This window comes from Variovorax sp. EL159, from assembly GCF_900100965.1.
GTDB lineage: Bacteria > Pseudomonadota > Gammaproteobacteria > Burkholderiales > Burkholderiaceae_C > Variovorax.
This window is the reverse complement of sequence record NZ_FMUJ01000010.1, coordinates 1-113329: the sequence shown is the minus strand read 5'-3', so window position 1 is coordinate 113329 and position 113329 is coordinate 1. Positions and strand designations below refer to the sequence as shown.

101 protein-coding genes (1 of these 101 cut by a window edge) are annotated in these 113329 nt (G+C 68.4%); 47 read left to right on the top strand and 54 right to left on the bottom strand.

Annotated features, from left to right (window positions below):
* The 3 genes in view from tssM to BLQ28_RS30520 are tightly spaced (at most 43 nt apart) and all read left to right on the top strand, a layout consistent with a single transcriptional unit that may run on beyond the window.
* Window positions 1–3251 carry the 3' portion of a type VI secretion system membrane subunit TssM gene (gene tssM, locus BLQ28_RS30530; RefSeq protein WP_093247089.1) on the top strand. The gene continues 409 nt to the left of window position 1, outside the view, so only the last 3251 of its 3660 coding nucleotides appear in the window; its start codon lies beyond the left edge, outside the window; the stop codon is at window positions 3249–3251.
* Window positions 3252–3256: 5 nt separating this feature from the next.
* Window positions 3257–3970, top strand: coding sequence for a type VI secretion system-associated protein TagF (tagF, locus tag BLQ28_RS30525; RefSeq protein ID WP_093247088.1), 714 nt, complete (start codon window positions 3257–3259; stop codon window positions 3968–3970).
* A 43-nt stretch (window positions 3971–4013) separates the two neighbouring features.
* Complete coding sequence (locus BLQ28_RS30520) at window positions 4014–6065, top strand: serine/threonine protein kinase (RefSeq protein WP_093247087.1); 2052 nt, start codon at window positions 4014–4016, stop codon at window positions 6063–6065.
* A 21-nt stretch (window positions 6066–6086) separates the two neighbouring features.
* On the opposite strand, the gene BLQ28_RS30515 is transcribed toward BLQ28_RS30520, so the two are convergent.
* Window positions 6087–7631, bottom strand: a complete 1545-nt coding sequence (locus BLQ28_RS30515) for a YifB family Mg chelatase-like AAA ATPase (RefSeq protein WP_093247086.1) — start codon at window positions 7629–7631, stop codon at window positions 6087–6089.
* Window positions 7632–7848: 217 nt separating this feature from the next.
* Between BLQ28_RS30515 and BLQ28_RS30510 the strand changes: the two genes are divergently transcribed.
* The 9 genes from BLQ28_RS30510 (at window position 7849) to BLQ28_RS30470 (ending at window position 17586) form a co-directional block, all read left to right on the top strand.
* Window positions 7849–8727, top strand: a complete 879-nt coding sequence (locus tag BLQ28_RS30510; protein WP_093247085.1) for a TorF family putative porin — start codon at window positions 7849–7851, stop codon at window positions 8725–8727.
* Window positions 8728–8794: 67 nt separating this feature from the next.
* Window positions 8795–9133, top strand: coding sequence for a P-II family nitrogen regulator (gene glnK, locus BLQ28_RS30505; RefSeq protein ID WP_007833403.1), 339 nt, complete (start codon window positions 8795–8797; stop codon window positions 9131–9133).
* Window positions 9134–9162: 29 nt separating this feature from the next.
* Window positions 9163–10599 carry an ammonium transporter gene (locus tag BLQ28_RS30500; protein WP_093247084.1) on the top strand — a complete coding sequence of 479 codons (1437 nt, stop codon included), beginning with the start codon at window positions 9163–9165 and terminating at the stop codon, window positions 10597–10599.
* 203 nt (window positions 10600–10802) lie between these two features.
* On the top strand, window positions 10803–11735 hold the full coding sequence (locus tag BLQ28_RS30495; RefSeq protein WP_093247162.1) for an SMP-30/gluconolactonase/LRE family protein: 933 nt from the start codon (window positions 10803–10805) through the stop codon (window positions 11733–11735).
* Window positions 11736–12108: 373 nt separating this feature from the next.
* Window positions 12109–12993 carry a LysR substrate-binding domain-containing protein gene (locus BLQ28_RS30490; RefSeq protein WP_093247083.1) on the top strand — a complete coding sequence of 295 codons (885 nt, stop codon included), beginning with the start codon at window positions 12109–12111 and terminating at the stop codon, window positions 12991–12993.
* Window positions 12994–13152: 159 nt separating this feature from the next.
* Entirely contained in the window at window positions 13153–14655 is a 1503-nt protein-coding gene (locus BLQ28_RS30485) for an FAD-linked oxidase C-terminal domain-containing protein (RefSeq protein ID WP_093247082.1), read from the top strand.
* A gap of 13 nt (window positions 14656–14668) precedes the next feature.
* On the top strand, window positions 14669–15784 hold the full coding sequence (gene glcE / locus BLQ28_RS30480; protein ID WP_093247081.1) for a glycolate oxidase subunit GlcE: 1116 nt from the start codon (window positions 14669–14671) through the stop codon (window positions 15782–15784).
* Between the two features lie 28 nt (window positions 15785–15812).
* On the top strand, window positions 15813–17054 hold the full coding sequence (glcF, locus tag BLQ28_RS30475) for a glycolate oxidase subunit GlcF (protein WP_093247080.1): 1242 nt from the start codon (window positions 15813–15815) through the stop codon (window positions 17052–17054).
* An 88-nt stretch (window positions 17055–17142) separates the two neighbouring features.
* Entirely contained in the window at window positions 17143–17586 is a 444-nt protein-coding gene (locus BLQ28_RS30470; RefSeq protein ID WP_093247079.1) for a carboxypeptidase-like regulatory domain-containing protein, read from the top strand.
* A gap of 22 nt (window positions 17587–17608) precedes the next feature.
* On the opposite strand, the gene BLQ28_RS30465 is transcribed toward BLQ28_RS30470, so the two are convergent.
* From BLQ28_RS30465 to BLQ28_RS30455, 3 genes are read right to left on the bottom strand one after another with little or no spacing between them, the layout of a single operon-like run.
* A complete protein-coding gene (locus BLQ28_RS30465) occupies window positions 17609–20014 on the bottom strand; it encodes a CHASE2 domain-containing protein (protein WP_093247078.1) in 2406 nt (801 codons plus the stop codon).
* Window positions 20015–20023: 9 nt separating this feature from the next.
* Window positions 20024–21475: a FecR family protein gene (locus BLQ28_RS30460; protein ID WP_093247077.1), complete on the bottom strand. Its 1452-nt coding sequence runs from the start codon at window positions 21473–21475 to the stop codon at window positions 20024–20026.
* Entirely contained in the window at window positions 21475–22212 is a 738-nt protein-coding gene (locus BLQ28_RS30455; RefSeq protein WP_093247076.1) for a response regulator transcription factor, read from the bottom strand. The genes BLQ28_RS30460 and BLQ28_RS30455 overlap by 1 nt, the downstream gene beginning before the upstream one ends.
* A gap of 316 nt (window positions 22213–22528) precedes the next feature.
* Here BLQ28_RS30455 and BLQ28_RS30450 point away from each other — a divergent pair, with 316 nt between their 5' ends.
* Genes BLQ28_RS30450 through BLQ28_RS30440 form a run of 3 tightly spaced genes read left to right on the top strand, consistent with a single transcriptional unit; the run spans window position 22529 to window position 31377 of the window.
* Window positions 22529–30019 (top strand): ESPR-type extended signal peptide-containing protein, encoded by a 7491-nt coding sequence (locus tag BLQ28_RS30450; RefSeq protein ID WP_176801277.1) that lies wholly within the window; start codon window positions 22529–22531, stop codon window positions 30017–30019.
* 20 nt (window positions 30020–30039) lie between these two features.
* Window positions 30040–30900 carry an OmpA family protein gene (locus tag BLQ28_RS30445; protein ID WP_093247074.1) on the top strand — a complete coding sequence of 287 codons (861 nt, stop codon included), beginning with the start codon at window positions 30040–30042 and terminating at the stop codon, window positions 30898–30900.
* A 42-nt stretch (window positions 30901–30942) separates the two neighbouring features.
* On the top strand, window positions 30943–31377 hold the full coding sequence (locus tag BLQ28_RS30440) for a hypothetical protein (protein ID WP_143012607.1): 435 nt from the start codon (window positions 30943–30945) through the stop codon (window positions 31375–31377).
* Here the strand turns inward: BLQ28_RS30440 and BLQ28_RS30435 are convergent.
* The 3 genes from BLQ28_RS30435 to lplT form a co-directional block, all read right to left on the bottom strand.
* Window positions 31340–31828: a glutathione peroxidase gene (locus BLQ28_RS30435; RefSeq protein WP_093247072.1), complete on the bottom strand. Its 489-nt coding sequence runs from the start codon at window positions 31826–31828 to the stop codon at window positions 31340–31342. The genes BLQ28_RS30440 and BLQ28_RS30435 overlap by 38 nt on opposite strands.
* Window positions 31829–31838: 10 nt before the next feature.
* Window positions 31839–32729, bottom strand: a complete 891-nt coding sequence (locus BLQ28_RS30430) for a DMT family transporter (RefSeq protein ID WP_093247071.1) — start codon at window positions 32727–32729, stop codon at window positions 31839–31841.
* Between the two features lie 61 nt (window positions 32730–32790).
* Complete coding sequence (gene lplT, locus BLQ28_RS30425) at window positions 32791–34095, bottom strand: lysophospholipid transporter LplT (RefSeq protein ID WP_093247070.1); 1305 nt, start codon at window positions 34093–34095, stop codon at window positions 32791–32793.
* 185 nt (window positions 34096–34280) lie between these two features.
* Between lplT and alr the strand changes: the two genes are divergently transcribed.
* Entirely contained in the window at window positions 34281–35390 is a 1110-nt protein-coding gene (gene alr / locus BLQ28_RS30420) for an alanine racemase (RefSeq protein WP_093247069.1), read from the top strand.
* Window positions 35387–36136, top strand: coding sequence for a hypothetical protein (locus tag BLQ28_RS30415; RefSeq protein ID WP_093247068.1), 750 nt, complete (start codon window positions 35387–35389; stop codon window positions 36134–36136). Before alr ends, BLQ28_RS30415 begins: the two co-directional genes overlap by 4 nt.
* Here the strand turns inward: BLQ28_RS30415 and BLQ28_RS30410 are convergent.
* Window positions 36090–37064: a LysR family transcriptional regulator gene (locus BLQ28_RS30410; protein ID WP_093247067.1), complete on the bottom strand. Its 975-nt coding sequence runs from the start codon at window positions 37062–37064 to the stop codon at window positions 36090–36092. The two genes, BLQ28_RS30415 and BLQ28_RS30410, sit on opposite strands and share 47 nt — an antisense overlap.
* Window positions 37065–37158: 94 nt before the next feature.
* Here BLQ28_RS30410 and BLQ28_RS30405 point away from each other — a divergent pair, with 94 nt between their 5' ends.
* Both BLQ28_RS30405 and BLQ28_RS30400 read left to right on the top strand, forming a co-directional pair.
* A complete protein-coding gene (locus BLQ28_RS30405; RefSeq protein ID WP_093247066.1) occupies window positions 37159–38109 on the top strand; it encodes a DMT family transporter in 951 nt (316 codons plus the stop codon).
* Window positions 38110–38182: 73 nt separating this feature from the next.
* Window positions 38183–39001, top strand: coding sequence for a hypothetical protein (locus BLQ28_RS30400; RefSeq protein ID WP_093247065.1), 819 nt, complete (start codon window positions 38183–38185; stop codon window positions 38999–39001).
* A gap of 51 nt (window positions 39002–39052) precedes the next feature.
* Here BLQ28_RS30400 and BLQ28_RS30395 read toward each other — a convergent pair whose 3' ends face one another.
* Genes BLQ28_RS30395 through hpaR form a run of 15 tightly spaced genes read right to left on the bottom strand, consistent with a single transcriptional unit; the run spans window position 39053 to window position 51728 of the window.
* Entirely contained in the window at window positions 39053–40030 is a 978-nt protein-coding gene (locus BLQ28_RS30395) for a 2-dehydropantoate 2-reductase (protein WP_093247064.1), read from the bottom strand.
* Window positions 40031–40043: 13 nt separating this feature from the next.
* Window positions 40044–40841 (bottom strand): class II aldolase/adducin family protein, encoded by a 798-nt coding sequence (locus BLQ28_RS30390; protein ID WP_093247063.1) that lies wholly within the window; start codon window positions 40839–40841, stop codon window positions 40044–40046.
* Between the two features lie 21 nt (window positions 40842–40862).
* On the bottom strand, window positions 40863–41864 hold the full coding sequence (locus BLQ28_RS30385; RefSeq protein ID WP_093247062.1) for a Bug family tripartite tricarboxylate transporter substrate binding protein: 1002 nt from the start codon (window positions 41862–41864) through the stop codon (window positions 40863–40865).
* Between the two features lie 38 nt (window positions 41865–41902).
* A complete protein-coding gene (gene ilvD, locus BLQ28_RS30380) occupies window positions 41903–43639 on the bottom strand; it encodes a dihydroxy-acid dehydratase (RefSeq protein WP_093247061.1) in 1737 nt (578 codons plus the stop codon).
* Window positions 43640–43676: 37 nt separating this feature from the next.
* Entirely contained in the window at window positions 43677–44147 is a 471-nt protein-coding gene (locus tag BLQ28_RS30375; RefSeq protein ID WP_093247060.1) for a nuclear transport factor 2 family protein, read from the bottom strand.
* 25 nt (window positions 44148–44172) lie between these two features.
* The gene (gene hpaI, locus BLQ28_RS30370; RefSeq protein WP_093247059.1) at window positions 44173–44994 is read right to left on the bottom strand and encodes a 4-hydroxy-2-oxoheptanedioate aldolase; all 822 of its coding nucleotides are present in this window, start codon (window positions 44992–44994) and stop codon (window positions 44173–44175) included.
* 11 nt (window positions 44995–45005) lie between these two features.
* A complete protein-coding gene (gene hpaH, locus BLQ28_RS30365; protein WP_093247058.1) occupies window positions 45006–45809 on the bottom strand; it encodes a 2-oxo-hept-4-ene-1,7-dioate hydratase in 804 nt (267 codons plus the stop codon).
* A gap of 13 nt (window positions 45810–45822) precedes the next feature.
* Window positions 45823–46230: a 5-carboxymethyl-2-hydroxymuconate Delta-isomerase gene (locus BLQ28_RS30360; protein ID WP_093247057.1), complete on the bottom strand. Its 408-nt coding sequence runs from the start codon at window positions 46228–46230 to the stop codon at window positions 45823–45825.
* A gap of 22 nt (window positions 46231–46252) precedes the next feature.
* Window positions 46253–47080, bottom strand: coding sequence for a DODA-type extradiol aromatic ring-opening family dioxygenase (locus BLQ28_RS30355; protein WP_093247056.1), 828 nt, complete (start codon window positions 47078–47080; stop codon window positions 46253–46255).
* Window positions 47077–47412: an aromatic ring-opening dioxygenase subunit LigA gene (locus BLQ28_RS30350; protein WP_093247055.1), complete on the bottom strand. Its 336-nt coding sequence runs from the start codon at window positions 47410–47412 to the stop codon at window positions 47077–47079. Before BLQ28_RS30350 ends, BLQ28_RS30355 begins: the two co-directional genes overlap by 4 nt.
* A 3-nt stretch (window positions 47413–47415) precedes the next feature.
* On the bottom strand, window positions 47416–48384 hold the full coding sequence (locus BLQ28_RS30345) for a tripartite tricarboxylate transporter substrate binding protein (RefSeq protein ID WP_093247161.1): 969 nt from the start codon (window positions 48382–48384) through the stop codon (window positions 47416–47418).
* A 38-nt stretch (window positions 48385–48422) separates the two neighbouring features.
* Window positions 48423–49886, bottom strand: a complete 1464-nt coding sequence (gene hpaE, locus BLQ28_RS30340; RefSeq protein ID WP_093247054.1) for a 5-carboxymethyl-2-hydroxymuconate semialdehyde dehydrogenase — start codon at window positions 49884–49886, stop codon at window positions 48423–48425.
* A complete protein-coding gene (locus tag BLQ28_RS30335) occupies window positions 49883–50665 on the bottom strand; it encodes a fumarylacetoacetate hydrolase family protein (protein WP_093247053.1) in 783 nt (260 codons plus the stop codon). The genes hpaE and BLQ28_RS30335 overlap by 4 nt, the downstream gene beginning before the upstream one ends.
* Entirely contained in the window at window positions 50662–51297 is a 636-nt protein-coding gene (locus BLQ28_RS30330; protein WP_093247052.1) for a fumarylacetoacetate hydrolase family protein, read from the bottom strand. The genes BLQ28_RS30335 and BLQ28_RS30330 overlap by 4 nt, the downstream gene beginning before the upstream one ends.
* Window positions 51294–51728, bottom strand: a complete 435-nt coding sequence (hpaR, locus tag BLQ28_RS30325) for a homoprotocatechuate degradation operon regulator HpaR (RefSeq protein ID WP_093247051.1) — start codon at window positions 51726–51728, stop codon at window positions 51294–51296. The genes BLQ28_RS30330 and hpaR overlap by 4 nt, the downstream gene beginning before the upstream one ends.
* Before the next feature lie 99 nt (window positions 51729–51827).
* Here hpaR and radA point away from each other — a divergent pair, with 99 nt between their 5' ends.
* Window positions 51828–53219, top strand: coding sequence for a DNA repair protein RadA (gene radA / locus BLQ28_RS30320; protein WP_093247050.1), 1392 nt, complete (start codon window positions 51828–51830; stop codon window positions 53217–53219).
* Window positions 53220–53306: 87 nt separating this feature from the next.
* Window positions 53307–54824, top strand: a complete 1518-nt coding sequence (locus tag BLQ28_RS30315) for a BCCT family transporter (RefSeq protein ID WP_093247049.1) — start codon at window positions 53307–53309, stop codon at window positions 54822–54824.
* 51 nt (window positions 54825–54875) lie between these two features.
* Here the strand turns inward: BLQ28_RS30315 and BLQ28_RS30310 are convergent, their stop codons facing one another.
* On the bottom strand, window positions 54876–55331 hold the full coding sequence (locus tag BLQ28_RS30310) for a hypothetical protein (protein ID WP_093247048.1): 456 nt from the start codon (window positions 55329–55331) through the stop codon (window positions 54876–54878).
* A gap of 175 nt (window positions 55332–55506) precedes the next feature.
* Here BLQ28_RS30310 and BLQ28_RS30305 point away from each other — a divergent pair, with 175 nt between their 5' ends.
* A complete protein-coding gene (locus tag BLQ28_RS30305) occupies window positions 55507–55896 on the top strand; it encodes a VOC family protein (RefSeq protein WP_218121971.1) in 390 nt (129 codons plus the stop codon).
* The gene (locus BLQ28_RS30300) at window positions 55884–56324 is read left to right on the top strand and encodes a glycerate kinase (protein WP_093247046.1); all 441 of its coding nucleotides are present in this window, start codon (window positions 55884–55886) and stop codon (window positions 56322–56324) included. Before BLQ28_RS30305 ends, BLQ28_RS30300 begins: the two co-directional genes overlap by 13 nt.
* Before the next feature lie 4 nt (window positions 56325–56328).
* Here the strand turns inward: BLQ28_RS30300 and BLQ28_RS30295 are convergent, their stop codons facing one another.
* Complete coding sequence (locus tag BLQ28_RS30295) at window positions 56329–57288, bottom strand: LysR family transcriptional regulator (RefSeq protein WP_093247045.1); 960 nt, start codon at window positions 57286–57288, stop codon at window positions 56329–56331.
* Window positions 57289–57491: 203 nt separating this feature from the next.
* Between BLQ28_RS30295 and BLQ28_RS30290 the strand changes: the two genes are divergently transcribed.
* The gene (locus BLQ28_RS30290; protein ID WP_093247044.1) at window positions 57492–58823 is read left to right on the top strand and encodes an MFS transporter; all 1332 of its coding nucleotides are present in this window, start codon (window positions 57492–57494) and stop codon (window positions 58821–58823) included.
* 46 nt (window positions 58824–58869) lie between these two features.
* Complete coding sequence (locus tag BLQ28_RS30285; RefSeq protein WP_093247043.1) at window positions 58870–60075, top strand: M20 aminoacylase family protein; 1206 nt, start codon at window positions 58870–58872, stop codon at window positions 60073–60075.
* A gap of 24 nt (window positions 60076–60099) precedes the next feature.
* Here BLQ28_RS30285 and BLQ28_RS30280 read toward each other — a convergent pair whose 3' ends face one another.
* Window positions 60100–61104, bottom strand: a complete 1005-nt coding sequence (locus BLQ28_RS30280) for a recombination-associated protein RdgC (RefSeq protein ID WP_093247042.1) — start codon at window positions 61102–61104, stop codon at window positions 60100–60102.
* A 130-nt stretch (window positions 61105–61234) separates the two neighbouring features.
* Here BLQ28_RS30280 and BLQ28_RS30275 point away from each other — a divergent pair, with 130 nt between their 5' ends.
* Complete coding sequence (locus BLQ28_RS30275) at window positions 61235–62188, top strand: branched-chain amino acid transaminase (protein ID WP_093247041.1); 954 nt, start codon at window positions 61235–61237, stop codon at window positions 62186–62188.
* 5 nt (window positions 62189–62193) lie between these two features.
* A complete protein-coding gene (locus BLQ28_RS30270; RefSeq protein ID WP_093247040.1) occupies window positions 62194–62403 on the top strand; it encodes a zinc-finger domain-containing protein in 210 nt (69 codons plus the stop codon).
* 90 nt (window positions 62404–62493) lie between these two features.
* Here BLQ28_RS30270 and BLQ28_RS30265 read toward each other — a convergent pair whose 3' ends face one another.
* From BLQ28_RS30265 to BLQ28_RS30240, 6 genes are all read right to left on the bottom strand, one after another.
* Entirely contained in the window at window positions 62494–63750 is a 1257-nt protein-coding gene (locus tag BLQ28_RS30265; RefSeq protein WP_093247039.1) for an O-antigen ligase family protein, read from the bottom strand.
* 91 nt (window positions 63751–63841) lie between these two features.
* On the bottom strand, window positions 63842–65038 hold the full coding sequence (locus BLQ28_RS30260) for an ATP-binding protein (protein WP_093247038.1): 1197 nt from the start codon (window positions 65036–65038) through the stop codon (window positions 63842–63844).
* Between the two features lie 10 nt (window positions 65039–65048).
* A complete protein-coding gene (locus tag BLQ28_RS30255; protein ID WP_093247037.1) occupies window positions 65049–65771 on the bottom strand; it encodes a response regulator transcription factor in 723 nt (240 codons plus the stop codon).
* Window positions 65772–65957: 186 nt separating this feature from the next.
* On the bottom strand, window positions 65958–66800 hold the full coding sequence (locus tag BLQ28_RS30250; protein ID WP_093247036.1) for a beta-ketoacyl synthase chain length factor: 843 nt from the start codon (window positions 66798–66800) through the stop codon (window positions 65958–65960).
* Window positions 66797–68005, bottom strand: a complete 1209-nt coding sequence (locus BLQ28_RS30245; protein WP_176801276.1) for a beta-ketoacyl-[acyl-carrier-protein] synthase family protein — start codon at window positions 68003–68005, stop codon at window positions 66797–66799. The genes BLQ28_RS30250 and BLQ28_RS30245 overlap by 4 nt, the downstream gene beginning before the upstream one ends.
* 120 nt (window positions 68006–68125) lie before the next feature.
* A complete protein-coding gene (locus BLQ28_RS30240) occupies window positions 68126–69511 on the bottom strand; it encodes an AmpG family muropeptide MFS transporter (RefSeq protein WP_093247035.1) in 1386 nt (461 codons plus the stop codon).
* Window positions 69512–69568: 57 nt separating this feature from the next.
* Between BLQ28_RS30240 and BLQ28_RS30235 the strand changes: the two genes are divergently transcribed.
* The 10 genes from BLQ28_RS30235 to BLQ28_RS30185 all read left to right on the top strand — a co-directional run bounded on the left by BLQ28_RS30235 (window position 69569) and on the right by BLQ28_RS30185 (window position 80105).
* Window positions 69569–70432 carry a M48 family metallopeptidase gene (locus tag BLQ28_RS30235; protein ID WP_093247034.1) on the top strand — a complete coding sequence of 288 codons (864 nt, stop codon included), beginning with the start codon at window positions 69569–69571 and terminating at the stop codon, window positions 70430–70432.
* A 220-nt stretch (window positions 70433–70652) separates the two neighbouring features.
* Window positions 70653–72377 carry an allophanate hydrolase gene (atzF, locus tag BLQ28_RS30230; protein ID WP_093247033.1) on the top strand — a complete coding sequence of 575 codons (1725 nt, stop codon included), beginning with the start codon at window positions 70653–70655 and terminating at the stop codon, window positions 72375–72377.
* Complete coding sequence (gene hpxZ, locus BLQ28_RS30225) at window positions 72374–72754, top strand: oxalurate catabolism protein HpxZ (protein ID WP_093247032.1); 381 nt, start codon at window positions 72374–72376, stop codon at window positions 72752–72754. Before atzF ends, hpxZ begins: the two co-directional genes overlap by 4 nt.
* A 55-nt stretch (window positions 72755–72809) precedes the next feature.
* A complete protein-coding gene (locus tag BLQ28_RS30220) occupies window positions 72810–73928 on the top strand; it encodes a BMP family ABC transporter substrate-binding protein (RefSeq protein WP_093247031.1) in 1119 nt (372 codons plus the stop codon).
* A gap of 16 nt (window positions 73929–73944) precedes the next feature.
* On the top strand, window positions 73945–75006 hold the full coding sequence (locus BLQ28_RS30215) for an ABC transporter permease (protein ID WP_093247030.1): 1062 nt from the start codon (window positions 73945–73947) through the stop codon (window positions 75004–75006).
* 73 nt (window positions 75007–75079) lie between these two features.
* Window positions 75080–76003, top strand: coding sequence for an ABC transporter permease (locus BLQ28_RS30210; protein ID WP_093247029.1), 924 nt, complete (start codon window positions 75080–75082; stop codon window positions 76001–76003).
* A gap of 26 nt (window positions 76004–76029) precedes the next feature.
* Entirely contained in the window at window positions 76030–76758 is a 729-nt protein-coding gene (locus BLQ28_RS30205) for a biuret amidohydrolase (protein ID WP_093247028.1), read from the top strand.
* Between the two features lie 8 nt (window positions 76759–76766).
* The gene (locus tag BLQ28_RS30200; RefSeq protein ID WP_093247027.1) at window positions 76767–78368 is read left to right on the top strand and encodes an ABC transporter ATP-binding protein; all 1602 of its coding nucleotides are present in this window, start codon (window positions 76767–76769) and stop codon (window positions 78366–78368) included.
* Window positions 78369–78639: 271 nt separating this feature from the next.
* Window positions 78640–79320, top strand: coding sequence for a cysteine hydrolase family protein (locus BLQ28_RS30190; protein ID WP_176801275.1), 681 nt, complete (start codon window positions 78640–78642; stop codon window positions 79318–79320).
* A gap of 29 nt (window positions 79321–79349) precedes the next feature.
* Complete coding sequence (locus tag BLQ28_RS30185) at window positions 79350–80105, top strand: GntR family transcriptional regulator (protein WP_176801274.1); 756 nt, start codon at window positions 79350–79352, stop codon at window positions 80103–80105.
* Between the two features lie 139 nt (window positions 80106–80244).
* Here BLQ28_RS30185 and BLQ28_RS30180 read toward each other — a convergent pair whose 3' ends face one another.
* Window positions 80245–81207: a Bug family tripartite tricarboxylate transporter substrate binding protein gene (locus BLQ28_RS30180; RefSeq protein WP_093247024.1), complete on the bottom strand. Its 963-nt coding sequence runs from the start codon at window positions 81205–81207 to the stop codon at window positions 80245–80247.
* Between the two features lie 45 nt (window positions 81208–81252).
* The gene (locus BLQ28_RS30175; RefSeq protein ID WP_093247023.1) at window positions 81253–82488 is read right to left on the bottom strand and encodes a flavin-dependent oxidoreductase; all 1236 of its coding nucleotides are present in this window, start codon (window positions 82486–82488) and stop codon (window positions 81253–81255) included.
* 99 nt (window positions 82489–82587) lie between these two features.
* Here BLQ28_RS30175 and BLQ28_RS30170 point away from each other — a divergent pair, with 99 nt between their 5' ends.
* Window positions 82588–83496 (top strand): LysR family transcriptional regulator, encoded by a 909-nt coding sequence (locus tag BLQ28_RS30170; protein WP_093247022.1) that lies wholly within the window; start codon window positions 82588–82590, stop codon window positions 83494–83496.
* 21 nt (window positions 83497–83517) lie between these two features.
* Here BLQ28_RS30170 and BLQ28_RS30165 read toward each other — a convergent pair whose 3' ends face one another.
* Genes BLQ28_RS30165 through BLQ28_RS30150 form a run of 4 tightly spaced genes read right to left on the bottom strand, consistent with a single transcriptional unit; the run spans window position 83518 to window position 88566 of the window.
* Complete coding sequence (locus BLQ28_RS30165) at window positions 83518–85518, bottom strand: DUF4034 domain-containing protein (RefSeq protein WP_093247021.1); 2001 nt, start codon at window positions 85516–85518, stop codon at window positions 83518–83520.
* Between the two features lie 37 nt (window positions 85519–85555).
* Complete coding sequence (locus BLQ28_RS30160) at window positions 85556–86368, bottom strand: DUF1266 domain-containing protein (RefSeq protein WP_256327516.1); 813 nt, start codon at window positions 86366–86368, stop codon at window positions 85556–85558.
* Between the two features lie 4 nt (window positions 86369–86372).
* On the bottom strand, window positions 86373–87743 hold the full coding sequence (locus BLQ28_RS30155; protein ID WP_093247020.1) for a PcfJ domain-containing protein: 1371 nt from the start codon (window positions 87741–87743) through the stop codon (window positions 86373–86375).
* A gap of 19 nt (window positions 87744–87762) precedes the next feature.
* Complete coding sequence (locus BLQ28_RS30150) at window positions 87763–88566, bottom strand: exodeoxyribonuclease III (RefSeq protein WP_093247019.1); 804 nt, start codon at window positions 88564–88566, stop codon at window positions 87763–87765.
* Between the two features lie 13 nt (window positions 88567–88579).
* On the opposite strand from BLQ28_RS30150, the gene pyrE reads away from it, so the two are divergent.
* Together pyrE and BLQ28_RS30140 are read left to right on the top strand one after the other, a co-directional pair.
* Entirely contained in the window at window positions 88580–89263 is a 684-nt protein-coding gene (pyrE, locus tag BLQ28_RS30145; RefSeq protein ID WP_093247018.1) for an orotate phosphoribosyltransferase, read from the top strand.
* A 12-nt stretch (window positions 89264–89275) separates the two neighbouring features.
* Window positions 89276–89962, top strand: a complete 687-nt coding sequence (locus BLQ28_RS30140; RefSeq protein WP_093247017.1) for a DUF4124 domain-containing protein — start codon at window positions 89276–89278, stop codon at window positions 89960–89962.
* A 42-nt stretch (window positions 89963–90004) separates the two neighbouring features.
* Here BLQ28_RS30140 and gatB read toward each other — a convergent pair whose 3' ends face one another.
* Genes gatB through gatC form a run of 3 tightly spaced genes read right to left on the bottom strand, consistent with a single transcriptional unit; the run spans window position 90005 to window position 93286 of the window.
* On the bottom strand, window positions 90005–91495 hold the full coding sequence (gene gatB, locus BLQ28_RS30135; protein WP_093247016.1) for an Asp-tRNA(Asn)/Glu-tRNA(Gln) amidotransferase subunit GatB: 1491 nt from the start codon (window positions 91493–91495) through the stop codon (window positions 90005–90007).
* 1 nt (window position 91496) lies between these two features.
* The gene (gene gatA, locus BLQ28_RS30130; RefSeq protein ID WP_093247015.1) at window positions 91497–92987 is read right to left on the bottom strand and encodes an Asp-tRNA(Asn)/Glu-tRNA(Gln) amidotransferase subunit GatA; all 1491 of its coding nucleotides are present in this window, start codon (window positions 92985–92987) and stop codon (window positions 91497–91499) included.
* Window positions 92987–93286, bottom strand: a complete 300-nt coding sequence (gatC, locus tag BLQ28_RS30125; protein WP_093247014.1) for an Asp-tRNA(Asn)/Glu-tRNA(Gln) amidotransferase subunit GatC — start codon at window positions 93284–93286, stop codon at window positions 92987–92989. Before gatC ends, gatA begins: the two co-directional genes overlap by 1 nt.
* Before the next feature lie 215 nt (window positions 93287–93501).
* On the opposite strand from gatC, the gene BLQ28_RS30120 reads away from it, so the two are divergent.
* The 4 genes from BLQ28_RS30120 to mrdA all read left to right on the top strand — a co-directional run bounded on the left by BLQ28_RS30120 (window position 93502) and on the right by mrdA (window position 98137).
* The gene (locus tag BLQ28_RS30120) at window positions 93502–94545 is read left to right on the top strand and encodes a rod shape-determining protein (protein ID WP_013538761.1); all 1044 of its coding nucleotides are present in this window, start codon (window positions 93502–93504) and stop codon (window positions 94543–94545) included.
* Window positions 94546–94631: 86 nt separating this feature from the next.
* Window positions 94632–95591 carry a rod shape-determining protein MreC gene (gene mreC / locus BLQ28_RS30115; protein ID WP_093247013.1) on the top strand — a complete coding sequence of 320 codons (960 nt, stop codon included), beginning with the start codon at window positions 94632–94634 and terminating at the stop codon, window positions 95589–95591.
* A complete protein-coding gene (mreD, locus tag BLQ28_RS30110; protein ID WP_093247012.1) occupies window positions 95588–96109 on the top strand; it encodes a rod shape-determining protein MreD in 522 nt (173 codons plus the stop codon). The genes mreC and mreD overlap by 4 nt, the downstream gene beginning before the upstream one ends.
* Before the next feature lie 57 nt (window positions 96110–96166).
* Window positions 96167–98137: a penicillin-binding protein 2 gene (gene mrdA, locus BLQ28_RS30105; RefSeq protein ID WP_093247011.1), complete on the top strand. Its 1971-nt coding sequence runs from the start codon at window positions 96167–96169 to the stop codon at window positions 98135–98137.
* A gap of 145 nt (window positions 98138–98282) precedes the next feature.
* On the opposite strand, the gene fahA is transcribed toward mrdA, so the two are convergent.
* The 6 genes from fahA to BLQ28_RS30075 form a co-directional block, all read right to left on the bottom strand.
* Window positions 98283–99548, bottom strand: coding sequence for a fumarylacetoacetase (fahA, locus tag BLQ28_RS30100; RefSeq protein ID WP_093247010.1), 1266 nt, complete (start codon window positions 99546–99548; stop codon window positions 98283–98285).
* 22 nt (window positions 99549–99570) lie between these two features.
* A complete protein-coding gene (locus BLQ28_RS30095; protein ID WP_093247009.1) occupies window positions 99571–100551 on the bottom strand; it encodes a Bug family tripartite tricarboxylate transporter substrate binding protein in 981 nt (326 codons plus the stop codon).
* A complete protein-coding gene (gene hmgA / locus BLQ28_RS30090; protein WP_093247008.1) occupies window positions 100548–101858 on the bottom strand; it encodes a homogentisate 1,2-dioxygenase in 1311 nt (436 codons plus the stop codon). Before hmgA ends, BLQ28_RS30095 begins: the two co-directional genes overlap by 4 nt.
* A 53-nt stretch (window positions 101859–101911) precedes the next feature.
* Complete coding sequence (locus BLQ28_RS30085) at window positions 101912–102112, bottom strand: DUF2783 domain-containing protein (protein WP_093247007.1); 201 nt, start codon at window positions 102110–102112, stop codon at window positions 101912–101914.
* 5 nt (window positions 102113–102117) lie between these two features.
* Window positions 102118–103755, bottom strand: coding sequence for an FAD-dependent oxidoreductase (locus BLQ28_RS30080; RefSeq protein ID WP_093247006.1), 1638 nt, complete (start codon window positions 103753–103755; stop codon window positions 102118–102120).
* Between the two features lie 226 nt (window positions 103756–103981).
* Window positions 103982–104941, bottom strand: a complete 960-nt coding sequence (locus tag BLQ28_RS30075) for an MBL fold metallo-hydrolase (protein ID WP_093247005.1) — start codon at window positions 104939–104941, stop codon at window positions 103982–103984.
* Window positions 104942–105112: 171 nt separating this feature from the next.
* Between BLQ28_RS30075 and BLQ28_RS30070 the strand changes: the two genes are divergently transcribed.
* The 3 genes from BLQ28_RS30070 (at window position 105113) to BLQ28_RS30060 (ending at window position 107839) form a co-directional block, all read left to right on the top strand.
* Window positions 105113–105976, top strand: a complete 864-nt coding sequence (locus tag BLQ28_RS30070) for an IclR family transcriptional regulator (RefSeq protein WP_093247004.1) — start codon at window positions 105113–105115, stop codon at window positions 105974–105976.
* Window positions 105973–106719 (top strand): SIR2 family NAD-dependent protein deacylase, encoded by a 747-nt coding sequence (locus BLQ28_RS30065; protein ID WP_093247003.1) that lies wholly within the window; start codon window positions 105973–105975, stop codon window positions 106717–106719. Before BLQ28_RS30070 ends, BLQ28_RS30065 begins: the two co-directional genes overlap by 4 nt.
* Before the next feature lie 103 nt (window positions 106720–106822).
* Window positions 106823–107839, top strand: coding sequence for a hypothetical protein (locus BLQ28_RS30060; RefSeq protein ID WP_143012606.1), 1017 nt, complete (start codon window positions 106823–106825; stop codon window positions 107837–107839).
* A 10-nt stretch (window positions 107840–107849) separates the two neighbouring features.
* Here the strand turns inward: BLQ28_RS30060 and BLQ28_RS30055 are convergent, their stop codons facing one another.
* The 7 genes from BLQ28_RS30055 to BLQ28_RS30025 all read right to left on the bottom strand — a co-directional run.
* Window positions 107850–108071 (bottom strand): hypothetical protein, encoded by a 222-nt coding sequence (locus BLQ28_RS30055; protein WP_093247001.1) that lies wholly within the window; start codon window positions 108069–108071, stop codon window positions 107850–107852.
* 24 nt (window positions 108072–108095) lie between these two features.
* Entirely contained in the window at window positions 108096–108818 is a 723-nt protein-coding gene (locus BLQ28_RS30050; RefSeq protein WP_093247000.1) for an ABC-type transport auxiliary lipoprotein family protein, read from the bottom strand.
* Between the two features lie 18 nt (window positions 108819–108836).
* Window positions 108837–109796 carry an MlaD family protein gene (locus BLQ28_RS30045; protein ID WP_093246999.1) on the bottom strand — a complete coding sequence of 320 codons (960 nt, stop codon included), beginning with the start codon at window positions 109794–109796 and terminating at the stop codon, window positions 108837–108839.
* Window positions 109797–109810: 14 nt separating this feature from the next.
* The gene (locus tag BLQ28_RS30040) at window positions 109811–110653 is read right to left on the bottom strand and encodes an ABC transporter ATP-binding protein (protein ID WP_093246998.1); all 843 of its coding nucleotides are present in this window, start codon (window positions 110651–110653) and stop codon (window positions 109811–109813) included.
* A 13-nt stretch (window positions 110654–110666) separates the two neighbouring features.
* Entirely contained in the window at window positions 110667–111833 is a 1167-nt protein-coding gene (locus BLQ28_RS30035; protein WP_093246997.1) for an MlaE family ABC transporter permease, read from the bottom strand.
* A gap of 254 nt (window positions 111834–112087) precedes the next feature.
* Window positions 112088–112939 carry a MurR/RpiR family transcriptional regulator gene (locus BLQ28_RS30030; RefSeq protein WP_093246996.1) on the bottom strand — a complete coding sequence of 284 codons (852 nt, stop codon included), beginning with the start codon at window positions 112937–112939 and terminating at the stop codon, window positions 112088–112090.
* Window positions 112940–113061: 122 nt separating this feature from the next.
* The coding region (locus tag BLQ28_RS30025) for a carbohydrate porin (RefSeq protein WP_143012605.1) at window positions 113062–113329 on the bottom strand (268 nt) is incomplete at its 5' end.

Sequence of the window (113329 nt, the reverse complement as noted above, 5' to 3'; positions counted from 1 at the left end):
ACCTGTACCAGTTGCCCTGGTACATCTTCATCGGCGCGCCGGGCTCGGGCAAGACCACGGCGCTGGTCAACTCCGACCTCGACTTTCCGCTGGCCGACCAGCTCGGCAAGGCTGCGGTGCGCGGCATCGGCGGCACGCGCAACTGCGACTGGTGGTTCACCAACGAGGCGGTGCTGATCGACACCGCCGGGCGCTACACCACGCACGAGAGCAACCGCGAGACCGACGAGGGCGAGTGGAAGGGCTTCATCGAGCTGCTCAAGAAGTTCAGGCCGCGCCAGCCGATCAACGGCGCCATTCTCACCATCAGCATCGCCGACCTGCCGCTGGCCGATGACGCGCAGCGCGCACGCCACGCCATGGCGCTGCGCAAGCGGCTGCTGGAGCTGCGCAACGACCTGGGCATCGACTTCCCGGTCTATGTGCTGGTCACCAAGACCGACCTGCTGGCCGGCTTCAACGAGTACTTCGGCTCGCTGGGCCGCGCCGAGCGGCAGCAGGTGTGGGGCTTCACTTTCCCGATCGAAGGCAACCCGGCCAACAAGTCCCGGGGCAAGGCGGCCGCCCCCGCGAGCACCGACCTGCGCGAGCGCTTCCACCAGGAATACAAGCTGCTGCACCAGCGCCTGGACGAACGCCTGCCCGAGCTGCTGGCGGCCGAGCCCGACCCGATGCGCCGCGCGCAGGCCTACCTGCTGCCGCAGCAGTTCGCAAGCTTCGAGGACATCCTCGGTACCTTCCTGGCCGATGTGTTCAACCCCTCGAAGTTCGAGGCCGCATCGATGCTGCGCGGCGTGTACTTCACGAGCGGCACGCAAGAGGGCACGGCCTTCGACCGCGTGATGGGCGCGATCAAGCGCTACCTGCAGGTCAACGCGCCGCCGGCGCCGCCGCCCGGCCCCGGCAAGAGCTACTTCCTCAAGGAGCTGCTGCAGCAGGTGATCTTCCGCGACGCGGGCGTGGCTGGCACCAACCTGCGCTGGTACCGGCGCAAGCGCGCCATCGACATCGCGGGCTATAGCCTGATCGGCGTGCTGCTGGTGCTGTTCCTCGGTGCCTGCGTCAACAGCTGGCGCAACAACAAGGACTACGTGGCCGAGGTCGATGGCAACGCGAAGGCCTTCAACAAGGCGTCCGCGCGCGGCGAGCTGCCCACGGTGGTCGACTCCAGCGGCGACATCGCCAGCTCGCTGCTGGTGCTGGACAAGCTGCGCGACCTGCCCAAGTCGAGCCACTTCGACATCGGCGATCCGCCCGTGTCGTACCGCTTCGGCCTCTACCAGGGCGAGAAGCTGCAGGCCGCGACCGATGGCGTCTACCAGCGCGCGCTCGAAACGGTGCTGCTGCCGCAGGCGGCGCAGCGCATCGAGCAGTCGCTGCGCGAAGCCTCGAAGGCCGATGCGGAATACAGCTACGAGGCGCTCAAGGCCTACCTCATGCTGTACGACGCCGAGCGCTACGACGCCGACTTCCTGCAGGCGTGGCTGCTGACCGACGTCGACCGCAAGATCGGCGCCTCGCTCACGCGCGAGCAGCGCGCCAACCTCGAGATGCACCTGAAGACGCTGTTCGCGGGCCGCGTGCTGACGTCGCCCTTCGCGAAGGACGACCGCCTCATCACGCAGACGCGCGAGCGCCTGGCAGGCGTGCCGTTGGCGCAGCGCGCCTATGCGCGGCTGCGGCGCATCCTGCTGCAGACCAGCCCGCCCAATGCCTTCAGCATTGCCGAGGCGGGCGGTGCCGAATCGGCGCTGGTGATCCGGCGCGCCAGCGGCAAGCCGCTGACCGATGGCATCCCCACGCTGTTCACCTACCGCGGCTACTGGGACACCTTCGACAAGCGCATGGCCGAGACCACGCTGTCGCTCGAACAGGAAGACCGCTGGGTGCTGCAGATCCGCGCGCCCGGCATCGCCGACATCACCTCGCGCGAGCTGCTGTTGCGCGAAGTGCGGCGGCTCTACCTCACCGACTACATCAAGGTGTGGGACGACTACCTGGTCGACATCCGGCTGGCCGACAGCCGCTCGCTGCTGCAGAGCATCCAGATGACGCGCGTGCTCTCGACCAGCGAGTCGCCGATGTCGCGGCTCATTCGCGGCGCGGCGCGCGAGACCGACCTGCTGCGCAACCACGACGAGGCCGCGCGCAGCCTGCTCGACCAGGCGCAGAACCGCGTGGCCAGCACGCGCGAGCGCATCGAGCAACTGATCGGCCAGCCCGACGGCAGCCAGCGCCGCAACACGCAGGTCGACCGGCCCGAGTCGCTGGTCGACAACCACTTCGAGCCGCTGCGCCGCATGGTGACCGCGCCCAAGGCCGGCGGGCAGGCGCCCATCGACGCGACGGCCGCGCTCATCAACGAGCTGTACAACTTTCTCACCGCCACCGACACCGCATTGCGCAGCGGCAACATCCCGCCGTCGAGCGATGCGGTCACCAAGGTGCAGGCCGAGGCGGGGCGCTTGCCGGTGCCTTTCCAGGGCATGCTGAACGACCTGTCGGCCACCGCGTCGTCGAAGGCTGCGGCGGTGACGCGGCAGAACATCGGGCAAAGCGCGGCGGCCAGCATCGGCTCGTTCTGCAACCAGGCGATCGCGGGGCGCTATCCGTTCTCGCGCGGCTCCAACCGCGACGTGGCCTCGGGCGACTTCGCGCAGCTCTTCGCGCCGGGCGGGATGATGGACGACTTCTTCCAGAAGAACCTCGTCACGCAGGTCGACACCTCGGTCAACCCGTGGGCCTTCAAGCGCGGCGTGGACGGCAGCGCCTCGGGCCGCTCGGGGTATCTCGACTCGTTCCAGAAGGCACAGGCGATCCGCGACGTGTTCTTCTCGGGCATGGCGGGCGGGCGCACGCCCTCGTTCACGCTCGACATCCGGCCCGAGGACATGGACGCCGCGCTCACGCAGTTCACGCTCGACGTCGATGGCCAGACGGTGCGCTATGCGCACGGCCCGCAGGCGCCGAGCACCATCAAGTGGCCTGGCCCGCGCAACAGCAACCAGGTGCGCCTGCAGGTGACCACCGCCAACGGCACGCCGGCCGGCGGCATCGTGACCGAAGGGCCGTGGGCGTTGCATCGCCTGTTCGACAAGGCCTCGATCTCCGCGGGCAGTTCGCCCGAATCGTTCAACGCGACCTTCGACCTGCAGGGCAAGAAGGTGGTGCTGGCCGTGACGGCGAACAGCGTCTACAACCCGCTGCGGCTGCCGCAGATGAACAGCTTCTCGTGCCCCGGGAAGTCCTGACCGACATGAACAGCAGCATTCCCCCTCAAGCCTGGGTGCCGGTCGACGAACAGGTTGGCTGGTACGGCAAGCTGCCCGCCGCCGGCGACTTTCTCTATCGCCGCATGCCGCGCGAACTGCAGGCCTGGTGGGACCGCTGGATGCAGAACGGCCTGGGCAGCTTCAAGCGTTGGCCCGATGCGATGACGCGGCACTACGCGGTGGCGCCGGTCTGGAACTTCGCCATTCCGGCGACGCAGGGCGTCAACGCCGTGCAGCTCGGCTGCATCGCGCCGAGCTGCGACCGCGTGGGCCGCTACTACCCCGTGTGCGTGACGCTGCAGGTGGCCGCGTCGAGCTACCGGCCGTCGGTGCTGGAAGGCTCGGCCGAGTGGTACTGGCAATGCGGCACCGCCTTGCTGCAGGCCATACGCCATGGCGTGGCACCCGACCAGTTCGACAGCCAGGTGCTGGCCGCGGGCCGCGCCGGCTTCCAGACCGCCAGCGGCGGCTCGGACGACATTCTTTCGATCCTCGGGCCTACAGCCGGTGGCGCGGGTGCCCAGCAGCGCCTGGGCTGGCCAGAGCTTCCACTGTGCTTCGACGCCTTCGGCAGCACCAGCTACTGGTGGACCAACCAGGCCGACGGGTCGCCGTTGCGGACCGCTGCCCACGGCGGCGGCCTCAACACACCGCTGTTTTCAAAACTGTTTTCGCAGGGGCATGTGCCATGGGCATGAAGCGTCAAAAGAGCCACGGTCCGGCCGCGGGAGGAGAAGAAGCATGACAACGACGACGCATGGCATCGGCAGCCTGCCGGCCGATCCGCAAGAGCAGCCTCATCCGCTGGGCGTGGGCCATCGGCTGGACGAGTTCGAGCTGCTGGAGGTGATCGGCGAAGGCGGCTTCGGCATCGTCTACCGCGCGTACGACCACTCGCTGCAGCGCGAGGTGGCCATCAAGGAATACATGCCCTCGATGCTCGCGCGCCGCGTGGGCGACAACAGCGTGCACGTGCGCTCCGAGCGGCTCACGGCCACCTTCGAGGCGGGCCTGCGCAGCTTCATCAACGAGGCGCGCACGCTCGCGCAGTTCAGCCATCCGGCGCTGGTGCGCGTGCATCGCTTCTGGGAGGCCAACTCGACCGCCTACATGGCGATCCAGCTCTACAAGGGGCGCACGCTGCGGCGGCTGGCCGAGGAAGAGCCGGGCAAGGTCACCGAGACCTGGCTGGTCGGCATGCTCGGCCCGCTGCTCGGCGCGCTCGAGACGCTGCACCGCAGCCAGTGCTTTCACCGCGACATCGCGCCCGACAACATCTTCATCCAGCAGGACGACCTGCCGGTGCTGCTCGACTTCGGCGCGGCGCGCAAGTCGATTGCCGACCTGGTCGACGAAGTGGCGGTGATGGTGAAGTCGGGCTACTCGCCGATCGAGCAGTACGCCGACGACAACACGTTGCTGCAGGGCGCATGGACCGACCTGTATGCGCTGGGCGCCGTGCTGTACCGCGCGGTCACCGGGAACCCGCCGCCCTCGGCCGTGGTGCGCAGCGTGCAGGACGCCTACGTGCCGCTGTCGTCGCTGGGGCGCAGCGACCTGAGCCCGGCCTTCTGCGCCGCCGTCGACCACACGCTGGCCGTGCACAGCAAGGACCGCACGCAGACCGTCGCGGCTTTCGCGGCCGAGTTGGGGCTCGTGAAGCTCGGCGAAATCTACGTGAGCGGCATGGCCGCGCCGACGGTGATCATTCCCGCCGCGCCCGTGCCGGCGACACCGCCGCCGCCGCAACGCGTGCCGCAGCAGTTTCCGCCCGCGTCGGCACCGGTGCCGCTGGAGGGCGGCGATACGCGCGGCTTCGCAACGCCACCGGTCGCGGCGTCCGAGCCCGTCATGAAAACCAGCGCCAAGGCCAAGCCGAAGCCGGCCGCTGCGCCGCAGCCTGCTGCCCGGAAGAAGGCGTCATCGGGAAAGCCGTGGCTGCTGGTCGGTGGGCTGGTGGTTGCGCTGGTCGCGGTGGGCAGCTGGATCGGCCTGCGCATGACCTCGACCAAGCCGGAGACCTCGACCGCGATGGTGCCCGTGCCGCCACCTGCCTCGTCGATGTCGAACACCGCATCGCCGCCGGCGGTGATGCCGCCGGACACGGGTGCACCGGCCTCGACCCCGGTCGCCGGATCGGGTGCACCGGGCGCACCCGATGGCGTGGTGCCGCCGGCCGTAGCCGGTGGCAGCACCGTGGTCGCCGCCGCATCTCCGCCCGCGGCAGCGGCAAGCGCACCCGCTGCCGGCGGCTCGCTGACACCGTTGGCGAGCGTGCCCGTCAACCAGCCGCCGACCACCGTCGTGCCGCCCGAGACCCCGGCTGTGACGGCCGAGGTCGAAGACTGGAACCTGGCGCAAGCCGAGAACACGCGCGAAGGCTACGAGGCCTACCTGCGCCGCTATCGCCGCGGCCTGCACGCGCGCGATGCACGCAACGCGATTGCCGAGCTGAACCGGCTTTCGCCGCAGACCGTTGCGGTCGCGCCCGGCACGCTGCCACCCGGTGCCGCCACCACGACGGTGGCGGGCGTGACCACGGGCACGGCAGGCGGCACCGCCGCACCCGCAGGCCCGCCGGGTACGGGGCGCGTGGTGCTCAACATCCGCCCATGGGGCCAGGTGTTCGTCGATGGTGCGGACCGTGGCGTGAGCCCGCCGCTCAAGTCGCTGTCGCTGCGCCCCGGCATCTACAACATCGAAGTGCGCAACGGCGACCTCGAGGTGTACCGGCAGCGCGTGACGGTGCAGGACAGCAAGTCGGCACCCGTGGTGAGCCACGAGTTCAAGTAACGGCCAAGAGCGTCAGACGCGTCAGGCGACGCCGCGCAGTGCCCGCCGGTACTGCACCGCTTCCGCCACGTGCACGATCTGCACGACATCAGACGCGGCCAGGTCGGCGATGGTCCGCGCCACCTTCAGCGCGCGGTGCGTGCCGCGCGCCGACCATCCGAGCTTGTTCGCGGCGTTGAACATGAACTGGCGCGCCGAGGCCTCCAGCCCTGCGTGTCTGTCGATGGCACTGCCTTGCAGCGATTGATTGGGCGTGCCCTGGCGCTGCATCGCGCGTTCGCGCGCAGCGACCACGCGGGCGCGGATGCTGTCGGTCGATTCGCCAGGCGGCGCATCGAGCAGCAACTGCGGTGACACCGCTGGTACCTCGATGTGCAGGTCGATGCGGTCCAGCAGCGGGCCGCTGAGCTTGCCCTGGTAGCGCGAGATCTGGTCGGGCGTGCAGCGGCAGGCCTTCGAGGCCGCGCCGAGATAACCGCAAGGGCAGGGGTTCATCGCAGCGATCAACTGAAAGCGCGCCGGAAATTCCGCATGCCGCGCAGCCCGCGCAATGGTGATCGTGCCGGTCTCCAGTGGCTCGCGCAGTGCCTCCAGCGCGGCGCGCGCGAACTCGGGAAATTCGTCGAGGAACAGCACGCCGTGGTGTGCCCGCGAGATTTCACCGGGGCGCGGTGGCGACCCTCCGCCGACCAACGCCACCGCGCTGGCCGTGTGATGGGGTGCCGCCGTCGGCCTGCACATCCACTTCTCGGTGGCAAAGCGCCCGCCCAGGCTCGCGACCGCGGCGCTCTCCAGCGCCTCGTCGATGCTCATCGGCGGCAGCAGGCCGGCAAAGCGCTGCGCAAGCATCGACTTGCCCGAGCCCGGCTCGCCCACCATCAACAGGCTGTGGCCACCCGCCGCCGCGATCTCAAGTGCGCGCTTGGCACCCGTGTGGCCCTTGACGTCGGCAAGGTCGGCATACAGCGGCGCGGCCACGCCGGATGCGGCCTGCACCCGTGCCCAGCCGTCGCCCGGCGCATCGGGCAACTGCGCGGCCGCATCGGCGTCGGCAATGAACTGCCGCACCACGTCCAGCAGATGCCGTGCGCCGTAGACCTCGCCGCCGGGCACGAGCGCGGCCTCTTGCGCGCTGTCCATGGGCAGCACGAGCCGCGTGGCCACGCCGCGCACATGCAGGGCCAGTGCCATCGCCAGCGTGCCGCGCACCGGCCGCAAATCGCCCGAGAGAGACAGTTCCCCGGCGAACTCGTGGCCGGCAAGGCGGGCGTTGTCGATCTGCCCGCTGGCGGCCAGGATGCCCAGGGCAATCGGCAGATCGAAGCGGCCCGAGTCCTTGGGCAGGTCGGCGGGCGCGAGGTTAACCACGATCTTTTTATTGTTCGGAAACTCCAGCCCCGCGTTCTGGATGGCCGAGCGCACGCGTTCGCGCGCCTCTTTCACCTCGGTCTCTGCCAGGCCCACTAGCGTGAAGCTGGGCAGGCCGTTCGCCAGATGCACCTCGACAGTGACGCTGGCCGCTTCCAGCCCAAGCAAAGCGCGGCTCTGCACCAAAGACAGACTCATTCTTTTCCCTCTCCCCAAGATGGTGCGCCCATCTTTCTCGCGTTCGGTGGGGTGCGGTGTACCCGCATCTGCAACCACTCGAAACATCCGTTGTAACGAATTGGCTCTCAACCCGCGCCGCATTCACCGCCTTGAACGGTCGCATTCGTGCACTTTGGCACGCTCCCTGCTTTGGGGGTCATCAGGTTCCACAACATAACTTGCGAGGAGTTTCCCGATGACGCACCGTTCCGCCGTTCCGGCGCTGATCGTTCTGGCCACTGCATTGACCACGTCGGGCGTTGCCCTGGCGCAGACAGCAGCAACGACGGACGCCGCGGCGCCGGCGGCAGCTCCCGCCCCGAATCTCACGGGCAACGTATCGCTGACCACGAACTACAAGTTCCGTGGCCAGGACCAGGACATGATCGGCCGCAACGACTACGCCAAGACCAAGGGCTTCAAGCCCGCCATCCAGGGCGGCCTGGATTACGCCTTCGGCGACAGCGGCTTCTACGTGGGCAACTGGAACTCCAGCGTCAACTGGCAGAAGGGCAACAGCATCGAGATGGACGTGTACGGCGGCTACAAGTTCAAGGCCGGCCCGATGGACATGGACGTGGGCGCGCTCACCTACATCTACCCGGGCAACTCGGCGGGCAACACCACCGAGCTGTATGTCGGCGCCACCTATTCCAACGACACCATCGGTTCGTTCACCGCCAAGTACTCGCACACGGTGTCGAAGGACTACTTCAACTTCGCGGGCAACAAGGGCGGCTCGGGCCTGAAGGGCACCAACACCGGCTACCTGAACCTGGCCTACAGCAAGGAGATCTTTCCCAAGGTCACGCTGAAGGCGGCGGTGGGCTACACGGCCCTTTCGAGCGACATCCGCAGGAACACGCCGTACAAGAGCTACGTCGACTACAACATCGGCGCCGCCTACGACTTCGGCAATGGCCTGTCGCTGACCGGCTCCGTGCAGGGCGCCAACAAGAAGACGGCCTACAACACCGCGGCCGGCCCGGTGTACGACTTCGGCTTCTACACCGTGCAGCAGGTCTATTCGCCGAACAAGGCGCGCTTCATCCTCACCTTGACGAAGACGCTGTAAACAACCAAAACGAGGCGCGGCCCAAGCTGCTGCGCCATTTCATTTCCATCCAAAGGAGCAACTCATCATGAAGCTGGTCACAGCCATCATCAAACCGTTCAAGCTCGACGAGGTGCGCGAAGCACTGTCGGCCATCGGCGTGCAGGGGATCACCGTCACCGAGGTCAAGGGCTTCGGTCGCCAGAAGGGCCACACCGAGCTGTACCGCGGCGCGGAGTACGTGGTCGACTTCCTGCCCAAGGTCAAGATCGAGGCGGCCGTCTCCGACGACCTCGTCGATCGCGTGATCGAAGCCGTCGAGGGCGCAGCCCGCACCGGCAAGATCGGCGACGGCAAGATCTTTGTCTACAACCTCGAGCAGGTCGTTCGCATCCGCACCGGCGAAACAGGCCGCGAAGCTCTCTGATCCCGTCCAGGCCCGAAAGAACAACGACTATGAAAAAACTGCTTGTCTCTCTTGCGCTCGGCTTGAGCGTATTGGCCGCCGGCACCACCGGCTTCGCACAGACGCCCGCAGCGGCCACGGCCGAAGCGCCAGCCGCTTCGGCACCGGCCGCTGCCGCACCTGCAGCGCCGGCCGCGCCAGCAGCAGCCGACGCGGCACCTGCCGCTGCGGCAGCCGCGGCGCCCGCCGCCGCACCGGCACCGAAGATCGACTCCGGCGACACCGCCTGGATGCTGACCTCGACCCTGCTCGTGATCCTGATGACCATCCCCGGCCTGGCGCTGTTCTACGGCGGCCTGGGCCGCTCGAAGAACATGCTGTCGGTGCTGATGCAGGTCTTCGTGATCTTCTCGCTCATCAGCATCCTGTGGGCCGTCTACGGCTACAGCCTGGCCTTCTCGGGTGACGGAAACTTCTTCGGCACCTTCGACAAGATCTTCATGAAGGGCATCACGCAGGAAACCTTCGGTGCGCTGACCACCATTCCTGAGTACGTGTTCGTCGCCTTCCAGGGCACCTTCGCGGCCATCACCGTGGCGCTGATCGTCGGCGCCTTCGCAGAGCGCGCCAAGTTCTCGGCCGTGCTGCTGTTCTCGGTGCTGTGGTTCACCTTCAGCTACGTGCCGATCGCCCACATCGTGTGGGGCGGCGGCCTGCTGGGCAAGGACGGCGCACTCGACTTCGCGGGCGGCACCGTGGTGCACATCAACGCCGGTGTGGCCGGCCTCGTCGGTGCCTACATGGTCGGCAAGCGCGTCGGCTACGGCAAGGAAGCCTTCACGCCGCACTCGCTCACGCTCACCATGGTCGGCGCCTCGCTGCTGTGGGTCGGCTGGTTCGGCTTCAACGCCGGTTCGGCCGGTGCCGCCAACGCCGTCGCTGGCCTGGCCTTCATCAACACGGTGCTCGCCACCGCTGCCGCCGCGCTGTCGTGGATCCTGGGTGAGAGCCTGCACAAGGGCAAGGCCTCGATGCTGGGCGCTGCGTCCGGTGCCGTTGCCGGCCTCGTGGCTGTCACGCCCGCCGCCGGCTTCGTCGGCCCGATGGGTTCGATCGTGCTCGGCCTGCTGGCTGGCCTGGTCTGCCTGTGGGGTGTCGGTGGCTTGAAGCGCATGCTCGGCGCCGACGACGCGTTCGACGTGTTCGGCGTGCACGGCGTGGGCGGCATCCTGGGTGCCATCCTGACCGGCGTGTTCGCGGCCAAGGGCCTCGGCGGCACCGGCGGCGCAACGCCCGACACCTTCGCGATGGGCGCACAGGTCTGGATCCAGATCAAGAGCGTGGCGCTCACGATCGTGTGGTCCGGCGTGGTGGCCTTCATTGCCTACAAGATCGCCGACCTCACCATCGGCCTGCGTGTGTCGGAAGAAGAAGAGCGCGAAGGCCTCGACATTTCTTCCCACGGCGAAACCGCCTACAACCGCTGATCCGCCACCGCGGGGCTGCCTTCGGGTGGCCTCGCAGCTGGATGGATGACCGGATGACCACCATCCTTTTTTACAAGAACAAATCTTCGTAACGAGTTTTCAAGCGAGAGTCTCCTTTGGATGTTCAGCCCGCGAGCGCTTCGGCGCCAGCGGGCTTTTTTTTGCCCGCTGGCGCGATGGTCGGGGGCACAATCGACGGCACCATGTGGACCTCCATCGAAGACAGCCTTTGCGAACTGGGTGAATCGCCGTTCTGGCACCCGCAGGAACGTGCGCTCTACTGGCTCGACATTCCTGGCCGCGCCGCGCTGCGCACACGCGGCGACATCGGCACACCGTCCGCCACCGTCGAGCGATGGCCCTTGCCGGCCGAGCCCGGCTGCATGGCGCCCGCGCGCAGCGGCGGCCTGGTGATCGCGCTGCGCGACGGCATCTACCGCGCCCGCGAATGGGGCGGCGAACTGGTCGCGATGGCGCGCGTGGAGCACGACGTGCGCACCATGCGCTTCAACGACGGCAAGTGCGATGCGCTGGGCCGCTTCTGGGGCGGCTCGCTCAACGAGGCCAAAGACCGCCCCAACGCCGCGCTCTACTGCCTCGACGCGCGCAGCGACACGGGCATCTCGCCCACCATCACGCAGATGCTCAACGAGTCCACCACCGCCAACGGACTCGCGTTCTCGCCCGATGCCCGCACGCTCTACTGGGCCGACACCGCCGCGCACGTGGTGTGCGCGTGGGACTGGGACGCCGAGGCCAATTCGCTGTCGCACGCACGCGTGTTCCAGCAGTTCGACGCCAAGCCCGAAGGCTGGACGCCCGATTCGCCGGTGCGCTACGAAGGCCGCCCCGACGGCGCCACCATCGACGCGCAGGGCCACTACTGGGTGGCGATGTTCGAGGGCGCGCAGTTGCTGCGCTTCGCACCGTCGGGCGAGCGTGTGGCGTCCATCGCCACGCCGGTGCAATGCCCGACCATGCCTTGCTTCGGTGGCGACGATCTGAAGACCTTGTTCGTCACGAGCGCCCGCAAGGGCCGACCTGCCGCGGAGATCGAGCAGCGTCCCGCCTCGGGCACGGTGATCTCGATGCGGGTCGATACGCCGGGGGTGCCTGTCTCCTTCTTCGAGGACTAGTTTTTTTGCGTTGTGCGTGGGGTGCGTTGTTCAGGGCGCGCTCACGCCGACGGGGTACCTTGCTCCGCGAATGTCCCCCGGCCTGCGTCCTCCTCCTTTATTTCGCTGCGCAAGGCACCCCGCCAGCGTGGGCGTTGTTCAGTGTGGTTGTTGATCGGCGAGCACAACGGCAGCGCCTTTTGTGCGCAGGGCACCGGGTGCTCCCCGCAGCGAAATAAAGGAGGAGCGAAGCGGGGGACATTCGCGGAGGGGAGTACCCGGTGTCCTGTGCACTCGCCCTGAACAAGAGCACCCCAAACAGGAGCAACCAGAACACATGCACCGCGCGACGAATCCAAGCACCGCAAATCCAGCGACAAGAGGCTAGAACCCCATGGCCCTGCAACACATCCCTCCCATCCAGTGCCTGCTGACCTTCGAGGCCGTGGCCCGGCTGCGCCATGCGGGCCGCGCGGCCGACGAGCTGTGCGTGACGCCCAGTGCGGTAAGCCACCGCATCCGCCAGCTCGAATCGCATATCGGCTTCAAGCTCTTCGGCCGCAGCGACTTCAGCCTCACGGCCGATGGCGCGGCCTACCTTGCGAACGTGCGCACCGGCCTCGCGGCACTGCAGGCCACGCCGCTCGGCAGCAGCGCCGTGCAGCGCGCCACGCGCCTGCGCATCGCCGTCACGCCTACCTTCAGCCGGCAGTTCCTCATGCCCCGGCTGGAGCTGTTTCGCAACATCTACCCCGACATCGAACTCGTGCTGCAGGTGTCGATTCCGTTGCTCGACGTCACGGCCGAACAGGCCGACCTCGAAGTGCGCTACGGCCCTGGCGCGTATGCCGACTGCGAGCACCGCCTCCTGCTCGAAGAGCAGGTCGTGCCCGCTTGCAGCCCCAGCTACCTCAACGAGTTCGGCCCGTTCACCGGCTTTCGCACGGCCGCTGAAATTGCCAGCGCACGGCTGATCCGCAGCCCGCTCGAACCCTGGGGCACCTGGTTCGCAAGCTGCGGACTCGACCAGCCCGAGCCGAACATCGGCTCGCAGTTCAACGACCTCGGGCTCGTGTACGACGCCGCCGCCAGCGGCTTCGGCGTGGCGCTGGTGCGGCAGAAGCTGGGCGCCGAGTGGTTCGAGTCGGGCCGGCTGGTGGCGCTGTCGGAGCAGGCCGTGCCCTCGCCGCACCGGCACTACATCTGCTGGCAGCCCGGCACGCTCGAACGTTGGGAATGCGCGGCCTTTGCCGACTGGCTGGCGCAGAGCCTGCACTGAGCCCTGAGCCGCGCGGGCCACGCGTGGGGAGCGCGGCAAAGTTCTCTCAAGCGCCGCACAAAAAACCTTCAACCCGAAGGCGCCGCATTTCCGTAGAGTGCGGGCATCCACGAGACATTTCGCCAGAAGAAAACAAGACAGAAGGAAGAGGTCCGCCGCATGAACGCGCCGCTCACCCCCACGACCCACGAATCGCTACAGAAAGCAGAGCGCCAGTCCCAGGTCGTTCGCGCGCTGCAGGCGCACCTGCCGGCCCACGCGCTGATCTGGCACGCCGAAGACACCACGCCCTATGAATGCGACGGCCTTACCGCCTACCGCGCGCGCCCGCTGGTGGTGGCGCTGCCCGAAACCGAGGCGCAGGTGGCCGCCGTGCTCAAGACCTGCCACCAGCTCGGCGTGCCCGTGGTGGCGCGCGGCGCCGGCACCGGCCTGTCGGGCGGTGCCATGCCGCACACGCTGGGCGTGACGATGTCGCTCGCCAAGTTCAACCGCATCCTGAAGATCGATCCGGTGAGCCGCACGGCCGTCGTGCAGTGCGGCGTGCGCAACCTGGCCATCAGCGAGGCGGCATCGCCCTTCAACCTCTACTACGCGCCCGACCCGTCGAGCCAGATCGCCTGCACCATCGGCGGCAACGTGGCCGAGAACTCGGGCGGCGTGCATTGCCTCAAGTACGGCCTCACGCTGCACAACGTGCTGCGCGTGCGCGGCTTCACCGCCGAGGGCGAGCCCATCGAATTCGGCGGCGAGGCGCTCGACGCACCGGGGCTCGACCTGCTCGCACTGGTGATCGGCAGCGAAGGCATGCTGGCCGTGACCACCGAGGTCACCGTCAAGCTGGTGCCCAAGCCGCAGTTGGCGCGCTGCATCATGGCCAGCTTCGACGACGTGCGCAAAGCGGGTGATGCGGTCGCGGCGGTGATCGCGGCCGGCATCATTCCGGCGGGGCTCGAGATGATGGACAAGCCCATGACCGCCGCCGTCGAAGACTTCGTGCACGCGGGCTACGACCTCGATGCCGCCGCCATTCTTCTGTGCGAATCCGACGGCACGCCCGAAGAGGTCGAGGAAGAAATCGGCCGCATGACCGCCGTGCTGCGCGGCTGCGGCGCCACCGCCATCGCGTGCAGCACCAGCGAAGACGAGCGCATGAAATTCTGGAGCGGCCGCAAGAACGCCTTTCCGGCATCGGGCCGCATCAGCCCCGACTACATGTGCCTGGACTCCACCATTCCGCGCAAGCGGCTGGCCGACATCCTCCTGGCCATCCAGGAGATGGAGAAGAAGTACAACCTGCGCTGCTGCAACGTGTTCCACGCGGGCGACGGCAACCTGCATCCGCTGGTGCTGTTCGATGCGAACGACCCCGACGAGCTGCACCGCTGCGAGCTGTTCGGCGCCGACATCCTCGAGACCAGCGTGGCCATGGGCGGCACCGTGTCGGGCGAGCACGGCGTGGGCGTCGAGAAGCTCAACAGCATGTGCGTGCAGTTCACCGCCACCGAAAACGAGCAGATGTTCGGCGTCAAGCGCGCCTTCGATCCTGCGGGGCTGCTGAACCCCGGCAAGGTGATCCCGACGCTGCAGCGTTGCGCCGAATACGGCAAGCAGGTGGTGCGCGGCGGCAAGCTGCCGCATGCCGACCTGCCGCGTTTCTGAAGGGGCACCGGTCATGGATCAAGCCCTGCACCAGATCGTCGAGCGCATCCGCGCCGCGGCCTCCGACGGCACGCCGCTGTGCATTCGCGGCGGCGGCACCAAGGACTTTCATGGCGAAGCACTTCAAGGTGAAGTGCTGAGCACCACTGTGCTCACCGGCATCACGAGCTACGAGCCGAGTGAGCTGGTCGTGACCGTGCGCGCCGGCACGCCGCTCGCCGAACTCGAAGCGGTGCTCGCTGAAAAAGGGCAGTGCCTGCCTTTCGAGCCGCCGCGCTTCGGCGCCAGCGGCGCCACCACCGTGGGCGGCATGGTCGCCGCCGGCCTCAGCGGCCCCGCGCGCGCCAGCGTGGGCGCGGTGCGCGACTACGTGCTCGGCGCCACGCTCGTCAACGGACGCGGCGAGTTGCTGAGCTTCGGCGGCCAGGTGATGAAGAACGTGGCGGGCTACGACGTCTCGCGCGTGCTCGCCGGCTCGCTTGGCACGCTGGGCGTGATCGCCGAGGTCAGCCTCAAGGTGCTGCCCGTGGCGCCGGCCGAAGCCACGCTTGAATTCGCCTGCGGCCAGTCCGATGCGTTGCGGCTGCTCAACGAATGGGGCGGCCGGCCGCTGCCATTGAATGCGAGCTGCTGGTTCGAGTACGCCGGTGCCGGCGCGCTCTACCTGCGGCTGCGCGGTGCGGTGGCCGCAGTGGAAGCGGCTTGTACTCATCTCGGCGGCGAGCGCAAGGACAACGCGCGTGCCGCCGCCGATTGGCAATCGCTGCGCGACCAGCAGTTGCCGTGGTTCGCCACCACCGAGGGGCCGGATGCGCTCTGGCGCCTGTCGGTGCCGCAGACCGCACCGGTGCTCACGCTCGATGACAGCGCCGCGCCATTGATCGAATGGCATGGCGGCCAGCGCTGGTACAAGGCGCCGCTCGGGCAGGCCGCGCGCATCCGCGAGATCGCACGCGCGGCGGGCGGCCATGCCACGCTGTTCAGGCTGCCTGCAGGTGCCGATGCCCACCCCGGTGTGCCGCGCTTCGACGCATTGAGCGCGCCGGTAGCGCGCATTCATCGCGCGCTGATGCACGAGTTCGATCCGCACCGCCTCTTCAACCGCGGCCGGCTGCTCGCAGCCGAATGAACAAACAAAAGAACAGACGACACCCGCGATGCAAACCGAACTCGCCCCCGAATTCCGCGACACCGACGAAGGCCGCGAAGCCGAAGCCATCCTGCGCAAGTGCGTGCACTGCGGCTTCTGCACCGCCACCTGCCCCACGTACCAACTGCTCGGCGACGAGCTGGACGGCCCGCGCGGCCGCATCTACCTCATCAAGCAGGTGCTCGAAGGCAAGACGCCCACGCGCAGCACGCAGCTGCACCTCGACCGGTGCCTCACCTGCCGCAACTGCGAAAGCACCTGCCCGAGCGGCGTGCAGTACGGCAACCTCGTCGACATCGGCCGCAAGATCGTCGACGAGAAAGTGCCGCGCCCCGCGATGGAATCGGCGCAGCGCTGGCTGCTCAAAGAAGGTCTGCCATCGCCGCTCTTCGGCCCCGCGATGAAGCTGGGCCAGTCGGTGCGCGGCCTGCTGCCCGAGGCGCTCAAGGCCAAGGTGCCCGCGAAGCAGGAAGCCGGCGCGTGGCCCACCGCCACCCATGCGCGCAAGGTGCTGATGCTCGCGGGCTGCGTGCAGCCGTCGATGATGCCGAACATCAACAGCGCCACCGCGCGTGTGCTCGACGCAGCCGGCATCCAGACCGTGATCGCGAAGGAGGCCGGCTGCTGCGGCGCCGTGAAGTTTCACCTCAACGACCAGGAAGGCGGCAAGGCGCAGATGCGCGCCAACATCGATGCGTGGTGGCCGCAGGTCGAGCGCAACGAAGTCGAGGCCATCGTCATGAACGCCTCGGGCTGCGGCGTCACGGTGCGCGAGTACGGCCACATCCTGCAGCACGACCCGGCCTATGCCGCGAAGGCCGCGCGCATCAGTGAACTGACGCGCGACCTGAGCGAGCTGCTGCCCGACCTCGTTCCCGCATTGAAGGCCCGCGTGCGCGCGCCCGAAGGCGTGGTGGCCTACCACCCGCCCTGCACGCTGCAGCACGGCCAGAAGCTGCGCGGTGGCGTCGAGACGCACCTGCGCGCGCTGGGCTTCGATGTGCGCGTGGCCATGAACGAATCGCACCTGTGCTGCGGCTCGGCCGGCACCTACTCGGTGTTGCAGCCCGAGCTGGCCTACCCGCTGCGCGACCGCAAGCTGGGGCACCTGAAGCAGCTGCAGCCCACCACCATCGCCTCGGCCAACATCGGCTGCATCACGCACCTGCAAAGCGGCAGCGGCGAGACGCCGGTGCGGCATTGGGTCGAGCTGCTCGACGCGGCGCTGGGTGTACCGGGTAGGGCCTGATCGCACAGCAGGGCAGGGTGCGGTCCGACTCGCGCGAAACGCGCGGGCGGCGCATCATGGCGCACCGAACCTGCAAGGAGCCCGTGCCATGTCCCATGCCCACGCATTCTTCATTCCCGTCCGCCTGCGCCACGTGCTGCTGGCGTGCGCCTGCGCGACCGGTGCCCTGGCGGCGCAGGCGCAAGCGCAGTCCGCCATGCCGGCCTGGCAGGGCGCGGGCTCGGTGCGCTATGTGTGCGGCGGCATCGGGTCGGACGAATCGACGGCCATGCGCGCCGCCATGAAAGACCATCCGCTCGCGCTGCTGTTCTCGCGCGCGGACGGCGCCTACATGGCCAACGTCGCGGTCGCTATCAAGGGCGGCGACGCCAACACCGCCGCCGCGCTCGCCTTGCGCGCCAACGGGCCGATCTGCCTGATCGACCTGCCGGCAGGCCGCTACGTCATCGACGTGACCGCGCCCGGCGGCGAGAGCAAGAGCGAGACCGTGACGGTCGGCAGCGGCTCGAAGACAGCCAGCTTCCGCTTCTGAACCTTTGCGGCTGTGGCTGTGGCTACGGCGCTTCGCGCCGCAGCGGCAAGGTCAGCCAGAACGTGGTGCCCACCCCGGGCGCGCTCTCGGCCTCGATGCGCCCGCCGTGCTGCTGCAGCACCGCGCGCACCACCGAGAAGCCGAGGCCCATGCCGCGCGCAGCCGGCACCGCGGTCTGCGCGGCAGTCGCGCCGTTGTCTTTTTTCATGACCAGGCGCTGGCCGCGCGGCGTGCTGAGCAAGGCCTGCAATTGCGCGGCGGTCATGCCCGAACCTTCGTCGCTGACGATGATCCGCACGGCGCCCCCGGGCTGGCCGTCGATGCCGGCGACGACATCCATGCGCAGGCTCACGCAGCCGCCCCGCTGGCTGTGGCGGATGGCGTTGTTCAGCAGGTTCACGATGGCGCGCGTCAGCAGCGAGCCGTCGGCGGGGATCACCGTTTCGTCGCTCTCGTCGAGCCGCGCCTCGACGCGCACGCCGTTGGCCTGGGCATAGGGCCACACCTGGTCGCGCGCATCGAGCAGCACCGCGCCCACGTGCGTTTCGGCGAAGCGGTAGTCGTTCGACTCGGCCTCGGTGTAGTCCATGAAGCCTTCGGCCAGCGTGAGCGTGCGCTCGGCCTCGCGGCGGATGGCCTGCAGCAGGTCGTCGGGCGGCGGCGCGGCGCCGGGGCGTGCGGCTGCATCGTGCATCGACAGCAGGCTGAGGATGGTGATCTGCGGGCTGCGCAAATCGTGCGACAGGAAGCGCCGCCATTCGTCGCGCTGGCGCTGGGCTTCGCGCTCGGCCGTGAGTTCGGGCAGCACGATCACCCAGCCACGGTCTTCGGGCGCGGCGGCACCGAAGGCCGCGGCCTCCAGGCGGAACACGCGCGCCTCGGCCGTGATGTATTCGCCGTGCAGGCGCGCGGTCCAGTGCGTGCCGTCGCTTGCCGCCACAGCGGGGCTGGCCGTGGCGCCGGCCCGTGGCGTGGCCGCCAGCGGCGCGATCAGCGCGGGCAGCGACACGCCCCGCAGCGCGCCCGCGTCGTCATGCCGCAAAGGGAGCGCGCCACCGCCCAGCAGGCGGACGGCCGCGGCGTTGCTCGAACCGATGCGCCCTTCCTCGTCGCAGATCAGCATGGCCACGGGCATGGTGTGCATGGCTTCGTCCATCAGCTTCTGCATGCGTTGCACGCGGGCGATGGCGCGGTCCAGTGCGCGCTTGGGCCGGGCCATGGGATCGGCAAGAGGGGCGCCGCGCGCGGGCAGCACTTCGAAGGCGCCGGCCGGCAGCGCGTCGAGTGCCTGTGCGCGCTCGCGCAGGTAGGCGAACTGCGACTCCAGCCGCCGCCAGCTCCACAGCATGTAAAGGATGATGAGCCCGAGCATCGGCGCCGCCGGCGGCAGCCACCAGTGCCGCGCGAACATGGCGACGACGCTTGTGAGCAGGCAGGCGGCGGCCAGGCCGAACGCGATCGGCAACGCGTGGTGCGCCATGCGGACCAGGAGCCACAGCGCGATCCAGAGCGGCACGATCGCCCATGCCGCGTAGGCCAGTGGTGACAGCACGTACACGTTGCGCCCGTGCAGCAGGTTGTCGATGGCGTTGGCATGCACCTCCACGCCGGGCAGCACGCCGCGGATGCGCGCATTCGGCGTGAGCGTCTGGTCGCCCAGGCCGGGCGCGGTGGCGCCCACGAGCAGCAGCTTGTCGCGCAGCAGCTCGCCGGGCACCTCGCCGCGCAGCACGCTCACGTAGGGCACGGTGCGGTAGCTGCCGCGCGGACCGGCGAAGAGCAGGCGCAATGGGTCCTGGCGCAGCCAGGTGCGGTCCGGCGCGGCCCTTGTGGCGTCCGTGGTGTTGTCGGGGCCGGGCGGATGGTTTGCTATCAGCGCACCTACGTAGGGCTGCAGGTGCCCGGCATAGCCCTCGCGCAGGTACAGCGTGCGCGCCACGCCGTCGATGTCGGGCGTCAGCTCCGCATGGCCGATGCCCTTGGCGCGCTCGGCGAACAGGCCCAGGGGCGGCAGGAAGCCCGGCCAGTTGCCCGAGACTGGCGCCAGCGGGTTCGCATGCAGCAGCGGCAGGTAGACCGGCAGCTTTTCCATCGCTTGCGCCAGCCGCTCGTCGTCGAGCGTGTCGACGCTGGGCTCGGTCAGGAAGAGGTCGAGCAGCACCGCGCGCGGCTTGTCGGCGGCCAGGCGCTCCAGCAGGCGCGCGTGCGTGTCGCGCGACCAGGGCCATCGGCCCAGCTCGCTCAGGCTGCGCTCGTCGATGGCGACGATCAGGATGTCGGGCGCCGGCGTGTGCGATGCAAGAAGCAGCATCCGGTCGTGGATGGCCGCATCGAGCTGCAGGAGGCCGGGGCGCTGCGCGAGCCAGAGGATCGCGATGGGCAGCAGCAGCGCCATCAACAGCCGTTCGACCGCGAGCCGCGTTCGCATGGTGCGGGTTCAGCGCGCGGGAATGTCGAAGCTCCCGCCGAAGCCCTGCAGCGGCTGGCCGGCGGCGTCGGTGGCGCCCGGCTCGTGCACCCGCCAGTGGTAGCGACCGCCGAGCGCGAAGGGGCCGACCGTCATGCCGGTGGCGTAGACGGCGGGCTCGTTGATGAGCAGCAGCGAGAAATCGGCGCTGCGCGAAAGCTCGAAGCTGTAGCGGTGTCCGGCCACACCGGGCCAGCGGATGTCGACGCGGCCGTCGGCCGCCAGCGTGGCCGAGCCCGCCTGGCCGCCCGGCGCGCTGCCGTCGGAGGGCGGCAGGTAGATCGTGCTGTCGCCGGGCAGGCCCTCGAGCTGCCCCGCGTCGAAGGCGGTGAGGCGCAACTGGTAGAAGCCGGCGTCGAGGTTGGGCGGCACGGTGAAGGTGGGGCCGGGGCCGCGCTGTTCGTGCACCGGCAGCAGAAAGCGCTCGTCGCGCGCGAGCTGCAGCCGGTAGGTCTGCGCACCCGCGACAGGCACAAGCTGCAACGTCCGGTCGCCGCCGCGCGGGCCGGTGGCCGGCACGAGTTGCGGCGCCGGCAGCAGGGTGTGCGCCTGGGCGGTGCCGCTGTCCAGCAGCACCGCGCCGTTGCCCGCGCGCAGCACGAGCGGCGCGGGCGGGGGCTCGGCAGGGCGCGGCTGTGCACCTTGCGCGGCTTGCGGATCTTGCGAGATCACGGCGGTGTCGCGGCGCACGACCACTTCGCCCTCGATCACTTCGCCGGTCAGCAGGCCTTCTTCGTCGCGCACGCGGAAATGCGTGCCGCGCACGCCCAGGCCCATCGACCGCGCGCGGATCTCGAACTGCTGGCCGGGCTGCTGTTTCTCGACCTGCGATTCCACGCGGCCCTGCACCAGCCGCAGCCGGATCGTGGTCAGATCGACCGCCAGCACCTCGAGCGTGCTGCGCGAGGGCAGCACCACACGGCTGCCGCCGGGCAGGCCCAGGGTGACGAAGGCTTCGCCGCCGGTCACGAGGGTGTCGCCCGGTTCGATCGGCATGCCGGCCGTGAGCACCTGTTCGGGCGCGGTGCCGCGACGGCGCCAGGCCGGCCCTTCCACTGCGGCGATCACGGCCGAGCCTTCGGGCACGATGCGCCCGTCGACGAAGTACAGCACCTTGCCGGGCTGCAGCAGGCGGGGCTCGCCCACGTTGTTGCGCTGCTGCACCTCGGGCCAGCGCAGCGGCGACTGCAGCGTTTGCCCCGAAATGCCCCACAGGGTCTCGCCGGGCTGCACGACGTGCGGTGGCGGCTGCGAAGGGGCCTGCGATTGCGCCGACGCCGCGAGCGCCACGAGCCACGCGCACATCGCCAGCGGCCGGCACAGCCGCAATGGAAAAGCTCTTCTCGTCCGGGGTTCGCTGTTCGTCATGTCGGGATCGTTCTTGCCGGTGCCAGCATAGCCCCGGCCCATGAAGCGGGGCATCAGGGCTCCGCCTGCTGTGTGGCTTCGAGCCGGTAGCCGCGTCCGTAGACGGTGCGCAGGCTCAGCCCGCGTTCAGCCTCCAGGCCGAGCTTGCTGCGCAGCCGGTAGATGTGGCTGTCCAGCGTGCGCGAGGGCAGCTCTTCGCTGCTGTAGCCGGCGCTTTCCAGCAGATGGGCGCGCGACACCACGCCGCCCAGGTGCTGGAACAGCGTCAGCGCGAGCTTGAACTCGCGGTCGGTCAGCGCATGCCGTTCGGGCGGCGTGCCGTCCGGCGCGGCAGGATGGATCAGCACGCTCTGCGTGAGCCGGTCGAACTCCCAGCGGCCGAAGCGTTCCTGGTCCGACTGCGCCACCGGCGACCTCCGCGTCATCAGCCGCTGCACGCGCGCTCGCAGCTCCAGCGGGCGGAACGGCTTGACGATGTAGTCGTCGGCACCGAAGTTCAGTGCCTGCACCACGTCCTGCTCCGACGCGCGCGAGCTGAGCATGAGCACCGGCACCAGGTCCTGCTGCCAGGTTCGCAGCCACTTCAGCAGCTCGACGCCTTCGAGCCCCGGCACGTTCCAGTCGAGCACCAGCAGGTCGAAGCTTTCACGCCGCAGCACGTTCTGCAGCGCCGTGCCGTCGGCGAAGGTGGTGCAGGTCACCGTCGTGTCGCCCACCGTGAGCAGGTGCTCCAGCGTACGCACGAGGTGCGACTGCTGGTCGGGGTCGTCTTCGAGGATGGCGATGCGCATGGGCTCCGTTCGTCTGGCGGCGGGATTCTGACAGTGAATCGAGGGCGCAAATCTGACGAATTCGGACGCGCGCAGCCTCCGCCGCATTGTTAGCGGGCGTTTGCAAGTAGTAAAGAAATTCACAAACGGGGCTGAAATGCGCCGGCAATTCTGACCAAACCTCGTGGCGTCTTCTTGAGCGAAGACCCCCCTCGACATCATCCGCGCCCTGTGCAGTGCCCGCGGCGCTGCGACCCCATTCGAGTTCGCGACTTCTCCGCTGGTCATGGCGCAGGGAGGTTGCGGGTCCCCACGATTGATCGAGGAATCGAGAGAAATGAACACAACCTATCGCTCCATATGGAACGAGGCACTGGGCACCTGGGTGGCCGTGTCGGAGACGACCCGGGCGCGCGGCAAGCGTGCCGGCGGCAAGGTCGTGGCGGCCCTGGTGCTGGCCGTGTCCATGGCCGGCATCACCGCCCATGCGGGCAACCAGGCCATGGGCGCTGGCGCGGTCGCGAGCGGCCTCAATGATTCGGCCTGCGGAAACGGCAACGTGGCCGTGGGCAACGGCAACGCCGCCAACTACGACAGCAACGGCGGCACGGGCACCGGCACCGTTCCGTGCACCACCGCGGGCCCGGTGGGAACGGTGGCCATCGGCAACCTGAACACCGCCCTCGGCCAGGGGGCGATTGCGGTGGGCAATCAGTCGAAGGCGCTGGTGGCCGGCGCGATGGCATTGGGCGATCAGGCCAATGCTTCGGCAGGCAACGCCATCGCACTCGGCAACACGGCCAACGCCAGCGGCACCGATGCCGTGGCCATCGGCACCGGCGCCGTGTCTTCCGGTGCCAACGGCAGCGCCTCCGGCAGGACGGTCGCCGTCGGCGTGGCGGCGAATGCGAACGGCTACTCGTCCGTCGCCATCGGCGACAGTGCGGTGGCGGCCAACTTCGCCGACGTGGCGCTGGGCAAGAGCGCCGGCTTCACGAGCGGCACCGGGCAATACAACACGGCCGTGGGGGCCGGCGCGGGCCAGAACGCTTCGGGCGATCACGCCACGGCGGTGGGCAATGGCGCACTGTCGAATTCGAGCGGTGTCTTCAATACCGCGCTGGGCGCCGGTGCCGGAAATGCGCTGAAGGGTGACGCCAATGTCGCCATCGGCGCGCTGGCGGGCGCAGGGGTGACGGCCAGCAATACCGTGAGCATCGGTACGCTGGCCAATGCGGCCTACGACAACGCGGTGGCGCTCGGTGCGGGCAGCCAGACGCAAGCCACGCTCGCGAACCTGACGGCGAACGCGGCCTACGTGCCAGCGGGCGCGGCGGCTTCGAGCATCCAGGGCACGTCACCAGTGGGCGAGGTTTCGGTCGGCAGCACGGGCAACGAAAGACGCATCACCAACGTGGCGGCGGGTGCCAGTGGCACGGATGCCGTGAACGTGAGCCAGTTGCAGGCCGTGAGTGCGGCTGCCGCTGCGGGTGCCGTGCACTACTACAGCGTCAATTCCACGGCCACTGGCGCAGGAAGCAACTACGACAACAGCGGCGCAACGGCAAGTGGCGCGCTCGCCGCCGGTGTTGGTGCTTCGGCCACGAAGGCGGGCAATACGGCCGTCGGCAGCAACGCAGCGGCGACTGGCGATCAGTCGGCCCAATCGTCCTTGGCCATTGGCCGTCCTTCAGGGGCTGTCGTCTATCCCACCGCCACGGCAGTGGGCGCGAACAGCGCGGCCAGCGGCAGCGGCTCCACCGCCCTGGGCGGAGAGACGGTGGCCGGCGCCAGCGGGGCCACGGCCGTTGGCGCGGGTGCCTATGTGAGCCAGTTCGGCGGAACGGCAGTCGGTGCCGGCGCCTATGTGGATCAGTTCGGCGCGACCGCCGTGGGTGCGTCCGCCGTCAGCAAGGGCTTGGGCAGTACGGCCATGGGGACCGCCGCCGAGGCGCTGGGCTCCGCGGCGACCGGGGTTGGCGCGGCGTCGCTGGCCGGTGGCGACTATGCGACGGCTGTCGGGTCTGGCAGCGGGGCCGCCGGAACGGGGTCTGCCGCGATAGGAGGCCTGGCAGCGGCGACGGGCGCGAGCAGCGTCGCCGTGGGCTCCGGGATGGGGGGCACCGCGACCCGTCCGACAGTCACCAACGCGGACGGTTCGAAGACCATCGGCGGGTTCCAGATCAGCGCGGACGGCAACACGATCACGGCACCCGATGGCACGCAGTACGTCGTGGGCAATGACCTGTCGGTTCCCGCCACCCAGAAGGCCCTGGCCATCCGGAACGCGCTTCAGGGGAACAGCGCGCTCGCGACGGGCGACAACGCCATCGCGCAAGGGGCGGCATCCACCGCGACAGGCGCGTCGAGCATCGCCGTGGGGGCCAGCGCGCAAGCCATGGCGGCAAGCGCTATTGCCGTGGGCCAAAGCGCGCAGGCCACGGGCACCCAGTCGCTCGCGATGGGCGATCAGGCCCAGGCCGCGGGGCTCAACGCCGCTGCCATCGGCACCAGCGCCAAGGCAACGGGGCAGAACGCCACGGCCCTGGGCAACAACACCAATGCCGGCGGCGCTTCCAGCCTGGCGGCGGGCGACAGTTCCGCCGCAGCCGGCTTGCAAGCCACGGCACTGGGCGTGCAAGCCAGTGCGAGCCAGAGCAACGCCACCGCCCTGGGCTATGCGGCCACGGCCAGTGGCAAGCAGGCGACGGCGCTGGGCGTTGGCGCAATCGCGTCGCAGCTCAATTCAACAGCCGTGGGCGTTGGTGCCCATGCCGACGGGACCAGCAGCCTGGCGATGGGCTCGTCCGCCACGGTTAGCAGCATCAGTACCGATGGCGTGGCGATCGGCTCCAATGCGTCGACCACAACGGCCGGCGGCGTTGCCCTGGGCGGCGGCTCGGCGGCGGGCACCGGGGGTGGCATTGCCGGCTATGTGCCAACCGGTGCTTCGGCGGCGCAGACGGCCGCCATCAACGCCACCACCGGAACCACCGGTGCCGTGGCGGTGGGCGATGCGGCCCATGGGGTGTACCGCCAGATCACCGGCGTGGCCGCGGGCACGGCCAACAGCGACGCGGTGAACGTGGCGCAGTTGCAGGCGGCGCAGACGCACTACTACAGCGTCAATGACGGGGGTACGCAGGGCGGCAACTACGACAACAAGGGTGCCACCGGCACGAACGCGCTGGCTGCGGGTGTGAGCGCCACGGCGGGGCAATCGAGCGACGTGGCCGTTGGTGCCAACGCCACGGCCAACAGCGCGGCCACGCCCAACTTCGGCTTCACCGGCCAGGCCACCGCCGTTGGCAGCGGCGCGTCCGCCCTGGCGTGGCATGCCACCGCCCTCGGCGCCAACGCCAATGCCGGCGGTGTCGCCTCCCTCGGGCTGGGCAACAGCGCCAACGCCAGCGGCGATTCCGCGATCGCCATCGGCGACACCGCCGTATCCACCGGCAATCACAGCATCGCGATGGGCTCCGGCGCCGAGGCCGACAACTACGCCTCGACCGCGATCGGCGCCTTCAGCAAGGCCACCACGGCGGGCTCCACCGCCCTGGGCGATTCCGCGCAGGCCACCGGCGGTACCAGCGCCGCCATCGGCTATGGCGCACACGCAAGCGGCACCAACGCCGTGGCACTGGGCACCAGCGCCACGGCGCAGGGCACGGGCAACATCAGCATCGGAGCCGGCAGCACCTCCAACGGCGACGGGTCCATCGCGATGGGTTCGGGCGCCACGACCCGTTCGCCGGTCTGGGGCAACGGAATGAACGGCATCGCCATCGGCACCAATGCGGCGGCCGGCGCGCAGGGCATCGCCATCGGCCTGGGGGCCACCAACCAGATCGCCACGTCGGCGACCGGATCGATCAACGGGCTGGACTCGATCGCCATCGGCACCAATTCGCAAACGATCACCGACGGCGACATGGCCATCGGCGCCAACGCGGTGGCCAAGGGCACGGGCGGCAATGCGTTTGCGGCCGGCTATGGTGCCAACGCGACCGGTGACAGCGTGGCACTGGGCACCAATGCTCAGTCCCAGGGGGCCGGCTCCGGCAATGGCACCACGGCCATCGGTGCGCAGACGAGCGCCACCAGCCCGCGCGCCACCGCGCTCGGCTACAAGGCCACGGCCACTGTCGATGACGGCGTGGCGCTGGGTGCGGGCTCGGTGGCCAGCACGGCCGCCGGGGTGGCGGGTTTCGATCCGGCGACCGGCGCCGCCAGCACCAGCACCTCGCCGACCTGGAAGAGCACCTGGGGCGCGGTGAGCGTGGGTGACGGCACCAACACGCGCCAGATCACCGGCGTGGCGGCAGGCGCCAATGCGACCGATGCGGTGAACGTGGCGCAACTGCAGGCCGTGAGCAGTGCGGCTGCGGCAGGGGCGGTGCATTACTACAGCGTCAATTCCACGGCCACCGGCGCGGGCAGCAACTACGACAACAGCGGGGCGCAAGGGGCCAACGCCTTGGCCGCGGGTGTCAACGCTTCGGCCGGCGCCGCCGAGAGCATTGCCATCGGCAGCGGCGCCAGGACGTCGGCATCGGCGGCGTCATACGCCAGCGTCGTCATCGGACAGAACGCCTTCGACGGTGGCATCCAGTCGACCGTGGTCGGGGCCGGCGCCGGAAGCGGCGCCAGCGCCCAGCCCGGCGCCGGTGCAACCGGCGCGACCCTGATCGGCACGGCTGCCGGCCAGAACGCGTTGCTGGGATACCGGGACGTCTTCGTCGGCTACAGGGCTGGCGAGAACGTGACGCCGGGCGCCACCCAGGGCGGGATCGCGGGCAATAACGTCGGCATCGGCTCCAACGCCCTGTCGGGGGCCACGGGCAACTGGAACGTCGCGCTGGGCGGCTATGCGCCGGGCAGCGGATCGCTGGTGGGCTCCAACAACGTGGCCGTGGGCGGCTTTCGCAGCGGAAACGCCGTCAAGGGCAACGCCAACGTCGCGCTGGGTTCCGAGGCCGGCCAGACCGTGACTGGAGACAGCAACATCGCGATCGGCTCCGCCACCGGTGGTGGCTATCCGGTCACAGGGACGGGCGCGGGCCAAAGCGTGACAGGTTCGAACAACATCGCGCTGGGTGCCAGCGCAGGGCAGAACATCACGGCCGACAACACGGTGTCCATCGGCGAGGGTGCACGCGGCAGTGCGAACCAGGCCATTGCCATCGGTGCGGGTGCGATTGCTTCGGGCACGCAGTCGATCAGCGTCGGCACCGGCAACGTGGTCAGCGGCAACAACTCGGGTGCGTTCGGCGATCCGAACAACATCTCGGGCAACGGTTCTTACGCGACGGGGAACAACAACACCATCGCGTCCAACAACACCTTTGTTGTGGGCAACAACGTCACGGCGGCGGCCGGTACCGATGGCGCCGTGGCACTGGGCAACAACAGCAGCGTATCGGCCGCGAACAGCGTGGCGCTGGGCAGCAACTCGGTGGCCAGCGCGACGGCCAACGGCGTCGGTTATGTGCCCGCCGGCGCGAACGCGGCGCAGGCGGCAGCGATCGCCGGCACGACGGTGGGCAATCTGGCGCCGGTCTCGGTCGGCAGCACGACTGCCACCCGTCAGATCGAGAACGTCGCGGCCGGCACGCTGGCCAGCGATGCGGTCAACGTGGCCCAGTTGCAGGCGGTGTCCAGCGCGGCTGCGGCAGGCGCGGTGCATTACTACAGCGTCAACGACGGCGGCACGGCGGGCGCGAACTACGACAACACGGGGGCGACGGCGCCCTTCACGATCGCCGCGGGGGTTGGCGCCTCGGCATCGGCGGGCAACAGCATCGCCATCGGCCTGCGCGCGCAGGTTCCCGCAATCGAATCGATCGCGATCGGGCGCGACGCGCAAACCTACGGCCAGGGCAGCGTGTCCATCGGTACGGCGGCGGGCCAGGGCACCACCGGGAACGGCGGAAACTTTGCGAACGTCTACATCGGCTACGTTGCCGGCGCCAACAGCGGCGCCAACGGTGCCGCCGGGATCACCGCCATCGGCTACCAGGCCGGCAACAATGTCTCGGGCCGGGACAGCGCCTTCATCGGCAGCAACGCGGGCAACAACTCGAGCGGCAACAGCAACTACGCGTTCGGCTCCAACGCGGGCCAGGACACCAGCGGCAGCGGGAATCTGGCGCTGGGCACCAATGCCGGTCCTGGCGGCGGCGCGACGACCAACGACAGCATCAGCATCGGCACGTTCTCGACGCCCTATGCGGGCACCAACCGCGCGGTCGCCATCGGCTATGGCTCGGGCGCGCAGGCCACCGATTCGATGGCACTGGGTTCGAACACGGTGGCTGTCAACGCGGGCAACGTGGCACTGGGTTCCGGCTCGGTGGCATCCACGCCGGCCGGCGTCCTTGGCTATGTTCCCACGGGAGCATCCGCCGGGCAGCAGGCCACGATCCTCGGCACCGCGGCACTGACGCTCGGCGCCGTCTCCATCGGCGATGTGGCCAATGGCCAGTACCGCCAGATCAATGGCGTGGCTGCAGGCACGGCGCTCACGGATGCCGTCAATGTCGCGCAGTTGCAGGCCGTGTCGAGCCAGGTCGTGATCGCCGGCAGCAAGTGGGTCACGGGTTCGCAGACCACCACGTATGTCGCGCCGGTGGCCACGGGCACGGAAAGCACGGCCGTCGGGTCGGGTGCGGTCGTCAACGCCAACAACAGCGTGGCCGTCGGCACCGGTGCTACCGCGACCACCAACAACAGCGTGGCCCTGGGCAACGGCTCGACCACCACTGCTGCCACGCCAACGGCCAGCACCACGATCCAGGGCCAGACCTACAACTTCGCCGGTGCCAATCCCACCGGCGTGGTGAGCGTCGGCGCACCGGGCGCCGAGCGGCAGATCCAGAACGTCGCGGCCGGCCAGCTCAGCGCCAGCAGCACCGACGCGGTCAACGGCAGCCAGCTGTACGCGACCAACCAGGCGATCAACAACATCCAGGTGGGCGGCGCGGGCATCAAGTACTTCCACGCCAACTCGCAGGCGGCGGACTCGCAGGCCAGCGGCGCGAACAGCGTGGCGATCGGGCCGCAGTCGATCGCGCTGGGCACCAACAGCTTCGCGGGTGGCAATGGCGCGCAGGCCAACGGTGCGGGCAGCATCGCGCTGGGCACCAACGCCATCGCCACGAGCAGCAATGGCGTGGCGCTGGGCAATGGCGCCTCGGCCGACCGTGCGGGCATGAACGGGCAGCAGGAGATGTTCTCCAGCGTCTCGGTGCTGTCCACGCAGGGTGCGGTGTCGGTGGGTTCCGCAGGCAACGAGCGGCAGATCACCAACGTCGCCGGCGGCACGCAGGCCACCGATGCGGTGAACGTGCGCCAGTTGCAGGCGGTGCAGCAGAGCACGGTGCGCTACGACACCAACCCCGATGGCAGCGTCAACTACAACAGCGTGACGATGGGCAATGGCGGCTCGAGCGGGCCGGTGGCGGTGCACAACGTGGCGCCGGGCGTTGCGCCCACCGACGCGGTGAACGTGCAGCAGCTGAACCAGCAAGGCGCGGCCAGCACCGCCTACACCGATGCGCGCGTCAACGCGCTCGGCAACGATCTCAACAACGTCGCACGCAACGCCTACTCCGGCGTGGCCGCTGCCATGGCGGTGCAGATGCCGGCGTCGTATGTGCCGGGCAAGACGGTGATGCGCATCGGCTATGGCGTCTTCAAAGGCGAGAGCGCGGTCGGCGTGAGCTTCCGTCGCACCGCCGAGAACAACGGCTGGAGCCTGACGGGCGGTGTCGGCGTCAGCCGCGCAGGGGCGGCGGCCACGGTCGGCGCCGAGTGGGTCTTCAATTGAGTGCAGGGAGAAAACAAACCATGAATCGAGCGATCTGCGGGGCCGCGCTGGTGGCGGTGATGCTGGCAGTCCAGGGGTGCGCCTCGCCCGGCGCGGCCATCGACAAGGACGCGCAGGCGCGCGCCGCGTCGGAACAACCGGCGGCGCCGAAGCCCGAGGACTTTCCGTCGCCCGATGGCGCGAAGTGGAAGCAGGGCGCCTTCCCCGGTACCGATGCGTTCGCCCGCATCCGCACGGGCATGGGCAAGGACCAGGTGCGCGAGCTGCTGGGCTGGCCGCACTTCAGCGAAGGGCTCTGGGGCGTGCGCGAGTGGAACTACCTCTTTCACTTCCGCACCGGCAAGAGCGCCGACTACGTGACCTGCCAGTACATGGTGCGCTTCAACGGCGACGGGGTGTCGACCGGCGGATGGTGGAAGAACCCCGACTGCGCGCTGCTCGCCCAGCCGCCGGCCGCCACGCCGATTCCGGCCACCACGAAGCTCGCGCCGCCGCAGAAGGTGACGCTGAATGCCGACGGCCTGTTCCGCTTCGACGGGGCATCGCTTGCCGACCTGCTGCCCGACGGACGTGTGCGCCTCGAACGCCTGGCGGCCGAGTTGCGCAACAACTTCCGCGCGCTGCACTACGTGCTCGTGACGGGGCACACCGACCGGCTGGGCGGCGACGCCTACAACGAGGCGCTGTCGCTCGAACGTGCCAACACCGTGCGCGAACTGCTGGTGCAGCAGGGCATCGACCGCAAGCTGATCCGCACCGCGGGCATGGGCAAGCGCCAGCCGGTGGTCAGCGATTGCGAGGGCACGCGCAGTTCACCCGCGCTGCTGCATTGCCTGCAGCCGAACCGGCGCGTCGAGATCGACGTGGCAGGGGAGCAATAGGCCATGCGCGCGGAGGCCCATCGGGGGTTTCGGATCGCTCTGGTGGATTCGGATGCGCTGCAGCGCATCTGCACCAACAACTCGCTGTGGGCGCTAGGTGCGGACAGCACGCCTTTCGGGCGGGTGTCGGAACTCGTGGCGGCGATCCGCGCGGGGCAGCGTTTCGACGCCGTCATCGTGGGCCTTCATGCCGACGCCACGAGAACGGCCGCCAGGTGGCCCGAGGTGGAAGAGGCCGCGGGCCGGCCGCTGCCCGTGGCGTACATGGCGCATTACACCGAACTGGACAGCGTGCAGTGCCTGCCTTCGAGGATGCTGGACGCCGCGTCGTTCAGGCTGCTGGCTTCGCCGGTGGACGAGGACGCGTTGCGCACGTGGCTGAATACGCTCGACCCGTGGGATGCGGGTGCCGGGTTCTTGCCGCCGGCACCTCCTGGACTCAGGCGGCCGCCAGCGCGGCCTCGACGTCGCGTGTGAGCGATGCCGGCGTGTCCAGCGGCGCGTAGCGCTTGAGCACCGTGCCGTCGCGCCCGATCAGGAACTTGGTGAAATTCCACTTGATGGCCGTCAGGCCCAGCAGGCCCGGCTTTTCCTTGGTCAGCCACTGGTACAGCGGCGCGGCGTTGCTGCCGTTGACGTCGATCTTTTCCATCATCGGAAAACTCACGCCGTAGTTCTTTGTGCAGAAGGCGCCGATTTCCTCGTTCGTGCCCGGATCTTGCGCGCCGAACTGGTTCGACGGAAAACCCAGCACCGTGAGGCCCTGGCCGGCGTACTTCTCGTGCAGCTCTTCGAGCCCGGCGAACTGCGGCGTGAAGCCGCATTTGCTGGCGGTGTTGACGATCAGCAGCACCTTGCCCTTGTAGGCCGAGAGCTTCACCGGCGTGCCGTCGATCTGGTTGGCCTCGAAGTCGTAGACGCTGGTCATGGGATGTTCCTCAGGTGGACACGGAGGCGCGATCATCGCGCGGCGGCGGCGTTCGTGCAAACGCCGACCACAGGGCGCCCAGCACGATCAGCGCACCGCCGACGAGGATGCGCGGGTCCATCGTGGCCGCGCCCAGCGCCACCGACGAGACGCTGGCGAACAGCACTTCCGACAGCATGATCACCGAGGTCGCGCTGGCCGCGAGCTTTGGCGCGGCGTACTGCAGGCATACGTTGGCGATCACGAAGCCCGTGCCCAGCAGCACGGCCCAGCCGAACCAGCCGGGCGAGGCCTGCATCGGCGAATCGATGCCGCCGAAGGCCGTGCCGATGACTGCCGCGGTGCCCGCCACGACGGTGCAGCCGCAGAACATCGCCAGCGCGCGCGATTCGCCCGGGGCTTGCCGCAGATGGCGCAGCACGATGTTGGTCACCGCGAAGCCGAAGCCCGCCGCCACGGCCAGCCAGTCGGGCAGGCTCGACGGCACGGGCCAGTCGGTGCCAGGCGTCTTGAGCACCACCACCACGCCGGTCAGCGCCAGCGCCACCCGCGCCAGCGCGCCACCCGTGGGCCGCTCGCCCAGCACCAGCCAGGCCAGCAGCACGCTCCACAGCGGCATCAGATAGAACAGCAGCACCACGCGCACCACGTCGCCCTGCGTCACGGCCCAGTTGAAACCCACGTTGGTGAAGCCGGCCGCAAGGCTCAGCAACCCCAGCATCGGGAACGTCGCAAAGCCTTTCCAGGCATGGCGGCGCACGAGGCCCATCACGGTGGCGATGGCGAGGTAGACCAGCCCGGTGGTCCACAGCGGGTGCAGCCCGAGGCCCGCGAGATGGCGGAAGGGGAGCCAGGAGATGCCCCACACGAAGGCATTGAAGGTGAGGGCGAGCGCGGGCATGGTGGCGTTGGAAGGGGGCGCTCGGCGCGCCGGCCATCTGCACCAACGCGGTCGCGCAAGATCAGTGGTGCTTGTCGCTGCGGGCGATGGCCAGGAGGTGTTCGACTTCTTCGGGGTACTTCTTCAGGTTGCTTTCGTGCCAGCGCTTGATGAGCCACATGAAGCCCGCCACCACGAGGCCGAAGGCGCTGATGGCGCCATAGGCCGACAGGCCCAGGCCCGTGCACACGCTGTAGAACACGCCCAGCAGCAGGATGCAGGCCTGTTCGTTGAAGTTCTGTACCGCGATGGAGCGGCCCGCGCCCATCAGGTTGTGGCCGCGATGCTGCAGCAGCGCATTCATCGGAACCACCAGGAAGCCGCCCAGGCCGCCCAGGAAGATCAGGAAGGGAATCGCCAGCCAGATGTTGCCGATGAAGTTCATGGCGATCACCATCAGCCCCATCGCGATGCCCATCGGGATCACGCGGGTTGCCATGTCCAGCCGCATGTACACCGAGGCCACGACCGCGCCCACGGCCGTGCCGATGGTCACCACGCCGGTGAGCGCCGAAGCCTGCGTGGTGTTGTAGCCCAGGGCCAGCGAAGCCCAGGCCAGCACGATGTACTTGAGGTTGCCGCCGGCGCCCCAGAACAGCGTGGTGGTGGCCAGCGAGATCTGACCGAGACGGTCGCGCCACAGGCGGGAATTGCAATGCCAGAAGTCGGGCAGCAACGCGGCGATGTTGCGCGCCATGCTGTGCTGCGGGTTGGCGCGCAACGGGCGCATCTCGACGCCGGTGTGCGGAATGCGCGTGTTGAACCACGCGGCCAGCACATAGACGACGATCAGCACCGCGATGGCGGCCTCGGCCGGCGAATTGATGCCGGTGTCGATGAAGGGGAAGTCAAAGGCCAGCAACTTGCTGGAAACCGTATGCCCGACCAGCGCGCCGCCAAGCACGATGCCCAGCAGGATCGAGGCGATCGTGAGGCCCTCGATCCAGCCGTTGGCCTTTACCAATTGGGAGGCCGGCAGCAGCTCGGTCAGGATGCCGTACTTGGCCGGCGAGTAGGCCGCCGCGCCCAGGCCCACGATCGAATACGACAGCAGCGGGTGCGAGCCGAACAGCATCATCAGGCAGCCGAGCACCTTGATCGCGTTGCTGATGAACATCACCCGGCCCTTGGGTAGCGCGTCGGCGAATGCGCCGACCAGCGGCGCCAGCACCACGTAGAAGACCGCGAAGATCGGCACCAGGGCCGCGCGTTGCCATTCGGGCGCGCCCGAACTTCGCATGAGGTCGACGGCAACAACGAAAAGCGCTTGGTCGGCCAGCGACGAAAAGAACTGGGCCGACATGATCGTGTAGAAACCGCGCTTCATCGATGGGCTGGCTGGCCAGAGGGTGGGTCTGCTGGCGGTAGTGAAAAAGTGTCGCGTTGGGAGCGAATGGGCGGTTATAGCATGGGGGTACGACGCCGAATTAGGCATCCCCACGGTATTCGCCCCCATTCCCGAAGGTGCTAAAACGTGGGCTGCATTTTCCTCGAACCTCGCCAGAGCCCGCCATGCCGCGCCCCATTCTCGCCACTGTCCACACGGAAGCCCTTCGCCACAACCTCGGCCAGGTCCGCCGCCAGGCCCTCGACGCCCGCGTCTGGGCCGTCGTCAAGGCCAACGCCTACGGCCATGGCATCGAGCGGGTTTACGAGGGGCTGCGCGGCGCCGACGGCTTTGCGCTGATCGATCTTGCCGAGGCCGAGCGCGTGCGCGCCCTGGGCTGGCGCGGCCCGGTGCTGCTGCTCGAAGGCGTGTTCGACGCGCGCGACCTGGAGCTGTGCTCGCGCCTGGACCTGTGGCACACCGTGCACTGCGACGAGCAGATCGACATGCTCGCGGCCCACAAGACCCTCAAGCCGCAGCGCGTGTTCCTGAAGATGAACTCCGGCATGAACCGCCTGGGCTTCACGCCCGAGCGCTTCGGCTCCGCCTGGACGCGCCTGAACGCCCTGACCCAGGTCGACGAGATCTCGCTCATGACCCACTTCAGCGACGCCGACGGCGCCCGCGGCATCGCCCACCAGCTCGAAGTGTTCGAGCGCGCCACGCGCGACATTCCGGGCGAGCGATCCATCGCCAACAGCGCCGCCACGCTGCGCCACGCCGACGCCACGCGCGGCGACTGGGTGCGCCCCGGCATCGTGCTGTACGGCAGCGCCCCCGACTTTCCGGTGCACGACGCGGCGCACTGGCAATTGCAGCCCACGATGACGCTGTCGACGCAGCTCATCGGCGTGCAGACGCTCAAGGCCGGCGACACCATCGGCTACGGCTCCAACTTCACGGCCGAAGGGCCGCTCACCATCGGCGTGGCCGCGGTCGGCTATGCCGACGGCTATCCGCGCCACTGCACCACCGGCACGCCCGTGCTGGTGAACGGCGTGCGCACCCGCATGGTCGGCCGCGTGAGCATGGACATGATCACCGTCGACCTCACGAACATTCCCGATGCGAAGTTCGGCACCGAGGTCACGCTGTGGGGCCGCTCCCCCAAGACGGGCGTGCTGCTGTCCATCGACGAGGTCGCGCAGGCGGCCGGCACCGTCGGCTACGAACTCATGTGCGCCGTCGCGCCACGCGTGCCCTTCGCGGCCCAGGGCCCTGCCGACGATCGATGAAGGTTCTTTCCGATTGGCGCTCCGTGCGCCTCTGGGAAACGCAGGTCGAACGCGACCTGCACCGCAACCACAGCCTGCGCACGCACGGCATCCTGATCGGCAGCTTCACGCTGCTGCTCATGTGGGGCGTGTCGGCGCTGCAGATGCACCTGTTCCATGTGGACTCGCTGGCGGTGCGCTACCTGCTCACGCTGGGCGTGGGGTACCTGGGTTATCTGCTCGTGCTGCGCTGGTGGGCCCGCTACCTGGTGAACACAACGACCGGGCTCGATGCCGATGCGGGCGACGCCATCGATGCCGTCGATTTCGCGATCGATGCGGGCCGCGGCCTCGCCCGCGGCGGTGAGGGCATCGGCGGTGACGGCAGCGTGCTCTCCGACGTGGCGGGTGGTGCGCTCGACATCGCGGGCGGCGCGGACGAAGGCGCCATCGTCGTCGTGCCGGTGGTCGCCGTCTTCCTGATCTGCGTGGCACTGCTGTTCGGCGTCGGCTCGCTCGTGCTGCTGTACTTCAGCTGGGACGCCCTGCTGGCCGTGGCCATCGAAGTCGCCTTCTCGTACGTGTCGGCGCGTGCCGCGGTGCGCGTCGCGCGCGAAGGCTGGCTCATGGCGGCGGTGCGGCTGACGTGGAAGCCGCTGCTGGGCGCGGTCGTCAGCGCGGTGATTCTTGGCGCGCTGCTCGATCACTTCATGCCGCAGGTCAACTCCTTGCCCGAGGCCGTGCGGGTCTTGCTGAAGAAGCACTGAGCTGCGCGCCACGCCCGTCGGCCAGTGCGCCGAGCAGGTGATCGATCAACACCCTGCACTTGGGCGCCGTGAAGCGGTTCGGCGGATAAAGAATCCATGCGTGCCCGTGGTAGTTGCCCTGGAACTCCCAGTCGGCCAGCACCCGCACCACGCGGCCTTCGTCCAGCGCCTCGCGCGCCATGAAGGCCGGCACGCAGGCCACGCCCAGGCCCGCCAGCGCGCCTTCGAGCCGGATCTCGCTGTGGTTGGAGATGTAGCGCCCGCGCACCACGGCCGTCGCGTCTTCTTCGCCTTCTTTTCTGAACCGCCAGTGGTTGTCGCGCTCGTGCTCGCCGAGCGACAGGCAACTGTGCGTCAGCAGGTCGCGCGGATGCGCGATGGCCTCGTGCTGCGCCAGGTAGCGCGGCGTCGCGCACAGAATGTGCTCGACCGCCATCAGCTGCCGCGCCACCAGCCCTTCGGGCGGCGCCGTCGTCAGCCGCACCACCAGGTCCACGCCTTCGCGGATCGGATCGATGTCGCGGTCTTCCACGATCAGCTGCACGTCGACCTCGGGGTAGCGCTGCAGAAAGTCGAGCAGGTGCGGATGCAGCACGCGCCGCGCAAAGGCCTTGGGCGCGCTCAGGCGCACCAGCCCACCCGGCTTGCGCGAGAACCGCTGCGCGACGTCCATCGTGCCCTGCGCCGCCAGCACCAGTTCGCGGCATCGCGCGAAGGCTTCGGCGCCGGGCTCCGTCAGGCGCAGCTGGCGCGTGGTCCGCTGCAGCAGCTGCACGCCGATCTCCTTTTCGAGCCGCTTGACCTGCCGGCTCGCGGCCGATGGCGTCATGCCCAGCAGGTCGGCCGCGGCCGAGAAGCTGCCGAGTTCGGCGACCCGCAGAAAGGTCACCATCTCCGGCAGTACTTTGAGAAATGAATTCGTTCCCACGGCGCAAGGGTCCTGTTCCGGCCGGTGGCTACCCGGCCCTGGTGAAGCCAGGAACAATTTCTTCTTTCTTGTTCATGGACGGCGGGCCGACAGTATGGATTCAAAGCAGTTGCGCGGCGCCGCGCCGGCCGGCCGGGGTGCGAGGTGGGCAGGCATCGGTTCCGCCGAAATCATGCTGCTGCTGGTGGCCGCCGTGTGGGGCGGCAGCTATGCCGTGGCCAAGCAGGCCACGCAGCAACTGCCCGTGCTGGAGTTCATCGCGCTGCGCTTCGGCCTGACCTTCGTCGTGCTGCTGCCGGCGCTCGGGCCGCTGTTCAATGCGCAATGGCGGCAGGGGCTCGCCGTGGGCGGCCTGCTCGGCGCCAACCTGCTGGCGATCTTCGTGTGCGAGACCTTCGGCGTGTCGCTCACCACCGCGAGCAACGCCGCCTTTCTCATCAGCTTGTGCGTGGCGATCACGCCTTTTGTCGAATGGTGGTTGCTGGGGCAGCGGCCGGCGCGGCGCGTGTTCTGGGCGGCGGGCCTGTCGGCGTTGGGCGCGGCGATGCTGTCGGCCACGTCGCCCGCCGACATCTCCGTGGGCTGGGGCGACGGCCTCATGGTGGTCGCCGCCTTCCTGCGCGCCGTGATGGTCTGCATGACGCGGCGACTGGCCGGCCGGCATGCGATGCCCGCGCTCACGCTGACGGCCGTGCAGGCGGGCGTGATGGCGCTCGGCGCCGTGGCGATATCGCTCGTTGCGTCGCCGCCGAACGGCGCCTGGCACATGCCGCCCGCCACGGCGTCTTTCTGGTGGGGCATGGCGTACCTCGTGCTGCTGTGCACCGTCTTCGCGTTCTTCGCGCAGAACCATGCCGCCTCGCGTTCGAGCCCGAGCCGGGTGTCGCTGCTGATGGGCAGCGAGCCGGTGTTCGGCGCGCTGATCGCGGCGTATGGCTTCGGCGAGCGCATCGGGCCTTGGGGTTGGGCCGGGGGCTTGCTGATCGTGGCGGCGGCGTGGTGGGTGACGATGCCGCAGCCCGTTGCGCCACGCCCGCATTCGTGAATTTTTAGGCGCGCACCTGTCGGGCAGCGCCCTCCGGCCAAGGACAATCCCGGCCGGAGGAAGAACTGCTCGCATGATTCTGAAAAAACGACCACACGCCGCTCTCCCATGCGGCATCGCACTGGCCATCCTTGGCTTCTCGGTGCACGCTGCCGAGCCCGAGGTGCCGGCCCTGGCAACCGAACCCGCGGCTGTTGCCGCAGGCACGCCGGCTTCGCCTGTCGAGGCAACGGCAGCAGCGCCAGCGCCACAACAGCCCACGACGCGCGTGCGTTTCGGCCGGGGCTTCTACAAGCCCGGCATCGAACGGCTTCGCGTGGTCCGGCGCGAAGACACGGGCAACTACATCGCGGGGCAGATTGCCCTCAACGTGGCCACGACCTTGATCGCGGGCAGGCTGTCCGTCGGCGCACAGGGCTTTTCGAAAGACGACCTGGGCGGCACGACGCCGGAAGAGCTCAAGGACGACCCGCTGGCCGTCAACCCGGCCATGAGCGAGCTGAACGATGCCTTGAGCAAGGTTGCGACCGACATCTATCGCAAGCGCGCCGAAGCCGCGTATGCGACGGCCCTGACGGACGGTTCCACGCCCGAGGAAATCGAAGAGGCGCGGCAGGTCCAGAAAGAGGCCGACACGCCGCTGCTCCCAGGGCCGTGGCATCTGGTCTACGAAAACCTCACGGGAACCGATGAGCTGTTCCGCCTGAAATTCGGCGCCGAACTCGGCCGCGCGGGTTTCATGCGCCCGCCGTTCGCGTGCCTCTATCAATCGGAGCCCATCGCCTGGACGCAATGGAAGGCCGACAACTGGCAGCTGCTGCGCGAGGAACGCGCAAAGGCCGTGGCCAGCTGCACCGAGACGCTCGCGGCGACGCCTGAAAAACGCTGGTGACCGATGAGCGCGGGCGCCGCCTGGCGCGCGCCCTCGCATGTCGTGTCTCGCTCAATAAAGCCCGAGCTGCCTTGTCCTCAACCGCGCCAGCCCCAACAGCGCATCCGTGAACGGCGTGGCCACGCCCGTCAGCTCGCCGAGTTCGCGCACCACCGTCACCAGCGCATCGAGTTCCACCGAGCGCCCGGCTTCCACGTCCTGCAGCATCGAGGTCTTGAACGCACCGAGCTTCTTCGTGATCGCATGCCGGTCTTCGGGGCTCTGCGTGATCTCGATGCCGATGCGCCGGCCGATTTCCTTGGCTTCGAGCATCACGGCCGAGATGAAGCCGCGCACATAGTCGTCGCCCATGATCAGGTCGGTGGTGCAGCCCGTGAGCGCACTGATCGGGTTCACCGTCATGTTGCCCCACAGCTTGAACCACACGTCCTTCTGGATCTGCGGCGACAGCGTGGTGTCGATGCCGGTGCTCTTGAGCAGGTCGACCAGCTTCTGCACGCGCGGCGTGGCCTCGCCCGAAGGCTCGCCCACGATCAGCCCGTTGCCGAAGTGATGGCGCACCACGCCGGGCCCGTCGAGCGAGCAGCTCGCGTGCACCACGCAGCCGATGACGTTGCGGGCCGGAATGGCCTTGGCAATGGCGCCTTCGGGGTCGACGGCCGCGAGCCGGTGGCCTGTGATCTCGCCGCCGAAGCCGCCTTCGAGAAACCACCACGGCACGCCGTTCATCGCGACCAGCACCAGGGTGTCGGGCCCGATCAGCGGCCCGATGCGTTCGGCCACGCCGGCCAGCGCGGGCGCCTTCACGGCGATCACCACCAGGTCTTGCACGCCGAGCGCTTCGGGGTCGGCCACCGCGTTGACCGGCACGCGCGTGCGCACGTCGCCGCGCATCAGCGAGAGGCCGTCGCGCTGCAGCGCGTCGAGCGTGGCGCCGCGCGCCACCACGTTGAGCCGCTGGCCTGCTTGCGCCAGGCCCACGCCGATCCAGCCGCCGATGGCGCCAGCGCCGTAAATACAAATCTTCATTGGAAAAGTCGCCTCAGTTTCTGTAGCTCGGGTCGATGCGGTCCACCTGCCGCACCAGCGCATTGAACACGTCCTGTCCGGCGCCGTGCTCGGGGCTGAACTGCAGCGCATCGCGCGTGCAGCGGCGTGCGATGTCCTCGCTCACCGGCAGCACGGCCGCGCCCATCGAGAAGGTCGCCATCTGGATCTCGCAGGCGCGCTGCAGCGTCCAGAGAATCGCGAAGGTCTGCGGCAGCGTCTGGCCCCAGGCCAGCAGGCCGTGGTTGCGCAGGATCACCGCGTTGCGGTTGCCGATGCTCTTGAGCAGGCGCGGACCTTCGTCGGCATGGATCGTGATGCCCTCGAAGTCGTGGTACGCCACCATGTCGTGCAGCTGCGCGGTATAGAAGTTGGTCTGCTGCAGGCCTTCTTTCAGGCAGGCCACGGCCACGCCGGCCGTGGTGTGCGTGTGCATCACGCAGTGCGCGCCGGCCAGGCCGTCATGGATGGCCGCATGCACCACGAAGCCGGCCGGGTTCACCTTGTGCGTGGACCCGTCGAGCACATTGCCGTGCAGGTCGATCTTCACGAGGTTGCTGGCCGTGACCTCGCTGTAGTGCAGGCCGAAGGGGTTGATGAGGAACTGCTTTTCGCCACCCGTCACGCTGTCGGGCAGCCGCACCGTGATGTGGTTGTAGATCATCTCGACCCAGCCGAGCATCGCGAACACGCGGTAGCAGGCCGCAAGCTCTTCGCGCGCGGCGCGCTCGTCCGGATGCAGGTTGGGGTGGACCAGCGAGGAGGCGGCTGGCGCGGCGGTGGCGGTGTTCATTTGCGGTTCCTTTCGGGGTTGTCAGGCGTCTGCGGTGAAGCCGATCTTCTTGACGATCGGCCCCCACATCGCGGTGTCTTTCTTGAGCAGTTCGGCCAGTTCGGCAGGCGAGGACGACATCGCTTCCAGGCCGATGCCGGCAAGCCCTTCGACCACGTCCTTCGACGCGATGGCCTGCTTCATGGCGGCGTTCAGCCGCGCCACCACTTCGGGCGAAGCCTTGGCGGGCAGGAAGAAGCCGAACCATTCGCTGAAGGCCATGTCTTTCAGGCCCTGTTCGACCAGCGTCGGCACATCGGGCGCGAAGCGGCTGCGCTTGGTGCCCGAGGTGCCGAGGATGCGCACCTTGCCGCTGGCCAGGTGCTGCGTGATGTCGCCGATGGGGCCGGACACGGCCGACACGCTGCCGCCCAGCAGGTCGAGCATGGCCGGCTGCGTGCCGCGATAGGCCACATGCTGCAGCGTGATGTCGGCGTTCTTGGCAAGCAGCGCGCCGATGAAGTGCGGCGTGGAGCCCGCGGCCGGCGAGCCGAAATTGGCGCCCGCCGGATTGGCCTTGGCCCAGGCCAGGAACTCGGGCACCGTCTTCACGCTGGCCGGCACGGCCGGGCCAACCGCGAAGCCGAAGTCGAACACGCAGGCCAGCGAAACCGGCGCCAGGTCGGCCACCGGGTCGTACGGCAGCTTCTTGTAGATGTGCGGGTAGATCGTGAGCATCGAGGTCGGCGTCTGCAGCATGGTCGAACCATCGGCAGGCTGGCCCTTCACGAACGAGATGGCGATCTGCCCGCCCGCGCCGGTGCGGTTCTCGACCACCACCGAACTCGTGGCGTAGCCGGGGCTCAGCTTGGTGGCGACGCGGCGGCAGGTCACGTCGGACGTGCCGCCGGCCGAGAAGCCCGTGATGATGCGCGCGGTGTCCAGCTGCGGCGGATGGGCCTGTGCAAAGGCTTGTTGGCCGATGCTGGCGAGCAGCGCGGATGCGCTCGTGGTCTGAAGAAGCTGGCGGCGTGAAATCGGCATGGTCGGTTGTCTCCGGTTTGTTGTCGTGCTGCAGAACTTCAGGACTCGTCGCGCAGCCACGTGACCGCGCCCGAATGGGTCACGGCGCCCTGGTGGGCCGGGCGCACGGTGAGTGCATATTTTTCGAGCACGCCGCCCCGGGCGATGCCTGCGTGGGTTGCGCGGCCGGCCAGCCGCACGGCGATTTCTTCGGCGCCCAGTTCGACCGAGATCGAACGTGCCTCGGCCCGCGCGTCGACGGCGATCACGTCGCCATCGCGCAGCGCCGCGATCGGCCCGCCATCGGCAGCCTCAGGCCCCGCATAACCGATGCACAGGCCGCGCGTGGCACCCGAGAAGCGCCCGTCGGTCAGCAGCGCGACCTTGTCGCCCATGCCCTGGCCGTAGAGCAGGGCGGTGATGCCCAGCATCTCGCGCATGCCGGGGCTGCCCTTGGGGCCTTCGTTGCGAATCACGATCACGTCGCCCGCTTCGTAGTGGCGGTTCTGCACGGCGGTCTGCGCTTCTTCTTCCGAGTTGAAGACGCGCGCCGGGCCGCGAAACACCAGGCCCTTCAGGCCCGCCGTCTTGAGCAGCGCGCCGTCGGGGCAGAGGTTGCCCTTGAGCACCGCGAGGCCGCCGTCGCGCGTGATCGGGTTGCCGGCTTCGCGCACCACGCGGCCATCGGGCGCGAGCGCGCCGGCCAGCTCTTCGGCCATCGTGCGGCCGGTAAAAGTGAGCACATCGCCATGCAGGAAGCCCTGCTCCAGCAGCGTGCGCAGGATGACGCCCGCACCGCCGATGTAGAACACATCGCGCGCCAGGTACTGGCCACCCGGTCGCAGGTCGGCGATGAGCGGCGTGCGCGCGAACACTTCGGCCACGTCGTCCAGATGAAACTTGATGCCCGCTTCGTGCGCAATCGCCGGCAGGTGCAGCGCGGCGTTGGTCGAGCCGCCGGTGGCCGACACCACCGCGCAGGCGTTTTCCAGCGCCTTGCGCGTGACGATGTCGCGCGGCAGCGGGCTGTCGCCCATCACCGCCTTCATGAGGTTCTTCGCGGCGCGGCGCATCAGCGGCGCGCGTTCGCTGAATACGGCAGGCACCATGCTCGAACCGATGGGCGCCAGGCCCAGCGCCTCGGACACCATGCCCATCGTGTTGGCCGTGAACTGCCCCGCGCACGCACCGGCCGTGGGCAGGCAGGCGCGGCTCATGGCGTCGAGTTCGTCGTGCGTGGCGGTGCCGGCCAGTACCTTGCCGATGGTCTCGTAGGTGTCGACCACGTTCAGGTCGCGGCCGTCCGGCCCCGGCATCTGCCCCGGCAGTGCCGAGCCGCCGTGCACGAACACGCTGGGCACATTGCAGCGCACCATGCCCATCATCAGGCCCGGCAGGTTCTTGTCGCAGGCGCCGATGGCGAAGATGCCGTCCCACTGGTGGCCGCGCGTGGAGGCCTCCACGCTGTCGGCGATCAGCTCGCGCGAGACCAGCGAGAAGCGCATGCCCGAATGCGCCATCGTCAGCCCGTCGCTGATCGACACCACCGGGCACTCGTGCGGCGTGCCGCCGCCGGCATAGATGCCGGTCTTGGCATGCTGCGCCTGTTCGCGCAGGTTGAGGTTGCACGGGCTCATCTCGCCACCGGTGTGGAACACGCCGATGTGCGGACGCGCGATGTCCTCGTCATCCTGCCCCAGCGCATGCAGGAAGCTGCGCGTGGTCGCGCGGATCGTGCCCTCGCGGATGGTGGCGGAGCGAAAGCGCTTGGGCGTCGGATCGGTGGGCGTGGTCATTCGGCTGGCTGGCGTTGGCTGGCTGGGTTTCAGGCGGTCAGAACATGCCGTTCTTGTTGGCGGCGGTTTCGGGAACGGGCTGCACCACGTCCCAGTGCTCGACGATCTTGCCGTTCTCCAGCTTGAAGATGTCGACGATGGCGCTGCCGCGCGTGCCCGGCTCGCGCACCGCGTTCACATGCAGGATCACGTAGTCGCCATCGACAAAGCTGCGCTTGATGTCGCTGTGCGACTTCGGAAACTTCTCGCGCAGAAAGGCGACGAACTTGCGAAAGCCCTCGGGGCCGTCTGCCGCCGTGGGGTTGTGCTGCACGTAGCGGTTGCCCACGTACTGCAGGGCCGCGTCGGCGTCCTTCTGGTTCAGGCCCTTCTCGTAGAAGGCGAGCACGGTCTGCCGGTTGGCTTCCTGTTGCGCGGTAGTGCCTTGCGTGGCTCCGCCCATGGGGGCGCAGGCCGCGAGGAACAGGGTGGCGGTGGCGGCGATGGCCGTCCAGGTGATGCGTTGCATGGTCGAACTCCCTTGGTTGAAAAGATCAGTAGCCGTTGACAGCGTCGGTCTTCGCCGAGTTCCTGTACTTCGCCAGCAGCTGCTTGGCCGCCGCCGCGAGCACGATGGTGTCCACGCCCACCGCCACGAACAGCGCGCCGGCCGCGAGCCACTTGCGCGCCTGTTCCTCGGTGGTCGACAGAATGCCCGGCGCCTTGCCGGCCTTCAGGATGCGCGCGATGGCATCGGCGATCACGGCCTGCACCTCGGGGTGATTGGGCTGGCCCACGAAGCCCATCGAGGCCGACAGGTCGGCCGGCCCGATGAACACGCCGTCCACGCCCGGCGTGGCCGCGATGGCGTCGAGGTTCTTCATCGCCTCGACCGTCTCGGCCTGCACCAGCAGGCAGGTCTGTGCGTTGGCTTCGTGCAGGTAGTTGGGGTAGGCCTGCCAGCGCGAGGCACGCGCCAGCGCACTGCCCATGCCGCGAATGCCTTCGGGCGGATAGCGCATGCCCTGCACCAGCCGCGCCGCCTGCTCGGCGGTGTCGACCATCGGCACCAGCAGCGTCTGCGCGCCGATGTCCAGGTATTGCTTGATGAGCGTGGTGTCGCCGGTCGGGATGCGCACGATCGGGTGCGAACGCTCGGCCTCGGGCTGCGCCGACCACGCGCTCGAGATGCCCTGCAGTTGCGCGAGCACCGAGCGCACGTCGTTCGGCGCGTGCTCGCCGTCGACCAGCAGCCAGTCGTAGCCGGTGCCGGCCAGGATCTCGGCCACATAGCCGTCGGCCAGGCCGACCCAGAGGCCGATCTGCGGCTTGCCGGCCTGCAGGGCCTGCTTGAAGGTGTTGATGGGTGTTTGCATGAAGATGGCTTTCAGACGAAGCGGAAGGCGATGGCGCCCAGGGGGCCGTAGTCGGCATGGAAGGTGTCGCCCGGCACCGCGGTGGTCGGGCGCGTGAACGAGCCGCCCAGCACCACTTCGCCGGCCTCCAGGTATTCGTCCCACGGTGCAAGCTTGTTCGCGAGCCAGGCCACGCCGGTGGCGGGGTGGTTCAGCACGGCGGCGGCCACGCCCGACTCTTCGATCACGCCGTTCTTGTAGAGCAGCGCGCTCACCCAGCGCAGGTCGACCGCATCGGGCTTCACCGGCCGGCCACCGAGCACGATGCCCGCATTGGCCGCGTTGTCGGCGATGGTGTCGAACACCTTGCGCGGCGCCTTGGTGTGGCGGTCGAACTGCTCGATGCGCGCGTCGATGATCTCGATGGCGGGCACCACGTAGTCGGTGGCCGCGAGCACGTCGAAGATGGTCACGTTCGGGCCCTGCAGCTTCTTGCCGAGGATGAAGGCCAGCTCGACCTCGACGCGCGGTGCGATGAAGCGCTTGAACGGAATGTCGCCGCCCTGGTCGAAGAACATGTCGTCCAGCAGCGTGCCGTAGTCGGGCTCGTCGATCTGGCTGGACTGCTGCATGGCGCGCGACGTGAGGCCGATCTTGTGGCCCTTCACGATGCGGCCTTCGGCGATCTTGTTCTTCACCCACTCGCGCGAGATGGCGTAGCCATCTTCGATGGTCATCTCGGGAAAGCGCTTGGAGAAATGCTCGACCTGCACGCGCGACTTTTCGCTCTCGTGCAGTTCGGCGGCCAGTTGGGCGATGGTGGCTTTGGACAGCATGGCGACTCGCTTCTTATGACTTGTTGAACAGAGGGTGCAGGTTGCTGTGCTTGCCGTCGTACACCTGCCCGGGGCTTTCGTCGATCTGCAGCGTGATGCCGATGTGGCGTTGCCCGAAGATCGGCGCGAAATGCGCGCGCACGTCGGCCAGCAGCTCGTCGCCGGCCTTCTTCTTCACTGCCTCCGAGCGGCCCGCGGCCATGCGGATGTTGAGGTACACGAAGGCGTAGTCGGCCTTGCCGTCAGCCACCGCGTAGTGCGCGGCGGGATAGGCCAGCACGCGCGTGCCGCCGATCGGGAACACCGGCTTGTCGGCCTCGTCACGCTGCTGGAGCATGGTGTCGGCCAGCGTGCGGCACAGGGCCGACATGTCGGTCTCGGCCTCGATGTTGGGCGTGTACAGGATCACCAGGTGCGGCATGTCGTGGCTCCGTTGTTCTTCTTCATGCCACCGACATCACGGCGGCCGTGCAGGTCACCGCGAAGATCGGAATGGCCTTCATGTGGAAGATCTCGCCCTTGCCGCGCGCGGCCGCGGCCACGCTCAGGAAGGTGCGGATCTCGAAGCCGCCCTGGCCCGCTTCGCGGTAGGTGGCCTCGTCGTTGTAGTCGGCCTGCGAGAGCAGCGCCTCGCGGTCGTTGGCGCACCAGCGGCGCATGAACTCGGCGTCCCACTCGGCATTGACCTTGCCCGAATCGGGCGTGGCGGGCCAGTGCGAGATGCCGCCCGTGCCCACCAGCGCGATGCGCTCGGGTGCCTTGTCGCAGGCACGGCGCAAGGCCTCGCCGAAGGCCCAGGCGCGGTGCAGCGGCGTGAGCGGCGGACCCTGGCAGTTGATGTTGACGGGGATGACCTTGGTGTCGAACTTCGGCGTGAGGAAGTTCAGCGGCACCATGATGCCGTGGTCGAACTTCCACTCTTCCGCGTAGGCCACGTCCACCGTCTGCATCACTTCGCGGATCAGGCGCTGCGACAGCGCGGCGTCGCCCGGGATGGTGTGCTTCTCGATGCCCAGCCACTTCGGGTCTTCGATCGGGCCTTCGTAGCTGTCGGCCATGCCGATGGCATAGGCCGGCATGTTGTTCATGAAGAAGTTCGCGAAGTGCTCGGCCGCGATGACGATCACCGCGTCGGGCTTCGTGGCGCGCATCGCCTCGCCGAAGCGATGGAACTGCGCGTGGAACTCGTCCTTCACGGCAGGGTCGGCCAGATGGGCGCGGCCCGTGATGCCGGGGGCGTGGCTGCACACGCCTGCAAAAACCAAGCTCATACGCCTGCCACTTTCTCGTCGGTTCCGGTTGTCATTGCGTAGATGCCCGCGCGCACCGGGCCGTACTTGCGCACGCCTTCACGCATGGCTTCGAGGTAGTCGGCCCATGCAATGCCGAGCAGCGGCGCGAAGTGCATCAGCAACTGGCCGTTGCAGCCGAGCACGTAGAGCTTGCCGACGTCGCCGGTGGCGATGGCTTCGCGCTCTTCATCATTGAGGTCGTAGCCGGCAAGCAGCGCCGTGCGTGTGTCGCCGCCTTCCGCATAGCGGCGCTGCACTTCCGCCTCGCGGTTGAGCGCGAACAAGAATTTCTGCATCGCATAGAGGCTCATCGGTCAGCCCTCGATCTGGATGTTGGCCTTGCGGATCACATCGCCGTACTTCGCGATCTCGCTCTGGATGAAGGCCGCAAAGCGCTCCGGCGTGCCCGACAGCGACGCGATGCCGCCCTTGTGGAAGGCATCGCTCACCACCGGCCCCGCGAGCGCGCGGTTCACCTCGGCGTTCATGCGCTGCACGATGGCATCGGGCGTGCCGCTGGGCGCCAGCAGGCCGTTCCATGAATTGGACTCGATGGCCACACCCTGTTCGGCCAGTGTGGGTATGGCGGGCGCGTACTGCGAGCGCTGCGCGGTCGCCATGCCCAGCGCAACGAGCTTGCCGTTCTGCACGTGGCTGCGGAACTCGGGCCAGTTGCCGAACATCATCGTCACCTGGCCGCCGAGCAGGTCGGTCAGCGCCGGGCCTTGTCCCTTGTAGGGCACGTGCACGATGTCCAGCCCCATCTGCTGCTTGAGCATTTCGCCCGACAGGTGGGCCGAGGTGCCGTTGCCGAAGGAGGCAAAGCTCAGCGTGCCCGGCTTGGCCTTGGCTGCGTTGCGCAGGTCGGCCAGCGTCTTCAGGCCGCTGTTGGGGTGCGTGGCGAGCACGTGCTCCGACATGCCCATGAGCGCGACCGGGCGCAGGTCTTTCTGCGTGTCGTAGGGCAGCTTGCGGATCAGCGTCTGGTTGGCCGTGAAGCTGTTGGCCACGCAGACGAAGGTGTAGCCGTCGGGGGCGGCCTTGGCCGCGGCATCGACGCCGATCACCGTGCCCGCGCCGGGCTTGTTGTCGATGATGACGGGCTGGCCCAGCGCCTTCGACAGTTCCACGCCGACGAGGCGCGCCACGAAGTCGGTGGTGCCGCCGGGCGTGAAGGGCACGATCACGCGGACCGGCTTGCTGGGCCATGCCGCCTGCGCGCGCGCCAGCGAGGGCAGGGCTGCGAGGGCTGCTGCGCCTTGCAGCAGCGTGCGGCGTTGCATGCCCACGCCACGGCCTGGCGTGAATTCGGGCGCGTGGCTCACGCCACGCCCCAGTGCGGAATGTGGTGCGAGCCCATCGACACCGCGATGTTCTTCGGCTCGCAGAACACTTCATAGCTCCAGGTGCCGCCTTCGCGGCCCGTGCCCGAGGCCTTGGTGCCGCCGAAGGGCTGGCGCAGGTCACGCACGTTCTGGCTGTTGACGAAGCACATGCCGGCTTCGACGGCAGCGGCCACGCGGTGGGCCTTGCCGATGTTCTCGGTCCACACGTAGCTGGAGAGGCCGTACTGGATGTCGTTGGCCAGGCGGATCGCATCAGCCTCGTCCTTGAACGGAATCAGGCAGGCGACCGGGCCGAAGATTTCGTCCTGCGCGATCTTCATGCGGTTGTCGACGTCGGCGAACACGGTGGGCACGACGTAGTTGCCCTTCTTCACGCGATCGGGCAGGTTCGACGGCGCATCGAGGCCGCCGCACAGCAACGTCGCGCCTTCCTTCGGGCCCAGCTCGATGTAGCTGCGCACCTTGGCCAGATGGGCCTGCGAGATCATCGGGCCGACGATGGTCTTCTCGTCGAGCGGGTCGCCCACGGTGATGCGCTTGGCGCGCTCGGCGAACTTCGCGGCGAAGTCCGCATAGATCGACTGCTGCACCAGGATGCGCGAGCCCGCCGTGCAGCGCTCGCCGTTGTTGCTGAAGATCATGAACACGGCCGCGTCGAGCGCGCGGTCGAGGTCGGCGTCCTCGAAGATCACGAAGGGGCTCTTGCCGCCCAGCTCCATGCTGAACTTCTTCAGGCCCGCGCTCTTCACGATGCGGTTGCCCGTGGCGGTGGAGCCGGTGAACGAGATGGCGCGCACGTCGGGGTGGCCCACCAGCGGCTCGCCGGCTTCCTTGCCGTAGCCGTGCACCAGGTTCAGCACGCCGGGCGGAATGCCGGCCTCGAGCGCCAGCTCGCCCAGGCGCGCGGCCGTGAGCGGCGACAGCTCGCTCATCTTCAGCACGGCCGTGTTGCCGAAGGCCAGGCAGGGCGCGACCTTCCAGGTGGCCGTCATGAAGGGCACGTTCCATGGGCTGATGAGCGCACACACGCCCACCGGATGGAACAGCGTGTAGTTCAGGTGCGTGGGCGTGGGGTAGGTGTGGCCGTCGACGCGCGTGCACATCTCGGCGAAGTAATAGAAGTTGTCGGCCGCGCGCGGCACCAACTGCTTGCCGGTCTGCGCGATCACCTGGCCGCAGTCGTTGGTTTCGGTCTGCGCGATCTCGGGCACGTTCGCGGCGATCAGGTCGCCGAGCTTGCGGATCAGCTTGGCGCGCTCGGGCGCGGGCATGCCGGCCCACTTGGGAAAGGCTTCCTTGGCGGCGGCCACGGCCGCGTTGACTTCGGCTTCGCCGCCCGAGGCGACTTCGGCCAGCACTTCCTGCGTGGCGGGGTTGACGGTCTCGAAGTAATCGGTGCCGGCAACGCTCTTGCCGTTGATCAGGTGATCGACTCTCATGCTTTTCCTTGGATGGTCTCGATGGTGTTCATGAGCGCACCGATGCGCTCGATCTCGGTGACGATGACGTCGCCCGGCTTGCAATCGACCACGCCGTCGGGCGTGCCCGTGAGGATCAGGTCGCCCGGCGACAAGGTCATGAAGCGGCTGAAGTACTCGATGAGGAAGGGCGCGTCGAAGATCATGTCGCGCGTGTTGCCCTGCTGCGTGACGGTGCCGTTGACGGTGGTGCGCAGCGCGAGCGCCATGGGGTCGGGCACGTCGGCCGCATCGACGAACCACGGACCCAGCGGCGTGCAGGTGTCGCGGTTCTTCACGCGCAGGTTGGGGCGGTACCAGTTCTCCAGGTAGTCGCGGATGGCGTAGTCGTTGGCCACGGTGTAGCCGCCGATGAAGTCGTAGGCGTCGTCGCGCTTCACGTTCTTCGCGGTCTTGCCGATCACGATGGCCAGCTCGCATTCGTAGTGCATGAACTGCACGTCGGCCGGGCGGTGCGTGTGCTGGCGGTGGCCGATCAGCGTGCTCTGGCCCTTGACGAAAACCAGTGGCTCTTCGGGTGCCTTGAACTCGAGCTCCTTGGCGTGGTCGGCGTAGTTCAGGCCAAGCGCGAGGATGGTGCGCGGGCGTGCCGTGGGTGCGAGCGGGGGGAGCCAGGTGAGCTGGTCCTGAAACACGATGCGGCCGTCGTCGAGGCGCACGGCCGCATCCGGGTGACCACCGAACTCATGAGCCGTGCCTGTGTGTTCGCGGCCTTCGTAGATGACGCGTGCGTGCTTCATGCGGCTTCCTTCACCAGCGTGTTGCTCAGGGTCTCGAAGCCCGGCGCGGAAATGTCGATGCGGTCGCCCGCGCGTGCCAACGGCCGGCCGGCGTCGCAGCCCAGCATCAGTACGTCGCCGTGCGCAAGCGTCATGAAGTCGCCGACCTCGGCCAGCAGTTGCTGCGCCGGGCGCACGAGCTGCGAGAAGTCGATCGACTGCTTCAGCGCGCCGTTGATGCGCACCTCGGCGCGGAAGTTCGCGGGGTCGGCTACCTCTTGTGTGTCGCGCAGCACCGGGCCGATGCCCAGGAAGCCGTCGACGCACTTGAACTTGACCGGCGGGCGGAAAAAGCTGGCGTGCGGAATCGACAGGTCGTTCATCAGCACGAAGCCTTCGACGTCGCCCTCGGCGCCGATCACCATGCCGATGCTGGCGCCGATCTCGACCTCGGGCACACCGGCGGGCACCGTGATGGCGCCGCCGTGCGGGCTCCAGGTGTTGGCCGTCTTCACATAGAGCACGGGCGCTTTCGGCGGCGCCTTGTAGGGCGGCTGCGTCATCTGCGGCGCGAGCGCCTCGACCTCAGCGCGGAAGTTCAGCAAGGTGCCGTACACCGTGCCGGTGGGCATGAAGGGAGCGTGGTGGCTCATGAGGGTTGTTCCAGTGCGATGAGTTCGTCGAGCAGCCCGTAGAGCTGCGTGAGCTTGGCCTTGCCCATGGACTTTTCCATCCACTCGTAGTGCGACTCGATACTGGTCGACAGCCGCTTGACCAACTTCATGCCGTGCGGCGTGGCCTCGACCACGGTGCGGCGCTGGTCGGCCGGGTCGCGGCTGCGGGTGATGAGGTCGTCGCGCTCCATGCGTGCGAGCACGCCGGTGAGGCTGGGGCCGAGGATAAAGGCCTCGCGCGCGACGCGGCCGGTGTCGACCGCGCCGTGCTCGCCCAGCACGCGCAGCACGCGCCATTGCTGGTCGGACAGCGCGTGTTCGCGCAGGCTGGGCCGCGTGTGGGCCATCACGGCTTCGCGGGCCTGCAGCAGCAGGCGCGGCAAATTGCGGTGCGTGAAGGTGGTGCTCAAAAGCTGTGCCTCTCGAAATTACTTAACATGTTAAATGATTGGCCATTTCTTTCCAAGGCACCGGCCATCAGGGTTTGTGCGGACACCTAAACTCGGAAGATGGCCAAGGACAAAACAACTTTCGTTTGCAGTGAATGCGGTGGCACCAGCCCCAAGTGGCTCGGAAAATGCCCGAGCTGCGGCGCCTGGAACACGCTCGTCGAGCAGGCGGCTGGCGCGGCCGGCGGCCCGGCCAACAACCGCTTCGGCACGCAGTTCGCGTCGCTGGCGGGCGCTTCCGAACTCGCCACGCTGTCCGAGATCGAGGCGACCGACGTCGCCCGCACGCCCACCGGCATCGACGAACTCGACCGCGTGCTGGGCGGTGGCATCGTCTCGGGCGGCGTCACGCTGATCGGCGGCGACCCCGGCATCGGCAAGTCGACGCTGCTGCTGCAGGCGGTCGATGCGCTGCAGCACGCGGGGCAGAACGCGCTGTATGTCACCGGTGAAGAAAGCGGCTCGCAGGTTGCGCTGCGCTCGCGCCGCCTCGGGCTCGACCATTCGCAGGTGCAGGTGCTGGCCGAGATCCAGCTCGAAAAAATCATCGCCACGCTCGACGCCACGCGCCCGGCCATCGCGGTGATCGACTCGATCCAGACGGTGTATTCCGACCAGCTCACCTCCGCGCCCGGCTCGGTGGCGCAGGTGCGCGAATGCGCGGCGCACCTCACGCGCTTCGCCAAGACCAGCGGCACGGCCGTGGTGCTGGTGGGCCATGTCACCAAGGAAGGCGCGCTTGCGGGCCCGCGCGTGCTCGAACACATGGTCGACACGGTGCTGTACTTCGAGGGCGACACGCATTCGAGCTTTCGCCTCGTGCGCGCCATCAAGAACCGCTTCGGCGCCGTCAACGAGATCGGCGTGTTCGCCATGACCGAGCGCGGCCTGAAGGGCGTGACCAACCCGAGCGCCATCTTCCTGAGCCAGCATGCCGAGCCGGTGCCCGGCAGCGTGGTGCTGGTCACGCTCGAAGGCACGCGGCCGATGCTGGTGGAAATCCAGGCACTGGTCGACAACGGCGGCCCGAGCCCGCGCCGCCTCTCGGTGGGCCTGGACCGCGACCGCCTCGCGATGCTGCTGGCGGTGTTGCACCGCCACGCCGGCGTGGCCTGCATGGACCAGGACGTGTTCGTCAACGCGGTGGGCGGCGTGCGCATCAGCGAACCCGCGGCCGACCTGGCGGTGATGCTGGCCATTACTTCCAGCCTGCGCGGCAAGCCACTGCCCAAGGGCTTCATCGCCTTTGGCGAAGTGGGCCTGGCCGGCGAGGTGCGCCCCGCGCCGCGCGGACAGGAGCGCCTGCGCGAAGCCGCCAAGCTGGGCTTCAGCGTGGCCGTGGTGCCCAAGGCCAACGCGCCGCGCAAGGGCGCCAAGGAAATCGAAGGCCTGACCATCCATCCCGTCGAGCGCATCGAAGAAGCGATGGACGTGGTGCGCCGCCTCGACTGACCAAGCGCAGGTTCGTGCCGCCGGCCGCCCCGCGGGTTACCCTGCGGGCGGTGGCGCAGCCGTTCACACCTCCGGAGGACCTTCACCATGCAACTCATCGTTTCCGCCAGCCTGATCGCAGCGGTCGTCCTGTGGGGGCTGGTCTCGCCGGCAACGCTCGACAGCGTGTTCAGCACCGCGCTGGCCGGCATCACGCGCAACTTCGGTTGGTTCTACCTGTGGGTGGTGCTCGGCCTGGTGGTGCTGGCGTTCTTCCTGGCCTTCAGCCGCTTCGGCGACCTGAAGCTGGGCGATGAAGACGACGAGCCCGAGTTCTCGCTCGCCGCATGGTTCGCGATGCTGTTCGCGGCCGGCATGGGCATCGGGCTGGTGTTCTGGGGCGTGGCCGAACCGATCTCGCACTACACGAACCCGCCGCCGGGGGTGATTGCGGGCACGCCCGATGCCGCCGGCGTGGCCATGCGCTACGCGTTCTTCCATTGGGGCCTGCACCCGTGGGCCATCTACGGCATCGTCGGTCTGTCGATTGCCTTCTTCAGCTTTCGCCGCAAGGCGCTGCCGCTGGTGAGTTCGGCCACCGAGGCCTTGCCGTGGCGCTTCGTGCAGCGGCTGTCGCCGGCCTTCAACGTGCTGGCGGTGGTGGCCACGGCCTTCGGTGTTGCGGCCTCGCTGGGCATGGGCGCGACGCAGATCAACAGCGGGCTGCATGCGGCCTTCGACATGACGATCGGGCGGGGGACGCAGGCGGCGATCATCGTGGTGACGACGGTGCTGTTCATTACCTCGGCGGTCACCGGCGTCGAGCGCGGCGTGAAGTGGCTGTCGATGGGCAACCTGGTGCTGGCGGCGCTGCTGGCATTCGTGGTGCTGGTCGTGGGGCCGACCATTGCCATCGTCGAGACCTTCACCAACACGCTGGGTTCGTACCTGGCCGAGTTCGTGCGCATGAGCCTGCGCATGAACCCGTTCCGCAACAGCTCGTGGGTCGGCGACTGGACGCTCTTCTACTGGGCCTGGTGGCTGGCGTGGTCGCCGTTCGTGGGCCTGTTCATCGCGCGCGTGTCGCGCGGCCGCACGATCCGCCAGTTCATCCTGGGCACGGTGATTGCGCCCACGTTGGTGGGCTTCGCATGGTTCTCGGTGTTCGGCGGCGCGGCGCTCAACTTCCAGATCTTCCAGGGCGTGCCGCTGGTCGAGGCGGTCAAGGCCGATGTGTCGACCACCATGTTCGTGATGTTCAAGGCCATGCCCATGGGCATGCTGCTGTCGATGGTCGCGACGCTGCTGGTGTTCGTGTTCTTCGTGACCTCGGGCGATTCCGCCACGCTGGTGCTGGGCATCATGAGCACCAAGGGCAACCCGAACCCGCCGGCCCGCGTCAAGATCACCTGGGGCGTGCTGGTGGCGGCCATCGCGCTGAGCCTGCTGTTCGCGGGCGGCATCAAGGCGATACAGACGGCGACCATCGTGTTCGCCTTGCCCTTTGCGTTCGTGATCCTGCTGATGGCGCTGTCGGTCACGCTGGCCATCCGCGACGACTGGAACGCGGAGCAGAAACGCGAACGCGAGCTGCGACGCAAGATGCGGCAGCTCGTGAACGGTTAGCTGTTGCTAAAAAAAGCCCGGCGCACCAGTGGCGCGCCGGGCACCCCCCCCTTATCCCCCGATGTGCATCGTGAACGCCGGCCCGCTGTTGAGCACGCATTGGCCGCTGCCCAGCGTGGCCGAGTTCATCGTGTACTGGCAACTCAGGTTGCCGCCGCGGCTGCCGGTGGCATTCGCCACGCCGGCGCCCCGCGAGCCTGCGACCCGGGTTGCCTCTCCCTGAAACTGTTCGCCGCCGATCTGCGCATTGAAATGGCCGCGGCCGTTCATGTCGCTGGTCACCGTGCCGCCAATCGCTCCGTAGCGCGCCGCCTCGGCGTTGGACGGATAGAGCCGTGCGCTGAAGGTCTGTGCCACCGGCACCGGTGCGACCGCATAGGCCTGCGACGACGGCGCGTTGGGTGCGGGCTGCCCCAGCGGCACCACGTAGCAACCGCTGAGTGCGGCGGCCGAGAGCGTGGCGACAAGGGTCAGACGGACGAAGGTGACGGAGCGCGGAATGTTCATATGCTTTTCAGTGGCCCGGGCTGATGCCCGTGCGGCGAAATGTGCCGGTTGCGGCTCGTGCGCCCTGCGCTTTTCGCGGTGAGTACCGCCGCGCGCGCCCGGAAGTAGCCACGGCGGCTACTGCGGCATGCGCGGCCGGGCGGCAGAATCGCGCTCCCTTCTTCACAGGCCTCGAATGAAATCGACTTCTCCCCCGATTGCCGCAGTCATGGTCCACGTCGCCGATGTCGAGGTGGCGCTTGGCTGGTATGCGCGCGCATTTCCCGAGGCCGAGCGGGTGTCGATCGGCACGCCGGCCTTCGAGTGCCTGTCGCTCTTCGGCGTGCTGCTGGAGATCGTTCCGGCGGACGAGAAGGTCGGCGCGGGTGCCTTCGGTTCGGTCGTGTACTGGAATGTCGAGTGCTTCGATGCCACCCTCGGTCATCTGCAGTCGCTGGGCGCGACGCTCTACCGCGGCCCGATGCGGCTGGAGGGCGAGGAGCACATGTGCCAGGTGCGCGACCCGTGGGGAAACTGCATCGGCCTGCGGGGCCCGTCCGGCGGGCGGCGACAATGCGCGCCATGAATTTCCAGAAATTGCTGGTGCCCGTGGGCGCCATCCTCCTTCTCGGCCTGGCCTGGCGCAGCGGTGGCTGGGGTGGTGTCGCACTGGCCGGCGGCGCGATCGTGATGTTTTTTCTGCTGCACTTCAATCGCGCGATGCAGGTGCTCAAGCGGGCCGCCGAACGGCCCGTGGGCTACGTCGGCAGCGCCGTGATGCTGAATGCCAAGCTCAAGCAGGGCGCCACGCTGATGCACGTCATCGCAATGACGCGCGCCCTCGGCGAGCTGCGTTCGCCGAAGGACGAGCAGCCCGAGCTGTACCGCTGGACCGATTCCGGCGGCTCCTACGTCGATACCGTGTTCAACGGCGGCAAGCTGCAGAGCTGGGTTATGACGCGGCCCGAAACGCCGCCCGAAGAAGACACCAAGGACAACACCCCCGCGAACTGATCGCTCACGTACCCGCGCCCACGCTCGCGCCCGTCTTGCGGCGCAGCTGCCGCCACGGCGGATTCGCCTTCGCATGGTGGCGCGCCTCCTTGGCGAACTCGGTGCACATGTGCGTCATCAGGTCGGCCGAGCGATAGACCAGGTACACCCCGAAGTCCGGCACCTCGTCGGTGATCGGCAGGCGCTCGAGCAGGCCCGGCTGCAGCCGCAGCGGCCCCGCGCCGTGGAACACGAAGTCCGACCACATGCTGATCAGGTCGGTCTGCGTGGCCAGCTGCAGCCCCAGCAGGTTCGATGCGCTCTGCACCATGCGCGTGGGCAGCGCGAGCCCGTTCAGGCGCATCGTGCTCACCAGCGGGCTGCCCGCGTCGTCGATGGGGTCGAGCACCAGCCAGTCGGCGTCGATCAGCGTGCGCAGCTTGCGCACGCGCCGCAGCGGATGGCCGGCGCGCACCGACAGGTGCATCGCCACTGAAAACAGCGGCTCCCACTGGAAGGCGCCAGCGCCCGGCCCGTTGCAGGTGGAGATCAGGCCCAGGTCGAGCCGGCCTTCGCGAAGGCCTTCCAGAATCTGCTGCGGCCGAAGCTCGAAGCCGCACAGCGCCACGTTCGGAAAGCGCTGGCGAAACGAGGCCATCGCATCGGGCAGCGGCCCGCTCGACGCCACCGCGGTGAAGCCGATGTTCAGCTGCGCCTCGTCATGCCCTCGGATGGCCTCGATGTCTTCGAGCGCGTGCCGCAGTTCCTGCTCGACCAGGCTGGCGCGCTTGACCAGCGCCACGCCATAGGCCGTGAGGCTCACGCCGCGCGTGGAGCGCACCATCAGCGTCACGCCGAGTTCGCGCTCCAGCTCGGAGATGGTCTTGGACAGCGCCGGTTGCGTGGTGTGCAGGCTGCGCGAGGCCTCGTGGATGCTGCCGTGCTGTGCCACCGCCAGCAGGACGCGCAACTGTTGCAGCTTCATCGTGGTGCGGCCTTCTCAGAAATGGGGCAAGAAATGGGGTGTCTCGGTAGTTGCCCCGATAGCCGCGAAAGGCCTCTTGTGTCGGGGATGCCATTTGGTTATCGGCATGAAAATTTGTGATTCTTCGCTGCAGCGCTTTGCCTGAATACTCCGCCGCGAACGGGCCCATCGCCCCCCGCAAACAGTACGTGGAGTGACATTAGATGAGCGAAGCCGCATTGCCCGCAAGCCCGATCCAGGGTGCTTTACCCGCCAGCGCGCATGCGCCCCATGCCGCACACGGCAACAAGGGAAAGCAAAGCCAGTTCCGCCTGATCGCCGCCTGCTCGCTGGGCAACGCGCTGGAGATGTACGACTTCACCGTCTACAGCTTCTTCGCGCTCCTGATCGGCAAGCTGTTCTTTCCGTCCGACAGCCCCTACGGCTCGCTGCTGCTCGCGGTGGCCACCTTCGGCATCGGCTTCGTGATGCGCCCGCTGGGCGGCGTGATCATCGGCAACTACGCCGACCGCAAGGGCCGCAAGGCCGCGATGACGCTGACCATCGGCCTCATGGTGATCGGCACGCTGTGCATCGCCCTGGCGCCGACCTATGCGTCGGCCGGCGTGTTCGGCTCGCTGATGATCGTGGCCGGCCGGCTGCTGCAGGGCTTTTCGCTCGGCGGCGAAGTGGGCGCGGCCACCTCGATGCTGATGGAGGCCGGCGGCGTCAAGGGCCGGGGCTTCCGCGTGAGCTGGCAACTGGCGAGCCAGGGTATCTCGGCGCTGCTGGGCGCGCTCACCGGTGCCGCGCTGTATGCCGCGCTGCCACAGGCCTCGCTCGAAAGCTGGGGCTGGCGCCTGCCGTTTCTGCTCGGGTTGCTGATCGCGCCGGTGGGCCTGTACATCCGCGCGCACCTCGAAGAAACGCACACCGCCGACAGCCACGAGTCCAGCCCCATCGGCCGGCTGCTGCGCGCGCACGGCGGCACGGTGCTCAAGGGCATCTTCGCGACCACGGCGGGCACGGCCACCATGTACCTGGTCGTGTTCTTCATGCCGACCTACATGATCCGCGTGCTGCACATGCCGCCTTCGCTGTCGCTGCTGTCGGGCTGCGTCACGGGCATCACGCTGTTCGTCGTCTCGCTGGTGGCGGGGCGCCTGGCCGACCGGCTGCCCAACCGCAAGCCGCTGGTGATCGGCTCGCTGCTGTTCAGCGTGATCGCGGTCTACCCGGTGTTCTGGCTCATCAGCCACTACCCGAGCGTGCCGCTGGTGCTGGCGCTGTCGGCGCTGCTCACGGCGAGCGTGAACATCGGCACCACGCCCATGTTCCTGATGATGCTGGAGATGCTGCCCATCGGCGTGCGCGCCAGCGGCATCTCGGTGATCTACAGCATCGGCGTGACGGTCTTCGGCGGCTCCTCGCAGTTCATCGTGACCTGGCTGCTTGCCAAGACGGGCAACCCGATGTCGCCGGCCTTCTACATGATGGTCTGCGGCGTACTGAGCCTCGTGGCGCTCCTGGCGATGCGAGAACGCAAGGCCGACTGAATCTCCTTCTTTCCTTCCTTCCTGTCGAACGAACCGAACGCCTTTCATGACACGCGAACTCAGCCTCCAGACCACCAAGCTCCTGTCCCGCCTGCTGCCCCCCGCCGACACGCAAGCCTTCATCGACATCCGCCGCCAGATCCACGCCAACCCCGAGCTCGGCTTCGAGGTGAGCGCCACCAGCACATTGGTGGCCAACCTGCTGCGCGAATGGGGCTACGAGGTGCACACGGGCATCGGCAAGACCGGCATCGTGGCGCAGCTCAAGCTCGGCAACGGCACGCGCCGGCTGGGCATTCGCGCCGACATGGACGCGCTGCCCATCGTCGAAGCCACGGGCCTGCCCTACGCAAGCCGCAACCCCGGCCGCATGCATGCCTGCGGCCACGATGGCCACACGGCGATCCTGCTGGCGGCCGCGAAGGCGTTGGCGCGCACGCGCGACTTCGACGGCACGCTGAACCTGATCTTCCAGCCCGACGAAGAAAACCTCTGCGGCGCGCGCGCAATGATCGAAGACGGCCTGTTCGAGCGCTTCCCCTGCGATGCGGTGTACGCGCTGCACAACGCGCCGGGCGTGCCGCTGGGCACCGCGCTCGTGGTGGCGGGGCCGGTCACGCTGTCGTCCGACGTGGCCGACGTCACGATCAAGGGCGTGGGTGGCCATGGCGCCATGCCGCATCGCTCGCGCGACCCGGTCGCCGCGGCGGCTGCGGTGGTGACGGCGCTGCAGACCGTGGTGGCGCGCAACGTGGCGCCCGACGACACGGCGGTGGTGTCGGTCGGCTTCATCCGTGGCGGTGCCACGCACAACGTGATTCCGCAATCGGTCACGCTCGGCCTCAACGTGCGTGCGGCACGGCCCGAGACGCGCGCGCTGGTCGAGCAGCGCATCCGCGAGATCGTGAGCTTCACCGCGCAGGCGCATGGCGTGGAAGCCGAGATCGACTATCGCCAGCTGGTGCCGCCGGTGGTCAACACCGTGGCCGAAACGCAGCTGATGGCGCAGGTCTGCACCGAGCTGGTCGGCGAGGCGAACGTTGTCACGCAAGTGCCCAAGGGCTTCGCGGGCAGCGAAGACTTCGCCTGGATGCTCGCCACGTTGCCGGGCTGCTATCTGCTGCTCGGCAACGGAGAGGGCGAGTTCGGCGGCTGCATGGTGCACAACCCCGGGTACGACTTCAATGACCAGGTGTTGCCGCTGGGGGCAGCCTGCTGGGTCCGTTTGGCCCAGACCTACCTGGTCGCCTGAGGGGCAACGAAGGCGGAGGGCGCGTCAGAACGGCGCGTCTTCTTCCTCGACGGCATCGGCCGGGGTCGTGGTGGTCGGGGTCGATGCCGACGCGGCGGGCTTGGGCGTTTCGTCGGGCAGGGCGGCCGAGAACGCCGCTTCGCCGCCGAGCGCATCGAGCAGCGCCGGCACCATCTGGCCCAGCTCGCCGGTGGCAATGGCCACGTCGGCGTCGAAGTTGTCTTCTTTCTTGCCGCCCGCGGCACCGTCGCCCGTGCCTTCGAGGAACACGATCTTGCGGATCAGCATGCCCTGCGTCAGCTCGAAGGACACGCGGTCGTCCCAGGTCATGGCCAGGCGCGTCGGGCGCTTGCCGTCGGTGATGTGCTGCTTGACCTCTTCGATGTCGAGCGGGTGCTTGGCATAGCGCACCACGGCCTTCGATTCATCGGAGGCCTTCAGCTCGCACTCGCGGTCGATGGTGAAGCCGGCCGGCGGCTCCTGCGTGAGCAGCCAGTTGGCCATGGCGGCGGCCGGTTCGATCTGCGTGTTGATCAGGGCCACGGCAAAGCCGTCGAGCGACTTCACGAGGCTGGTGACCACTTCGTCGGCGCGCGCGGCATTGCCGCTGTTGATCACGAGGCGGTTCTCGGCCTTGTCGATCCACACGGCCACACGGGCGCTGCGCGTGAAGGCCATCGGCAGCAGCTCCAGGGTGATGTCTTCCTTGAGCTCTTTCTTTTCCTTCTTGCCGGGCTTGCGGCCGGTGGTGGCCTCGATCTGCGCGCAGCGCTCGTCGAGCTTGCGGCGCACCACCGAGCCGGGCACGGCCTTGCTCTCGATCATGTATTCGACGAGCCACTGGCCGTCGATGGATTCGACCAGCGGGCCGTTGGCCTCGCCGCGGGGCTCGACCCAGCCGGCGGACTTTTCCTGCGAGGGGCCGCAAGGCTCGAAGCGCAGCTTGCCGAGCCCTTCTTCTGCCTCGGCCAGTGTCTGGGACCAGGCAGGTTCGATGCGATAGACGATGACGTTCTTGAATACGGACACGGAAACCCTTTTTCCACTGGTTTGGACAACCGGCCATTGTCGGGTACTCGGTTCCGGACGCGGCCGTAAAATCGCAAGCTTTTGCGACATCCCCCCGGTCGCACCCCACCGCTTCCAAAGGAATCAGGAAATGAGCTCGATCCCCCCCTCGCTGGACGACCGTGACGGCAAGATCTGGATGGACGGCGAACTCGTGGACTGGCGCGACGCCAAGATCCACGTGCTGAGCCACACGCTGCACTACGGCTGCGGCGCCTTCGAGGGCGTGCGCGCCTACAAGACTGCGGACGGCAGCACGGCGATCTTCCGCCTGGCCGAGCACACCGAGCGCCTGTTCAACAGCGCCAAGATCCTGCGCATGAAGATCCCGTTCACGCAGGAACAGCTCAACGAGGCCCAGAAACAGGTGGTTCGCGAGAACAAGCTCGAAAGCTGCTACCTGCGCCCCCTCATCTGGATCGGCTCCGAAAAGCTGGGCGTGAGCCCCAAGGGCAACAAGATCCACGCCATGGTCGCGGCCTGGTCGTGGGGCGCGTACCTTGGCGAAGAAGGCATGAAGCGCGGCATCCGCGTGAAAACCTCGAGCTACACCCGCCACCACGTCAACATCACGATGACGCAGGCCAAGACGGTGAGCAACTACACCAACTCGATCCTGGCCAACATGGAAGCGCTGGACGACGGCTACGACGAGGCACTGCTGCTCGACGCGAGCGGCTTCGTTTCCGAAGGCGCGGGCGAGAACATCTTCGTGGTCAAGGGCGGCGTGGTCTACACGCCCGACCTGTCGGCCGGCGCGCTCAACGGCATCACGCGCAACACCATCCTGCACGTGTGCAAGGACCTGGGGCTCGAACTCGTGCAAAAGCGCATCACGCGCGACGAGGTCTACATTGCCGACGAAGCCTTCTTCACCGGCACGGCCGCTGAAGTGACACCCATCCGCGAACTCGACCGCGTCGAGATCGGCAACCGTGGCGACGGCGGCGCGCGCGGCCCGATCACCGAGAAAATCCAGTCTGCCTTCTTCGACATCGTGAACGGCAAGAATCCCAAGTACGCCCACTGGCTCACGAAAGTCTGAAACCCATGTCTACCAATGCAACCGTCGAACTCCTGGCCAAGGAGCTCAACCACCAGGGCGGCGTGTTCTGCCCCAACCCCAAGGCGGACATGAAGCTCTGGAACAGCCACCCGAAGGTCTACCTCGACGTGGCGCGCACCGGTGAAGCCAAGTGCCCGTACTGCGGCACGGTGTACCGGCTGAAGGCCGGCGAAGCGGTTTCGGCGCGCCACTGACCTGACGGTCTTTGCCCCGGGTGGGCGCTTCGCGGCGATCAGGCCCGCGAAGCGGCCATGCCGGGTGCCTGCAATTTCTCTCAGGCCCTCTCAGGCCTGTTGTGCCGCCGGATCGAAGGCCCTGGAACCGGCACGCGGCCACAGGTCGCGCCACGGCGCCGGGTCTTTCGATTCCATGGCCAGCCGCAGGTAGACCTGCGAGATCCACAGCAGCGCCAGGCCGATCTGCGCGTCGCGCAGCGCCGAGTTCACGCTCGATGCGATCAGTGCGATCAGCGTGGCCGCCAGCGCGTAGCGGCCCGCGATGTCGGGCCGCTTCCATGCCTGCCAGACGGCGCCGGCCATGATGACCAGCAGGCTCAGCAAGGCCGGCAAGCCGCCCTGCGAGCCGACCCACAGGAAGTCGTTGTGCGGCATGTTCGAGTCGGCGAACAGCTTCGGGCCGCGCTTGTGCCATTGCTCGGTCCAGCCGCCGATGCCCCAGCCGGTGAAGGGCCGATCGGCGATCATGAGGCTCGTGTCCTTGTACATGTAGTAGCGGATGACCCAGCTGCCCTTGAAGACGGCGCCGGACTGCGCCTCTTCGATCTCCTGCACGCCGGTCTCGACCTTGTGCTGCAGCTGCGGCAGCTGGTACAGCCCGGCGCCGAGCACCACGGTGCCCAGCACCAGCGCGCCCACCAGCATCTTCAGGTGGTTGCGCCACTGGTGGATGCACACCGCCGGAATCACCAGCAGCAGCGCGAGCACCGAGGTGCGCGAGGTCAGCGGCAGCGCCACCACCAGGCCCAGCCCGAGCATCAGCACGAAGGCGGGAATGGCGCGCAGCGGCCTGTGCGCGGCGATCTGCGCAATGCCCCACACGGCGGCGGTGGACGCCACCACGCTGAACAGCAGCGCATTGCTGATCGACTTGTTGCCCACTTCCATGACCACCGCGCGCAGCGGCGACCAGATCGGAAAGCCGATGGCGTAGTAGAGAACGATCAGGAGGATGTTCAGCGCCGCGATCAGGAGGAAGCCGCGCAGCGCCCATATCGCTTCCTCGCGCGTGAGCGCCATCGCCATCAGCAGCGTGAGGCCGATGCGTATGCCGTGGAACAGGTTGGAGCCGGTTTCGGGGTAGTGCTGCCCGAAGGCCAGCACGATGAGGGTCCAGGCCAGGTAGGCCATCACCGGCCACCACATCGGGTTGGCGCGCAGCCGTGCGATGCGCTCGCGCGTGTCGCCGGCCAGCATCATCGTGAGCAGGAGAAGAATGGCCGACAGGTAGGTGACGCCGACCGGCAGGAACACCACCAGCCCCCAGAACATGGCCGCGGGCCGAACGATGTGCGATCTCTGCATAGGGGCGGGATTTTAGGTGCGGCCTGTGGCCGCTACCTGACTGCACCCGTGCGGGCGCAGGGTGCTTTTCTTTGGTGTCTTCGGTGTCGTGTCAGTGGCCGCGAGCCACCGGCAGGCGAATTACGAAGCTCGCGCCGCCGCCCGGCCGGTCTTCGCAGCGCACCGAGCCGCCGTGGCGTTCGGCGATCGACTTGACCAGCGACAGCCCCAGGCCGACGCCGCCGTTGCGCTCGCTGGCGCCGGGCAGGCGGTAGAAGGGCTCGAAGATGCGTTCGCGCAGCGCGGGCGGCACGCCCGGCCCCCGGTCGTTGACGCGCACGGTGGCAAAGCCGTTGGTGTTGCCCAGCTCGACGGCGATCTCGCCGGCGCCGTAGCGGCGGGCGTTTTCCAGCAGGTTGCGGATCGCGCGGCGCAGAAGGCGCGACACGCCGGGCACGGTGAGCGTGGCGTTGTCGGTGCCTTCGGCAAGGTCGAGCTCGGCGTTCACCTGCGCGCATTCCTCGGCGGCCAGCCCGGTCAGGTCGACCGCCTCGACGGTGCCCATGTCGGCCTCGCTGGCATCGAGCCGGCTGGCCAGCAGGATCTCGTCGATCAGCTGGTCGAGCTCGCCGATGTTGCGCGAGATCTCGTCGCGCGCGGCCGGGCTCGGGCGCTCGCCCATCAGCTCCAGGCCCATGCGGATGCGGGTGAGCGGCGAGCGCAGTTCATGCGATGCATTGGCCAGCAGCGACTTGTGCGAACGCACCAGCTGTTCGATGCGCTCGGCCGACGCGTTGAATCGTTTGGAGAGATCAGCCACTTCGTCCTGCCCTTCTTCGGTCACGCGCACCGAGAGATCGCCTTCACCCCATCGCTGCACGCCGCGCTGCAGCGATTCCAACCGCTGCGTGATGCGCCGCACGATCGGGTAGACGGCCAATGCCACCGCCACCCCCACCAACGCGATCATCCAGCCCAGCCCGAAGGGCGTGCGCCACGGCGCGAAGCCGGCCGCGCCAGTGGGCCGCTCGCGCGGCGCCACGCGCAGCGTGATGTCCTTGCCGTCGCTGAGCGTCACGTCGAACTCCAGGCCCTGGCCCGGCACGCGCAGCGCCTTGCCGGTGCCGATGGGCTTGTCTTGCGCATCGAGCACGACCACGTCGCGCGGCACGGGCGCCAGCCGCTCGCGCTCGGCCTGCGCCGCCTCGCGCACGATCCAGTTGGCCATCAGCGTGAGGATCACCACGCCGCCCACCACCGCGAGCCAGATGCGGACATAGAGGTGGCGGTTGTAGAGGCTGCGCAGCATCGGGGCCGGCTCAGTCTTGCTGCTTGGCGAACACGTAGCCCACGCCGCGCACCGTGAGGATGCGCTTCGGGTTCTTCGCGTCGACCTCGATGGCGGCGCGGATGCGGCCCATGTGCACGTCGATCGAACGGTCGAAGGCTTCCAGTTCGCGGCCGCGCACGGCTTCCATGATCTGGTCGCGCGTGAGCACGCGGCCCGCGCGCTCGGCCATGGCCACCAGCAGGTCGAACTGGTAGGAGGTCAAATCGGCCAGCGCCGAGGCCACCGACACGGTGCGCGCATTGCGGTCGATCTCCAGCGTGCCGAAGCGCATCACGGTGGAGGCTTCCGCCTCGGTGGCGGTCTCGCTGCGTCGGCGCAGCACCGCGCGGATGCGTGCCAGCAGTTCGCGCGGCTCGAAGGGCTTGGGCAGGTAGTCGTCGGCGCCGATCTCCAGGCCGATGATGCGGTCCATCGGATCGCCTTTGGCCGTGAGCATCAGCACCGACACCTTGGACAGGGGGCCGGGCAGTGCACGGATGCGGCGACAGACTTCGAGCCCGTCGGTGTCGGGCAGCATCAGGTCGAGGATCACGAGGTCGGGCGCGTGCTGCTGCAGCTGCTCAAGCCCGCTGGTGCCGTCGCCGGCATGGTTGAAGGCGAAGCCCGACTGCGTCAGGTATTCGCCCACCATCTGCGCCAGGCGGGCGTCGTCTTCGATCATCAGGAGTTGGGGGGTGCTCATGCGCTTCATGGTCGTCCACGGGGAGCAAGCGGGCTTGAACGCTCCGTAAAGTTGGGTAAACGCAGCACCGGCCTGTCAACGGCAAGCGCTGCGAAAAGCATAGCGCCTTGCCCAGCATTCACGGGCGCCATGTTCGTCTTCGAGTACCTACCAACGCGCGGGTGACGGAGCGCGCCGACCACCCCCCGCGCATCGTCAGCCCACGGGCTGCAACTGCAGCCGCAGTGCGAGCGTGCCCGACAGCGGCAGTTCGATCGGCGCGCCCGCGCTGCCTTCGACCTGCGCCAGCGCCTCGAACAGGCCCAGCGCATCGGCCATCGGGTTGATGCCGACCAGCGTGCGTGCCGCCGCCGAGCGCGGCGCTGCCGGCGTGCCGGTGCCGTCGGTGCCGACCAGCGACCAGTCGAGCGATGCCACGGTGCGCTCGGTGCGCTCGTGCGCGATCACCAGCGCCACCGCGAGCAGGCCGCGGCTGTCGGTCACCGAGGTCAGCGGGCCGACGGTGGGCGTGTCGTAGCCCACCAGCAGCACCGGCTCCTGGTCGGCCGCGCACTGCACCGCCGCTTCGAGCAGGCCGGAGGCAAAGCTGTGTTCGTAGGCCGAGACCGCATTGCTGGCCGCCATGCAGCCGGTGCCGATGGTCCAGTAGCCCACGGCCGCGTTGTGCACCGAGTTGTGGAACTTGGTGGGCGACAGCATCTTCGGATCGGTCGCGAGCGTGCCGCACATGTAGTCGTTGATCGACAGGTCGCCGTGTGCCGACGTGAACACGCAGGGCACGTCGGCCGCGTTGCGGCCCGAGGCCACCATCGCGGCGGCGGCCACTTCGAGCGCCAGCGCCACGGTGTCGGGCGCGCGGCGGCGCTCGGCCGGTGCCAGCACTTGTGGCGACGGCCGCTTGGCGGGCGGATCGGCCAGCGCGCCTTCGCCGCGGAAGGCCGCGCGCGCCGCGTCCCAGCCGGGCAGCGTGGGCGTCCAGAAGGCCGGGCCTTCGATGTAGAGGGTGGGGGGCACAGGGCGCGTCGTGGTCGTGCTCATGCGGCCTCCGCCTTGCCGAACACCAGCGAGCAGTTGTTGCCGCCGAAGCCGAAGGAGTTGGACAGGGCATAGCGCACCTCGCCATGCGCGGGCTGCAGCTTGATCTGCGCACCGAACCCTTCGTCCAGCGTGCTCGTGTTGACGGTGCCCGGCATCAGGCCGCGCTCGATGGCCAGCAGGCTGATGACGGCCTCGACGATGCCGGCAGCGCCCAGCGTGTGGCCCATGAAGCCCTTGGTCGAGCTGGCATGCGTGCGGGCCGGGAAGCGGCGCGCCACCAACGCGCCTTCGACCTCGTCGTTCTTCTGGCTCGCGGTGCCGTGCATGTTGATGTAGTCGATGGCCTCGGGCGCCAAGCCCGCGCGCGCCAGCGCCTCGTCGAGCGCGCGTTCGGCGCCCAGGCCCTCGGGGTGCGGCGTCGACATGTGGTGCGCGTCGCTGGCTTCGCCGTAGCCCAGCAGGTGCATCGGCGCGGCGTCGGCGCCGCTCTGCACGCGCTCGACCAGCGCGAAGCCGGCGGCCTCGCCCAGGCTGATGCCCTTGCGGCTGGCATCGAAAGGCCGGCAGGGTTCGCTCGACACCAGTTCGAGCGAGTTGAAGCCGAACAGCACGCTGCCGCACAGCGTGTCGGCGCCGCCGACCACGGCCGCGTCGGCCAGGCCCAGGCGGATCAGCCGTTCAGCCGAAGCGAACACCTTGGCGCTGGACGAGCAGGCGGTCGAGATCGTCTCGCTCGGCCCGGTGAGGCCCAGCACCTGCGCGGTGAACATCGCCAGCGAATGGGGCGTGTGCACGGCGGCGCGGCGCTGGTTCGGCGCAAACATGCCTTCGGCGTCGAGCTGCGTGTAGGCCAGCTCGGTTTCGCCGATGCTGGCGGTCGAAGTGCCCAGCACCAGCGCGATGCGCGAGGCGCCGTACTTTTCGCGCGCGGCGGCCACCGCCTCGATGAAGCCGTCGGCATGCAGGCCCAGCCACGCGAGCCGGTTGTTGCGGCAGTCCCAGGGCATGAGCGCCTCGGGCAGGCGGATGTCTTCAAGACCGTCCACGCGGCCGATCCAGGTGGGCAGCGGTGCGTCGCCGAAGTCGTTGGCGCGCAGGCCGCTGCGCGATTGCGCGAGCGCGTCGGCCAGCGATTCCTTGCCGACACCGACGGCAGAGGTCGCCGTGAAGGCGCTGATTTGAAGGGGAGAAATTCGGGACGGCACGATCTTCTTTGAAAGGCTGCAGGCAACAGGGAACGCAGGGGAAGAAACGAATGTAAACCGGCACAGCCTACCAGTTGCAGGGCCTGCGCCGCGTCGGCCGATTCCTATAAGGCCATGGCCCTATTGACGGTCGGGAGGGCTTGTGGTGGTCGTCAGACGGGAGGCCAGCGCCACCAGCACCAGCACCGGCAGGCCCAGCACCGCGGTGGAGGTGAAGAAGGTGCTGTAGCCGTAGGCATCGACAAAAGCGCCCGAATAGCCGGCGATGAACTTCGGCAGCAGCAGCATCAGCGAGCTGAACAGCGCGTACTGCGTGGCCGAATAACTGATGTTCGTCAGGCTCGACAGGTAAGCGATGAAGGCCGCCGACGCAATGCCGCCGGCCAGGTTGTCGGCCGAGACCACCGCGATGAGCGCCGTGAGGTCGTGCCCGCGCGTGGCCAGCCAGGCAAACAGCAGGTTGCTGCCCGCGCTGAGCACCGCGCCCAGCATCAGCACGCGCATCACGCCCAGCCGCATCGACAACACGCCGCCGACGAAGGCACCGGCCAGCGTCATGATCACGCCGTAGATCTTGCTGACCGTGGCCACTTCGTCCTTGGTGAAGCCCATGTCCACGTAGAAGGGGTTGGCCATGATGCCCATCACCACGTCGCTGATGCGGTAGATGGCAATGAGCGAGAGGATCAGCACCGCCTGCCACCTGTAGCGGCGGATGAAGTCTGCAAAGGGCTCGATCAGCACGCTGCGCAGCCATTCGGCGGCGTTCTTTGGCTTGGGCAGCGCGCGCGGCAGCGGCTCGGGCGACAGCAGCACCGTGAGCACACCGACCGCCATCGAGGCGGCCATGACCAGGTAGGCTGTTTTCCAGGCGCCGTTCTGGTAGGCGGCCGCGCCAGTGACGGCGGCGGCCGGCGCCACCTCGGCCCAGGCCGCGACCCACAGCACGCCCGCACCGGCCCAGATCATCGCGAGCCGGTAGCCGGTCTGGTAGGCGGCGGCGAGTGCGGCCTGCTTGCGCGCCTCGGCCGATTCGATGCGGAAGGCGTCCAGCGCGATGTCTTGCGTGGCCGAACCGAAGGCCACCAGCAGCGCGCACCAGATCAATGGCGTGAGTCCGAGCCGTGGGTCGTTCAGCGCCATGCCGATCAGGCCCGCGATGACCATGCACTGCGCCAGCAGCAGCCAGCCGCGTCGCCGCCCCAGCAGCGTGGTCAGCGGCGGCAGCGGCAGCCGGTCGACCAGCGGCGCCCAGACCCACTTGAAGCCATAGGCCAGCCCGACCCAGCTCAGGTAGCCGATGGTGGTGCGGTCGATGCCGGCTTCGCGCAGGCGAAAGCTCAGCGTGCCCAGCACCAGCAGCAGCGGCAGCCCGGCCGAGAAGCCCAGCGCCAGCATGCGCAGCGTGGCGGGCTCGAGGTAGACCTTCAGGGCGTCACGCCAGGGCGGGGAAGGGGCGGTGGGGGTTTCGACAGGCGAGGCGGACATGAGCCCCGGATTGTCCATGAGTGCACGGGGACATCGGCCGGCCTTTTGCGTTCATTTGTTCCTATGATCCGGCCCATGTGCACACGATGCGAACGCCTTCTGCGTATTGACTCCTCCATTTCCGCGGCTTCGCCCTGGCAGCCGCGAAGGGCCTTCTTGCTGGCTGCCGCGGGCGCGGTGCTGGCCGGGCCCGCGCTGGCGCAGGTCAATGTCGGCAGTGCCTCGGTGGCACGCAACCTCGTGCCTGCCGAGAAGGTCGAGGCGGCCGGCGTGCAGCAGTACGCCGAGCTGCTCGAACAGGCCCGCGCCAAGGGCGCCCTGGCGGGCGACAACAACCCGCAGCTGCAGCGCCTGCGCGCCATCGCGCAGCGGCTCATTCCCTTTGCCACGCCGTGGAACTCGCGTGCGCGCGACTGGAAATGGGAGGTCAACCTGATCGGCAGCAAGCAGATCAACGCCTTCTGCATGCCCGGCGGCAAGATCGCCTTCTTTACCGGCATCCTCGAGCAGCTCAAGCTGAGCGACGACGAGGTCGCGATGGTGATGGGCCACGAAATGGCCCACGCGCTGCGCGAGCATGCCCGCGCGCGCATGGCCAAGAGCGCGGGCACGGGGGCGGCGCTGTCGATCGGCGCGCAACTGCTGGGGCTCGGCCAGGTGGGCGACATCGCGGCCCGCGCCGGCACGCAGCTCATCACGCTGAAGTTCAGCCGCAGCGACGAGACCGAGGCCGACCTCGTGGGCCTCGAACTCGCGGCGCGCGCGGGCTACGACCCGAAGGCTTCGGTGACGCTCTGGCAGAAGATGGCTGCGGCGTCGAAGAACCAGGGCGGGCTGAACTTCCTGTCGACGCATCCGACGGGGCCGGACCGTATCACCAAGCTCGAGGCGAACCTGCCGAAGGTCGAGAAGCTCTACCGCGACGCGAAGAAGAGCTGAACGGTCTGACTCCCTCTCCCTTTGGGGAGAGGGCGGGGGTGAGGGCGGCGACATTCATTCAGGCGCCGTGCCTCATCGGCGGCACTTCGCCCTCACCCCAACCTTCTCCCCGAGGGGAGAGGGAGTAAATCCCCCCAACTGTTCCTGATCCGCGCGACCTGTGGTCGCCGCTGGCACATTGCTTGCATCTCGACTTGTACACAAGTTTGGATGCCTAAAGATGGTGCATGTAGAAAACGGATCGCCCGCCGCCGCCTGGATCGCGAAATTCGCGACGCCCCTGGTGGGCGCGCACGCCGGTGAAAGGCTTGGCGCGGTCCTTCCGCTCGCCGGCCTGCGCTTCGCGGTCAAGGACAACATCGACGTCGCCGGCGTGCCGACCACTGCCGCTTGCTCGGCCTTCGACCGCCTGCCCAATGCCCACGCCGCCGTGGTGCAGCGCCTGCTCGACGCCGGTGCATCGCTCGTCGGCAAGACCAATCTCGACCAGTTCGCCTGCGGACTCAACGGCACGCGCTCTCCTTATGGCGAAGTGCCCAACGCCTTCGATGCCAGCCTGGTCTCGGGTGGCTCCAGCTCCGGGTCGGCCTGCGTGGTCGCCGCCGGAGAGGTCGACTTCGCCCTGGGCACCGACACCGCCGGCTCCGGCCGCGTGCCCGCCGGCCTCAACAACATCGTCGGCCTCAAGCCCTCGCGCGGCCTGCTGAGCGCCTTCGGCGTGGTGCCCGCGGCGCAGAGTGCGGACTGCGTGTCGATCTTTGCGCGCACCGTGGCGCTGGCGGTCGATGTGCTGCTGGCCACGGCCGGGCACGACGCGCGCGATCCGTACTCGCGCGACGTGCCCCTGCGCCGCCAGCCGCTGCCCGCGCACTTCCGCTTCGGCGTGCCCGACACGCTGGCCTTCTTCGGCGACAGCGCCGCCGAACAGGCTTTTGCCGATGCGAAGACGAAGCTCATCGCGCTGGGCGGCACACCCGTCACCATTCCCTATGCGCCACTGGCCGAGGCCGCCGCGCTGCTTTATGAAAGCGCACTCGTCGCCGAACGCTACGCCGCGGTGCGCGGGTTCTTCGACGCGCACGAGAGTGAAGTGATCGAGCCCGTGCGCAGCATCCTCGCAAGCGGCCGCAACTACACCGCCGCCGATGTGTTCGACGCGCAAACGCGCCTGCGCGCCATCGCGCAGCAGGTCGAGCCGATGTGGCGCGACATCGACGTGCTGCTGGTGCCCACCGCGCCCACGCACTACAGCCGCGAGCAGATGCGCGCCGACCCGGTGGTGCTCAACCGCAACCTCGGCGCGTACACCAACTTCGTCAACCTGCTCGACTACGCCGCGCTCTCGGTGCCGAGCAGCCTGCGCGCCGACGGCCTGCCTTTCGGCATCACCTTGATCGGCCCGTGCGGCAGCGACCTCGCACTGGCCGAGCTGGGCCAGCGCTACCACCACGCCACCGGTCTTGCGCAAGGTGCAACCGGCAAGCCCTTGCCCGCGCCGCGCGCGGTGCCGGGGCTGCGCGCGGCGACGGCCGACACGCTGCCCATCGCGGTGGTCGGGGCGCACCTCTCGGGCATGCCGCTCAACGGCCAGCTCACCGAGCGCGGTGCCACGCTGCTGCGCGCCATGACCACCGCGCCGTCCTACCGTCTCCACGCACTGCCCGGCACCACGCCACCCAAGCCCGGCCTGCAGCGCGTGGCCGAAGGCGGCGCGGCCATCGCACTCGAAGTGTGGGCGGTGCCGCAGGCCCAGATCGGCGGCTTCCTCGCATTGATCCCGCCACCGCTCGGCCTCGGCAGCGTCGAGCTGGCCGATGGCAGCTGGGTGCACGGCTTCATCTGCGAAGGCCATGCACTGGCCGGTGCGCAAGACGTGACCCACCACGGTGGCTGGCGCGCGTACATCGCGAGCCTCGACACCTTTCAGCAGGAGGTGCGCCGATGACACCCGAGATCAACATCCCCGACGTGCACGCCGAAGTGAGCGCCGTGTTCGCGCGCTACGAAGAAGCACTGGTGGGCAACCAACGCGAGGTGCTCGACGAGCTGTTCTGGAACAGCCCGCACACGCTGCGCTACGGCTTCTCCGAGAACCACTACGGCCACGCCGACATCCGCGCCTTTCGCGCTTCGCTGCCCGTGCAGAGCCCGCCGCGCGAACTGCTGCGCACTGTCATCACCACCTACGGCCGCGACTTCGCGACCGCCAACGTCGAGTTCCGCCGCTCTGGCAGCCGCGAGATCGGCCGCCAGAGCCAGACCTGGCTGCGCACCGCCGAAGGCTGGCGCGTGGTCGCGGCCCACGTGAGCCTGCCGGTCTGACGCCGGATTCGGCGGCACATTTTTTGCACCTTCCTCCACTCCTCGAAAGAACGCCATGACAAGCCAACTCAATCGCCGTGATTCCCTCAAGTCCCTGGCCGCGCTGGGCGCCGTCGGTGCGCTCGGGGGCTGGAGCACCCTGGCCGGCGCGCAGGCCAAGCCGCTCACCGTCGGCGTGATCTACGTCGGCGCGCGCGACGACTACGGCTACAACCAGGCGCACGCCATGGCCGCCGCCGAAATCAAGAAGCTGCCCGGCATCAAGGTGGTCGAAGAAGAGAACGTGCCCGAGACCGCCGCCGTGCAGAAGACCATGGCCGGCATGATCTCGCAGGACGGCGCCAAGCTGCTCTTTCCCACCTCGTTCGGCTACTTCGATCCGCACATCCTCGCGGTCGCGCCCAAGTACCCCGACGTGCGCTTCTCGCACTGCGGCGGCCTGTGGACCGAAGGCAAGCACCCGAAGAACGTCGGCAGCTTCTTCGGCTACATCGACGAGTGCCAGTTTCTCAACGGCGTGATCGCCGCGCACATGACGAAGAGCAACAAGATCGCCTTCGTCGCCGCCAAGCCCATTCCGCAGGTGCTGCGCAACATCAACGCCTTCACACTCGGTGCGCGCTCGGTCAAGCCGAACATCACCTGCAGCGTGATCTTCACTGGCGACTGGTCGATGGCCGTGAAGGAGGCCGAAGCCACCAACAGCCTGGCCGATCAGGGCTGCGACGTGTTCACCATGCACGTCGATGGCCCCAAGGTGGTGGTCGAGACAGCAGCCAAGCGCGGCAAGATGGTCTGCGGCTACCACGCGAGCCAGGCCAAGCTCGCGCCCAACGCGTACCTCACGGGTGCCGAGTGGAACTGGCTCACCGCCTACAAGGCCGCCATCGAGGCTGCGCAAACTGGCAAGCCGCACCCCAACTTCCTGCGCGGTGGCCTGAAAGAAGGCTACGTGAAGATGTCCGCCTACGGCCCGATGGTGACGGACGCCGCGAAGAAGCAGGCCGACGACATCAAGGCAAAGATGATCGCGGGCACTTTCGACATCTTCAAGGACGGCATCAAGGACAACAAGGGCGCCGTGGTGGTGCCGGCCGGCAAGGTGCTCAAGCAGACCGATCTGGAGCTGGAGAAGATGAACTACCTCGTCGAAGGCGTCATCGGTCAGGCCTGATCCGCGGAGCCCCGTCATGCGCCACGCGCTCAAGGAATTCGCCCTGCCGGTGTTCGCCATCGCGGCGGCACTGCTGCTGTTCGGCCTGCTGGTGGCCTTTGCCGGTGTCGATCCGGTGGAGGTCTGGACGACGCTGTTCAAGGGCGCGTTCGGCGACTGGTTCTCGTGGCAGAACACGCTGCAGCGCGCGGCACCCTTGATGCTCACTGCGCTGTGCGTGGCGCTGCCCGCGCGCGCCGGGTTGATCGTCATCGGCGGCGAAGGCGCGCTGGTGCTGGGCGGGCTGGCCTGCGCGGCGCTCGCGCAGGCGGTGCCGCTGCCCGGCAACATCGTCGGCACGATGGTGGTGTGCATCGCGGGTGCGGTCGTCGGCGGGCTGTGGATCATGCTCGCGGGCTGGCTGCGCCAGTACCGCGGCATCAACGAAACCATCAGCAGCCTGCTGCTGGCCTACATCGCCATCGGCATCTTCAAGCACCTGGTCGAAGGGCCGTTGCGAGATCCGGCGAGCCTCAACAAGCCGTCGACCCACGCACTGAACGACGGCATGCTGATCGGCGGCATCGGAGGTTCCGACGTGCATTGGGGCCTGGTGATCGGCGTCGTGGCCTGCTTGGGGCTCGACTGGTGGCTGCGCGCGACCGCTTCGGGTTTTTCGGTGCGCGTGGTTGGCGGCAATCCGCGCACCGCGCAGCTCGTGGGCCTGCCGGCCACGCGGCTCATCCTCACCGCATGCGGGCTCGGCGGCGCGTGTGCGGGGCTCGCGGGCGCGGTCGAGGTGGCGGCGGTGCACACCAACGCCAACGCCTCGCTGATCGCGGGATACGGCTATGCGGGCATCCTCGTGTCGTTCATCGCGCGGCACAACCCGGTGGCCATCGTGCCGGTGGCGATCCTGTTCGGCGGCTTCGGCGCGGCCGGCAGCCTGCTGCAGCGACGGCTCGGGTTGCCCGATGCGTCGGTGCTGGTGCTGCAGGGCATTGCCTTCGTGCTGATCCTGGCGAGCGAAGGGCTGCGCACGGTCAACTGGAAGACCGTGGGCGACCGCATGCTGCCCGAGGCAAGGAGCTACACATGAGGAGGTGTCCCTTGTCTTGTCCCCTCTCCCTCTGGGAGAGGGAGCCAGACCACTGCTGCGCGGAAGGTTCCGAGTGACGGCCGACCAATGGATCGCCCTGGTCGCCGGCATCGTCGGCGGCGCATTGCGCGTGGGCGCGCCTTTCCTGTTCGTGAGCCTGGGCGAGTGCCTCACCGAGAAGTCGGGCCGCATCAACCTCGGGCTCGAAGGCGTGCTGGTGCTGTCGGCCATGGCCGCGTTCGGCGGCGCGTACCTCACCGATTCGGCCTGGCTCGGTGTGCTGATCGGCGCCACGGCGGGCGCGGCGCTGGCGCTGCTGCATGGCCTGCTGTGTTCGCTCGACCGCGTGAACGACGTGGCCACCGGCATCGCGCTGATGCTGCTGGGCACTGGGCTCGCCTTCTACCTGGGCAAGCCGTTGATCCAGCCGCAGGCGCCGCAGATTCCTGCGATCCCGCTGGGCTTCTGGAGCGACAACACGGTGGTGCGCTCGGCGCTGCAGCTCAACGCGCTGGTGCCCATCGGCGTGGCGCTGGCGGTGCTGCTCTGGTGGGGCTTTGCGCGCACGCGTGCCGGCCTGCTGGTGCGCATGGCGGGCGATTCGGCGCAGGCGACACGCGCGCTCGGCTACTCGGTCTCGGGCCTGCGCATCGCGGCCACCACCGCGGGCGGCTTCATCGCGGGGCTTGGCGGTGCGTCGCTGACGCTGTTCTATCCGGGCAGCTGGAACGAAGGCATCTCCAGCGGACAGGGCCTGATCGCCGTGGCGCTCGTGATCTTCGCGCGCTGGAGCCCGCTGCGCTGCGTGGGCGCGGCGTTTCTCTTCGGCGGTGCGGGCGCCATCGGGCCGGCGCTGCAGTCCATCGGCGTCGGCTGGGGCTACCACCTGTTCAACACCGTGCCTTATGTGCTCACGCTGGTGATCCTGGTGTTCACCTGCAAGCCGGGCAGCGTCGCCATCGGCAGCCCCGGCGAACTTTCATCGACAAAAAACTGAGTGCCCGCGCAGGCCGAACCCAAGCCATGACCACCATCGCCCACACCACCGAACGCCACGTCGTCGCCGAGCCCTATGCCTGGCCCTACAACGGCGCGCTGCGGCCCGACAACACCGCGTTGATCGTGATCGACATGCAGACCGACTTCTGCGGCAAGGGCGGGTATGTCGACGTGATGGGCTACGACCTGTCGCTGGTGCAGGCGCCCATCAAGCCCATCGCGCGCACGCTCGCGGCGCTGCGGCCGCTGGGCTTTCACATCATTCACACGCGCGAAGGCCACCGGCCCGACCTGGCCGACCTGCCGGCCAACAAGCGCTGGCGCTCGCGGCAGATCGGCGCGAACGGCGTGGGCATCGGCGACGACGGGCCCTGCGGCCGTATCCTGGTGCGCGGCGAGCCGGGCTGGGAGCTGATTCCCGAGCTTGCACCGCTGCCCGGCGAAGTAGTGATCGACAAGCCGGGCAAGGGGTCGTTCTATGCGACTGACCTTGAGCTGATCCTGCGCACGCGTGGCATTGACAACCTGATCCTTGCCGGCATCACGACCGACGTGTGCGTGCACACGACGATGCGCGACGCCAACGACCGCGGCTTCGAATGCCTGCTGCTGTCCGACTGCACGGCGGCCACCGACCATGGCAACCATCTGGCGGCGTTGAAGATGATCACGATGCAGGGCGGTGTGTTCGGTGCGCACACCACATCGCAGGCGCTGCTGGCCACGCTTGCGCCCGAAGCGGCGACGGCCTGAGGCACCGCATGGCCGCTGCTCTTTCCGCGCAACCCATCGGTGGCCTCCCGGCCGGCACCGGCGCACTCGCGCTCGACACCTACGAGCTGACCAAGCGCTTCGGCAGCTTCACCGCGATGGACCGTGTGACGATGCGCGTCGAGCCCGGCTCGGTGCACGCGCTGCTCGGCGAGAACGGCGCGGGCAAGAGCACGCTGGTGAAGTGCGTGGCGGGCTTCCAGCGCGCGGAAGAGGGCAGCATCCTGATCGACGGCCGCGAGCAGGACATCGCCAACCCGATCGTGGCGCGCGCCCTGGGCATCGGCATGGTGTACCAGCACTTCACGCTGGCACCCGGCATGACGGTGGCCGAGAACCTGTTGCTGGCTGGCGGCAAGACGCCCGCGCTGATCGACTGGAAGAAAAAGCGCGCCGAGCTGGAAGACTTTCTTGCGACCACGCCCTTCAGCCTCGACCTCGATGCGCGGCCTTCGGAGTTGGCGGCGGGCGAGAAGCAGAAGCTCGAACTGCTCAAACAGTTGTATCTGCAGCCGCGCCTGTTGATCCTCGACGAACCGACGTCGGTGTTGACACCGCAGGAGGCCGACGAAGTGCTGGGCCATGTGCGCGCCATTGCGCGCAGCGGCCGATGCACGGTGCTCATCATCACGCACAAGTTTCGCGAGGTGATGGCGTATGCCGACAGCGTGACGGTGTTGCGGCGTGGCAAGGCCGTGCATCACTGCCGCGTGGTGGGCACGAGCCCGTCGCAGCTTGCGCAGGCCATGATGGGTGGCGAGGGCGCGGTGGCTTCGGCGCCCGTGGCCAGGAGGCCGGTGGACGCGAGCGCGCCTGTCGCGCTGAAGGTGGAAGGGCTCGAGGCGCAGGGCGACCGGGGCACGCTGGCGCTGCATGACCTGAGCCTGTCGGTGCGTGCGGGCGAGATCCTCGGCGTGGCCGGTGTTTCCGGTAACGGCCAGCGCGAGCTGGTCGAGGCGCTGGTCGGGCAGCGGCCACGGCTCGCGGGCCGCGTGACGGTGATGGGGCAGCCCTACAACGCACGGCGTGCGGAGAACCGCCGCCTCAAGGTCCGCAGCCTGCCCGAGGAGCCTTTGCGCAACGCATGCGTGGGCGATCTGAGCGTGTCGGACAACATGGCGCTGCGCGATTTCGACAGGCCGCCATTGTCGCGCGGCGGCGTGCTCAATTTTCCGCTCTGGCGCAGCCGGGCGCGCGAGTGGATCGCGGCGTATGGCGTCAAGACGCAGGGCGAGGGCGCACCCATTCGCAGCCTGTCGGGCGGCAACGTGCAGCGCGCGGTGCTGGCGCGCGAGCTGGCGGGCGACATCAACGTGCTGATCGCGGCCAATCCGGTGTTCGGCCTCGACTTCGCGGCGGTGGCGGAGATTCACTCGCGCATCGTGCAGGTGCGCGAGAAGGGCGGGGCGGTTCTGCTGATCAGTGAAGACCTTGACGAACTGCTGGAGCTGGCCGATCGCATTGTCGTGATGAGCGAAGGGCGCGTGGTGTTCGAGACTTCTGCTGCGGGGGCCGAACGGCATGTGATCGGGGCGCACATGGGGGGTGGGCATTCTGGGCCTTCTGGGCCTTCTGTGGAGGCTGCTGCATGAGTGCTCTGTTGCTTGTTGCGAGGCCGCCCGGCAGGCGGCGCGGCGCCGGCATCCCCGCTGTGCCGGCCGCTTCGCGGCTTCCCTGCGGTGCTCGCGCTTCGCGGGGTCTCGCAGAACTCGCTTCGCTCAAACAGCTGCGAGCCCTGATCCGCGAAACGCTGCGCTCCTCGGTGGCCCAGAGGGGACGCCGGCACCGCACCGCCTGCCGGGCTTCGAGGGGGCGTGTTTGCCCTCTGTGCGTTCACGGCTCTGCACATAAGGGAGGACGACGATGCGCATAGGCATAGAAGCGGCAGCACCTTTTCCTTACGGGTTCGAACTCGCGAGCACGGCGTTGGTCCTCATCGACATGCAGCGTGACTTCATGGAGCCCGGTGGCTTTGGCGAGACGCTGGGCAACGACGTCTCGTTGCTTCAGGCGATCGTGCCGGCGACGCGGAAAGTCCTGCAGGCCTGGAGGGCGGCGGGTGGCCTTGTGGTTCATACCCGGGAGGCCCACGCCGCCGACCTGTCCGACTGCCCGCCGGCCAAGCGCAACCGTGGCAAACCCGCGCTGCGCATCGGCGATGAGGGGCCGATGGGGCGCATCCTCGTGGCAGGGGAGCCCGGCAACCAGATCATCGAGGCGCTTGCACCCATCGACGGAGAGATCGTCATCGACAAGCCGGGCAAGGGCGCCTTCTATGCCACTGGGCTGCACGAACTGCTGCAGCAACGCGGCATTACCCACCTGCTGTTCGGCGGCGTCACCACCGAGGTCTGCGTGCAGACTTCGATGCGCGAAGCCAACGACCGGGGTTACGACTGCCTGCTGCTCGAAGACTGCACCGAGAGCTACTTTCCGGCCTTCAAGGCCGCGACGCTCGACATGGTGCGTGCCCAGGGCGCCATCGTCGGCTGGACGGCGCCCAGCGCCGCGCTGCTCGCGGCGCTGCTGAACCACGCGGCATGACGCGGGCGCCAGCGACTACCATTCCCCACGTGTCTACCGTCCGACCCCGTCCCGTTTCACCTGCTCCCGCTGTCGTCACTGCCGTCGACGCGGCCGTCTTTCGCACGCGGGCCGACGAGGTCTATGCGCAGCTCAAGCGCGACGTGGCCGACTTCATCCTCGTGCCGGGCGATCGCTTCACCGAGAACGAGATCAGCGAGCGGCTCGGCGTCTCGCGCACGCCGGTGCGGCAGGCGCTGTTCCGGCTGCAGCAGGAAGGCTTTGTCGAAGTGCTGTTTCGCAGCGGCTGGCGCGTGCTGCCTTTCGACTTCGACCAGTTCGAGCAGCTCTACGACCTGCGCATGGTGCTGGAGACCACCGCCGTGCACCGCCTGTGTGAAACCGATCGCCACATCGACCGCGGCCTGATCGAGACGCTGGCCGACATCTGGCTCGTGCCCGTGGCGCAGCGCAGCGCCGACACCGCGCAGGTCGCGCAATGGGACGAGGCTTTTCATTGCACGCTGGTGGCCGCGGCCGGCAATGCCGAGATGGCGCGCGTGCATGGCGACGTGACGGACCGCATCCGCATCATCCGCCGGCTCGACTTCACGCAGCAGCCCCGCATCGACGCGACCTACGAGGAGCACGGCAAGATCCTGAAGGCCGTGCGCGCGAACCGTGGCGATCAGGCCGCGATGCTGCTGCGCGCGCACATCGAGACCAGCCAGGCGGAGGTGCGCAAGATCACGCTGCACCAGGTGCATCTGGCGCGGCACGCGGGGAAGACCCTCGGGCCACGCTGAGCCGCGGGTATTGCTCCTTCCCCCTCTGGGGGAAGGCTGGGATGGGGGCTCTCGGCGTTGGCCACTGCACAGCCTTTGCAAAGGCCGTCGTGCCCCCACCCCAACCCTCCCCCAGAAGGGGAGGGAGAAAGATCGCAACTCAGTCGGCGGTGATGTTCCCGCGCTTCACCACCCCAGCCCACCGATCCGCATCCTTCTTGATGAGCGCCCCGAACTCCGCCGGCGTCGAACTCGCCGGCACCATGCCCTGCGACTCGAACGACTTCGCCACGTCGGGCTGCTTCAGCACCGCCGCGATCTCCTTGTTGAGCCGCGCCACCACCTCGGGCGGCGTGCCCTTGGGTGCGAGCACGCCGTACCACATGTCCACGTTGTCGGCGGTCACGCCGGTCTCGGCCAGCGTGGGCACATCGGGCAGTTGCGACAGGCGTTTGCTGCTGCCGGTGGCAATGGCCTTGAGCTTGCCGACCTGGATGTGCTGCAGCGCCACGTGCACGGGCAGGAACATGGTGTCGATGCGCCCGCCCAGCAGGTCGGTCACCGCGCCAGCCGTGCCCTTGTACGGCACGTGCAGCATCTCGGTGCCGGTGCCCTGCATGAAGAGCGCCATCGACAGGTGATGCGGTGTGCCGACGCCCGGCGTGGCATAGGTCAGCTTGCCGGGGTGGGCCTTGGCCGCGCTCACCAACTGCGCCACCGTACTGGCCTTCTGCACGTTCGGGTTCGTCACCAGCAGCAGCGTGCCCCAGGACGTGAGCGACACCGGCGTGAAATCGTTCACCGGGTCGTAGCTCAGCGACTTGTAGAGGCTGCGGTTCATGACCAGCGTGTTGACCTGCACCATCAGCGTGTAGCCGTCGGGCTTGGCGCGGGCCACTTTCTCGCTGCCGATGTTGCCGCTGGCGCCGGCCACGTTGTCCACGATCACTGGCTGGCCCAGCAGGGCCGGCAGGCGGGCCGAGAGCTGGCGCGCGACGAGGTCGATGCCGGTGCCGGGCGTGTAGGGCACCACCAGCGTGATCGGCTGGTCGGGCCAGGCGTGGGCGGCCATGGCGGTGGCCGAAACGAGCAGGGCGGCAAGGGTGCGGGTGAACAGTCGCATGGGTGGGGGTCTCCGTTGTCTTTCTTGTGGGTAGGGGGCCGGCGCTCAGAGGTACGAGGCGCGCGCCTTCAGCGCCACCGGGTCGTAGCCGGCCACGCGCTTGTAGTTGTCCGAGATGGCCTGCAGCTCGGCCGTGGTCACGACATCTTCGATCTGCTCGAAGCGCTGGCCGCCCGAGCGCTCGAACACTTCGCGCAGGATCGCGTCGGGCGGGTTGCTGCGGTTGGTCAGCACGACGTCGGTGGTCGCCTTCACGCGCACGCGGTCGTAGTCTTCGAGCGCGGCGGTGCCCACGCCCAGGTCCTTGAGTGCGCCCGACAGGAAGCGCGCGTCGATGATGGCCTGGCCCGCGCCGTTGGAGCCGCGCGGCACCATCGGGTGCGCGGCATCGCCGAGCAGCGTGAGGCGTCCGTGCGTCCAGCGCGGCAGTGGGTCCTGGTCGACCATGGGGTACTCGAGGATGGTGTCCGAGGCGAGGATCAGCGCCGGCACGTCGAGCCAGTCGAAATGCCAGTCGGCAAAGGCGGGCATGAAATCTTCGAGGCGGCCGGCGCGGCTCCAGTCGCGCATCGCGGGCTGCGGCGCATGGATCTCGGCCACCCAGTTCACGAGCTGGTGGCCCTCGGCATCGATGTCGTTGCGGATCGGGTAGATCACCATCTTGCCGACCGACAGCCAGCCCGCGCGCACCATGCTCGCGCCCGACAGGAACGGCTTCCAGCGCGCGGTGCCACGCCACATGTTCACGCCCGAGTAGCGCGGTGCGCCTTCGTTCGGATAGAGCTGCTTGCGCAGCGCCGAGTGGATGCCGTCGCAGCCGACCGCGACCGCGCCGCGCACCGAGGGTGCGTTCGCGAAATGCACGGTCACGCCTTCGGCGTCTTGCGTCACGCCGGTGCAGCGGCTGTTGCAGACCACGCTGTCAGGGCCCAGGCGCCTGAGCGTCTCTTCGTACAACACGGTCTGCAGGTCCCCGCGATGGATCGAGAACTGGGGCCAGTCGTAACCCGCATGCTCGCCCGCCGCTTCGCGAAAGATCAGCTGGCCGTGCTCGGTGAAGAAGATCGATTCCTTGGTGCGAACGCCCACCGCGTCGAGCTGCGGCAGCAGACCCAGCTCGGTCAGCTCGCGCACCGCGTGCGGCAGCAGGTTCACGCCCACGCCCAATGGCTTGAGCTCGGGCACGGCCTCGTACACGCGGCAGGGAATGCCGGCCTGGTGCAGGCTCAGTGCCAGGGTCAGGCCGCCGATGCCGGCGCCCAGGATGATGACTTCGTTCATGGTCGTTCGTGGTGTTGCGGTGTATCCCGGAGGCGCATTAGGAACGCGAGCAAGCCATTTGGGAAATTTAGATGTGATATGGATTTATCATGAATCCTTATGAACCTCTCGACCCGCCAGATGCGCGCCTTTCTGCATGTGGCGCGCATCGGCAACTTCACGCGCGCGGCCGAGCAGGCGCACATCACGCAGGCGGGGCTGAGCATCCTGATCCGCGAAATGGAAAAGCAGCTGGGCTGCCGGCTGTTCGACCGCACCACGCGCGTGGTGAGCCTCACGCCGGCCGGGCGGCGGCTGCTGCCGGTGGTGGAGCGCCTGGTCACCGACCTCGACGACGTGGCCGCGCAGCTCGGCGCCGAGGGCGACGAGGCGCGCCAGACCTTGCGCATCGCCGCCACGCCGCTGGTGTCGTCGCACCTGCTGCCGCAGGTGTTCACCACTTTCCGGCAGGCCCATCCGCAGGTGAGCCTGCGCCTGTTCGATGCCGACCTGCACGACGTCGGCGCGATGGTGACCGCCGGCGATGCGGACATGGGCCTGGGCTTTTTCTTCAAGGCCGCGGCGGGGCTCGACCGCACGCCGGTCGGGCGCTTTCACCTGATGCGCGTGGCGCCCTTGCCGGGCGGTGCCGATGAGCCGCCCGCCGTGCGCACCGCACCCTGGTCGGCATTGCGCGGTGCCGGGCTCATCGGACTGCCACCGGGCAACCCGATCCAGAAGGTGATCGACCAGCATCTGTCCACCATCGGCCTGGCCGACGCGCAGCGGCCCGCGTTCAATTTCTTCGGCACGCTGATCTCGATGGTGGAGGCCGGCTTCGGCACCGCCGTGATGCCGACCTTCGCGCTCGCGGCCTGCCGCCGCCATCGCGTGCGCACCGACGTGCTGACCCAGCCGAAGGTCGGGCTCGACTTCTACCGCATCACCAAGCGCGGCACGCAAGAGACCGAAGCCATGCAGGCCTTCACCGCCACACTGGTGAAGGCGCTGCCCGCGCTCTCTCGGTAGCGGGTTGCCACCCGCGGGCGCTCAGACCATCGCGTTGTCGCCGCCGGGAATTTCGTGCGCCTTGATCTGGCGGCGCGTGAGCTTGTAGAGCGTGGACGAAAGAAAGCCGTCCTGGTGCGTGTTCTTGGTCACGTTGACCACGAACTCGTCTTCGGGCGCGACGGCTTGCGCGCCCATGATCCAGCGCACGCTCTCGCGGTAGTTGTAGAGCACCTTGTCGTTGGCGTCGGCCAGCAGGGTCGACAGCGCGGCCATTGCGATGGCGTCGCCGTTGGTCGCATGCTCGCGCACGAAGTCCAGGTGGCGATGGCGCGCGCTCAGGTCGGACAGGTCGCTGATGAACATCAACGCGCCCTCGGTGGCACTTTCGTGGCCGAGCTCGCGGGCCTTCAGCATGGCCTCGACCGCCTGCACCTGCAGCGCGGGGCGTTGTGCCGCGGGTGTGGCGTCTTCCCAGGCCATGTCGTGGCAAAGGTAGCCGAGCTTGTAGGCTGCGACGCTGTTGCCGACGTCTGCCGCCTGGCTGTAGCAGCGCATGGCCTGCTGCCGGTCTTTCGTGCCGTGCAGGCCACCGGCGTGGAAGATGCCGAGCGTGAGCAGGCACGAGGTGTCGCCCGCCGCCAGACCGAGCTCCAGCATCTCGAAGGCTTCCTTGTTGCGCGGCACGCGCCACAGGGCGCGCGCCAGGTCGTCCCAGTGCTCGGTGCCGGCGGCACGCTCGCGCGCGGCCGCCAGCCACGCGTTGCCGGTCGCTTCGTTGGGCACGAAGCCGAAGACGCCCTTCAGGCTGCAGTAGCCGTGCAGGATCAGCGCGGTGTTGCATTCGTAGGCGTTGGCGCTGTTGCAGATGGCCTGGCCCAGCCAGTGGCCTTCGGGCTCCTGTTCGAGCGCGATGTGCACCGCCATGTTCATCGCGTATTCGTCGTCGATGGGGTGGTGGCTCTCGGCTTCGCGCAGGCAGGCCAGTGCTTCCGCGTGCTGGTCGAGCATGTAGTGGCTGATGGCCAGCCAGCGCAGGGTTTCCCAGCGGTGGTAGGGGTAGAGCGCCTCGTTGGCGCGCTGGCGCGTGGCGGCCATGCGCTGCTGGGCTTCGACCGGGTCGTCGTCCTTGTCGACCGAGTTGCCCTGGTAGTCGTCGCGCCAGATCTCGTGGCGCAGCCGGTCTTTCTCGACCTCGTTCAGGTGCGCGCAGGCGGGCGACGCGATGAAGGCGCGCACGCGCTCGTGGCTGCCGCCCCAGCGCGGCTGCTGGAACCAGACGCACTGGCGCATGAAGAAGAACAGCCGCGGGTGCACGTGCAGCGTGGCATGGATCCAGTAAGAGATGCCGCTGATCATCTTCTTGCCCTGCACGGGCGAGGGCAGGGCGACGGGCGCTTCTTCAGGGCATGCGATGCGCTCGTCGTGCCGCAGGCCCGAGCGCGCGAGCATGGTGAGCAGCTCTTCGCGTGTGGCCGGGTCGCCGAGCGAAAACGAGTGCTGCAGCGGGCTGTCGGGCCAGCGGCCGCTGCGCACCAGCTCGGTCAGCCAGTCGGGTTCGTTGAAGGCTGAGGTGCTTTGCAGCAGCAGGGCACAGCTGGTCCACATGGTGGGCGCGAGCGTCAGCGCCCGCAGGGCCGCGACCGCGCTGCGCGTGGCGCAGGCATGGGCGCATTCCCAGCCCAGCGCGGTGACCGAACTGGCCCAGCCCGAGCCTCGGTACTGGTAGGCCCAGTGGTACCAGTAGTGGGCTTCGCAAAGCCAGGCGTGGGCCGATTGCGGGTTGGCGGCCTGCCAGGCGAGCAGCCGGGCCAGGCCCTCGGCACCGTCCGCCGTGCAGCCGGAGAGGTCGTCGGGCAGCGCGCCGTAGTAGCGCTCTTCGTCGTCGCGGTCGTGGAAGCTGGCGGCCAGCGCGTCGTCCAGGCGCTGGTCGAGCGCGGCGTAGTCGCCGGTACGCAGCAGGGCGTCGATGTCGCAGAGCTTCCAGCGCGCGGGCGCGGGAGGAATCACGGTCGCTGCGGCGGGGGGCGTGTTTGTCGTCATGGGCGGGCGGTCGCGCTTCAGGCTGATTCGGGCCGATTCAGGCCGTCGCGACGGGGGCGATGGTGATGGTGGGTTGGGGGTCGAAGATGCGGTAGCGCTTCCACGGCAACGTGAGCCAGTTGCCCTGGGTGTTCTGCAGGTGCTCCTGCACTTCCAGCGTGGCGCGCGAAGAGGCGGGGCCGTCCTGGCTGCTGATGCGCAGCCAGTGCAGCCGGGCCCGCGCGTAGGCGTGGCCGAAGTCTTCCCAGCTCTCGAAGCTGTCCTGCGCGCGCTGCGCGTTCAGGAACAGCACCAGCCAGGCCTGCGATTCGGGCACCCAGCCCAGCAGCGCGATGCAGCGCACCAGGAAGGCGGTGCGCGCGCAGTCGAAGGCCAGCGCGTCGCGCACCTTGCCCTCGGCCGCGAGCTGTTCGTAGAAGTTGGCGTGGGTGCGGCCGAGTCCGCCGACCCAGCCGACCAGCGCGGCCTGCATCTGCGTGGCGATGTCGCGCTCGGGCAGGTCGGCGGCCATGTTCATTTCGCGCAGCACCTGCTTGGCCAGCCGCTGGCGCTGCTCGGTGGGCAAGTCGAGCGCCAGCGCGTCGCTGTCGCAGCGCAGGCCGTTGCGCAGCAGCAGGATGTCGCCGAGCGCCAACGCCCAGCGGCGGCGGTTGGGCACGACCTTGCCGGACTCGGCCCGGGCCTGCGCCGCGCGCGCCGAGAGGTCGGCGTTGGCTTTCTCCATGTGGCCGATGACCTTGCCCGAGCCGTGCATGGCGATGCGGAAAACCGTGCGCACGATGAACCAGGCCACGCGCACCCCGAGGTACAGCAAGCCCAGCAGCAGCAGGAGGATGAAGGCCTTCAGCATGTCGTCACGCAGCCGCGGTAGGTGGCGCGCACATGGCGGCGCTCAGCGAGATGCCCTCGATTTCCATCATCGCGGCGGGTGCCTGCGGTGCTTCCGGCACATCCGTACGCAGCGACGGCGGCAGGCGGTTCGGAGGCAGCGTCAGCCGGGCGGCGGCCGCCACGGCCACGTCCATCTGCCGCAGCCGCGCCAGCTCGTGCGGCGCGATGCGCAGCAGCAGCCATTGCAACGCCGGCGGCGGCTGCTCGAAGTGCTCGATCAGGTGGAAGTTGCCGCTCATCACACTGAGCAGGAAGTCGGGGCTCTGCACGTCGGTCACGAACTTCCATTCGCCCTGGGCGGTGTCCGATGCCTCGGGCTCGAACACCAGGCCCATGCCCTCGCAGTCGCTGTGGCGCTCGCCGCGCGGCGGCAGCGTGCGCAGAAACTGCAGCACGTCGTCGGCGTACTTGCGGATCGGGTGGCGGTTCTGCTTGCCCTTGATCTGGTCGACCCGCAGCCCGTCCGGATGCACTTCGAGGCTGATGGTCACGTGCGGCAGGTTGCCCGCGCTGCGCAGCGTGAACAGGCGCAGCCGGCCGCTTTGCGCGGCACTGGCGTACTGCTCGCCGTAGCCGCCGGCGAGCTTCTTGATGTTGGCGAACTGCCCCAGGCAGTGCTGCATGTGGAACGACTCGTAGGCCATCTCCTCGCGCAGCGCCGCGTGGCTGCCGACGAACTCGAAGATCACGCCGTTGGGCGTGCGCAGCAGCTCCTTCAGCGCCAGGCCGCTGCTGGGCACCCAGCCCTTGTTGCGCTTGGCCTGCATGCGCTGGTGTTCCTGCTCCCACATGGCCATGGCCATGAAGCAGGTGATGCGCTGCAGCTTCTGTTCGAGCCGCGTGCCGCGTCGCGAGCGCAGGAACTCGACCAGCATGCGCTCGCGGTCGACCAGCAGCAGGTGCTCGGGGTCGAGGTAGTAGAAGGTCTTCGGGCTGGCTTCGGCGGCGGGCGATTCGGCCTTGTCCTGCGACTTTCCTTTCGACTTTTCCTTGTCCTTGTCTTTGTCCTGCGCGGTGGCCGTGGCGATCGGCGCGCGCGGCTGGAGCTGTTTGGCCAGCCACTCGGGCAGCGGCTTGCCGGGGCCGGCCGCCGCCAGGTAGTCGGCGGGCGACTGCACCGGCAGCACGTTGGCGAAGCTGCCGATGGCCCAGCGGAAGAAGTGGTTCAGCAGCCAGGCCGTCATGTCGGCGTCGTCGCCGCGCTCGGCGCTGCGGCGCGCGATGGCGGCCTTGACCTCGGGGGCGTTCACCACGTCGCGCGGCAGGTACACCGCCGACGCAGCCGTGGCGGAGGACGAAGACGGCGCGACCGTGGAAGGAGGCGGAACGGGCATCGGCGGCAGCGCGACTTGCTTACAGCGTGAAGTCGTACTCCACCGTGATCGGTGCGTGGTCGCTGAACTTGACGGTCTTGTAGATCGCCTCGGTGCGCGCCAGCGCGCCGATGGCCGGCGTGGCCAGGTGGTAGTCGAGCCGCCATCCCACGTTGTTGGCGTAGGCCTGGCCGCGGTTGCTCCACCAGGTGTAGGCCTCGTCGGTGGTGTCCGGCTTGAGCCGGCGGTACACGTCCACCAGGCCCGCGCCATCGGTGCCGGCGTCGAGCAGCTTCGTCATCCAGGCGCGCTCTTCGGGCAGGAAGCCGCTGTTCTTCTGGTTGCCGCGCCAGTTCTTCAGGTCGATCTGCTGGTGCGCGATGTTGATGTCGCCGCACAGGACGAAGTCGCGCTTCTTCTTGAGCGCCACCAGGTGCGGGAAGAAGCCTTCGAGAAAGCGGAACTTGGCGGCCTGCCGTTCTTCGCCCGAGCTGCCGCTCGGGAAGTAGCAGCTGATGACGGAGAACTTGCGCTTGGGCGTGTCGAAGCGCAGCTCGAGGTAGCGGCCCTCGGCGTCGAATTCGGCGTCGCCCCAGCCGACCACGACCTTGCTCGGCGCGTGCTTCGTGTAGACGGCGGTGCCGGCGTAGCCTTTCTTCTCGGCGAAATGGAAGTGGCCCTTGAGCCCGGCCATCTCCTCGAAGCGGCCTTCGACGTCGCCGGCCTGGACCCGGATCTCCTGCATGCAAATACAATCCGGCGCAAGTTCGGCCACCCAGTCGGCCACGCCTTTGGTAGCGGCCGAACGCAGGCCATTGAGATTGAGACTGGTCAGTTTGAACACAAGGAAATTCCCGATGGCTGTAGATGGTGAGAAAAGCAGCGCGGTCGCACAGGACTTCGTCCAGTTTGCGTTGGATGCCGGCGTACTTCGCTTCGGCGAATTCAAGACAAAAGCCGGTCGGATGAGTCCTTATTTCTTCAATTCGGGGCTCTTCGACGACGGCGGCAAGATCGCGCGTCTGGCCGGATTCTATGCAGACCGGCTGATCGAGAGCGGGCTCGAATTCGACATGATCTTCGGCCCCGCCTACAAGGGCATCCCGCTGGGCGCCACGGTGGCGGCCGAGCTGGCCCGCCGGGGCCGCAACTACCCCTTTGCCTACAACCGCAAGGAAGCCAAGGCGCACGGCGAAGGCGGCAACCTGGTGGGCGCGCCGCTCAAGGGCCGCGTGCTGATCGTCGACGACGTGATGTCGGCCGGCACCGCGGTGCGCGAGTCGATCGGCGCGATCCAGGCCGCCGGCGCCACGCCGCATGCCGTGGCCATCGCGCTCGACCGGCAGGAGAAAGCCACCGAGAACGGCGTCGACGTGGACCACAGCGCCGTGCAGTACGTGCGCAACCAGCTCGGCCTGTCGGTGATCGCCATCGCCACGCTGGACGACCTGCTGAGCTACCTGTCGGGCAATGCCGCCGCCGACCTGGGCACGCACCGCGATCGCGTGCTGGCCTACCGCACGCGCTACGGCGCCGCCTGAGGCACGGCACCGATGCGCGCGCGCGATCACGGCAAGCCGACCCGCCTGCTGGCGGTCGCATCGTTTCTGGTGGCTTCGGGTTTCAGCGGTGCGTTGCAGGCGCAATCGCAGAAACTGGAAGGCGCCGCCCCCGGCATCTTCACCTGCATCGACTCACGCGGCCGCACGCTCACGGCAGACCGGCCGATCGCGGAGTGCAACGACCGCGAGCAGCGCGAGCTGAACCCCAGCGGCTCGGTTCGCCGCAAGGTCGAGCCCACCTACACGGCGCGCGAGCTGGCCGAGCGCGAAGACCGCGCCCGCGAAGCCGCCGCCCAGGCCGCGCGCCTGACCGACGAGCGCCGCCGCGAGCGCGCACTGCTGGTGCGCTACCCGAACGCCGCCACGCACGACCGCGAGCGCGCCGAAGCGCTGGTGCAGATCGACGCGGTGATCCAGGCGGCGAAGAAGCGCATCGCCGAGCTGGGCGAAGACCGCAAGAAGATCGACGAAGAGCTGGAGTTCTACAAGGCGGACACCAGCAAGGCGCCCGGTGCGGTGCGCCGCAAGCTCGAAGACAACACGCAGAGCGTGGCGGTGCAGAACCGCTTCATCGCCGAACAGGAAGAAGAGAAGAAGCGCGTGAATGCGCGCTTCGACGAAGAGCGCGGTCGGCTCAAGCTGATCTGGTCGCCGCAGAACGGCGGCAACCCTCGCTGAACCCGCCGGGGCCTTGCGCAAGGCCCCGGTTTCTTTGTTCGATCAGCCCAGCTTGGCTTTCAGCAGCTCGGTGACCTGCGCGGGGTTCGCCTTGCCGCCGCTGGCCTTCATGACCTGGCCCACGAGGCCGTTGAGCGCCTTTTCCTTGCCGGCGCGGTATTCGTCGACGTTCTTCGCGTTCTTGGCGATGACTTCGTCGAGGATCGCGTCGAGCGCGCCGGTGTCGCTCATCGGCTTCAGGTCCTTCGCTTCGATGATCGCGTCGACATCGCTGCCTTCGCCGGTCCACAACGCATCGAACACCACGCGCGCCGCGTTGTTCGGCAGCGTGCCGTCGGCGATGCGCTTGACCAGTTGGCCGAGTTGCTGCGCCTTGACGGGCGCGGCCTCGATGCCGATTTCGGCGGCGTTCAGGCGGCGTGCCATCTCGCCGGTGATCCAGTTGCTCGCGAGCTTGGGCGCGGCGCCGGCGCTCACGGCTTCATCGAAGTAGCGTGCGAGCGCGGTGCTCTGCGTGAGCTGTGTGGCGTCGTATTCCGATAGCCCATGGTCGCGCACATAGCGCTCGGCCATGGCGCGCGGCAGCTCGGGCATGGTGGCCTTCACGCGCTCGATCCAGTCGGCCGCAATCACCAGCGGCGGCAGGTCGGGGTCGGGGAAGTAGCGGTAGTCGGCCGAGTCTTCCTTGGCGCGCATCGCACGCGTCTCGCCCGTGTCGGCGTTGAACAGCACGGTGGCCTGCTCGACCTTGCGGCCGTCTTCGATCTCTTCGATCTGCCAGCGGATCTCGAAATCGATCGCCTGCTGCATGTGCTTGAAGCTGTTCAGGTTCTTGATCTCGCGCCGCGTGCCGAGCTTGTCGCCGGGCTTGCGCACCGACACGTTGGCGTCGCAGCGGAAGCTGCCTTCCTGCATGTTGCCGTCGCAGATGCCGATCCACGTGACGATCTTGTGCAGCTCCTTGGCGTAGGCCACGGCCTCGGCGGTGGAGCGCATGTCGGGCTCGGTCACGATCTCCAGCAGCGGCGTGCCGGCGCGGTTCAGGTCGATGCCGCTCTGGCCGATGAAGTTCTCGTGCAGCGACTTGCCCGCGTCTTCTTCGAGGTGGGCGCGCACGAGGCGCACGGTCTTCTTTTCTTCGCCGAGAAAGAACGACACCGCGCCGCCTTGCACCACCGGAATCTCGAACTGGCTGATCTGGTAGCCCTTGGGCAGGTCGGGGTAGAAATAATTCTTGCGTGCGAACACGCTGCGCGGCGCGATGTGCGAGCCCAGCGCCAGGCCCAGCTTGATGGCGCGTTCGACCGCGCCCTTGTTCATCACGGGCAGCGTGCCGGGCAGCGCCAGGTCGACCGCGCAGGCCTGCGTGTTGGGCTCGGCGCCGAAAGCGGTGGACGCGCGGCTGAAGATCTTGCTGGCGGTCGAGAGTTGCGCGTGCGTCTCGAAGCCGATGATGACTTCATAGCCGCGCACCAGCGGACCGGTCGGGCGGCCCTGTTGTTGTGCTTCGAATGTGTTCACGGTCTCGCTCATCTCAAAAGCCCTCCGGCGTGCGTGCATGCCAGTCGGTGGCCTGCTGGAAGCGGTGCGCTGCGTTCAGCAGCTTCGCTTCGCCGAAGTAGTTGCCGATCAATTGCAGGCCCACGGGCATGCCGCTGTCGAAGCCTGCGGGCACGCTCATGCCGGGCAGGCCGGCCAGCGATGCGGGCAGCGTGAAGATGTCGGCGAGGTAGTCGGCCACGGGGTCGTCGCCGTGTTCGCCGAGCTTCCATGCGGTGGTCGGCGCGGCGGGGCCGGCGATCACGTCGCACTGCTTGAAGGCCTGCTGGAAGTCGTCCGCGATCATGCGGCGCACCTTCTGCGCCTGCAGGTAGTAGGCGTCGTAGTAGCCGTGCGAGAGCACGTAGGTGCCGATCATGATGCGGCGCTTGACTTCGTCGCCAAAGCCTTCGGCGCGCGTGCGCTCGTACATGTCGGACAGGTCCTTGTACTGCTTGGCGCGGTGGCCGAACTTGACGCCGTCGAAGCGGCTCAGGTTGCTCGACGCTTCGGCCGCGGCCAGGATGTAGTACACGGGAATCGACAGCTCGGTACGCGGCAGCGTGACCTCGACGCGCTTCGCACCGAGTTTTTCATACTGCAACAGTGCTGCATCCATCGCCGCGCGCACACCCGGTGCCACGCCTTCGCCGAAGAACTCCTTCGGCACGCCGATGCGCAGGCCTTCGAGCGAGTCGTTCAGCGAGCGGCTGAAGTTCTCGGCGGGCTTGTCGAGCGAGGTCGAATCGCGGTCGAGGTCGGGGCCGCAGAAGGCCGACAGCAGCAGCGCGCAGTCTTCGGCCGAGCGGGCCATCGGGCCGGCCTGGTCGAGGCTCGATGCGAAGGCCACCATGCCGTAGCGCGAGGCGCGGCCGTAGGTCGGCTTGATGCCGGTCACGCCGCAGAACGAGGCGGGTTGGCGGATCGATCCGCCGGTGTCGGTGCCGGTGGCGGCGGGTGCAAGGCGTGCAGCCACGGCGGCTGCGCTGGCGCCCGAGGAGCCGCCCGGAATGCGTTCGCGGTTCCAGGGGTTTTGCACGGGCACGGCCTTGTCGTGGCCGACGGCGGGCACGGCGACGTTTTCGTTGGCCGAGCCCATCGCGAACTCGTCGCAGCTCAGCTTGCCGAGCGTGACCGCGCCGGCCTCGGCCAGGCGGCGCACCACGGTCGCGTCGAAGGGCGAGCGGTAGCCCGCGAGCATCTTCGAGCCGGCGGTGGTGGCGAAGTCGGTGGTGACGAAGATGTCCTTGTGCGCGATCGGCACGCCGGCCAGCGCGGGGGCGTTGCCGGCCGCGATTTGCGCGTCGGCCGCGCGGGCCTGGGCCAGCGTGACTTCTTCATTGACGTCGACGAAGGTGCCGAGCGATTCGTGCGCCTTCATGCGGCCCAGGAAAACCTGCGAGGCCTCGACGGCCGAGACCTTGCGGTCGGCCAGCGCCTTGGCCAGCGCGACCACACTCAATTGGTGCAATTCACCGCTGCTCATTATTCGATCACCTTGGGCACGAGGAACAGGCCGGCTTCGACGGCCGGGGCGCTCTTCTGGTTGGCTTCGCGGTTGTCGGGCTCGCTCACCACGTCGTCGCGAAGACGCAAGGTGATGTCCTCGATGGCCGCCACGGGGTGCGCCAGCGGCTCGACGCCTTCGGTGTCGACCGAACGCATGCGTTCAACCAGGTCGAAGAAGCCATTGATCTGGCTGAGCATGCGCTCGCTTTCGTCGGGAGCAAGCTGCAGCCTCGCCAGCGAGGCGATGCGCGCAATATCGGAAGTGGACAGTGACATAGGGTCGGGTGGCCAAAAAAAGCCGAGGTAATCGCACGCCGAAGAGGGTGCTAATACAGGAATCAGAGGGGATTCGGGTATTATCCCGCCTTTGCCGCAACCCCCGCGAACGCGCCGGCTTTTGCGTCAAAAACGATCAATTCACCCCGTCAAACGACCCAAAAATAGAGCGACGACCTGCCGGTGCGCAGGCCGTGCTCCAGAGGATTTCGCACATGTTTGGAGCTTTCCGTCGGTACTTTTCCACCGACCTTGCGATCGATCTCGGCACCGCCAACACCCTGATATTTGCCCGCAACAAGGGCATCGTGCTGGACGAGCCTTCGGTGGTCGCAATTCGCCACGAAGGTGGCCCACACGGCAAGAAGGTGATCCAGGCCGTCGGCCGCGAGGCCAAGGCCATGCTGGGCAAGGTGCCCGGCAACATCGAGGCGATCCGCCCGATGAAGGACGGCGTGATTGCCGACTTCGTGATCACCGAGCAGATGATCAAGCAGTTCATCAAGATGGTGCACCCGCGCACGCTGCTCACGCCGAGCCCGCGCATCATCATCTGCGTGCCCTGCGGCTCGACCCAGGTCGAGCGCCGCGCCATCAAGGACGCGGCCGAGGCGGCAGGCGCCACCTCCGTCTACCTCATCGAAGAACCCATGGCCGCGGCCATCGGCGCGGGCCTCCCCGTCAGCGAAGCCTCGGGCTCGATGGTGGTGGACATCGGCGGCGGCACCACCGAAGTGGGCGTCATCTCGCTGGGCGGCATGGTCTACAAGGGCTCCGTGCGCGTCGGCGGCGACCGCTTCGACGAAGCCATCATCAACTACATCCGCCGCAACTACGGCATGTTGATCGGCGAGCCGACGGCCGAAGTCATCAAGAAGACCATCGGCTCGGCCTTCCCGGGCTCCGAGGTCAAGGAGATGGAAGTCAAGGGCCGCAACCTGTCCGAAGGCGTGCCGCGCAGCTTCACCATCAGCAGCAACGAAGTGCTGGAAGCCCTGACCGATCCGCTGAACAACATCGTCTCGGCCGTGAAGAACGCGCTGGAACAGACGCCGCCCGAACTGGGCGCCGACATCGCCGACCGCGGCATGATGCTGACTGGCGGCGGCGCGCTGCTGCGCGACCTCGACCGCCTGCTGGCCGAAGAAACCGGCCTGCCGGTGCTCGTGGCCGAAGACCCGCTGACCTGCGTGGTGCGCGGCTGCGGCATCGCCCTCGAACGCATGGACCGCCTGGGCAGCATCTTCACGAGCGAGTAAAAGGCGAAAGCCATCATCGGCCGGCCTCTGCTTGCATAGGCCGGCTTTTTGTTATTTGATTCCGCACCACCGCCGGGTCTGAATTCATGCCTCTGGGCACGCTCGATCGCACAGCGCCACCCCTGTTCAACCAGGGGCAGTCGGCACTCAGCAAGCTGATCTTCTTCGGCGCGCTGTCGCTCTTTCTGATGGTGGCCGATGCGCGCTTTCATATCGTGCAGCCGATCCGCGCCGGCCTCGGCGCGGTGCTCTACCCGGTGCAATGGGTGGCGCTCAAGCCGGTGCAGATGGCAGTGGGTGGCGGCCGCTACCTCGAAGATTTGCAGACCGCGCAGCGCAACGAGGCCGATGCCCGCAAGGCGCTGATGATGCAGGCCGAGCGCGCGAGCCAGGCCGACACGCTGGCACAGGACAACGCCCGCCTGCGCGAGCTGCTCGAACTGCGCCAGACCACGCAGACCCCCGGCCGTGCGGCCGAGGTGCTGTACGACGCCGCCGATCCCTACACCCGCAAGATCGTGATCGACCAGGGCATGACGCAGGGCGTGGTGGCCGGCTCGCCGGTGATCGATGCGCGCGGCGTGCTCGGCCAGGTCACGCAGGTGCTGCCGTTCACGAGCGAGGTCACGCTGGTGATCGACCGCGACCTCGCCATTCCCGTGCAGAACACCCGCACCGGCGTGCGCAGCGTGGCCTTCGGCGACGCCTCGGCACACGGCGGTGGCCTGGAGCTGCGCTTCATGGCCGCCAACGCCGACCTGCAGGAAGGCGACCTGCTGTCCACCAGCGGCGTCGACGGCATCTACCCGGCCGGCCTGCCGGTCGCGAAGATCGAACGCATCGAGCGCCGCGCCGACTCGGCCTTCGCCCGCATCTATTGCGTGCCGCTCGCGCATGTGACGGCCGCGCGCTACGTGCTCGTGCTCGAACCCACCGGCGCACCGACGGCCCCGCCGCCCGCCCCGCCCGTGACCACGCAGCGCAAGCGCCCCGACGGCAAGCCCGGCGCGGGCAAGAACGAAAAGAAGCCCGGAGAACGCCGATGATCAAGCGACCCGGCCAGCAGCAGCTCCTGCTGCCCGTCAGCCCGCTCTTCATGTGGACCAGCCTCGTCGTGGCGCTGCTGGTCAACATGGTGCCGATCGGCCGCGCCGTCTGGATGCCCGACCTGCTGGCGCTGGTGATCGTGTTCTGGGGCGTGCACCAGCCAGCGCGCGTGGGCATCGGCGCGGCCTTCGTGTTCGGCCTGTGCATGGACGTGCACCAGTCGTCGATGCTGGGCCAGCATGCGCTGTCCTACACCACGCTGGGCTTCTTCGCGATCACGATCCATCGGCGCCTGCTGTGGTACCCGGTGCTGTCGCAGGCGCTGCAGGTGCTGCCGCTCTTTGCGCTGTCGCAGCTGATCGAGGTCATCACGCGGATGATCGGCGGCGGCGTGTTCCCCGGCTGGACGGTGCTGATCTCGCCGGCCATCGAGGCCGCACTGTGGCCGTTGGCCTCGGCCCTCTTGCTGGCGCCGCAGCGCCGCACGCCGGAACCGGACGAGAACCGACCGCTCTAATCCTGCCCCGCAGCCGCATTTGCCATTGCACTTGCACGCGCCTAAGCTCCCACCGCCATGACCGAAATTCGCAATGTCGCCGCCGATCTCGCGCGCTTCAAGCGCCGTGTGATCGTGATCGGGCTGGCGGTGTTGTTTGCGTTCGGCCTGTTGTGCGCGCGGCTGGTCTACCTGCAGGTCACGCGGCACGAAGACCTGGCCGAGCAGGCCGAGAGCAACCGCACGGCCATCGTGCCGGTGGTGCCCAACCGTGGCCTGATCCTCGACCGCAACGGGATCGTGCTGGCCTCGAACTACTCGGCCTACACGCTGGAGATCACGCCTTCGAAGGTGGGCGACGTCGAGGAAACCATCGACAGCCTGACGCAGGTGCTCGAGATCTCGCCGCGCGACCGCCGCCGCTTCAAGCGCCTGCGCGAAGACTCGCGCAGCTTCGACTCCATTCCGATCCGCACGCGCCTGAGCGATGAAGAGGTGGCGCGCTTCGCGGCGCAGCGCTACCGCTTCCCGGGCGTCGAGATCAAGGCGCGCCTGTTCCGCAACTACCCGCAGGGCGAGCTGGCCTCGCACGTGCTCGGCTACATCGGCCGCATCAACCAGCGCGAGAAGACCGCGATGGAAGACTGGGACGAAGACGAGCAGGCCAACTACAAGGGCACCGACTACATCGGCAAGCTGGGCATCGAGCAGAGCTACGAAAAAACGCTGCACGGCCAGACCGGTGTCGAGCAGATGGAAACCTCGGCCGGCGGCCGCGCCGTGCGGCGCCTTGCGAGCCACCCGGCCACGCCCGGCAACACGGTGATGCTGGCGCTCGACATCAAGCTGCAGAAGCTGGTCGAAGACATGTTCGGCGAGCGGCGCGGCGCGGTGGTGGCCATCGACCCCAAGACCGGCGAGGTGCTGGCCTTCGTGAGCAAGCCGACCTTCGACCCCAACCTTTTCGTCGAAGGCATCGACAACGAAAGCTGGACGGCGCTGACCGAATCGCTCGACAAGCCGCTGCTGAACCGCGCCCTGCGCGGCACCTACCCGCCGGGCTCCACGTACAAGCCCTTCATGGCGCTGGCCGCGTTGCAGACCGGCAAGCGCGGCCCCAGCGTGGTGGTGAACGACCCCGGCTACTTCAACTTCGGCGGCCACCGCTTCGGCAGCCCCGAAGGCTATCTGGGCGGCGTCGACATGCGGCGCGCGATCCAGCTGTCGAGCAACATCTACTTCTATTCGCTGGCCAACGAGATGGGCGTGGACATGATCCACGACGCCATGAAGCCGCTGGGCTTCGGCCAGATCACCGGCATCGACCTGGGTGGCGAAGTGCGCGGCGTGCTGCCCAGCACCGAGTGGAAGCGCAACACCTACAAGCGCCCTGAAGCCAAGAAGTGGTACGCCGGCGAAACCATCTCACTGGGCATCGGGCAGGGCTACAACGCCTTCACGATGCTGCAGCTGGCGCAGGCCACGTCCATCGTGGCCGACGGAGGCCTCAAGCACAAGCCGCACCTCGTGCTGGCCACGCGCGACACGGTCAGCGGGCAGGTGGTGCCGCTGCCGCAACCGCCGGCGGAAAACCTCGGCTACACGCCGGCCGCGATCGCGGTGATCCGCGAAGGCCTGACCAGCGTGGTCACCGCCGGCACGGCGCGCGGCGTGTTCGCGGGCGCGAGCTACCAGGCGGCCGGCAAGACCGGCACGGCGCAGGCCGTGACGCAGGCGCAGAACACCAAGTACAACGCCCGCGCGCTGGAAGAACACCAGCGCGATCACGCGCTCTTCATGGGCTTCGCGCCAGTGAACGACCCGAAGATCGCCGTGGCGGTGATCGTCGAGAACGCGGGCTGGGGCGCGGGTGCGGCGGCCCCCATCGCGCGCCGCGTGTTCGACTACTGGCTGGCGAACCAGTACCCGAGCGAGGCCGACATGGCGGCCATCAAGACCGGCAAGGCGACCGCGCCGATCGGCAAGCCGCGTGTGGCGAGCGAAGTGGCGTGGCCGGCGGCTGCGAGCACGACGGCGCCTGCGCCCTGACCCTCTGCTTCTTGTGTTGTTCCCTCTCCCTCTGGGAGAGGGCCAGGGTGAGGGCCGTGGGCCTCACAACATCGCGCGGCCTTGATTGCCGCTTGCCCTCACCCTAACCCTCTCCCAGAGGGAGAGGGAGGAATACCAAGGGGCCTTAAATCACCGTGCCGGCAACTTCACCCAGGCCGATACGCACAGCCCCCGCGCGCTCGCAGTACCCGCGCATGACCAGCGTGTCGCCATCCTCCAGGAACGTCCGCTTCTCGCCATTCGGCAGCGTGATCGGCTGCTTGCCACCCAGCGTCAGCTCCATCAGCGAGCCGGCTTCGTCGGGTTTCGGCCCCGACAGCGTGCCCGAACCCAGCAGGTCGCCCGGCTGCAGGTTGCAGCCGTTCACCGTGTGGTGCGTGATGAGCTGCGCTGCGGTCCAGTAGGCGGCCTCGGTCGTGTTGCCGCGCGTCAGGCGCACGGGGGCGACGCCTTCGGCGCGCATCTTCGCGGTCTGCAGCAGCACTTCGAGCGTGATGTCGAGTGCGCCGCTCTCGCGGTTCGATGCCGAGTCGAGGTATGGCAGTGGTTGCGGGTCTTCCGCGGGCCGCTCGAACTTCGCGCGGAACGGTGCCAGCGCTTCCATCGTCACGATCCACGGCGACAGCGTGCTGGCGAAGTTCTTCGCCAGGAACGGGCCGAGTGGCTGGTATTCCCAGGCCTGCAGGTCGCGCGCCGACCAGTCGTTGAGCAGCGTCACGCCGAACAGATGGTCTTCGGCCTCGCCGATGGCGATGGGCTCGCCCAGCGCATTGCCCTGGCCGACCAGGAAGCCCAGCTCCAGTTCGTAGTCGAGCCGCTTCGAAGGGCCGAAGCTCGGCGCCACGGCATCGGGCGCCTTGGTCTGGCCTTGTGGGCGCTTGAAGGTCTGGCCGCTCACGCCGATCGACGAGGCGCGGCCGTGATAACCGATCGGCACCCACTTGTAGTTGAGCATCAGCGGCTGGTCGGGGCGAAAGAGCTTGCCGATGGTGGTCGCGTGATGGATGCCGGTGTAGAAGTCGGTGTAGTCGCCGATGCGGCAAGGCACGGTCATCTCGGCCTTGGCCTGTGCCAGCAGCGCCTTCGACCATGCGGCCTGCTTGTCGCTGCCTTCGGCAAGACCGGCGGAGATCGCGGCGCGCAGCGCCTGGCGGTCTTTCACCGAGGCGTTCATCAGCGCGTTCATGTCGTCGGTGTCGATCAGGCCCGTGGCCTTCAGGTCCAGCACCTGGTCGCCGATGGCGACGCCGACGCGAAAGCCTTCGCTGCTGCCGGCGGTGCGGAAGCGGCCGAAGGGCAGGTTCTGGATCGGGAAGTCGGTGCCGGCTTCATTGGCCGAGGCGACCCAGCTGCGCAGCTTCGGGTCATGGGTGGCGTTCAGTGCGGTCATGTCTGTCTTTCTGTGAATCTGTTCAATCGGCGCTCATGCCGGCCTTCTTGGCGACTTCGCCCAGGCGCTTGTATTCCGTGTCGGTCAGCGTGGTCAACTCCTGCGCGGTCGAGCCGCGTGGCGAGAAGCCGGCCTGCGCCAGCTTGGCCTTCACGTCGGGCATCGCAAGCGCTTCCACGAAGGCTTCGTTCAGCGCCTTCACGATCGGAGCCGGCAGCTTCGCCGGCCCGTACACGCCGAACCACGGCTCCAGCGCGTAGCCCTTGAGCCCGGCTTCGGCCATCGTCGGCACGTCGGGCAGCGACGGCGAGCGCGTGGGCCCGGCCACGGCCAGCGCGCGCAGCTTGCCGGACTGGATGTGCGGCAGCGACGCCGGCAGGTTGTCGAACATCGCGCCGATGTTGTTGCCCAGCATGTCGGTGATGGCCGGGCCGCTGCCCTTGTAGGCGACGTGCACGAGGTCGGTGCCGGTCATCTGCGCGAACATCACGCCGGCCAGGTTCATCGAGGTGCCGGCACCCGCGGTGGCGTAGGGCATGCCGGGGTTCTTCTTCGCGGCCGCGATCAGGTCGGCCACCGATTTCACCGGCGAGGCCGCCGGCACTTCGAGCACGATGGTCGAGGTGCCCAGCAGGCTGATGGCGGTGAAGTCCTTGCGCGGATCGAAGGCCATCGACTTGTAGATGTGCGGGTTCAGCGCATTGGTCGAGATGGCACCGAAGCCGATGGTGTAGCCATCGGGCGCGGCCTTGGCCACGGCGTCCATGCCGATGTTGCCGCCCGCGCCGCCGCGGTTGTCGATCAGCACCGGCTGGCCCAGCTTCTCCGACACTTTCTGGCCCACGGTGCGCGCCACCAGGTCGGTGGTGCCGCCGGGCGTGTAGGGCACGACGAAGCGGATCGGCTTCGTCGGGTAGCCGGCAGCCTGCGCGAAGAAGGGCACTGCGAGCAGGGCGACGGCCGCGGCGCGACGCGTGATGACGAAAGCGGTTGTCTTGTTCATGCTTTGAATTGGTCTTTCAGGCCGGCCCAGCAATCGGCGTAGTCGGTATCGAGCACGGGGCTCTTCAGGGCGAAGTTGGTGGGAATGAAGCGGTAGCGGCTCTCGAACATGAAGGCCAGCGTGTTGTCCAGCTTGTGCGGCTTCAGGTCGGCATGCGTGGCCTTGTCGAAGGCTTCCTCGTCGGGACCGTGCGGCACCATGCAGTTGTGCAGGCTCGCGCCACCGGGCTTGAAGCCGCCCGGCTTGGCGTCGTACTCGCCCAGCACCAGGCCCATGAATTCGCTCATGAGGTTGCGGTGGAACCATGGCGGACGGAAGGTGTTTTCCATCACCATCCAGCGCGGCGGGAAGATCACGAAGTCGCAGTTGGCCGTGCCGGGCGTGTCGCTGGGCGAAGTCAGCACGGTGAAGATCGACGGATCGGGGTGGTCGAAGCTGATCGAGCCGATCACCATGAAGTGCGCCGTGTCGTACTTGACCGGCGCGAGGTTGCCGTGCCACGCGACCACGTTGAAGGGCGACTGCTTGGCCGGTGCCTTCCAGAAGCGGCCGGCGAATTTCTTGACCAGTTCGTAGGCGCCTTCTTCCGTCTCGAACGCCGCCACGGGCGCCTGGAAATCGCGTGCGTTGGCCAGGCCGTTCGATCCGATGGGGCCCAGCTCGTGCAGGCGGAAATGCGCGCCGTAGTTCTCGCAGACATAGCCGCGCGACAGGCCGTCGGGTAGCGCGACCTTGAAGGCCATGCCGCGCGGCAGCAGCGCGATCTCGCCGGGCTTGACGTCGAGCACGCCCAGCTCGGTTGTGATGACGAGGCGGCCCTGCTGCGGCACGACCAGCATCTCGCCGTCGGCGTTGACGAAGGCGCGGCGCTCCATCGAGCGGCCGGCCAGGTACATCAGCGAGCCGATGCCGACCTGCGACTCGGCGTCGCCATTCGCCGCGATGGTGTGCATGCCGTCGATGAAGTCGGCTTCGGCCGCGCCGTCCAGCGGCTGCGGATGCCAGCGCAGGGGCTCGGGCGGCAGAGCAATCTCGCGGTCGGCGCCGGTGGTCCAGTGCGGTTGTGCATAAGGCTGGTAGCGGCCCGACACCACCGAAGGCTGGCGGCGGTACAGCCAGGTGCGGCGGTTTTCATGGCGCGGCGCGGTGAAGGCGGTGCCCGAGATCAGCTCGGTGTACAGGTCGAACGGCCCGCGCTGCGGGTTGTTGCGGCCCTGGGGCAGCGCGCCGGCCACGGCCTCGGAAGCGTATTCGTTGCCGAAGCCGCTCTGGTAGCGCCGCTCGGTGGCGGGGGAGGGTTGGGTCATGGTGTTCTCTTTCGAAAATCGCGATGAGATGGAAATGATGCGGCGCGTTGCGTTCAGGCGCTGCGCGCGGCGTCGAAAGCCTCACGCAGCACGGCGAGCGCGCCGACGTGGTTGGCCAGCACGAGCACGAGGCGCGCGTTGAAGGCGTGGCTCTCTTCGGTGGAAAGCCCCTGGTGGGCCTCGATCAGCGCTTCGTAGAAATCGTCGGGCGCGTCGAGGTTCGGCGTGGTGATCAGTGATTGCTGTTGTTGCATGGCGTTCAGGCCTTTGCCAGTGCACGGCGGATCGCCGCGCGGATGTGGTCTGCCGTCGGCTGGCGCCAGCGCGCGCACACGTGCTGGTCGGGCCGCAGGAGGTAGACGGTACCGGGTTGCGCGTCGTAGCGCTGCGCCGCGAGCTCGCCGGCGGGCGTGCTGGCCTGCACCTGCACGATGTGCAGCGCCACGTCGCTGGCCTTCAGTGCCTGCAGGCTGCGCGCGGCCGCCTCGCCGGTGCCGAACACGAGGGCGGTGAACCGCGCCGCATCGCATTCGCGCAGCAGCCAGCCGGTGCTGCCGTCGGCGCGCAGCACGGGGGCGTCGGCTGCGGCGGCGCCGGGCACCATCGCGCCGGCGAAGGCTTCGGCGTCGGGCGTGTTGAGCGGCGAATCGCGCAGCACCGTGGCGACGGAAAGCCGCCCGCTGTTGACCAGCGTGCGCGCGAAGGCGTGGCGCCGGGTCAGCTCCAGCACCGCGTCGCGAAAGAGCCGGCTCACCTCGCTCTTGGGTGTGATGAAGTCGGTGGCGCGCGTCGAGTTGCGGATGTTCTCGTCGGCCGCGAATTCGCGCTCGCTGGCGTAGCTGTCGAGCAGCGCGTCGGGCGCGTCGCCCCGCACCACGGCCGCGAGCTTCCACGCGAGGTTGTCGGCGTCCTGCACGCCCGAGTTGGCGCCGCGCGCGCCGAAGGGCGACACGCCGTGCGCCGAGTCGCCCGCAAAGAGCACGCGGCCGTGGCGAAAGTGCGCCATGCGCTGGCAGGCGAAGGTGTAGACGCTGGCCCAGCCGATCTGGAACTGCACGCCCTCGAAGCCGATGCTGTCGAGCAGGGCGCGCACGCGCGGCGTGATGTTCTCGGGCTTGCGCTCTTCCACCGGGTCGGCGTCCCAGCCGAGCTGGAAGTCGACGCGCCACATGCCGTCGGCCTGCTTGTGCAGCAGCACGCTCTGGCCGGGGTGGAACGACGGATCGAACCAGAAGCGGCGCTCGGTGGGCAGCTGCGCGTCCATCGTGATGTCGGCGATCAGGAAGCGGTCGCGGAACACGCGGCCCTTGGCCTCCTGGCCCAGCAGCTGGCGCAGGTTGGAGCGCGAGCCGTCGCAGGCGGCGACGTAGCCGGCCTGCAGCTGATAGTTGCCTTCAGGCGTTTCCACCGTCAGCACCGCGCCGTCGTCGCGCTGTTCGATGCCCGTGACCTTGCTGTTCCAGCGCAGGTCGATCAGCGGCAGCTCGGCCACGCGCTCGACGAGGTAGCCCTCGACGTAGTACTGCTGCAGGTTGATGAAGGCCGGGCGCTCGTGGCCGGGCTCGGGCAGCAGGTCGAAGCGGTAGACCTGCTCGTCATGGAAGAACACCTTGCCCACGTTCCACGACACGCCCTTGTCGACCATGCGGTCGCCGCAGCCCAGGCGGTCGAACACTTCGAGCGTGCGCTTGGCGAAGCAGATCGCGCGCGAGCCGCTGGACAGGGTGTTGTCGTTGTCGAGCAGCACCACGGGAATCTGGCGCAGCGCCAGGTCGATGGCGAGCGTGAGGCCGACAGGGCCGGCGCCGACGATCACCACGGGGTGATGGGCAGGGGTGGCCGCGTCCTGGTCGGCGTGGCGTTTGTAGTCGAAGCGCAGACTTTGATAGTCGATCACGTGTTGTCTCCGTGTCCTTGGTCTTGTATTGCTCCTTCCCCCTCTGGGGGAAGGTTGGGATGGGGGCTCGACGGCGCTCGAAACCGGCGCTCTGCCTGGCCCCCCCCCCCCCCCCCCCCCCCCCGGGGGGGGGGGGGGGGGGGGGGGGGGGCTCGACGGCGCTCGAAACCGGCGCTCTGCCTGCCCCCACCCCAGCCCTCCCCCAGCGGGGGAGGGGGCAAGGCAATCAGCCTTCCAGCGCCTTCCACATGTCGATGTCGCGCTGCGCCGTCCACACGCGCGGATCGGCATGGCCCGAGGCTTCGTCGTACGCGCGGCTCACGTCGAACGGCATGCAGTGGTCGAAGATCACCCACTGGCTGTACTTGGGCTTGAGCTTGGCGTAGGTGTCCTTGTAGACCGCGTTCAGGTCGCGGCCGGCCTTCACGCCTTCCTGCACGCTGGCGTACACGTCGGAGATGAAGTTGCGCGTGCCGGTCAGGCCCTCGGCCACGGCTTCGGGCGTGGTGAGCGCGGCGCCGCGGCCCGGCACCAGTGCCACGGGCTTCAGTGCCGCGATGTTGTCCAGCGTCTGCGGCCAGTCCTTGAAGTAGGCGTCGCCGGCGTAGGGCGTCGCGCCGAACTCGACCAGGTCACCCGACAGCAGTGTGCGCTCCTGCGGCAGCCAGACGACCGTGTCGCCCTTGGTGTGGCCGCGGCCCAGCTGGATCAGCTGCACTTCGAGCTTGCCCAGCCACAGCGTCATCTTGCCGGTGAAGGTCATGGTGGGCCAGGTCAGGCCCGGCGGCACGGTCTCGACGTTCTGGAACAGGCGCGGGAAGCGGCCGATTTCGCTGGCCTTGTCTTCCTCGCCGCGCTCGACGATCAGGTCGCGCGTGTCCTGGCTGGCCAGCACGTGTTCGGCGCCGTAGCCCGCCGCGCCCAGCACGCGCACCGCGTGGTAATGCGTGAGCACCACGTACTTGATGGGCTTGTCGGTCACTTCGCGGATGCGGCGCACCACGTCGGCGGCCATGGCGGGCGTGGCCTGGGTGTCGGCCACCAGCACGCAGTCGTCGCCGATGACGATGCCGGTGTTGGGGTCGCCCTCGGCGGTGTAGGCCCAGGCGTGCTCCGAGATCTGGCTGAAGGTGATCTTCTTTTCTTCCATGTCGGCCTGGCTGGCGAACTTCTTGGCTTGGCTCATCGTGTGTCTCCGGTTCGTGGGTGTGTTTCTGGCGGGGTCTGGAATTCGTGGGTCAAAAATTCGTTTAGAGCGAATGAATTTGCGGATGACGAATTTCCGCAGTGTAAGCGCCGGATCAGTTCATGTCTAATCCCTTCTTCATGAACGAACAATCAGACGGCAAGGCGGGCCATGGCAGCGACTGACACCGACCGCGCCCAGCGCGGCATCCAGAGCATCGAGGTCGGTGGCCAGCTGCTGCGTGCGCTGGTGCACCACGGCCGGCCGATGGCGCTGAAAGACCTCGCGCGCGAGGCCGACATGACGCCTGCCAAGGCGCACCCGTACATGGTGAGCTTCGGGCGCCTGGGCCTGATCGAGCAGGACCGTGCCAGCGGCCACTATCTGCTCGGACCGCTGGCCTTGCAACTGGGCCTGATCAGCCTGCAGCAGGCCGACCCGGTGCACATCGCCACGCCGCTGATCGGCCAGCTGGCCCAGCAGATCGGCCACACCGTGGCGCTGGCCGTGTGGGGCGCGCGCGGCGCGACCATCGTGCGCACGGCCGAGTCGCCCTCGCCGGTGCACGTGAACATGCGGCACGGCACGGTGTTCTCGCTCACCCACACCGCCTCGGGCCGGGTTTTCGCCACCTACCTCGATGCCGCCGTGGTGCGGGCGCTGCTCGAGGAAGAGCGCCAGCGCCAGAAGCAGCGCAAGGGCGCCGAACCGGCCCCGCCCGCCGGCATGCCGCCGCTGCAGCCGCTGCCCTCGTGGAGCGACTTCGAGCAGCAGCTCAAGGAAGTGCGCGACCACGGCATCAGCCGCTCCGACGGCGAGGTGATCGAGGGCGTGAGCGCCATGGCCGCACCGGTGTTCGACCACACCGGCGCCATCGTGCTGGCCGTGACCGCCATCGGCCCGGCTGGCATCTTCGACACCGCGTGGGACGGCGAGATATCGCGCGCCCTCAAGGCCTGCGCGGACACCGTCTCCCAGCGGCTGGGCGCCACCGTGGCCCCGGCCGCCACCAGCCTTTCCAGAACCGAACGATGACGCCAGTCAGTCCCGATACATCTCTTTCTGCTTCTCTCGATGCGGCCACGGCGCTGCTGCGCGATGCCCGGCGCATCGTGGTTTTTTCGGGCGCCGGCCTGTCGCGCGCCTCGGGCATTCCGACCTACCGCGATGCCGACGGCCTCTGGAAGAGCCAGAACGCCCTGCAGTTCTCCCATGCCGAAGACCTGCAGCGCGATCCGTCCGGCTTCACCAAGTTCTGGGCGCAGCGCCTGTCGGTGGTCGAGTCGGCCCAGCCCAATCCGGGCCATGCCGCGCTGGCGCAGCTGCAAAGGCTGCGGCCCGCCACGCGGCTGGTCACGCAAAACGTCGACGGCCTCCTTACGCTGGCCGGCGGGCAGGACGTGCTCGAGCTGCATGGCTCGCTGCGCCGCTGGCGCTGCGACCACTGCGGCAACCGCAGCGGCCCGTGGCCCTTCCACCGGTGCCTGCGCTGCGGCTCGCACGCACGGCCCGACGTCGTGATGTTCGGCGAGATGCTCAACGCCGGCGTGCTGCTCGACGCCCAGGTGGCGGCGCAAGAGTGCGACCTGTTCCTGGTGGTCGGCAGCACAACCATCGTCTACCCGGCCGCCGAGCTGCCGCAGACCGCGCTGGCCCACGGCGCGAAGCTGGTCACGCTCAACCTGGAGCCGCTGCCGCACCTGGACGATGCCGCCTCGGCGGTGCTGCGCGGCGCGTCCGAAGACCTGCTGCCGCGCCTGCTGGCGGGCATGGCCTGAAACCCCCGCACCGCCGTCGGGCACTTTCGCCCGGGCGACGGTCTAAACTCGTGCGCCCCACGAGGCGTCGCGAGTTCGCGCTTCCGCATACCTATTTCCAAAGATGACGCCCGCAAAACTCTGGTTGTCGATATTCCTGACGGCCTTTGCCGTCTTCACCGGACTGCTGATCCAGACACTGGTCACCCCCATTCCCTACGGTGACCTGGCCCGCATCGGCCGCATCTCCGACTACGACTTCGGCTGGCGCATCGAGCCGCCGCACGTCGAGCCCGAGCTGCTGGAAGGCGTGCCCATCGACAAGGCCGACATCGTCGTCATCGGCGACAGCTTCTCGGCCACGCACCGCTGGCAGTCGCGGCTCGTGAAGGCCGGCTACGGCGTGACCACCGTTTTCTGGGACACGATCGACGAACGCCTGTGCGGCGACTTCGACGACTGGCTCGCCAAGGCGGGCTTTCGCGGCAAGCTGGTGATCGTCGAAAGCGTGGAGCGCATCGTGTCGCTGCGGCTGTCCAACTCGGAAGGGTGCGGCAAGATGAAGAAGCCGCTCGAATCCCAGGCCGCGCCGCGTTCGCCTCCGCCCGAGCACGTGCCCGGCTTTGCCCTGAACTGGGACGGGCAGCTCATCTCCGGCTGGCTCACGGCCCAATGCACCCGCGCCGCCATCGCCGGCAAGGTGAACGACGAATGCGACCAGCAGACCGTGGCCCGCCCCGTGCAGGACGGCTGCGAGCGCTTCAGCCACCGGCGCTGCGACCTGGCACTGTTCCTGGCCGCCGACCGCGACCTGGGCGAAATCAAGCCGGAGAACGTGGCGCAGCTGCAGGCCTTCACCCGGTCGCAGGCCAAGGTGCCGATCCTGTGGATGCTGGTGCCCAACAAGTGGACCACCTACCTGGAGCCGACGCACTCGCAGACCTTCATGGCGGCCTTCAAGCAGACCGACCTGGGGCCGGATCTCTTCAGCTTCACGCAGGAAGAAAAGGTCAAGATGAAGGACTTCTACTTCCCCAACGACACCCACATCTCGATGCACGGCCAGCTGCTGCTGGGCGATCGGATGCTGCAGGCGGTGCGGCAGAAGCTGGGCGAGGCGCCCGCACCCTCCGGCGATTGAGCCGGAAGGCTCAGCCCTTCTTGCCGCCCAACAGCACCAGCGCGCCGCCCACCACGATCACGGCGACGCCGGCCCAGGCCGGGAAGTTGACGGTCTGCTTTTCCTTCACCGAGAACTCCAGCGGGCCCAGCTTGGCCTGATGGGTTTCCTTGGTGAAGCTGAAGCTGCCCATGGCCAGGGCGGCGATGCCCGCCACGATGAGCAGGATGCCGACGATGCGCGTGACGTTCATGGGGACGGCCCTCCGTTCAGGGGTTTACTGGCGCGGCTGCAGCGGTTGTTGCTGCGGCTGCTGCTTCTGCAGCGCGTCCACCCATTGCACCACCTCGGCCACCGCGCCGTCGCTGGCCGCGATCAGCGCCTTCACGCCGCCGGGTGCGTCGGCCGTGGGCGCCGGGCGGCGCACGGTGAACATGCGCTGGCCCATCACCCGGTCGCCGCCGGTCGTGCCGCGGATCAGCGTGGCGCGCAGGCGCACCAGGCCCACGCTGCTGGTGGTCGAATCGAAGTAGTGGCTGAACTCGTCGAGCGAGATGCGCAGCGTGTCGGGCACTTCGCCCTTGGCGCGCGCAATGGTCGCGCTCTCCTCCGGGCCGAGCACAGTGCGCTGCTGCGCCAGCGTGTCGCGTAGCCGCTGGCGCAGCAGTTGCGCGGGCGGCTGGCTCCAGCGCGACTGGCCGTAGGGGCGCAGCTCGTTGGCGTCGGCATAGCCCAGGCGGTACAGGATCTGCGTGCCGTCGATGCGCGTGTTGCTCTCGAACTCGGCCAGTGCCAGCGTAGGCAGCGTTGCGGCAGCGGGGGCTGCGGCGGCCGGGGCCGTGGCGCCGGGGCCGAAGTCGTACAGCGCCGCGCGCGCGGGCTTGTCGGGCAGCGCGCCGCAGCCGGCGGCCAGCAGCGCGATGCCGAAGAAGAGCGCCGCGGCGCCCACGCGGCGTGCACGGCGCGCGCGTGTGTTCAGTGTGGATCGAATGGCGTTCATGGTGGTGCTTGCCTTCCCTCAGGGCCGCGTGGCTGCCGGCGCGGAAAAACCGGGTTCGCCGGGGCCCGCGGCCGAGCCGCCGTTGCCGAACAGCAGCGATTGCGGGTTGTCGTTGATGCTGTCCGCCGCGCGGCCCAGCCGGCGCACGGCGTGCGAGGTGTCGTCGGCCACCCGGTTCACGCGCGGCAGCGTCGCCGAGTTGAACGAGTCGACCGCCTGCGCCAGCGCCTTGGTGCCGTCGCCCAGCCGTTCCATCGGGCCGTCGGGTGCGTTCAGGCGGCCCACGGTGGTGTTGAAGTTGTTGGCCACGCGCGAGACGTCGCCGGCCGCCTTCTTCACCGAGGCCAGCGTGTCCGGCAGCTTGGTCAGGGCTGGGTTCAGGCCCGTCTTGACGGTGCTGTCGAGCGTCTTGAGCAGCGTGTTGGCGCTGGCCGAGGCGGCGGCGATGTTCTCCAGCGCATCGGCCGCGCGCTTCTGGTTGGGGTCGCTCAGCAGCTGGTTGGCGCGCTTGGTCACTTCCTCGACCTGGTTGATGATGGCTTCGCCACGGTCCTGCAGCTGCGCCAGCATCGAGGGCTTGAGCGGAATGCGCGGCGGGTCGTCGTTGTCGGGCTTCAGTGACACGGTCGATTCGCCCTTGTCGTCCAGCGCGATGAAGGCCAGGCCGGTCACGCCCTGGTAGCTCAGCGTGGCAAAGCTCGACGTGGTGAGCGGCACGCGCTCGTCGACGGTGATGCGCACCCGCACGTTGCCCTTGACCTTGGGGTCGAAGTCGATCGAGGCCACTTTGCCGACCGCGATGCCCCGGTAGCGCACCGTGGCCTGCGGCTGCAGGCCGCTGACGGCCTCACGCGTGGACAGTTCGTAGATGTTGCGCACGGTGTTGTCGCGCGTGAACCAGATCACCAGGGCGACGAGCGCGGCAATGAGGCCGAGCACGAAGGCGCCGGCGGCGAGGGCATGGGCCTTGTTTTCCATGATGGGGCTACCTTTCAGCGAGCGCCCGCGCTGGTGGCGGGCGGCGGTGTGGCTTCGGCGGGTTGGTCATGCAGGGCCTCCAGGGCGCGCTGCCCGCGCCCGCCGAGAAAGTATTCATGAATGAAGGGGTGCGGGTAGGCGATGACATCGCGCGCCGCGCCGCTGACGATCACCTTCTGGTCGGCCAGCACCGCGATGCGGGTGCTCAGGTCGAACAGCGTGTCCAGGTCGTGCGTGACCATCACCACCGTCAGGCCCAGCTCGCGGTGCAGGCCGCGCAGCAGGTTGCAGAAGCTGTCGGAAGCCTCGGGGTCGAGGCCGGCCGTGGGCTCGTCGAGCAGCAGCAGCGGCGGGTCCATGATGAGCGCGCGCGCCAGCGCCACGCGCTTGATCATGCCGCCCGACAGATCCGACGGGCTCATGTTGGCGTGCCGGGGCTCCAGGCCCACCATCTGCAGCTTCACCAGCGCCGCGTGGCGGATGAGCCCGTCGGGCAAGAGCTTCAGCTCGCGCAGCGGAAAGGCGATGTTCTCCAGCACGCTGAAAGCCGAGAACAGCGCACCGTGCTGGAACAGCATGCCCACGTTGGCCGCGCCGGTGGCGCTGAGTTCGCCGGGCGGCTGGCCCAGCACCTCGACCACGCCGCGCGTCGGCTTTTCCAGCCCGAGGATCTGGCGCAGCAGCACCGTCTTGCCGGTGCCCGAGCCACCGACCAGCGACAGCACCTCGCCACGGTCGATGTGCAGGTTCAGGTCGCGGTGCACCACCTGCTCGCCCTCGGCGTTGCGGAACACCGTCCACAGGCCGCGGATGTCGACCACGGCGGTGGGCGTGTCGGGGCGGATGGGCATGCTCATGGGCGCATCTCCATCACCCCCGGAACCCGATGCCCTTGAAGAGCACCGCAAAGAGCGCGTCGACCAGGATCACCGCGGTGATCGACGTCACGACCGACGACGTGGTGCCGCGCCCCAGGCTCTCGGTGTTGGGCTTGACCTTCATGCCGAAGTAGCAGCCGATCAGCGCGATGAGGATGCCGAACACCGCCGACTTGGCCATGGCCAGCCAGAGGTTCGAGATCGGCACCGCGCGCGGCAGCGCCGAAAGAAAGTACGCCGGCGAAATGTCGAGCGCCGCATCGGCAGCCAGCATGCCGCCCGCGAGCGCCGCCATCGAGGTCCAGAGGCTGATCAGCGGCATCGCGATCGCCAGCGCCAGCACGCGCGGCATCACCAGACGAAAGCCGTGCGGAATGCCCATGACGCGCATCGCGTCGAGTTCTTCCGTCACGCGCATCACGCCGATCTGCGCGGTGATCGCCGAGCCCGAGCGGCCAGCGATCAGCACCGCCGCCAGCACCGGCCCCAGCTCGCGCACCAGCGACAGCCCGAGGATGTTGACCACGAAGGTCTCGGCGCCGTACTGGCGCAACTGCTGCGAGATCAGGTAGGCCAGCACCACGCCGATCAAGAGGCCGACCAGCGCCGTGATGTGCAGCGCCGTGGCGCCGAACTGGTAGAGGTGCCCCGAAAAATCGCGCCACGGGCCGCGGTGCGGGGCCCGGATCAGCGCGCCCACGTCGAGCGCCAACTGGCCGATCAGGCCGGTGAAGTCGCGCATCACGTACATCGCGCGCGGGCCGTTGTGCGAGAAGTCCCGCACGCGGTCGGCCAGCGTCCGGGGCGCTTCTTCGGGCGTGGCGGCGGTGAACTGCGCCACCTGGTCGAGCACCGCCTTCTGCTGCGGCGACATCTCCAGCGTGGCCGGCCATTCGTGGCGCCAGTGGTCCCACAGCAGTTGCGCGCCGATGTGGTCGAGCTGCACGATGGGGCGCAGGTCCCAGGCGCGGTCGTCGGCGGGCGGCGCGGCCTCCAGGCTTTGGGCCAGCGCCCGCCAGGCCGGCTTGGACGACAGGCCCAGCGTGGTCCAGCGGCCGCTGGCCACGGTCCACGCGCGGCCGTCCTGTTCATGTTGCCGCACCAGCGGCATCACGCTGCCGGCGGCTGAAACGTCGGCAGGCGACGGTGCATTCGACATGGGCGTATGAACAGGAAAGTAAACAGAAAGGAGACGGGGAAGCGCGCATCGTAACCGGGTGCATCCATGCCCGATGTGCTCCAGACCCCTCGTTGGCGTAGGGCGCGACGCCGTTTCTTGCGAAGAACCGCGCTGACTGGGCAAGAAACGCCGACGACACATTGTTTGCGCCTTTTCAGCATCCCTTCAGGATCGCGCTTCCGGACCGGCGCGCGGCATGCCCCATGTGCCTCGCGCGCCTGTCCGCGCGCTTTTTATTGGCCGTCGAGTTCGAGCCGGTAGGCCAGCGCGATGAACAGGCTCTGCGCCAGGCCGATGGCGCTGGTCAGCGAGCGGAATCCGAACGAGATGTTCTCCTGCACGCACAGCACGGCCTCGGCCTGCTCGGCGAGCGGGCTCAGGCGGCTGTCGGTCAGGGCGATGATCCGCGCGCCGCGCTGGCTGGCCGCCTCGGCGATGGCCAGGGTTTCCGGCGCGTAGGGCGCGAACGAGATCGCCAGCAGCACGTCGCCCTTGCGCAGGGAGCGCAGCTGCCCCTCCTGCATGCCGCCGAGCGCGCCGATCAGCGCCACCCGCTTGTCGGTGTGCTGCAGCGCGTAGTCAAGATAGGACGCGATCGAGAACGAGCGGCGCATGCCGACCAGCCAGATCGAATCGGCCCCGGCCAGCAGCTCGACCGCCTGATCGAAGTCGCTGCGGTCCAGCGTGCCCAACAGTTCCTGCATGCCGGCGATGCTGCCGCCCAGGAACTGGCGCGCGATGTCGGTGCTGGCCAGCGGATCATTGACCTTGATCGCATCGCGGATGCGCGCCTGGTAGTTGCGCCCCGGCGCGATCTGCAGCGAGATCGCCTCCCGGAACAACTTCTGCATTTCCGTGAAGCCGGTGAAGCCGAAGTGCTTGGCGAAGCGCACCACCGCCGAAGGCTGCACGCCGCAGGCTGCGGCCACTTCCTGGATGCCTTCGATCGCGAGGTGCTCGCGGTGCGTTTCCACGTACTTGCCGATCAGCTTCAGCTGACGGCTGAGGTTCGGGTACTGCGCCGAAATATCGTTGAGCAGTCGCTGTTCTGCGGAGAGGGAAGGCTGCGATGAGGTGGCGTTCATGGGCGTGGGGCACGGGGAAAGGCGACGGCCAGGTCCGGGCAATCTTAGGGCCTGTGCCTTTCCGCGCGGCGCCGCGCCCGGCGCCGCTTCTTCGGGCTGCTTCTTCGTGCTGCCTGTTCTGTTTATTCCCACCAGGCTTCCATCTGGATGCCGTAGATGGTTGCGGCGCGCCGGCCGTTCGCACCGAAGGTGCCGGCATTGGCATCGGCCGCCGCCTTGTTCCAGCTCGCACGCGTGGCGTAGATGCGGAACTCGGGCCGCGTCCAGAAGTCCGTGTTCGGCGAGAAGGCCACCGCCACCGTCCCCTTGTTCAGCGTCTGGCGCGGCTGGTCGCTGACGCTGCGGCGCGTCGTGCCCAGCTCCGCCAGCAGCTTGGTGTACTTCGCAATG

Bases quoted from the DNA above. Each gene is read 5' to 3' on its own strand.
- BLQ28_RS30495 (WP_093247162.1), top strand. From the start codon at position 10,803: ATGTGGACCTCCATCGAAGACAGCCTTTGCGAACTGGGTGAATCGCCG.
- BLQ28_RS30275 (WP_093247041.1), top strand. From the start codon at position 61,235: ATGAGCTCGATCCCCCCCTCGCTGGACGACCGTGACGGCAAGATCTGG.
- BLQ28_RS30385 (WP_093247062.1), bottom strand. From the start codon at position 41,864: ATGCCGATTTCACGCCGCCAGCTTCTTCAGACCACGAGCGCATCCGCG.
- BLQ28_RS30075 (WP_093247005.1), bottom strand. From the start codon at position 104,941: ATGAGCCAAGCCAAGAAGTTCGCCAGCCAGGCCGACATGGAAGAAAAG.
- BLQ28_RS30490 (WP_093247083.1), top strand. From the start codon at position 12,109: ATGGCCCTGCAACACATCCCTCCCATCCAGTGCCTGCTGACCTTCGAG.
- alr (WP_093247069.1), top strand. From the start codon at position 34,281: ATGCCGCGCCCCATTCTCGCCACTGTCCACACGGAAGCCCTTCGCCAC.
- BLQ28_RS30295 (WP_093247045.1), bottom strand. From the start codon at position 57,288: ATGAAGCTGCAACAGTTGCGCGTCCTGCTGGCGGTGGCACAGCACGGC.
- gatA (WP_093247015.1), bottom strand. From the start codon at position 92,987: ATGAGCAGCGGTGAATTGCACCAATTGAGTGTGGTCGCGCTGGCCAAG.
- BLQ28_RS30255 (WP_093247037.1), bottom strand. From the start codon at position 65,771: ATGAAGCGCATGAGCACCCCCCAACTCCTGATGATCGAAGACGACGCC.
- BLQ28_RS30285 (WP_093247043.1), top strand. From the start codon at position 58,870: ATGACACGCGAACTCAGCCTCCAGACCACCAAGCTCCTGTCCCGCCTG.
- BLQ28_RS30470 (WP_093247079.1), top strand. From the start codon at position 17,143: ATGTCCCATGCCCACGCATTCTTCATTCCCGTCCGCCTGCGCCACGTG.
- BLQ28_RS30300 (WP_093247046.1), top strand. From the start codon at position 55,884: ATGCGCGCCATGAATTTCCAGAAATTGCTGGTGCCCGTGGGCGCCATC.
- pyrE (WP_093247018.1), top strand. From the start codon at position 88,580: ATGGCTGTAGATGGTGAGAAAAGCAGCGCGGTCGCACAGGACTTCGTC.
- BLQ28_RS30450 (WP_176801277.1), top strand. From the start codon at position 22,529: ATGAACACAACCTATCGCTCCATATGGAACGAGGCACTGGGCACCTGG.
- BLQ28_RS30335 (WP_093247053.1), bottom strand. From the start codon at position 50,665: ATGAAGCACGCACGCGTCATCTACGAAGGCCGCGAACACACAGGCACG.
- BLQ28_RS30375 (WP_093247060.1), bottom strand. From the start codon at position 44,147: ATGCAACGCATCACCTGGACGGCCATCGCCGCCACCGCCACCCTGTTC.
- tagF (WP_093247088.1), top strand. From the start codon at position 3,257: ATGAACAGCAGCATTCCCCCTCAAGCCTGGGTGCCGGTCGACGAACAG.
- BLQ28_RS30215 (WP_093247030.1), top strand. From the start codon at position 73,945: ATGCGCCACGCGCTCAAGGAATTCGCCCTGCCGGTGTTCGCCATCGCG.
- BLQ28_RS30330 (WP_093247052.1), bottom strand. From the start codon at position 51,297: ATGAGCCACCACGCTCCCTTCATGCCCACCGGCACGGTGTACGGCACC.
- radA (WP_093247050.1), top strand. From the start codon at position 51,828: ATGGCCAAGGACAAAACAACTTTCGTTTGCAGTGAATGCGGTGGCACC.
- hpaI (WP_093247059.1), bottom strand. From the start codon at position 44,994: ATGCAAACACCCATCAACACCTTCAAGCAGGCCCTGCAGGCCGGCAAG.
- BLQ28_RS30170 (WP_093247022.1), top strand. From the start codon at position 82,588: ATGAACCTCTCGACCCGCCAGATGCGCGCCTTTCTGCATGTGGCGCGC.
- hpaE (WP_093247054.1), bottom strand. From the start codon at position 49,886: ATGAGAGTCGATCACCTGATCAACGGCAAGAGCGTTGCCGGCACCGAT.
- BLQ28_RS30095 (WP_093247009.1), bottom strand. From the start codon at position 100,551: ATGAACAAGACAACCGCTTTCGTCATCACGCGTCGCGCCGCGGCCGTC.
- BLQ28_RS30165 (WP_093247021.1), bottom strand. From the start codon at position 85,518: ATGACGACAAACACGCCCCCCGCCGCAGCGACCGTGATTCCTCCCGCG.
- BLQ28_RS30065 (WP_093247003.1), top strand. From the start codon at position 105,973: ATGACGCCAGTCAGTCCCGATACATCTCTTTCTGCTTCTCTCGATGCG.
- BLQ28_RS30240 (WP_093247035.1), bottom strand. From the start codon at position 69,511: ATGGACAATCCGGGGCTCATGTCCGCCTCGCCTGTCGAAACCCCCACC.
- BLQ28_RS30220 (WP_093247031.1), top strand. From the start codon at position 72,810: ATGACAAGCCAACTCAATCGCCGTGATTCCCTCAAGTCCCTGGCCGCG.
- atzF (WP_093247033.1), top strand. From the start codon at position 70,653: ATGGTGCATGTAGAAAACGGATCGCCCGCCGCCGCCTGGATCGCGAAA.
- BLQ28_RS30155 (WP_093247020.1), bottom strand. From the start codon at position 87,743: ATGCCCGTTCCGCCTCCTTCCACGGTCGCGCCGTCTTCGTCCTCCGCC.
- BLQ28_RS30405 (WP_093247066.1), top strand. From the start codon at position 37,159: ATGGATTCAAAGCAGTTGCGCGGCGCCGCGCCGGCCGGCCGGGGTGCG.
- BLQ28_RS30305 (WP_218121971.1), top strand. From the start codon at position 55,507: ATGAAATCGACTTCTCCCCCGATTGCCGCAGTCATGGTCCACGTCGCC.
- BLQ28_RS30040 (WP_093246998.1), bottom strand. From the start codon at position 110,653: ATGAGCATGCCCATCCGCCCCGACACGCCCACCGCCGTGGTCGACATC.
- lplT (WP_093247070.1), bottom strand. From the start codon at position 34,095: ATGAAGCGCGGTTTCTACACGATCATGTCGGCCCAGTTCTTTTCGTCG.
- hmgA (WP_093247008.1), bottom strand. From the start codon at position 101,858: ATGACCCAACCCTCCCCCGCCACCGAGCGGCGCTACCAGAGCGGCTTC.
- glcF (WP_093247080.1), top strand. From the start codon at position 15,813: ATGCAAACCGAACTCGCCCCCGAATTCCGCGACACCGACGAAGGCCGC.
- BLQ28_RS30265 (WP_093247039.1), bottom strand. From the start codon at position 63,750: ATGCAGAGATCGCACATCGTTCGGCCCGCGGCCATGTTCTGGGGGCTG.
- BLQ28_RS30345 (WP_093247161.1), bottom strand. From the start codon at position 48,384: ATGCAACGCCGCACGCTGCTGCAAGGCGCAGCAGCCCTCGCAGCCCTG.
- BLQ28_RS30180 (WP_093247024.1), bottom strand. From the start codon at position 81,207: ATGCGACTGTTCACCCGCACCCTTGCCGCCCTGCTCGTTTCGGCCACC.
- BLQ28_RS30160 (WP_256327516.1), bottom strand. From the start codon at position 86,368: ATGCTGAAGGCCTTCATCCTCCTGCTGCTGCTGGGCTTGCTGTACCTC.
- BLQ28_RS30435 (WP_093247072.1), bottom strand. From the start codon at position 31,828: ATGACCAGCGTCTACGACTTCGAGGCCAACCAGATCGACGGCACGCCG.
- BLQ28_RS30235 (WP_093247034.1), top strand. From the start codon at position 69,569: ATGTGCACACGATGCGAACGCCTTCTGCGTATTGACTCCTCCATTTCC.
- hpaH (WP_093247058.1), bottom strand. From the start codon at position 45,809: ATGCTGTCCAAAGCCACCATCGCCCAACTGGCCGCCGAACTGCACGAG.
- BLQ28_RS30445 (WP_093247074.1), top strand. From the start codon at position 30,040: ATGAATCGAGCGATCTGCGGGGCCGCGCTGGTGGCGGTGATGCTGGCA.
- glnK (WP_007833403.1), top strand. From the start codon at position 8,795: ATGAAGCTGGTCACAGCCATCATCAAACCGTTCAAGCTCGACGAGGTG.
- BLQ28_RS30395 (WP_093247064.1), bottom strand. From the start codon at position 40,030: ATGAAGATTTGTATTTACGGCGCTGGCGCCATCGGCGGCTGGATCGGC.
- BLQ28_RS30355 (WP_093247056.1), bottom strand. From the start codon at position 47,080: ATGAGCTTGGTTTTTGCAGGCGTGTGCAGCCACGCCCCCGGCATCACG.
- BLQ28_RS30390 (WP_093247063.1), bottom strand. From the start codon at position 40,841: ATGAACACCGCCACCGCCGCGCCAGCCGCCTCCTCGCTGGTCCACCCC.
- BLQ28_RS30200 (WP_093247027.1), top strand. From the start codon at position 76,767: ATGGCCGCTGCTCTTTCCGCGCAACCCATCGGTGGCCTCCCGGCCGGC.
- BLQ28_RS30350 (WP_093247055.1), bottom strand. From the start codon at position 47,412: ATGAGCCTCTATGCGATGCAGAAATTCTTGTTCGCGCTCAACCGCGAG.
- mrdA (WP_093247011.1), top strand. From the start codon at position 96,167: ATGACCGAAATTCGCAATGTCGCCGCCGATCTCGCGCGCTTCAAGCGC.
- BLQ28_RS30035 (WP_093246997.1), bottom strand. From the start codon at position 111,833: ATGTCGAATGCACCGTCGCCTGCCGACGTTTCAGCCGCCGGCAGCGTG.
- BLQ28_RS30190 (WP_176801275.1), top strand. From the start codon at position 78,640: ATGCGCATAGGCATAGAAGCGGCAGCACCTTTTCCTTACGGGTTCGAA.
- BLQ28_RS30430 (WP_093247071.1), bottom strand. From the start codon at position 32,729: ATGCCCGCGCTCGCCCTCACCTTCAATGCCTTCGTGTGGGGCATCTCC.
- BLQ28_RS30465 (WP_093247078.1), bottom strand. From the start codon at position 20,014: ATGCGAACGCGGCTCGCGGTCGAACGGCTGTTGATGGCGCTGCTGCTG.
- BLQ28_RS30045 (WP_093246999.1), bottom strand. From the start codon at position 109,796: ATGGAAAACAAGGCCCATGCCCTCGCCGCCGGCGCCTTCGTGCTCGGC.
- BLQ28_RS30520 (WP_093247087.1), top strand. From the start codon at position 4,014: ATGACAACGACGACGCATGGCATCGGCAGCCTGCCGGCCGATCCGCAA.
- BLQ28_RS30205 (WP_093247028.1), top strand. From the start codon at position 76,030: ATGACCACCATCGCCCACACCACCGAACGCCACGTCGTCGCCGAGCCC.
- BLQ28_RS30085 (WP_093247007.1), bottom strand. From the start codon at position 102,112: ATGCAACAACAGCAATCACTGATCACCACGCCGAACCTCGACGCGCCC.
- BLQ28_RS30510 (WP_093247085.1), top strand. From the start codon at position 7,849: ATGACGCACCGTTCCGCCGTTCCGGCGCTGATCGTTCTGGCCACTGCA.
- BLQ28_RS30315 (WP_093247049.1), top strand. From the start codon at position 53,307: ATGCAACTCATCGTTTCCGCCAGCCTGATCGCAGCGGTCGTCCTGTGG.
- BLQ28_RS30175 (WP_093247023.1), bottom strand. From the start codon at position 82,488: ATGAACGAAGTCATCATCCTGGGCGCCGGCATCGGCGGCCTGACCCTG.
- ilvD (WP_093247061.1), bottom strand. From the start codon at position 43,639: ATGACCACGCCCACCGATCCGACGCCCAAGCGCTTTCGCTCCGCCACC.
- BLQ28_RS30500 (WP_093247084.1), top strand. From the start codon at position 9,163: ATGAAAAAACTGCTTGTCTCTCTTGCGCTCGGCTTGAGCGTATTGGCC.
- BLQ28_RS30070 (WP_093247004.1), top strand. From the start codon at position 105,113: ATGGCAGCGACTGACACCGACCGCGCCCAGCGCGGCATCCAGAGCATC.
- gatB (WP_093247016.1), bottom strand. From the start codon at position 91,495: ATGAGCGAGACCGTGAACACATTCGAAGCACAACAACAGGGCCGCCCG.
- BLQ28_RS30360 (WP_093247057.1), bottom strand. From the start codon at position 46,230: ATGCCGCACCTGGTGATCCTGTACACGCCCAACATCGAGGCCGAGACC.
- BLQ28_RS30250 (WP_093247036.1), bottom strand. From the start codon at position 66,800: ATGAGCACGACCACGACGCGCCCTGTGCCCCCCACCCTCTACATCGAA.
- BLQ28_RS30050 (WP_093247000.1), bottom strand. From the start codon at position 108,818: ATGAACGCCATTCGATCCACACTGAACACACGCGCGCGCCGTGCACGC.
- BLQ28_RS30290 (WP_093247044.1), top strand. From the start codon at position 57,492: ATGAGCGAAGCCGCATTGCCCGCAAGCCCGATCCAGGGTGCTTTACCC.
- fahA (WP_093247010.1), bottom strand. From the start codon at position 99,548: ATGACCGCACTGAACGCCACCCATGACCCGAAGCTGCGCAGCTGGGTC.
- BLQ28_RS30415 (WP_093247068.1), top strand. From the start codon at position 35,387: ATGAAGGTTCTTTCCGATTGGCGCTCCGTGCGCCTCTGGGAAACGCAG.
- BLQ28_RS30060 (WP_143012606.1), top strand. From the start codon at position 106,823: ATGACGCCCGCAAAACTCTGGTTGTCGATATTCCTGACGGCCTTTGCC.
- BLQ28_RS30400 (WP_093247065.1), top strand. From the start codon at position 38,183: ATGATTCTGAAAAAACGACCACACGCCGCTCTCCCATGCGGCATCGCA.
- hpxZ (WP_093247032.1), top strand. From the start codon at position 72,374: ATGACACCCGAGATCAACATCCCCGACGTGCACGCCGAAGTGAGCGCC.
- mreC (WP_093247013.1), top strand. From the start codon at position 94,632: ATGCCTCTGGGCACGCTCGATCGCACAGCGCCACCCCTGTTCAACCAG.
- BLQ28_RS30120 (WP_013538761.1), top strand. From the start codon at position 93,502: ATGTTTGGAGCTTTCCGTCGGTACTTTTCCACCGACCTTGCGATCGAT.
- BLQ28_RS30270 (WP_093247040.1), top strand. From the start codon at position 62,194: ATGTCTACCAATGCAACCGTCGAACTCCTGGCCAAGGAGCTCAACCAC.
- BLQ28_RS30055 (WP_093247001.1), bottom strand. From the start codon at position 108,071: ATGAACGTCACGCGCATCGTCGGCATCCTGCTCATCGTGGCGGGCATC.
- BLQ28_RS30140 (WP_093247017.1), top strand. From the start codon at position 89,276: ATGCGCGCGCGCGATCACGGCAAGCCGACCCGCCTGCTGGCGGTCGCA.
- BLQ28_RS30310 (WP_093247048.1), bottom strand. From the start codon at position 55,331: ATGAACATTCCGCGCTCCGTCACCTTCGTCCGTCTGACCCTTGTCGCC.
- BLQ28_RS30030 (WP_093246996.1), bottom strand. From the start codon at position 112,939: ATGAACGCCACCTCATCGCAGCCTTCCCTCTCCGCAGAACAGCGACTG.
- BLQ28_RS30460 (WP_093247077.1), bottom strand. From the start codon at position 21,475: ATGCCCCGCTTCATGGGCCGGGGCTATGCTGGCACCGGCAAGAACGAT.
- BLQ28_RS30485 (WP_093247082.1), top strand. From the start codon at position 13,153: ATGAACGCGCCGCTCACCCCCACGACCCACGAATCGCTACAGAAAGCA.
- glcE (WP_093247081.1), top strand. From the start codon at position 14,669: ATGGATCAAGCCCTGCACCAGATCGTCGAGCGCATCCGCGCCGCGGCC.
- gatC (WP_093247014.1), bottom strand. From the start codon at position 93,286: ATGTCACTGTCCACTTCCGATATTGCGCGCATCGCCTCGCTGGCGAGG.
- BLQ28_RS30260 (WP_093247038.1), bottom strand. From the start codon at position 65,038: ATGCTGCGCAGCCTCTACAACCGCCACCTCTATGTCCGCATCTGGCTC.
- BLQ28_RS30455 (WP_093247076.1), bottom strand. From the start codon at position 22,212: ATGCGCATCGCCATCCTCGAAGACGACCCCGACCAGCAGTCGCACCTC.
- BLQ28_RS30515 (WP_093247086.1), bottom strand. From the start codon at position 7,631: ATGAGTCTGTCTTTGGTGCAGAGCCGCGCTTTGCTTGGGCTGGAAGCG.
- mreD (WP_093247012.1), top strand. From the start codon at position 95,588: ATGATCAAGCGACCCGGCCAGCAGCAGCTCCTGCTGCCCGTCAGCCCG.